Source organism: Brevundimonas sp. LjRoot202 (assembly GCF_964253355.1).
Taxonomy (GTDB): Bacteria; Pseudomonadota; Alphaproteobacteria; order Caulobacterales; family Caulobacteraceae; genus Brevundimonas.
In genome coordinates this window covers 701,425-807,866 of the sequence record NZ_CAXUQW020000001.1, presented here as the reverse complement: position 1 = coordinate 807,866, position 106,442 = coordinate 701,425, and the positions used below count along the sequence as shown (strand labels likewise).

The window sequence follows — 106,442 nt, the reverse complement described above, 5'->3', positions numbered from 1 at the left end:
CCCGGACTTCCCGACCGGCGGCGAGATCATGGGCCGCAGCGCGCCGCGCAACGCCCTGCGCGACGGCCGCGGCTCGGTCATTGTGCGCGGCAAGGCCACGATCGAGACGATCCGCAAGGACCGCGAAGCCATCGTGGTCACCGAACTGCCGTTCCAGATCAACAAGCAGACGCTGATCGAGCGGATCGTCGAAATGGTCCGCGAGAAGCGGATCGAGGGCATCTCCGACGTCCGCGACGAGTCCGACCGCGACGGCATGCGGATGGTCATCGAGCTGAAGCGCGACGCCTCGGGCGACGTGGTGCTGAACCAGCTGTGGCGCTTCACCTCCATGCAGTCGTCTTTCGGCGTCAACATGCTGGCCCTGAACCACGGCCGCCCCGAGCAGATGGGTCTGCGCGATCTGTTGCAGATCTTCCTCGACTTCCGCGAGGAAGTCGTCGTCCGGCGCATCAAGTTCGAACTGGCCAAGGCCCGCGACCGCGGCCACGTGCTGGTCGGTCTGGCCGTGGCCGTGGCCAATATCGATGAGGTGATCCACATCATCCGCTCGTCGGCCGACCCGGCCGAGGCGCGCGAACGGCTGCAGGCCAAGGCCTGGCCGGTCGGCGACATGATGGCCCTGATCGAGCTGATCGCCGACCCGCGCTCGATGCTGGTCGACGGCGACAAGCTGAACCTGACCGACGAACAGGCCCGCGCCATCCTGGCGCTGACCCTGAGCCGCCTGACCGGCCTCGGCCGCGACGACATCTTCGGCGAGGCGCGCGAGCTGGCCGACACCATCCAGGGGCACCTGACCCTGCTCAGCGACCGCGCCAACATCCTGGCGGTGATCCGCGAGGACCTGCTGAAGGTGAAGGAGGAGTTCGCCGTGCCGCGGCGGACCCAGATCGGCGACGGCGACTTCGAGCTGGAGGACGAGGACCTGATCCCGCGCGAGGACATGGTCGTCACCGTCACCGTCGGCGGCTACGTCAAGCGCGTGGCGCTGAACGCCTACCGGACCCAGCATCGCGGCGGCAAGGGCCGCTCGGGCGTGGCGATGAAGGAGGACGACGCCGTCGTCGGCGTGTTCTCGGCCTCGACCCACACGCCGGTGCTGTTCTTCGCCACCAACGGCAAGGCCTACAAGCTGAAGACGTGGCGCCTGCCGCTGGGCGGGCCGACCTCGCGCGGCAAAGCCTTCGTCAACCTGCTGCCGATCGAGCCGGGCGACACGATCATGAACGTGCTGCCGCTGCCGGAAAACGAGGCGGACTGGGCTGAGTACGACATCATGTTCGCCACCAGTTCCGGCGACGTGCGGCGCAACAAGCTGAGCGACTTCGCCACCGTCAACCGGGCCGGCAAGATCGCCATGAAGCTGGAAGACGGCGACCGCATGGTCGGCGTGGCCCTGTGCACCGCCGAGGACGACGTCATGCTGACGACCGCCCTGGGCCGCGCCATCCGCTTCAAGGCCGACGACGTGCGGGTGTTCAAGGGCCGGGATTCGACCGGCGTGCGCGGGGTGCGCCTGCAGAAGGACGACGAGGTCATCTCCATGGCCGTGCTGGGCCGGTTCGACGCCGCGCCGGAAGAGCGGGCCGCCTATGTCAAACACGCCAACGCCATGCGGCGCGCCGCCGGCGACGAGGACGACACGCCGGCCGAGGCGGACGACGAGGCCGTGGGCGAAGCCGCCCTGTCGGTCGAGCGGATCGCCGAGATGGGGGCCGCCGAACAGTTCATCCTGACCATCACCGAGACCGGCTTCGGCAAGCGCTCGTCGGCCTACGAGTACCGGCGCACCGGCCGGGGCGGGCAGGGGCTGACGGCCCATGGCCTGGGCGGCCGCGCGGGCACGCGCCTGGCGGCGTCCTTCCCGGTCGAGGAAGACGACGACCTGCTGCTGGTCACCTCGGGCGGGCAGATGATCCGCACCCCGGTCAGCCAGGTCCGCATCGTCGGCCGCGCCAGCCAGGGCGTGACCATCTTCCGCACCGCGGAGGGCGAGAAGGTCGTCTCGGTCGAGCGGCTGCCGGATAGCGGCGGGCCTGACGGCGAGGATGCAGGCGTCGACGGCGAGCCCGAGGGCGACGGGGGCGAGGGCTGAGTCTGACGATCCAGATCGACGGCTCGCCGGCCAGTGTCGAAACGCTGGCCCCGGCGCTGCTGTCGAACTACGGCGCCTTCACATCGATGCAGGTCGAGGACGGCGCCGTTCGCGGGCTCGATCTCCATCTGGAGCGGCTGAAGCATGAGGCGCTGGATCTTTTCGGCGTCGCGGTTCCGGAGTTGCGGCTGCGCCAGCGCATGAGATCGGCGCTCGGGGGCCGGACGGGGCGCTTCAGCCTTCGGGTGCAACTGTTCCTCGAAGCCGTGACCCTGCGCACGCCCGGCGCCCAGGGCGAGCCGAGCGTCCTCGTCGTGGCCTCGAATCCGGCGGCGCCGCTGCGCGATCCGTTGCGGCTGCACACCATGACCTACGCCCGCGAGGCGCCGCACCTGAAGCACGTCGGGACCTTCGGCCTGATGCGGGCGCGGCGGGCCGCGGCCGAGGCCGGGGCCGACGACGCCCTGTTCGTCGGGCCCGACGGCGTGATCTCGGAGGGCAGCATCTGGAACATCGGCTTCGTCGAGGACGGCCGGGTCATCTGGCCCTTGGCGCCGATGCTGGCCGGAACCGGACAGGCCCTGATCCGGCGAGGGCTCGATGGCGTCGGCCTGGCGGATGAGACCCGCGCCGTAGACAGAAACGCGCTCGCCGGCTTCCGGCAGGCCTTCATCTGCAACAGCGCGACGCCGGCCTGTCCCGTCGGGAATATCGACGGACGGTCGCTGGACATCGATCCCGTGCTCATGGACCGGCTGGAGGCGGCCTGGGCGACGAACGCGCCGCAGCCGATCTAGGCCGCCCGTTTCGCACCTGCTAAACGGGACAAAAGGCGGGGAGGAACGCATGCGCATCGGCCTGTACCCAGGCACATTCGATCCCGTCACCAACGGGCATATGGACATCATCGGCCGCGCCGTGAAGCTGGTCGACCGGCTGGTCATCGGCGTGGCGCGCAACGACGACAAGGGCCCGTTGTTCACGACCGACGAGCGGGTGATCATGCTTCGCGCCGAGGTCGCCCATCTCGGCGACAAGGTCGAGGTCCGGGCGTTCGACAGCCTGCTGATGCATTTCGCGGAGTCGCTCGAGGCGAACATCATCGTGCGCGGCCTGCGCGCCGTCGCGGACTTCGAGTACGAGTTCCAGATGACGGCGATGAACCAGCGCCTCAATGCCGACATCGAGACGGTCTTCCTGATGGCCGACCCGCGCCACCAGGCCATCGCCTCGCGGCTGGTCAAGGAGATCGCCCGGCTGGACGGCGCGATCGACAGTTTTGTCAGCCCCGCCGTCGCTGCCGCGGTGCGGGCCAAGGTCAAGGGATAGTCACGGTTTGAAGATCGTCACCGCCGCCGCGCTTTCGCTTTCGCTGCTCGCCGCCGCTCCGGCCATCGCCCAGACGGCCGCCTCTCCGCACTGGCGCACCGTCGCGCCGGAGAACCTGCTGGTCATCGACACCGCCAAAGGGCGCATCCTGGTCGAGTTGGAACCGCGCATGGCCCCACAGGCGGTGGCGCGCATCCGCGGCCTGGCCGATCAGGGTTTCTACGACGGGCTGAAGTTCCACCGGGTCATTACGGATTTCATGGCCCAGACCGGTGATCCGCTGGGCACGGGGCAGGGCGGCAGCGAACTGCCCGACCTGCCCGGCGAGTTCCAGTTCCGGCGGGGCCGCGACGCCGGCTTCGCCGCGGTGGCGACGACGCCGCAGGGCCAGACGGGCCTGGTCGGCTCCATGCCGGTCATCACCCAGCCCGACGCCCAGATGATGGTCACGGCCGACTTCAAGGCCGGCGCCCAGGGCCTGTTCTGCCCCGGCGTCGCCGGCATGGCCCGGGCCAGCTCGCCGGATAGCGCCAACAGCCAATTCTTCCTGATGACCGGGCCCAAGGACAGTCTGAACGGAAACTACACGCCCTTCGGTCGGGTCGTGGCCGGCATGGACGTGGTCCGCGCGCTCAAGCCCGGCTCGAGCGCCGAGAACGGGGCGGTGATCGATCCCGACGTGATGACCCGGACCCGGACCGCGGCGGCCCTGCCGGAAGGCGAGCGGCCAACGGTGCGGGTGATGACCGGCGCCGGCGTTCAGGCCGAGGTGGCGCGGGTCCGGACCGAGCAGGGCGCGGCCTTTGATATTTGCGACGTCCAGCCGCCGGCCGAGGTCGTCGGCGGCTGATCTACACTGTCATCTGTTCTGGGGAGGACACCATGAAGTCGATATCCGCCGCCGCCGCGCTGGCCGCCGCCTTCTTCGCCATGCCCGCCGCGGCCCAAGACGCCGGCGGTCCGCCGCCGCCGCCGCCCGCGCCGACGCCGGAGACCACCATCGCCGCCACGGAATGGCGCGCCGTTCCGGCCGAGAACCTGCTGGTGATCGACACCACAAAGGGCCGCGTCCTTGTGGAACTGACCCCCGAGGTGGCGCCGCTCCATGTCGAGCGGATCAAGCTGCTGGCCCGGCGCGGCTTCTACGACAACGTGCCTTGGCACCGGGTGATCGACTGGTTCATGGCCCAGACCGGCGATCCGCTAGGCAACGGCGAGGGCCAGAGCCCGTATCCCGACCTCACCGCGGAGTTCACCTTCCGCCGCGACGCGACCATGCCGTTCGCGGCGGCGGCCGAACCCATGGGGGCGCGGGTCGGTTTCTTCCGCTCCCTGCCGGTGCAGACCCAGCCCGACGCCGCCTTCGCCCAGACCGGCGACGGGAAGGTGCACGGCTGGGGCCTCTACTGCCCGGGCGTCGCCGGCATGGCCCGGGACGAGGGCAACGACACAGCCAACAGCCAGTTCTTCATCATGCGCCAGGCCTATCCGGCGCTGGACAAGCGCTACACCATCTGGGGCATGACCGTGTCGGGCCTGGACGTGGTGCGGTCGCTCCAGGTCGGCGATGGCGACAACGGCATGATGAGCCAGACCCAGCCTGACCGCATGACCCGGGTGCGCGTCGCGGCCGACATACCCGAGGCGGAACGGCCCATCGCGCAGGTGCTGGCGACCGACTCGCCGCGTTACCGGGCGCTTGTCGAAGAGGCGCGGGCCGCCCGCGGCGCGGATTTCTCGGTGTGTGACGTGACCCTGCCCGTGCAGGTCACCGGCGGAAGCTGATCAGCGCCGCCGGCGGCGGCGTCTGGGGCGGCGGTCCTCGCGCATCCTCTGCAGCAACAGGCCCTCGCGCAGGCCGCGATCGGCGACCCTGACCCGCTCGGACGGCCAGGCGCGCTGCACCGCCTCCATGATCGCCGCCCCGGCCAGCACCAGGTCGGCGCGGTCGGGGCCGATGCAGGACTCCGCCGCGCGCCCGTCCGGGCCCAGGGCCATCAGGCGTTCGGCGGCGCGCTCGCAGTCGCCCCGGGTCATCCACAGGCCGTCGACCAGGTTGCGCTGGTAGCGCCGCAGCCGGAGGTGGATGCCGGCAAGGCTGGTGATGGCCCCTGACGTGCCGACCAGATGCGCCCGGCCGCCGGTGAACAGCTCGCGCAGGGCGGGATCGACGGGCGCCGACGCCAGGGCCTGGCCCATGTCCGCGACCATGGCTTCGTACCATCCGGCGAGCGCGCCGTTCGCTTCGCCGGCGGGTTCGGGGTGGCGCTCGGCCAGGGTGACCACGCCGATCGGAGCCGACATCCAGCCCTCGAGCACGAAACCGCCGCCGGATCGCTTCAGCCAGCTGAGCTCGGTCGATCCGCCGCCCACATCGACGACCAGCACGGCCTCGGACCGGTCGTCGAACAGGTTCAGGCAGCCCTCGACGGACAACCGCGCCTCCTCGATCGGGTCGATGATGCGCAGTCGCAGCCCGGTGCCTTCGCGGACCCGTTCGATGAAGGCGGCGCCGTTGTCGGCCTGGCGGCAGGCCTGGGTGGCCACGGCCATCAGCCGCGTCGACTCCACGCCCTTCTTGACGACCCGTTCGCCGCACAGGACCAGCGCCTCGTAGGCCCGCTCCATGGCCGCGTCGTCGAGCCGGCCGGTGCGCGACAGGCCTTCGCCGAGACGGACGATGCGGCTGAAGGAATCGACGACGCGAAAGCCGTCCCGCGCCGGTCGGGCGATCAGCAGGCGGCAGTTGTTGGTCCCCAGATCGAGCGCCCCATAGAGGGGCGTTTCCCGACCTGATGCGCCGGATCCGTCAGAGGCGCCGCCGCGGGCGCGCTGTCCGCCGGACCTGGAACGCTGGGACCGCTGGACGCCCGCGGGGGCGTCGTCGGTCTCCGGCATGGCCGAACTTTCACGGTGGGCGGTCCAAAGCGGCGCCCGTCCCGCCCAACCTAAACCGGCTCGATCACCCACGCCAAGCACAGCTGACGCGAAAATGAACGGGGCGGCGGCCCTGCCGCTCAGGTTGGATGGCGCAGTCTGCGGCCATGACCGATAGAACCGTCGCCAAATTCGGGCTGGGCCAGATCGTCCGCCACCGCGAAGCCGCCTTCCGCGGCGTGGTGATCGACGTCGACCCGGTGTTCGCCGGCAAGCCCGGCGACACGGGCGCGATCTCGCCCGACCAGCCCTTCTACCAGGTGCTGGCGCTGGGCGCGGAAGGCGGTTTCATCGCCTATGCGCCCGAGGACGCGCTCGAGCACGATCCGGAGCTGACCGCCGTGACCCGCGAAGCCGAGGCGCGCTGGTTCACCGTCGACGCCAACGGTCGGCACGCCCCCAAGGCCCACGCCATCCACTGACGCTGGCGCGTCCGTCGCCCCGCGCCTAGATTGGCCGCAGGGACCGTCAGAGTCCGCAGCAGGAGCGCGTCCATGTCCGATTTCGAACACGTCTTCGAAGCCCCGCCCGAGGGCGCGGCGGCGGACTGGACGATCCCGCAGGACTGGGCCGCCTACACCGACGTCGAGCACCGCACCTGGGACACCCTCTACGCCCGCCAGATGAAGATCCTGCCGGGCCGGGCCGCCGATGTCTTCCTCAAGGGCCTGACGGCGCTGGACCTGAGCAGCGGCGGCATTCCCGATTTCGAGATCATGAACCCCAAGCTTCAGGCCCTGACCGGCTGGACGGTGGTCTGCGTGCCCGGGCTGGTGCCGGACGAGGTGTTCTTCGACCACCTGGCCAACCGGCGCTTTCCGTCGGGCCAGTTCATCCGCAAGCCGGACCAGCTCGACTATCTGCAGGAACCCGACATCTTCCACGATGTGTTCGGCCATGTGCCGATGCTGACCGACCCCGACTTCGCCGCCTATATGGAGGCCTACGGCAAGGGCGGGCAGCGCGCGGCCTCGCTGGGCATGCTGCAGAACCTGGCCCGGCTGTACTGGTACACCGTCGAGTTCGGCCTGATGCAGGACGCGGAGGGCCTGCGCATCTACGGGGCCGGCATCGTCTCGTCAGCGACCGAAAGCGTATTCGCGCTGGAGGATCCGTCGCCGAACCGGCTCGGCTTCGACCTCGAACGCGTGATGCGGACGCTGTACCGGATCGACGACTTCCAGCAGGTCTATTTCGTCATCGACAGCATCGACCAGCTCAAGCGCGAGACGCTGCAGGATTTCGGCCCGATCTACGACCGGCTGAAGGGCGCCGACGACATCGCCATCGACGCCATCCTGCCGACCGACCGGGTCTTCACCCGCGGCACCCAGGCCTATGCGGCGAGGGGCGGCCGGTTCGCGGCCTGAACGCCGGCGGCCGCCGATCGCGTCTCCGGCTTCACGCCCAGCAACAGGCCCAGCCAGCCGATGCGGCGCGCCACTTCATAGGTGACGAGGCAGCCGAGGGCGGTGGCGGCGATCAACACGCCGGCCTCGACCGCGACCGGCAGGCCCAGCTTCGCCAGATGGTGGCCGACCACCACGGTCACGGTCTGGTGGGCGATGTAGAACGGGAAAACGCCGACCGACAGATACCGCAGCACCGGTCCGCCGTGGTTCAGCCAGCGAGCGCCGAAGCCGAGGATGGCGACGATGAAGGCCCACTGATCCAGCGCATAGACGGCCCGCATGGCCATCCTCAGGGCTTCGGCGGGCAGGGCGTCTTCCGCGCGATAGATCCAAGCGTAGGTCGCCCAGCCCGCCCACGCCAGCATCGCCGCCGTCAGCGCCGGCCAGCGCAGCCGGATGAGCCCTTGCCGCACCGTCTCCGACCGCGCGGTCAGGAAGCCGAACAGGAAGGCCGAGAAGCTGAGGGCGTGATTGTACCAGTCGGCGATCAGGGCGTGGTTGATTTCGAAGATCGGGGCCAGCGTCCAGCGGATGAGCAGCAGCCACGCCAGCGGCCAGACCACCAGGCCCCAGCCGCGGAAGGCGCGGTCAGCGACGGCCTGCAGGCCGCGGCGGACACCGGGAACGGCCAGAAGCGCGGTCAGCACGAGGCTGTAGATCAGCAGATAGACCACGAACCACAGGTGGTTGTAGGTCGGGGTGATCAGGCAGCCCGTGTCGCCGCACCAGTCGCCGGACGCCGTGGCGTAGCGCACCCAGAAGTCGCCCAACACGGGGCTGTGCGCCGGATCGGCGACGCCGAGGCCGCGCAGGGCTTCATAGATTTCGTAGTAGCTCTGCGGCGGGACCAACACGAACATGGCGAACAGGATGGGCGGCAGCAGGCGCAGGGTGCGCGAGCCCGCCAGCGCCCAGCCGCCCCGGCCCCGCGCCGAGAGACTGTCCGCCAGAAAGCGGGTGGCGCAGCCGGAGACGAGGAACAGCAGGGTCAGCCGCCAGGGATTGGTCAGCATCATCACCGGCTCCAGCGCGGCGATCTCGTGCGTGCTCTTCACGTGCCAGTCCCACGGCACGTAGAACATGCCGACGTGATACAGAATCAGCAGCATGAAGGCGCCGACGCGGATCCAGTCGAGATCGTGGCGGCGGCCGGGCAGGGCGGGCGAGGCGATGGCGGACACGTGGGGGCTCCATGACGGATGAGGACGGCTCCACGCTGCCGGCGCGGCCGGCCCGACCGCAATCGGCGGGGGCTCGGCGGGACGCTGGCGGGGACGACCGCGCCACGATCGTGACGAGCGGCGCGGATCGGGGGGCGAGCGGCGGTCCCGGCGTGTGGCGGGCGTTCCGCCTGCGGGCGAACCTGCGCGACCTGAGGACGGCCTGGCTGGTCATCGTGCCCATCACAGCGGTCGTGCTGGTGGTCAATTCCCTGACCAACCTGAGCGACCTGCCGCAGGTGGATCGCTGGGAGCCCTGGACCTGGGAAGCCACCAGCGCGATCTCGATCCTGCTGTCGCTGTGGATTCCGTGGCTGGCGACAGGGGCGGCGCCGCCGGACGAAGCCGTCGGAGAGGGATGGCGGCCCAAGCTCCGGTTCGCGGCCGTCCATCTGGCGGCGCTGGTGGCCTTTTCGGCGCTCCACGTGGCGGGCTTCGTGCTGCTCAGAAGCCTCGTCTACGCGGCGATGGACGCGGGCCCTTACGAGTTCGGCGACCGCTTCATCTATGAACTGCGCAAGGATTTCATCAGCTACGGCGCCTTCGTCGCCACCTTCTGGCTGATCGGCTATCTGCGTCGCCGCCGGGACGAGCCGGTGCGTCCGGTCAGCTTCGACATCCGGGACGGGGCCCGGATCATCCGGACGCCGCTGGCCGAGATCGTGGCGGTGTCCTCGGCGGGCAACTACGTGGAGTTCTGGCTCGCCGACGGCCGCCGACCCCTGATGCGGGCGACGCTGGCCGCCGTCGAGGTGGAACTGGAGCGCTTCGGCTTCGTGCGCGCGCATCGGTCGTGGCTGGTCAACGCCGGGGCGGTCACCGGCCTGCGACCCGACGGCTCCGGCGACTGGACGGTCGAGCTGGGTTCGATCGAGGCCCCCGTATCGCGCCGCTATCCGCGGGCCCTGGACCGGCTGAAGGGCTGATCGCTCAGGCGGCGATCAGCCGCTTGCCCATCCGGACCAGCGGCACCGGCGCGCCGCCGCGATCATCCTCGAACCGCTCGATCTCCCGATAGCCGGCGGCGCGGTACAGGGGCTCGCCGCCGAGGGTGGCGACCAGCTCGGCGCGGTCGTAGCCGGCGGCGCGGGCGGCGTCCTCGCACAGGCCGAGGATCAGCCGGCCGACGCCCTGCCGCAGGAACTCGGGGGCGGTGTACATGGCGCGGATGCGGGCCGCGTCGACGCCGGGCGTCAGCGGCGCGGGGACGCGACCGGGCGTGTGGTCGCCGCCGTAGGTGGTGATGCGCCGGCTCCAGCCGCCGCAGCCGGCGAGGACGCCGTCGCTTTCGACGATGAAATAGGTCCGGTCGGCGATGATCTGGCTGTCGAGACCCATCAGCTTGCGGCTGGCGGCGATCTGGTCCGGGGTCAGGAAGTCGGCCAACGGGCCGCTGATGGCGCGGTCCATCAGGGCGACCAGGGCCGGAATGTCGGCCTCGGTGGCGATGTGGTGGGTCAGCTGCGCCATAGCTGGAGCGTACCGATGACGTGCACGACGGCATAGAGCAGGACGATGGCCGAACTGACCCATGCGAAGGTCCCGACCGGCGCACCGGCGACGAACAGCGCCGGAATGTAACCGACAGCCCGCAACAGATAGATGGCGCTGATCGCGGCGAGACCGAGCTTCAGCAACGGCAGGCGCGGGAACAGCCCCGCTCCGGAAAAGGCGTATGCCGCCCAGGTCGCCAGCACGGCGGCGATGCCGACGGTGATCAGGGCAGCCGTCGGCGAGCCCTGCTCCGCCAGCCGCACCATCCGCGGCCCGGCGCCGAAGACGTCGTACCAGCGCGGACCTCCTACGATGACGGCCAGATGCGCGATCGCCGCCGCGGCGCTGAGCGCGCCGCCCGCGGCGAGCCAGCCGTTGGTCACGCCGGCTCCCGTTGGAACGGGTAGAAGCCGCCGCCGAGTTCGAGGATGTCGGTCAGTTCGTCCAGCGCACCCCGGCTCTCATCCAGCAGGGCGGGATCGGCCAGATCGGCGGGGCTGAGTGTGTCCCGGTACCAGTTGGCGGCCCAGATCGACAGGCGGGCGTGGAGCTCATCGGTCATCCGCATGGCCGGGTTGGTCGCGGCCAGTTCCGCCTCGGTCAGCGCCACGCGCAGGCGCAGGCAGGCCGGGCCGCCGCCGTTGCGCATCGACTGGCGCACGTCGACGTATTCGACCCGCCCGATCGGGCCGTTCGAGGCGGCGAGCCCTTCGGCGACGGCGTGGCTGCGGCGGTTGTCGCGGGTCTCGGTCGGGCAGATCAGGGTCAGGCGGTCCTCGCCCGGAATCCGCACCAGCATCGAGTTGAACAGATAGCTGGAGATGGCGTCGGCGAGGGGGAGGTCGGCGGAGGAGACCTCGATGAAGATCGGCTCGAAGCGGCCGTTGGCGGCGCGGCGGATCGCCTCGAGGGTCCGGGCCGTGTGTTCGAAGGCCAGCTCGTGGAAGAACAGGGTCTCCAGCGCCCCGACGCAGACCACGTCGTTGTGGAAGGTCCCGCCGGCGATGGCGGCGGCGGACTGGCGGGCCAGCACCACGCCCGAGGCGCCGTGACGGCGGGCGAGAGCTTCGGAAGCCTCGCGGGTCTGGCGGGCGGGGTACTGGCCTTGCCAGTGCTCCCAGGCCTCGCGGCCCCAGACCAGCAGGTTGACGCCCGGCTCGCCGTGGTCGGCGCACAGGCGGACGTGGTTGGCGGCGCCCTCGTCGGCGAGATGGGCGACCGACGGCAGGGCGTCATGGACAGCGAACCGGGCCGGGTCGGGGAACAGGGCGTCGAGCGCCCGTTTCGTCTGGGCGTGCTCCAGCGAGCGGTGCAGGTTGGTGACCAGGTTGGCGGGGGTGAAATGCACCCGGCCGTCGGCGGCGTCGGCGCTCGGCGTCACCGTCGCGGCGTTGGCGGCCCACATCGGCGAGGCCGAGCAGGCGGCGGCGGCGAAGGAGGGGGCGTCCTTCCACGCCTGCTCCAGCACGGCGGCGTCGGAGCCGGTGAACCCCAGCGAGCGCAGGAAGGGGATGTTCGGTCGCTCGTGCGGCGGCAGCACGAACTGGGGCAGGCCGAGGTCGGCCAGCCGTTTCATCTTGTCGAGCCCTTGCAGCACCGCCGCGCGCGGGTTCGACGCCTCGCCGGCGTTGAGGCTGGACGCCAGATTGCCCGGCGACAGGCCCGCATAGGAGTGGGTGGGGCCGATCAGGCCGTCGGCGTTGGCTTCGACGGCAGGCGAATTCATGCCCGCAAGCCTTTGATCTCGCTTTCGATGTTCTTCACCGCCTCCGCCTCGAAACTCGCCACCGGATAGGCGCAGTAGTCGGCGGCGTAGTAGGCGCTGGGCCGGTGGTTGCCGGACGCGCCGAGGCCGCCGAAGGGCATGTCGCCGGCGGCGCCGGTGGTGGGGCGGTTGAAGTTCACGACCCCGGCGCGGATGCGGCGGATGAAGCGCTGCCAGTTGGCCGGATCGTCGCTGACCAGACCGGCGGACAGCCCGTAGCGGGTGGCGTTGGCCTCGGCGATGGCGGCGTCGAAGGACGCGACCCGGGTCACCGACAGGAAGGGAGCGAACATCTCCTCGTCGGGCACGGCCACGCCGGTGACGTCGATGATCGCCGGCTTGGCGAAAGCGCCGGGCAGGTTGCCGACCGGTCCCGAGGCGCGGACCACCCGGGCGCCGGCGTCGATCCGCTCCTGCAGCGCCTTCAGCGCGGCCTCGGCCGCCTTCTGCGAGATCAGCGGTCCGGCGTAGGGTTCGGGCGTGCTGTTCCAGGGTGCGAAGATCAGGCGGTCGCTGAGGGCGGCGACAGCTTCGATGATGGCGTCGCCCTGCGGCCCTTCGGGCACGATCAGGCGGCGGGCGCACGAGCAGCGCTGTCCCGTGGTGATGAAGGCGGACTGGACCGCGATCCCCGCCACGGCCTCGGCGTCGGCGGCGTCCCAGACAACCAGCGGATTGTTGCCGCCCAACTCGAGCGCCAGGATGACATGCGGATCGTCGGCGAACTTGCGCCGGAAATGCGCCCCGGCCGCGCCGGAGCCGGTGAACATCAGGGCGTCGATGCCGCTGTCCAGCAGGGCCGCGCCCGTGTCGCGCCCGCCCTGCACCACACTGACCACGCCCGACGGCAGGTCGGCGGCCGCGAAGGCCTCGGCCATGAGCTGGCCGGTCAGGGGCGTCTCTTCCGACGGCTTGAACACGACGGTGTCCCCCGCCAGCAGGGCCGGAACAATGTGGCCGTTGGGCAGGTGGCCCGGGAAGTTGAACGGGCCCAGCACCGCCGCGACGCCATGCGGGCGATGGCGCAGGGTGGCGTGGCCGAAGGCGGTGTCGGCGGTGCGCTCGCCCGTGCGCTCGTCATAGGCGCGGATCGAGATGTCGACCTTGCCCTGCATGGCGGCCACCTCGGTCGAGGTCTCCCACAGCGCCTTGCCGGTCTCGCGGCTGATGGCCTCGGCGATCTGGGGCGCGCGGTCCTTCAGCACGGCCTGGTAGCGCTTCACCGCGTCGATACGGTCCTGACGCGGACGGTCGGCCCAGTCGGGGAAGGCGGCGCGGGCGCGGTCGACGGCGGCCTGGACCTCGGCGGGCGTGGCGACGGCGCCTTGCCAGACGGTTTCGCCGGTGGCGGGATCGATGGATTGGAGGGTGCTCATGGGGTCCAGATAGGCCTTCAAGTCTTTACCCGCACGGTGTCACCTGAGCGCACCTTGAGCGCATCGGCGGTCTCGCGGTTGAGGGTGACCGTCTCGCCTTCGACGACGGCCTTCTGACGGACAGCGCGAAAGGCGGCCACGCTGTCGGTGGAGATCAGCGCCGGCAGCTCGGCCTCCGCCTCTTCGGCGATCCGCGCGCTCAGGCGGCGCGCGTCGCGGACCGTGCGGATGTTGTCGCGGCCGCAGGAGACGGTCGGCCCGGCGTCGAAGATGTCGACCAGGCCGTTGGCCCGGAAGCCCTCGCTCTCCAGCAGGGCCATGGCGGGCACGCCCTGCGGGTGGACCTTGCCGATCACCGCCCGGGCGGCTTCGGGCAGCAGTTCGACATAGATCGGATGGCGCGGCGACAGGTCGAGGATGAACTGCTTGTCGGTCGAGCCGGTCATCCGGTCGGCGTCGTCGAACTCCATCGGGAAGAATTTATGCGCCACGTGATCCCAGAACGGGCAGGCGCCGTCCGGCGTGAACACCCCGCGCAGTTCCGCCAGCACGTTGTCGGCGAACAGGTCGGGCTGGGCCCCGATCAGCATGTAACGCGACTGGCTGAGCAAACGGCCGGCGCCGCCCTTGCGCCGGTCGGCCTTGAGGAACAGCGACCCGACCTCGGTCCAGCCGGTGCACTCGTTGACCAGCACCAGGGTCTGGTGATCCAGCTTGACGCCCAGGAACGGCGACGACTGGGTGTTGTTGACCAGCCGGAATGAGAAGAACGGCCGCTTCAACCCCACCGCGGCCTTGACCGAACCGACGCCGTCGACGTCGCCGGTGTCGGATTCCTCGAGCATCAGCGTGTACCAGCACTCCTCCGGCGCCAGCTTGCCGGAGAAGCTGTCGCGGCCGAGCTCAAGCCGCTCGGCCAACTGGTCGGCGTCCTCGGGCAGGCTGGTGAAGCCAGGGCCGCTGAGGATGGCCAGTTCCAGCAGATGATCGAGGTCGGCGGGGCCGGCGGGTCGGACGACGAGCATGGGGTTACATCGTCTCCAGACGCAGGGACTTCAGTTTCAGGGCGTCGATCTCGCCCGACGCGATCTTGCACAGGATCAGGGCGCTGAGCTGGGCCCGCTCGACGAAGCTCGCGGGCCAGGCGAACTCCTGATCCGAATGGATGTCGCCGCCGAGGACGCCGAGGGTGTCGATGTTGGGCAGGCCGGCGGCGTGCAGGTTGTTGCCCTCGCACACCCCGCCGGAAGGCTTCCAGGCCAGCGTCTGGCCCAGCAGGGCGCCGGCGTCCCGCACCGCCTCGAACAGGGCCGTCTGGCTGGCGTCCATCGGCTTGGGCGCGCGGGTCATGCCGCCATGGAGGTCCAGGGTCAGGCCGGGGAAGGGGATGTCGGCGGCGATCTCGCGCACCGCCGCCTCGATCCAGTCGGACGCGGCCCTGTCGGGGACCCGGACGTTGAAGCGGACCACGGCGTTGTCGGCGACCACGTTCAGCGGACCGCCGCCGGCGATCTTCGCCACATTGACCGTGACGCCCTCGCGCCGGCCATTGAGGGCATGGAGGCGGGCGGCGAGGATGGCGGCCCCCGCCACGGCGTTGGCGCCTTCGTCGAAGGCGCGGCCGGCGTGAGCCGCCTTGCCGGTGACGATCAGGTGGTAGTTGCCGCTGCCCTTTCGCGCCCCGGCCAGCGAGCCGTCGGGCATGGCCGGTTCATAGGTCATGCCGACATGGCCCCGCGCGCCCAGCTCCGCCAGCAACGGAGCCGAGGCGGGCGAGCCGATCTCTTCGTCCGGGGACAGCAGCACGGTCCAGCCGACGCGTGCCTTGTCCGGATGAGTCTCGAACGCTTCGAGGGCGGCCAGCATGACGCTGACGCCGCCCTTCATGTCGGCGATGCCGGGGCCGTTCAGGGCGCCGTCGGCGCGCGTGACGACCGTCTGAAAGGCGCTGCCGGCGGGGAAGACGGTGTCGTAGTGGCCGGTCAGGATCACCTGCACCGGCGCGTCCGGCCGCATGCTGATCCTCAGGGCGTCGGCGTGGGCCTCGCTTCGCACCGCGCCGTCGTCGTCGACGCTGGACGAGGCGCGCGTGGGCAGGCGGGCGATCTCGCCGCCGAAGCGCCGGGCCTCGGCCTCCAGCAGGTCGAGCATGCGCGCCAGCCCGGCGGCGTTGCGACTGCCGGAGTTGACATTGGACCAGCCGATCGCCCGCTCGACGATCGCTGGCTCACGCGCCGCGACGTGGTCGAGCACGGTCTGATCGTGGGGAAGAATCCGCATGCGGCCGGACCCTAGCGGCCTCGACTGCAAAGGTGAAGGCGGCGGCGGAATGTGCGTTGCACCGCCGCTCGCGCCTTATAGGGTGGCCCGGCCAAACAGGGAGGAACCGGCATGACCGACATTATGGGGGCGATGAACCCAACCGCACCGCTGACGACAGAGGACGCCGCCTTGGCCGCCGCCAAGGTCAGCGCCATCGGCATGGTCATCGGCGCGATCAACCAGGCGGTGGGGGGGTGGTATGCCTCGACGCCGGCGGCAAGCGAAGCCGCGGCGCGAGTCATTGGGGACCTGACCGGTCAGACCCCGGATCCCGCCCAACTCGCGCAGCAGGCCCAGATGGGGCTCTATCTCACCGGCGCGTTCGTGGTGCTCCAGCTCATCCTGGCGGCGGTCCAGTGGCGCAAGCCGAACGGCGTGCTTCCGGTCCTGTTCCTGGTGCTGGTCGTCTGGGCGCTCGGCGGGGCTATCCTCGCCCTGGTGGCGCCGGCGTTCGGCGGAGGGCAGCCGATGTGGCTGACAGTCTTCACCCTCGTGACGATGCTTGTCGCCGCGATCCTTCATGTCGCGGGCATCCGCGGCGCCAACGCACTGAAGAAGTTCCGCGAAGCCGAGGCCTACTGAGCCCTGCGGTTCGGGCGCCGGTCCTCGCGACCGGTGCCCGGCTGGCGGGACTGGCGGCGCCAGCGGATCGACAGGCTGGCGTCGCCCTGTCCGCCGAATTTCGAACTGACGGTCAGGTTGCGGCGCACCTGCCATTCGACATTGACCGCGGCGCCGTTCTCGCCGCCGCCGATAATCTCCAGATAGATGTCGTCGGTCAGATAGCGACCGCCGGCCACGGTCAGGCTGGAGGCCTCGCCCCCGAACGAGAGACGGTCCAGCCCGGCCAGTTCGCGCAGATTGCCGATCACGTCGAAGCCGCCGCCTCCGGCCAGGGCGCCGACGCTGGCGGCCAGCTGCGCCGCCTCGAAGGCCGACAGCTGGGACGCCGAGCGCCCGAACAGCACCTGTGACAGGATTTCGTCCTGGGGCAGGGCGGGGGACGAGGTCAGGGTGATCTCGGGCCGCGCCGCCGTTCCGGTGGCCCGGATGGTGGCGGTCAGGGCCGGGTCCTCCCGCGTGGCTGTCAGGTTCAACCGGATCTGGTCCGGCCGGGTCGACAGGGTGACGGTGCCCCGCTCGTCGAACACGAACCGCTTGCCGGCGAACTCGTAATCGCCGCGCACCACGCGGGCAGTGCCGCTCAGGATCGGCTGGTTGATCGTGCCGGTCACGCGGGCGTTGACGCTCATCTCCACGTTCAGGCCGCGCCCGACCACCCGCACGTCGCCGCCGGGTGAGCGGATGGCGATGTCGACGCCGATCTGCAGGCCACGCGGGCGGTTCTGCTCCTCCTCGGGGATGTCGCCGCCGGGTTTGTTGATCTCGACCACGTCCATGTGGACGATGCCGGTCGAGCCGGGCGGATTGGCCTGGATGCGGGCGTCGTCGATGTCGATCCGGCCGGTCAGCTGAATCTTGCCGTCTTCGGCCCGGACGACGCTGAGCGGTCCGGAGGCGCGCGCCTCGGCGATGTCATTGTCGATGATACGGAACCGGGTCAGCGCCAGTTCGACGGTGGATCCCGACCCTTGGCGCAGGCCTATGCGACCGTCGCCGGTCACCGTTCCGCCGGACCCATCCGTGGCCGAGAAGGTCTCGATCAGGGCCGTTGTGTCGTCGAATCGGCTGGCCAGCGTCACGTCGCGCAACTGCAGGCCGGTGGCGTTGTCGCGGAAGCCGCCCTCGCGCAGGTCCATCCGACCGTTGACGCGCGGCGCGGCGATCGAGCCGGCCAGGGTGGCGTGGGCGTTGATCTGGCCCGACAGCGAACGGTCGCCGCCCAGGAACAGGTCCCAGACCGGCTGCACCTGGCCCTGGATGTCGATCTCGCCGGACATCGGCCGGGTGCGGACCACGGCCAGCCGCAGCGGCGCGGCCGAAGCCTCGACCGGCAGGGTGATGTCGGCGTTGGCGCGCACGGCGCCCTCGTCGGCGACCTGGGCCTGGACCCGCAGGGTGTTGTCGAGCAGGACGGCGTTCAGTGTGCCGTCGATGGCCAGGTCGGTCGGCGCGTCGATGCTGCGGACATCCTCGAGCGTCACATTGGCCGAGCCCGAGAGGTCGGCGCCCGAGCCCCGCAGCGACAGCCGGCCCGTCGCCCGTCCGCGCAGGTCCGGTGCGAGCGAGCCCAGCTGCACGCTGGTCAGGTTGGCCTCGATGATGGCGGCGCGGGAATCCTGGCGCAGCTCGCCGGTCAGCACGCCGCCGCCGACGCCGAGGTCGACGCGGACGACGCGGCCGTCGCCGGACAGGGCCACCACGGCCGGATTGCGCGTGGCGAAGGCGATCTCGCGCACCCTGCCGGAGCCTTCCAGGACGATGGTCTGGGCGGTCGGCTGGCGTGAATAGACACCGGTCCCGTAGAAGCTGACCGGGGTCCGGCCGCCGATATCGGTCTTCAGGGTGAAGGGCAGCCGGTCGAGGGTGCCCCGCCCGTTCAGATCGAGCGTCCGGATGATCCAGCTCGAACCGGTCAGGCGGACGTTGCGGCCCGTGACGTCGAGTATGGCCGTCTCCTCGCCGGCTCCTTCGGTCAGCCGGATACGGCCGTCGGCCGTGCCCGAGGCGAGGAAGGCTCCGGGACGCGCAGTAAACGTCAGGTCGGCGCTCGACGGGAAGCGGTTGGACAGGGCGATCGCACCGCGCGCCGTCACCCCGCCGGCGTCGAGGTCGACATCCGTCAGGCGAATGCGCTCGCCGCCGAGATAGAAATTCCCGCTGCCCCGGGCCGGGCCGTAGTTGGAGCCGGCGACGACAGAGATCCGCCCGTCCGAGGCGTCCGCGCCGCGCCGGAAGCTGAGGTCCATGGTCGCGTCGGTGAGGATCAGCGCGCCGGCGCTGACGCGGTCAAAGGCGGCCTTCAGGTCGGCGGTCGGCCGCGCCAGGGTGCCGCCGACGGTTCCGCTTCCGGTCATGGCCCCGTCGATCTCGACCGGGCCCACGCCAAAGGGGCCGCGGGCGTTCCAGTTCATCGCCAGCCGCATACGGCCATCGCCCTCGACGAATCCGCGTGCGGCCGCGTTGCCATGGGCGCCGCTCAGCCGGGCCGATTCGATCTGCACCCGTCCGTCGTTCAGCCCCCCGACCAGCTGCAGGCGCGGCGTGGGGCCCAGCAACCGGTCCAGTTCGCCCACGCCCAAGGCGAAACCGCGCCCGCGTCCGTCGAAGGTGACCCGCCACGGCGCGCCCGCCCGCGCCATCGAGGCGGCGATCGTCCCGCCGAAGGCGCCGTCGGCCCCGCTGCGCAGGCGGGACGCGTCAGTGACCTCGGCCCGGCCCCGGAAGCCGAGGCCGCCCAACAGGTTGCGCCCGCCGGTTCCCGAGACCTTCAGGGCCTGACCGGTGGCTTCCAGCCTTTCCAGCAGGAAGGAGCCGTCGGCGAGCCGCGCCGCCTCAAACTGTACGCGCGGGCCGGGGCCGAGCAGGCCGCCGACGATGCCGGCGGTCGATCCGCCCGTTGCGCGCAGATCCCCCTCGACGTCGTAGCGCCCGGCGCGGGCCCGGATGTTGACCGGACCGCGGATCCGCTGCGCCCGATAGCTGGACAGGTCAGGGCTGAGCACGTCGATCGAGCCGTCCAGGCTCCAGTCGGCGGCGCCGCCGCGAAACATCGCCGACCACGCCGCGGCGTTTCCCAGCGGCCGCCCCACCAGCCGGGTCAGCGAGGGCGTCGAGACATTGATGCGCACGCCCCGGGGGACGCTGCGGTCGCCGACCCGGACCAGACCGCTGGCGCTGGAGTTCAGATTGTCCGAGATCAGTCGCCAGCCGACGCCCTGCAGGCCGTCGTCGTCGCGGTCGGGGACCATGGCGAGGGCGAACCGCGCCGTGCGGCCGACGCGGCGGACGAACGGATCGAGCAGGTCCGACCCCGAGAAATCGACATAGCCGGATATCCGGGCCTGGTCGGGTCCATACCGGCCCTTGACGATCAGGGGCGTGAAGTCGCCGGTCCGCACGACAGCGTCGACCACCTCGCCGTTGACCACCGCCGTGGCCAGGAACGGTTCATCCGGGGAATAGCCGAGCGCTCCGGCGATCGGACCGCCGCGCGCCTCCTGGGCCCGCAGGTTCAGGCGGACGTCGGCGATGTCGTCGCTTATGCCCGCGGTCAGGCGCAGGAAGTCGCCGGGCCGGCTGTTGCTGTCGGCGTTGACCGTCACCTGCTTCAGGCCCTGGCGCGGAACCAGGGCTTCGCCGGCCAGCTTCCAGCGGCCGTATTCCTTGCTGAAGCCCTCCAGCAGTTCGACGTCGGCGGCGAACCGGTCAATATCGATCGACAGCGGCTGCGGTCCGGGCGGTTCGGTCGATGGCTCCACCAGCGGCCGCCGGATCAGGCGGACGATCTCAGCCTCGACGTCGGTGGCGTGGAACCGGCGGGTGATCAGCGGCCACCAGTTCCAGTCGACCCGCACCTTGCGGGCCTCCAGCCAGACTCCGTCGGCGTCGGTCACCGTCACCCGGTCGATGGTGAAGTCGTCGAACAGATCGCCCCGCACGCCCTCGACATTGATGCGGCCGTAGCGCCCCAGCTTCTTGCCGGCCACGAAGCTGGTCACCAGCGCGCGCCCGGAATCGGACAGCAGGTACATCCGCCCGCCGACGGCGGTCACCAGCAGCAGGACCGCCAGAATCCCCACGCCCATGCCGCCGAAGAAGGCGAGGGCCTGCAGCCGCGTGCGCTTCTTCCGCGCCTTCACCGCAGGCGTTTCAGGCTCTTCCGAAGGGGGCGGGGCGTCGGTCAAAACGCCTGTCCGATGCTGACATAGATCTGGAAGTCGGCGTCGCCCTCGCGCTTGTCGAGCGGGAAGGCGATGTCGGCCCGGATCGGCCCGAACGGCAGCTTGTAGCGCACGCCCACCCCCGCCGCGTAGCGCAGGTTGTCGAAGTCCGGCGTCTCCTGGAAGCCGACGGCGCCGGCGTCGATGAAGGCGACCGCGCCGAAGCTCCGCCCGATGTCGCGGCGCAGTTCGATAGAGGTCTCGAACAGCGAGAGCCCGCCGCGCGGCGTACCGTCGGGCAGGCGGGGGCCCACACCCTGATACTCGAACCCGCGCACCGAGCCGCCGCCGCCCGAGTAGAACAGCCGGTCCGATGGGATGGTCAGTTCCTCGCCGCCCACGATGGAGCCCAGCCGAACCCGTCCGGCCAGCACCGTCTTGCCGCCGTCCTGCAGGGGCAGATAGGCGGTCGCCTGGGCGTCGGCCCGCAGGAAGAACAGGGAATCGTCGCCGGTCACGGCGGTCGGCTGGACGTTGGCGAGCAGCCGGTAGCCGCTCCGGGGATCGAGCGGATCGTCCGAGCGATCCATGTACGCCCCGCCCCTCAGCGTCAGCAGGGCCAGGTTGCGAGTGATGTCGAGCGGCAGCTGGGTGACCGGATCGAAGCGGCTCTCGTCATACTGGCCCACGTCGAGGCCGAGGCCGTAGCTGTACCACGACGACTTGCCCAGCCGCTGGCGCGCATCGGCGTACAGGACCGCGGCGAGACGGCGATAGGCGTCGGTGTCCTCGTTGACGAGGGCCGCGCCCATGGTCAGCGTCTGGCCGGGCCGCCGCCAGTGTGGCAGTTTCAGGTCCACGCCCAGGCGGCTGTCCACGTCGGCCAGCCGGGCCTGGAACTCGAGGGTGTCGGCGCGCCCGAAGCGGTTGTGGTAGGTCCACAAGCCCTCGATGGCCGATCCCCCCGTCGCCGATGTCGCCCGCCCGGCGGTCACCGTCGCCCGGGAGGTCGAGACGGTAATGCCCGCTTCCTGAATCCACCGCGGCCGGTCGGTCAGGGTCACGACGACCGGGCGGTTGCCGTCGGCGTTGTTCTGATCCGGCGGCGCCAGGGCCACGCCGACGCCGTCGTAGACCCCGGTCTCCAGCAGCCGGCGCTCCAGTTCGGCGACATCGTCGGGGTCGTAGATCTCGCCCTCCGACCATGGCGCAAGACCCGCGACCCAGCCGGGCCTGGTCGGCCCGCGCGTTTCCAGCCGCACGCCGTCTAGACGCACCAGCGGACCGGCGACGATATTGTAGGTCGGATGGACCGTCAGGGTGGCGTGGTCGACCACGACCCGGCGGGGATCGGCCCGGGCGTCGGCGTGCCCGCGCCGCGCCAGTCCGGAGACCAGCCGCCCTTCTCCGGAGATGACGTCGACAGCGCGGCCCGGATCGCCGGCCTTGAGGCCGATGTCGCTGCGAACCTCGTCCTGCAGGGCCGGGGCGGGGGGCGGCTCGACCCAGTTGACGATCGGCTCGGTCAGGGCGAAGCGCGGCCCCGGCGTCACCTCGATGATGGCGACGGGCGTCTGCTCGCCCTCGACCACGTCCTCCAGCACCGGCTGGTAGTAGCCCTCGGATCTCAACAGGGCCTCGGCCGCCTCGAGCGCGCCGCGCGCCCGTCGCCGGGCCTCAAACCGGTTCGAGGGCGGGCCGTCGACCTCGCCGATGGCCCGCTCCAGTTGGGCCCTCAGGCCGGCATCCATCTCCCCGCGCACCACGGCGCGCGGGTCGGCGACGGCCGTGGAAGCCAGAAGCGCGAACCCCGCCACGCTGGTAAGAAACAGGGCGGGCCTCGGCGTCAAACTCGAACCTTCGTCGGCGGGCGTGCGCCCTACGGTTGGCGGGCGGAGGGCGGGGTCGCATCCGCCGGCGGCGCAAATGGGGCGCCGCCCTGCTGGTCACGTCAGTAGAAAAGGGTCTCGCTGTCCGGCCGGACCGATTCTTCGGAGGTGCGCTTTTCGCTCGGGGCGGCGCTGTTGTCCGGCGGCGTGTCGGTGGCGCTCGGCGCCGCCACGGGAGCCTGGACCTCCTCGACGGCGGGGGCGACGGGTTCCTCCATCGGCATGTCCAGCACCTCGGGCTCGGCCGGACGTGGGTCGTCGCAGGCGGTCAGCGCGACCGCGCTGGCGATGGCGGCAAGGGCGAAAAGGCGTTTCATCTGGCAGCTCCCCGGATCGGCGTTTTCAACGCGCGGCGATATCGACCGTTCCATAGCCAAGATCGTGCGTCCGGTCATCACGCACGGCAACCAATCCTTTTCCAATTCGCGCGAAGGTGGCGAACTGGAGGACCTTCAATGACGGCGACGCCCTACGCCATGGTTTCGCAGGTGCGAAACCGAGAACTGAAGACACGCCTGGCGCTCGCGGCCTTCATCGGAGCTACGGCCTGGGTGGTCACGCCGACGATCTGGCCCCTGGTCTGGTTCGCCGCCGTTCTGGGGACGCAGGCGCTGGACTGGCTGGTCTTCCGTCGCTTCCGCCGCCATCCCGACTGGAGCCCTGACCGCGCCTATATGGCCCTGTCTTGTGCGACCACCATACTCAGCGTCGCCGTCTACGCCGGGATCACCGCCTACCTCTGGTTCCAGGGCGGAGAGGTCGGGCGAATCTTCGCCATGGTCCAGTGCGCCGGCGGCCTCCTGCACGTCAGCCTTCATATGCATCACGCCCGGCCGATCCTGATCTCGGCTGTCGCCTCCCACGCCACCTATTTCCTGGGCCTGCCCATCTTCGGCGCAGTCGCCACCGGCAGCTGGCACGAACTGCTGATCGCCATCGGCTGCGTGCTCTACATGAGCCACCTCGTCGTCGCCGTGCGCCAGAGCTCGATGACGACGACCGCCCTGCAGTCGGCCCGGGACGCCGAACAGCGCGCCCGCCACAAGGCCGAGATCGCCAGCGCCGCCAAGTCCGACTTCCTGGCGGTGGTCAGCCACGAGATTCGCACGCCGATGAACGCGGTCATCTCGGCCGCCAACCTGCTGCGGCGGACCCGTCTCGACCCTCGCCAGCGCGAGCATGTGTCGATGTTGATCGACGCAGGCGACGTGCTGATGGGCTTGCTCAACGACGTGCTGGACTTCTCCAAGATCGAGGCCGGCAAGATGGAGCTGGAAAGCGCCGAGATGATCGTGCGCGAGCGGCTGGCGACGCTGAACCGGCTGTGGGAGCCCCGCGCCCTGGCCGGCGGAGTCCGGCTGACGCTGCGGATCGGTCCGGATGTCCCGGAGGCCGTCCGGACCGATCCCCTGCGTTTCCAGCAGATCCTGTTCAACCTGCTGTCCAACGCCGTGAAATTCACCCGCGACGGCCAGATCGTCGTCGCCGTGGACTGGGACGGCGCGCGACTGGCGGTCGCCGTGTCCGACACCGGCTGCGGCATCCCGGCCAACCGGCTGGCGCAGGTGTTCAACAGCTTCGAACAGGCCGACGTCGGCACCACCCGCCGCCACGGCGGCACCGGCCTGGGCCTGTCGATCAGCCGCAAGCTGGCCGAGATCATGGGCGGGACACTGACCGTCGCCAGCGTCGAGGGCGAGGGCTCGACCTTCACCCTGTCGCTGCCGATGCAAGCGGTCGAGGGCCCGGCCGCGCGACCCGAGCGGCAGGTGGAGATCGCCGGCTCGCTTCAGGGCCGCTCGATCCTCGCCGCCGACGATCACGAGGTGAACCGGCGTATCCTGACGCTGCTGCTCGAACCGCACGGCTGCCGCCTGACCCTGGTCGAGAACGGCGCCGAGGCGCTGGAGGCGGCGTCCAGCCAGCCGTTCGACGCGATCCTGATGGACATGCAGATGCCGGTCATGGACGGGCTGGAGGCGACGCGCCGCATCCGTCAGGGCGCCGTCAACGGCGGCACGCCGGTGATCGCCCTCACCGCCAACGCACTCGATGTCCATCGCGCCGCCTGGGACGCGGCGGGCGTTCACGCCTTCCTGACCAAGCCGATCGATCCGGTGATGCTGGCCCGCACCCTGGCCGAGGCCTGCGCCGCCGAGCGGCGAGCCTCTCCCGACAGCGCGGTCGCCTGAGGCCTCACCGCCAGCGCCCGAGCGCCTCGTCGAGCGAAATCGGCGCGGACTGCGGCGAGGAAGCCGGAGCCTCTCCGTCGAAGCGCGGCGCCGGAGCCGGCTGGACCACGTCCCGGTCGATGAAGGTCCCGCGCGCCGCGTTGTGCGGATGGCGCGGCGCCTCGACCAGGGTCAGCACCGGCGTGACGCAGGCGTCCGAGCCTTCGAAATGCGCCGCCCAGTCGTCGCGGTCCCGCGTGGCGAAGACGGTGGCGAGACGGGCATGCAGGGCCGGCCACGCGCCCACGTCGAACTGCGGCGCCTCGGCCGCCGGAATGTCCAGCCCAACCAGCAGGGCGGCGTAGAACTGCGGCTCCAGCGCCCCGACCGCCACGAACCGGCCGTCGCGGCAGGCGTAGCAGCGGTAGAAGGGCGCGCCGCCGTCCAGCAGGTTGGTCCCCCGCGCCTCATTCCACAGCCCCCGCGCGCCCAGCGCGTGGAACAGGCTGGTCAGCAGGGCGGAGCCGTCGGTCATGGCCGCGTCGACGGTTCGCCCCCGGCCGGTCGTCTTCGCCTCCAGCAGGGCCGCCAGCACGCCGGTCACCAGCAGCATGGCCCCGCCGCCGTAATCGCCGACCACGTTCAGCGGCGGGCGCGGCGGGCGGTCCGGCTCGCCCATCATCGACAGGGCGCCGGACAGGGCGATGTAGTTCAGGTCATGGCCGACCTGCCGCGCCATCGGCCCGGTCTGGCCCCAGCCGGTGATGCGGCCAAACACCAGCCGCGGGTTGCGCGCGGCGCAGGCGTCCGGCCCCAGGCCGAGCCGTTCCATGACCCCGGGTCGGAACCCCTCGATCAGGGCGTCGGCCGTGGCGATCAGGTCGCCCACCCGTGCCAGATCGACGGGATCCTTCAGATCGACTCCCACCGCCGGCCGGCCCCGGTGCAGCACCTCGCCGCCGACGTCGGTGAACACCGGCGCGCCGGCCGCGGCGCTGCGCGTCAGCCTGAGCACGTCCGCCCCCAGGTCGGCCAGCACCATGCCCGCGAAGGTCACCGGCCCCAGGCCGTCGAACTCGATGATGCGCAGCCCGGTCAGCGGTTTCATGCCTTTTCCCTAGCGGCGACCGCCTCGATCGTCGAGGCGACGCTTGACCCCGGCCCCGCTTTGCAACAGAAGGCGCGTCGCGGTCCGCAAGCGCGGGCCCTTTCGGTGTGCGTCCTTAGCTCAGTTGGTTAGAGCATCTGACTTTTAATCAGAGGGTCCTCGGTTCGAGCCCGAGAGGACGTACCACCTCCCTTTCCGGAACAAGCCCGCAAGCGGTCCAGTTGTCATGAGACAGCCAGGGAGACCGCCATGCCGCACCAGAACGTCCATTCTTCGAAAGCCACGGCCCAGAACGCCGTGACCGATCCGGTCGGCCCCGGCGACCAGACCCGGGCGGGGGGCGAGGCCCTGCGTCCGGAGCCCCGCAGCTATGCGGCCCCCGAGGTGAGCGATTCGTCGCTGGCGCCGCCCGCCGCCGGCGAGGTCGCCGACTTCATGGACGAGGGCGACCCGATCGGGGCCGATGACGTGCAGCAGGGCGCCACCAACGCCAACCGGCCGGAGCGCACCGAGAAGCTGCGGGGGCAGGGACCGAAAACCCGCGCGGGCAACCGCAACCGGGTCAAGACGGGGTCCGCGGAACGCCGCTGAGGCTCAGGCCGCCCTTCCAGTCCGGCGCCCGCCATGGTTCAAGGCGTCATGCGTCCGCTTGTCCCGCTTATCGCCGCCTCCGTCCTGCTCTCCGGCTGCGGCGGCGCCGTGGGCGATTTCGGCGCGGGCGTCGGTGCGGCGGCCACCGCGCCGCTTGATGACCTGAACCTGCGCCGGCAGTTCATCCCGACGGTCCTGCTGCAGGCCGAGGCCAATCCCTACGATCTGCGTAACCTCAACCAGTGCTCGACCATCGGGGCCGAAATCGCCCGTCTCAATGAGGCGCTGGGTCCCGACATGGACGAGCCGCCGGCGCCGGACGGCTCGACCCTGGGCGAGCGCGCCGGCGACGCGGCGTCGAAGGCGGCGCTGGACGCCATCCGCGACGCCAGCACCGACTTCATTCCCGGACGCGGCTGGATCCGCCGCCTGTCCGGCGCCGAGCAGCACAGTCGCCATGTGCAGGCGGCGATTCAGGCCGGGCGGATGCGTCGGGCCTTCCTGAAGGGGATCGGCATGAACCGCAACTGCGCCCCGCCCGCCGCGCCGGCGTGGTTCCGGCCGCGCGGCGCTAGCCGCCGTTAGGGACCTGCCGGGCATGAAAGTCGCGCCGGAACTCATCGAACCGGCCTTGGGCGATCGCCGCGCGCATCGCCGCCGTCAGGGCCTGGAAGAAGGCGATGTTGTGCCAGCTGAGCAGCACCTTGCCGAGAATCTCGTCGGCCCTTATCAGGTGGTGCAGATAGGCCTTTGAGTACTCGTTCGAGGCCGGGCAGGGGACGTCGAGGTCCAGCGGATCCTGATCCTCGGCGAAGCGGGCGTTCCTCAGGTTGATCGGCCCGGTCCACGTCCACGCCTGACCGTGCCGCCCGGCCCGGGTGGGCAGGACGCAGTCGAACATGTCGACCCCGCGCCACACCGCCTCCACCAGGTCGACCGGCTTGCCGACCCCCATCAGATAGCGCGGCCGGTCGGCGGGCAGCATCTCGGGCGCATAGTCGAGCACCTCGCACATGGCCTCGTGGCCCTCGCCGACCGCCAGCCCGCCGATGGCGTAGCCGTCGAAGCCGATCTCGCGCAGCCGGTCCGAGGACTCGCGGCGCAGGTTTTCGAAGGTCGAGCCCTGCTGGATGCCGAACAGGGCCTGGGTCTCGCGTGTGCCGAAGGCGTCCTTCGATCGCCGCGCCCAGCGCGCCGACAGCTCCATGCCGGAGCGGGCGCGGGACTCCTCGGCCGGCCAGGCGACGCATTCGTCCAGCTGCATGACGATGTCCGAGCCCAACCGGTCGGCCTGGATCTCGATCGACCGTTCCGGCGTCAGCACGTGCTTGGAGCCGTCGATATGGCTGGAGAAGGTCACCGCCTCCTCGGTCAGCTTGGAGATGCCGGACAGCGACATGACCTGGAAGCCGCCCGAGTCGGTCAGGATCGGCTTCTCCCAGCGCATGAACCGGTGAAGCCCGCCCAGCCGCTCCATCCGCTCCGGCCCGGGCCGCAGCATCAGGTGATAGGTGTTGCCCAACAGGATATCGGCCCCGGTCTGCGCCACCTGGTCCACCGTCAGGGCCTTGACCGTCGCGGCGGTGCCGACCGGCATGAAGGCCGGTGTGCGGATGTCGCCGCGCGGCGTCTTCAGCACACCGGTGCGGGCGCGGCCGTCGGTGGCGGAGATGTCGAAGGGAAAAGTCATGGGGCCGCGCGGAATAGCAGCGACCCGTCCCCGTAGGAATAGAACCGGTATCCGTCCGCCACCGCGTGGGCGTAGGCCGCCTTCATCGTCTCCAGCCCGGCGAAGGCCGAGACCAGCATGAACAGGGTCGACTTCGGCAGGTGGAAATTGGTCATCAGCAGGTCGGCAGCGCGGAAACGGTAGCCGGGGGTGATGAAGATAGCCGTGTCGCCGTGGAACGGCCGCACCACGCCGTCTTCACCCGTGGCGCTCTCGAGCAGGCGCAGGGAGGTGGTGCCGACGCAGACGATGCGGCCGCCGGCGGCGCGGACGGCGTTCAGGGCGGCGGCGGTCTCGGCGGACACCTCGCCCCATTCGGAATGCATCCTGTGGTCGGCGGTGTCGTCCGCCTTGACCGGCAGGAAGGTGCCGGCCCCCACGTGCAGGGTCACTGCGTGGGTCGAGACGCCCTTCGCCTGGATCGCTTCGAACAGGGCAGGGGTGAAATGAAGCCCCGCCGTCGGCGCGGCGACCGAACCGTCCCAGTGGGCGAACATGGTCTGGTAGTCCGACCGGTCGCGGTCGTCCTCGGCCCGCTTGGCCGCGATATAGGGCGGCAGGGGCATGACGCCGACGTCGCGGATCGCCTCGTCCAGGAACGGCCCCGTCACGTCGAACCGCAGCGTCACCAGTCCGTCCTCGCCCTTGTCCACCACGGTGGCGTCCAGCCGGCCCAGCAGGCAGGCCCCGTCGCGCTCGGCCCCGAACCGGATGCGGTCCCCGGCCTTGATCCGCTTGCCCGGCTTCATGAAGGCGGACCAGACGTCGGGCGCGTCGCGGTGGTGCAGGGTGGCCTCGACCTCGACGGTCAGGGTCTCGCCCTCGGGACCGGTCCGCTCACGCACGCCCGAGAGCCGTGCCGGGATCACCCGCGTGTCGTTGAACACCAGGGCGTCGCCCGGCTGCAGGAAGTCGGGCAGGTCGCGCACGACCCGATCCTCCAGCCCGCCGTCCTTCACCACCAGCAGGCGTGCGGAATCCCTCGGCTCGGCGGGGCGCAGCGCGATGTGGTCGTCGGGCAGGTTGAAGTCGAAATCGGCGGTCTTCATGGGCCGGGGCAAAGGCCATGGCCCCGGCGCGGCGTCAAGGGAGGCGCGCCGGGGCCGGCGGATCAGCCCCGGGCGGCCCGGGCGATGACGGAGTCCGGATCGACCCCGCCGTCCGGCCAGTCCGCGGGCAGCAGCGGCGGTTGGGCCATGAAGCGCGGCCTCGTCCCCCGGTGCGGCTGGGCTGTGTGGACCAGGAAGGGATGGCACAGATACACCGTCCCCGCCGGGCCGGTCGCCAACGCCTGCTCGCACCCGCCCGAGCCGCCGAAGTCGTCCGCGACCAGCTCGCCCAGGGTGACGCCATCCTCGCCAGCGGGCGCGAGGCGGCGCGCGACCGCCCTGTGCGAGCCGACGCGGATCCGGGTCGGGGCGTCGTCCTCGCCCACGTCCGAGAACAGGAACAGCATCAGCAGACAGCGCCCCTTCGACCGGACGTTGGCCCGCCAGTTCATGTAGTCCGGATCGTCGCCGAAGCTGACATCGATGTGCCAGCCCCCGTCCCCGGGGTCGTCGGGCGCGGGGAAGCGGACGGGAAACGTCCCCATGGCCTTGCAGGGCCGCCACTGGCCCACGCCGGCCAGCTGGTCGAAGGCCGCATGCAGCACGGGCGTATTGGCCGCCGCGGCGAAGGGCGGTTCGGCGTACATCCCCAGCCGCACGACGGGCTGGCTCCAGGTGTCGGGATCGACCGGGTCGGCCGGGATGTCGCGCCACAGGCGCTCGCGGACCTGATCGGCGAGGGCGGCGGGGAAGGCGTCGTCGATCCGGACGAAGCCGTCTTCGATGAACCGGTCGATCTGGACGCGCGTCAGGGCGCGCGGGGAAGCGTTGGAAGTCATGTTTGTCTTTCGCAGGAAGGATCGCCCCGGCGTCGCGGGGCGGAAACAGGGTTCGGCGGCGGGCCTCAGGCCAGCGGGAAGCCGAACGCGGTCGTGCGAATGAACATCGTCATGGCTGGAAACTGGGGCGCCGGGCGGGCTGACGCAAGCATGCCTCCGCGTTGACCGGGCGGCCGGGACGCGGCAAAGCCCCTCGCATGCTCCACAACCTCGAAACCCTCGCGCGCGACGCCAGATCCTGGCCGTTCGAACAGGCCCGCAACCTTCTCGCCCATGTGCTGAAGAAGCGGCTGTCGGACGCCGATCGGAACGCCGCCAAATTGCTCATCGACGCGGGCAAGGCGGACGAGGCGCTGGCGACGTTCGAGGCCCTGCAACGCCCCGTCGTTTTCGAGACCGGTTACGGCCCGTCCGGCCTGCCGCACATGGGCACCTTCGGCGAGGTGGCGCGCACGACGATGGTGCGCAACGCCTTCCGCGCCCTGACCGGCGACCACTGGCCGACGCGGCTGATCGCCTTCAGCGACGACATGGACGGCCTGCGCAAGGTGCCGGAGGGCATCCCCAACCCCGGGATGCTTGCCGAGGACCTGCACAAGCCGCTGACGGTGGTGCGCGACCCGTTCGGGACGCACGGCAGCTTCGGCGCCCACAACAACGCCCGCCTGCGCGCCTTCCTCGACGGCTTCGGCTTCGACTACGAATTCCTGTCCTCGACCGAGCAGTACAAGTCCGGCCGGTTCGACGCGACCCTGCTGACCCTGCTGGAGCGGTTCGACGCGGTGCAGGCGATCATGCTGCCGACGCTGGGCGAGGAGCGGCGCGCCACCTATTCGCCCTTCCTGCCGGTCAGCCCGGTCACCGGACACGTGCTCCAGGTCCCGACGCTGGAGCGGAACGTCGCCAAGGGCACGATCACCTTCGACGACCCCGCGGGCGGCCGCACCGAGGTTCCGGTCACCGGCGGCCATGTGAAGCTGCAGTGGAAGCCCGACTGGGCGATGCGCTGGACCGCGCTGGACGTCGACTACGAGATGTCAGGCAAGGACCTGATCGAGAGCGTGCGCGAGAGCTCCAAGGTCTGCCGCGCCCTGGGCGGCGTCCCGCCCGAGGGTTTCAACTACGAGCTCTTCCTCGACGTCGAAGGGAAGAAGATCTCCAAGTCCAAGGGCAACGGCCTGACCATGGACGAATGGCTGCGCTACGGCACGCCCGAGAGCCTGAGCTGGTACATGTTCCAGTCGCCGAAGTCGGCCAAGTCGCTGCACTTCAACGTCATTCCACGCGCGATCGACGACTATCTGGCCTTCATCGAGGCCTACAAGACGCAGGAACCGGCCAAGCGGATCGACAACGCCGTCTGGTCGATCCACGCCGGCTCGCCGCCCGATCACACCTCGCCGGTGTCGTTCGCCCTGCTGCTCAATCTCGTCGGCGTGGCCAACGCCTCGTCGAAGTCGCAGCTGTGGGCCTATTTCGCCCGCTACCTCCCGGATGCGACACCGGAAAACGAGCCGCTGCTGGACCGGCTGATGGACCGGGCGCTGAACTACTACGAGGACTTCGTGAAGCCGACGAAGGCCTACCGCCTGCCGGACGACAAGGAGAAGGCGGCGCTGCTCGACCTGGCCGCCCGGCTGAAGGCCCTGCCGGCCGACACGACCGACGGCGAGTTGATCCAGGCCGAGGTCTACGCCGTCGGCAAGGACCACGCCTTCGAGCCGCTGCGGGCCTGGTTCGGGGCCCTGTACGAGGTGCTGCTGGGTGCGTCGCAGGGCCCGCGGTTCGGCTCGTTCGCGGCGATCTACGGCCTGCCGCAGACGATCCAGCTGATCGAGAACGGCGCCAACGGCGAACTGGCGAAGGCCTGATCCGCCGACGACCGGCGTTCGTGCGGTAACGTACATGAACCGAACATAACGCGCCGCCACGGGGAGCCTTCACCTCGGCCGGCGCATTGTTCCCTGCATCGACCAACTCGATGACAGGAGATGAGCCATGTCGAAGAACAAGATCACCGTCGCTCTGGCCTCGGCCGCCATGCTGGCGTCGCTGGCCCCCGCGGCCCTGCCCACCGCCGCCATGGCCCAACAGGCCAACGGCATCACCAACTGCGACGCCCCCGGCGGCCGCCAGCGCACCGGCGCCATCATCGGCGCCCTGATCGGCGGCGTGGCCGGCAGCCAGATTTCCGACAATGAACGCACCCTCGGCGCCGTGGTCGGCGCGGGTGCGGGGGCCGCCGCCGGCTCCTATATCGGCTGTAACCAGCAGCGGGCCCGTCAGGACGCCCGGGGCGGCGACTATCGCGCCACGGCCAACCTGCGCATCCGCTCGGGCCCCGGGACCAGCTATCGTCAGGTCGGCAGCCTTTCGGCCGGCCAGCCCTTCTCGGCCGTCGGCTCGCAGGGCGAATGGGTCCAGATCGCCGGCGGGGGCTGGGTCAACGCCCACTATGTGACCACCAACTAGACGCGTTCGATCGCGTGACGACGAGGCCGCTCCGCAAGGGGCGGCCTTTTTCGTTACTGGCTGACCCAGAGAATGCGGCCCATCCAGACGATGTCCTTTCGGGCCACGATTCGAGGTTCGTAGGCCGGATTGACCGAGGCGAGGGTCACGGCGCGCGCGGTCAGCCCGGCCACTTCCTTGGCCAGCGTCTCGCCCCCGGCGGTGCGCACCACCACCCGGTCGCCCTTGCGCACGTCCGAGGCCTCGCGATCGACGATGACCCGGTCGCCCTCGCGGTACAGCGGGACCATGGAATCGCCGGTGATGCGCAGACTCAGCAGGGTGTCCTTCGGTCGCGGCAGTTCCGTCTGCTCCCAACCGTCGCCGACCGGCAGGCCGGCGTCGTCGAAGAAACCGTCCTGCCCGGCCTGGGCCATGCCCAGCATCGGCACCGTCGCCGCCCGCTCCGGGGCGTCATGCGCCAGGGCCGCGAACTCGCCGAGCGACAGGCCGGTGGCGTGCAGAATCCGGGTCAGGCTCTCCGTCGATGGCCAGCGCGGTCTTGGCGGATCGCCGGGGCCGAACCGCTTCGACGGATTGAAGCTGGTGGCGTCCAGTCCGGCGCGCCGGGCCAGCGCCGAGGCGCTGATCCCCTCCCGCCGGGCCAGCCCGTCGATCGCCTTCCAGAGCTGGCCGTGAGACAGGGGCATGGGCTTGCGGTGCGCGGCGGCCGAAACGGCCGATTCGTCGACAGATTATCGCAAGCGCGTAGGAATATCCACCTAATCCACGCCCGGACCATCCTCAAGGGCGACCGCTCGGGCGTCCCGCCAGGCGCGGTGGACCCCCAGGGCGAGGGCCAGCAGGATGCCGTAGCTGGCCAGGTTGACGAGGGCGTAAAAGGCCGCGCTCGGCGGGCGCGGATCGACCATCGTCAGCACATGGCTCATGACGGCCAGCGACTGCAGCCCGCTGGCCCAGACCGGCCAGGACCGGCGGCTCTTCCACGCCAGGGCGACGTAGACGGCGAGCAGGATCAAATCGACGGCGAACAGGCCCCACTGCGGGCCGTAGAGCTGGCTGTCGTCCTGGACCAGCAGCGAGGACAGCAGCCCCAGCGCATAGACGCCGGCGCCCACCCGCTCGGGCTCGTCGCCCTTGAGGAAGGCGAAGGCGACCACCACCACGGCGACGGCCGTTCCGATCTGGGAATAGAGAGTGTCGAACACCTGGCTTTCTCCGCGGCCGGTCAGAGCCGCATGGGCGGGATGGCGATCTAGCGGCCTTCACGTCCCATAGTGGCGGCTCGCCGCTCCTGCCATGCCCAAAACGTGCCAACGGCCATCGCGATCAGGACGGCGTAGTTCGACATATTGTAGGCAGCGGCGAAGGCGCCGTAGTGCGGCCGCAGGTTAGCGGCGACGAGGATATGAACGGTCACGATCAGGGCCTGGAAAGCTGACGCCCAGACCAGCCAGGCCCGACGGCTGTGGAAGAAGAGACCGAGAAAAACGGCGAGCAGGACACCGTCCATCGCCATGACGCTCCACTGGGCGACGCCCAGGTCGTAGCTCTCCGGAACCATCAACGCCCCAAGGAAGACCAGCGCATAGGCCCCGCAGCCCAAGCGCTCCGGTTCATCGCCCTTCCAGAATCCGAAGAGGACGACGAGAACAGCGGCGGCCGCGACGAGCTGGGAGTAGATGGTCTCGAACACAGAATCGCCCCCACGCATTCAGCATGGGGGCGATAGTGCCTGAAGTCAGCGCCAGCGGGAATGACCGCTGGCGGACATTACCGAGAATTAAACCGCGCGCAGACGGTGCTCGCCGACGATGGTCGTGGTTTCCTTGGGCTTGTTGAGGCCATCTCCAGCGTACGTCCCGAAGCCGAGACGACGGTGATCCTTGGCCAGCTCCTCGTGGCAGGCGACCACGGCCTGGCGCGCGGCGCCCAGGGCGGCGATGGCCTCGAGAGCCTTGGCCTGGGCCTCTGCGCCCGCCACCGGCGAGAGGTTGAGGGCCGAGCGCGAGCCGATCATCGACTGCACCAGCGTCGTGGCGCGGGCGATGGCCGCGTCAACGGACTGCTCCGTCGCGTTCAAATCACCGGCGACGCTGGCGATCACTTGGGCCTTGTCCATTAGAAGCCTCCAAACTAAACAGTAAACGAGGCCTTAACATAACTCACTCGCTGTCGGTAGGGATTTGTTCACCATACCGTGAACTGTGTCACCTTCCGGACACAGCCCGCCGCCCACGGGCGGCGTGTCACCCGGCTTGTCGATCGGGCCCGAGGCGAGCGCGTCCAGCCCCAGCTTGCGGGCGAGGGCGGTCAGGGTGTTGTGGGTCTGGACCAGATGGCCGCGCGCCTCGGCCAGGGCGCCGATCGTGGCCGCCGCGCCGCTGAAGGCCCGCTGGCCGGTGACCGCCGACAGGTAGGCGTCGGCCCGCGCGCCGGGCAGGGCGGCGGTGAGGGCGGCGGTTTCGGCCATCGCCCGGTCGATTGCGGTTTCGGCGGCGTAGAGGCGGGCCGCCAGGGCTTCGCCAATGCTCTGTCTCGTCATGATCTTCCTCCCGTGATTAACCATCACGTAGAGGAGACAATCCAGCGTTACAACGAACTACAACTACAGGTCGTAAGCCGACACGAGGAAGTGGGCGGTGAGGGAGGCGATCGGCTGGCTTTCGTCTTCCTGCCAGGCCTCGGCCAAGACATGCGCCACGCGCCGCCCGGCCTTGCTGATGCGGGCGCGGGCGTGGACATCCACCGGGCGGCCGGTGCGCAGATAGGCGACGGTGACATTGATCGGCCGGGGCAGGCGCAGGCGCGGATACGACAGAGCCACCTGGGCCACGGCGGTCAGCTCCAGCACAGCGGCCGTGGCCCCGCCGTGCAGCGCCGGCAGCATCGGATTGCCGATCAGCCGGTCCGCGAACGGCATGGTCACGGTCAGGAGGTCGCCGTCCTGATCCGATCTCAGGTCGAGGAAGCGGGCATAGGGCAAGCGGTCCAGCAGGGCGCTCATTTCGCAGGCTCCCGCCCGTCGCTGGAGCTGAGCATATAGGCCGCCTGGGCCGCGGCGACGGGATCGTCCGGTCCGTCCTCGAACGCCCAGGCCCGGACGAAGGCGATGGAGTGGGTCAGACGGTAGCAGCGCGCCTCGGCGATCAGATCGCGGCCCGGTTCGGCGGCGCGCATGTAGTCGACGCGCAGGTCGAGGGTGGCGATCGGCTCGAACTGGTCCAGCGCGATCCACACCGCCAGCCCGCCGACGTGGTCCAGAAGGGCGGTGACCAGGCCGCCGGCCAGCACCCCCGTGTCCGGATCGCCGACCAGATCCTCGCGCCAGGGCACGCGGATGCGCACCCGGTCGCCCTCGAGACCGTCGTAGGCGAAGCCGAGGGCGTGGGTGTGGGCGGCGCCGGACGCCAGCTGGGGCAGCAGCGAAACGAGGGTCGAGGAGGTCATGGCCTGCTATCAACCCGGGGCGGGCGTGGACGCAAGCGCCGCTCGCGCGTTCCTGCCCGGTCACGAGGACCCATATCCGACCCATGATCCGCTTCGAGGACCTGCTCAGGCCGACGCCGGCCGGCCTGTACTGCCCGCCGGGCGACTTCTACGTCGATCCGGTGCGGCCGGTGGACCGGGCGGTGATCACCCACGGCCATTCGGACCACGCGCGAGCGGGGCACGGCGCCGTGTTGGCGACGCCGCAGACCCTCGCCATCATGGCCGAGCGCTACGGCACAGGGTTCGCCGGGCGCGAACAGCCGGCCGCCTATGGGGAGCCAGCGTCGCACAACGGGGTGGAGGTGACCCTCGTCCCGGCCGGCCACGTGCTCGGGTCGGCCCAGGCGGTGATCCGCTGGAAAGGCGCGACCATGGTCGTGTCGGGCGACTACAAGCGCCGCCGCGACCCGACGTGCGCTCCGTTCGAGCCCGTGCCCTGCGACGTGTTCATCTCCGAGGCGACCTTTGGTTTGCCGGTCTTCACCCATCCGCCGGACGGCGAGGAGATCGGCCGCCTGGTGCACTCCCTGCGGCAGTTCCCCGAGCGGGCCCATCTGGTCGGGGCCTATGCGCTCGGCAAGGCGCAGCGGGTCATCCGCCTGCTGCGCGAGGCCGGCTGGGAGCGGCCGATCTACGTCCACGGCGCTCTCGACCGGCTGAACCGCCTCTATGAGCGGGAGGGCGTCGATCTGGGCCCGCTGTCGCCGGCCACGGGCCTGAAGCCGAACGCCCTGGGCGGGGAGGTGGTGATCGCCCCGCCGTCAGCCACTCAGGATCGCTGGGCCCGCCGCTTCGCCGATCCGGTGCTGGCCTTCGCCTCGGGCTGGATGGGCGTCCGGGCGCGGGCGCGGCAACGGGGCGTCGAACTGCCGCTGGTGCTGTCGGACCACGCCGACTGGCCCGAGCTGACCGCCACTTTCTCCGAACTCCGGCCGGAAGAGGTCTGGATCACCCACGGCCGCGAGGAGGGGCTGCTGCGCTGGTGTGAGCTGAACGGCCAGGCGGCCCGGGCCCTGCGGCTGGTCGGCTATGACGAGGAGGACGAGGAGGCGCCGGCCGACGAAGCGAGCTAAGCCGCCGAGCGCGACCGGCCCTTGGCGGGGGCTTCGGCCGGGGCTGCAACTTGTCCCAGCGCCGTGTTCATGGCCATCCGCAGCCGTTCGGGCTTGATCGGCTTCTCGACCACGGCCGCCATGCCGCTGGCGATGTATTTCTTCGCGTCGTCGGGATCGGCGTTGGCGGTCAGGGCCACGATCGGAATGGCGCTGACCGGGCCGTCCAGGGCGCGGATCGCCTGCGTCGCCTGCACGCCGTCCATGCGCGGCATCTTGATGTCCATCAGCACCAGATCGAACTGGCGCTCCTGCACGGCCTCCAGCGCCTCCACGCCGTCCTCGGCGGTCTCGGAGGTGCAGCCGAACATTTCGCACAGGGCCTGGGCGACGACCCGGTTGGTGGCGTTGTCGTCGACGATCAGGATGTGCGGCGTGCTGGTCATCTCCAGATCGGACAGTGACTGGATGTTCGACGCCGTCGCGGCCTCCACCCGGGTGCGTTCCACCTCGAGATCGAAGGCGAAGGTCGCGCCGCGCCCGGGATTGTTCTCGGCCCAGATACGACCGCCCATGCGGTGGACGATCTGCCGGCAAATCGACAGGCCGAGGCCCGCGCCGTCCGGCCCGGCCCCGTGCACGAACGGTTCGAAGATCGCGTCCACGCGGTCGGCGTCGACGCCCGGGCCGTCGTCGCGGATGCGCGCCTCGAGCCGGATGTGGTCGCCGGTGGCCACGGCCTTCAGACTGGCTTCCACCACGCCGTTGCGGGCGAATTTCAGGGCGTTGCCGATCAGGTTGTTGAACACCTGCTTCAGGCGCGCGCTGTCGATCACGGCGGCCAGTTCGGTGTCGCCCTCGTAACCGACCATCAGTGAGACGTTGTCCTGCGAGGCCCGCGGCGCCCACATGGCCTGGATGTCGTCCATCAGGGCCCGCAGCGGCGTCGGCTCGATGTGCAGTTCCAGTTCGCCGGCTTCGGCCCGCGACAGGTCCAGCGCGTCCTGCAGGATGCGCAGCAGGGTCTCGGAGGATTCCACGATCGTGGTCACATGGGCGTGCGCCTGCGCGTTCAGCGGCTGGCGACGCAACAGTTCGGCCACCGCGAGCACGCCGTTCATCGGCGTGCGCAGCTCATGGCTCATGATGGCCAGGAACTGGCTCTTGGCGCGCGCCGACATCAGGGCCTGGGTGCGGGTGTCGCTCAGTTCCCGCGCCTGTTCGGTCAGCTGGGTATTCTGGCTGCGCTGCTGTTCGTTGACCGCCTGCAGCAGGGACACGGCCGTTCCAACGCCATGGTAGCGGCCGTTCCGGGTGACGATGAAGCCGCGCATCAGCGCGCCGGGTCCGCTCTTCAGCAGGGCGTCGCAGAAGGTGTCGATGGCCACGCCCGCCTCGACGATCGCCGGCTCCGGATCCATCAGGTGAATGATCGGGCGTTTGGCGTAGAGAGCGTGGCCGAACGCGCCGGCGATCTTCAGCAGGAAGGTGTTGCGCTCGATCAGGCCGACCGGGCGGTGGCCGTCGACGACAGCGATGACGAGGGTGTCGGGTTCGCTCTCGAAGCGGGCGAACACCTCGCTTCCGAGCGTTCGGGGCGACACCGCCTCGGCGCGCTCGGTGAGAACTTCAATGGTCGGCATACTCACCGGCACTCCACTGCGACCGGCGGACATTGGCGCTAACCATTTGCGGAAGCGTTAAGGCGGAGGTGGTCAATTTTGCGTCGCTTTTGCTCCGGCGTCCGGGCTGGTGTAGAAGGCCGGCCCGTACTCTCAGCGGCCCATCACCCCCCTGTCCATGCGCGCGGCCGACCGGCCGACCGCAGGTTTGTCATGAGCGATTCACTGCAAAATCCTGCAAACTCCGCTCTCGTCCTGTTCTCCGGAGGGCAGGACAGCGCCACCTGCCTGGCGTGGGCGCTGGCGCGTTTCGAGCGGGTCGAGACGGTCGGCTTCGACTATGGCCAGCGCCACGCGGTCGAGATGCAGGCGCGGCTGGAGGTTCGCGACGGCATGGCGCGGGTGCTGCCGCAGTTCGCGGGCCGGCTGGGCCCGGATCACGTCGTCGACCTGACCGGCTATGGCAAGATCGCCGAGAGCGCCCTGACCAGCGAGCGGGCCATCGAACTGGACGCCCGGGGCCTGCCCACCACCTTCGTGCCGGGCCGCAACCTGGTGTTCCTGACCGTCGCCGCCGCCCTGGCGGATCGGCGCGGGCTTGACGTGCTCGTCGGCGGCATGTGCGAGACGGACTTTTCGGGCTACCCCGATTGCCGGCGCGACACGATCGACGCCATGGCCCGCGCGCTCAGCCTCGGGCTGGACAAGCCGGTCGTCATCGAGACGCCGCTGATGGCCCTGACCAAGGCCCAGACCTGGGAGATGGCCGAGCAGATCGGCGGCCAGCCCCTGATCGACCTGATCGTCGAGGACAGCCACACCTGCTACCGCGGCGACCGCGGAATCCGGTTCGGCTGGGGCTATGGCTGCGGCGACTGCCCGGCCTGCGAGCTGCGCGCCCGCGGCTATGGCGAATGGGTGGCGCGGCCATGACCTATTCCGCCAAGGAGGTCTTCCTGACGGTGCAGGGCGAAGGCGGGCAGGCCGGGCGTCCGGCCGTCTTCCTGCGCTTCGCCGGCTGCAATCTGTGGAACGGACTGGAGCGGGACCGCGCCGCCGCGATCTGCAATTTCTGCGACACCGATTTCGTCGGGACCGACGGCGACGGCGGCGGCAAGTTCACGACTCCGGCCGCCCTGGCCGACCATGTCGCGGCGATGTGGCGGGGCCGGGCAGGGGACCCGAAACTGGTCGTCTGCACCGGCGGCGAGCCGCTGCTGCAGCTGGATGCGCCGCTAATCGAGGCCCTGCATGCCCGCGGCTTCGAGATCGCCATTGAATCCAACGGCACGCTCGCCGCGCCCGACGGGATCGACTGGATCTGCGTCAGTCCCAAGGCCGAGGCGCCGGTCGTCCAGACGACGGGCCAGGAACTGAAACTGGTCTTCCCGCAGCCCACGGCCATGCCCGACCGGTTCGAGCATCTGCCGTTCGAACGCTTCTGGCTCCAGCCCATGGACGGTCCGGACCAGGCCGCCAACACCGCCGCGGCCATCGACTATTGCCTGACGCACCCCAAATGGCGGCTCAGCGTCCAGACCCACAAATACATCGGCGTAAGATGAGCGTTTTCGAGATCACCAAGGCGGCCACGTTCGACGCGGCCCACCACTTCCCGAACGAGCCCGACGGCAGCCCGTACCGGCGCATGCACGGCCATTCGTTCTCGGTCGAGGCCACGGTGCGCGGCGAGGCTCTGGACGGTCATGGCTGGGTCGCCGATCTGGGCGCGCTGGACCGGGCCCTGAAGGCGGCGGCCGAGGAGCTGGATCACGGCCTGCTCAACGACAAGCCGGGGCTGGAGCTGCCGACGCTGGAGCACCTGTGCCTGTGGTTCGCTGATCGGCTCAAGCCGGAATGGCCCGGACTCAGCCGCATCACGGTCTCCCGCCCGACCATCCACGAGTGCTGTGTGCTGACGCTGTGAGCGACGACCTTTCCGTCCGGCCGTGGGGCCCGGGTGATTCCGAAGCCCTCTCCGCCCTGTATGAGGCGTCGGTGCGGACGCTCGGCGCGCGGGACTATTCGCCGGCCCAGATCGAGGCGTGGGCGTCCCTGACCCCCTCGGCGGAAAGCCTGACGGACCGGATGGCCGATGGCCGGACCCGGCTGGTGGCGGTGGCGGAAATCGTCGCGGGCTTCATCGACGTCGAGGCCGACGGCCACATCGACCTGCTCTATGTCGCGCCGGCCGCGACGGGCCGGGGCGTCGCCCGCACCCTGCTGGAGACGGCCGAGGCCCTGGCGCCCCTGTCGGGCGCGGTCCGGCTGTACGCCGAGGCCAGCGAGACGGCGCGGCCGGTCTTCGAACGGCTCGGATTTTCGGTGACGGGCCGCCGCGACTTCGAGGTCGCGGACGTGCCGATCCACAACTGGGCGGTCGAGAAGGACCTCTAGCAGTCGCGGCCCTGGCGTTGGCGCTGTTCGCAGCGGCGCTGCTCGCGCTCGTAGTCGCGCTGTTCGCGCTCGCGCTTGGCCCGCGTCTCCTCATCGGAGGTCGTCACCGCATCGACGCCCGCCCCGACGACGGCTCCGGTCGCCTTGGCCGTCCCGCCGACCACAGCGCCGGCCGTGCCGACCACGGCCCCGACCAGGCACCCCTGCAGCATCAAGGCTCCGCCGATGATGGCGGCCAGAGCGGCGCTGCGTGCGAACATGGATTTCATCTGAGACTCTCCCGACGCCGCATCTTGACGGATCAATGGTGAACGGCGCCTGACCGCGAGCGGGTGGTGGGCGGCGAGGGGTTCGAACCCCCGACCCCCTCGGTGTAAACGAGGTGCTCTGACCAGCTGAGCTAGCCGCCCGTCCGCCCGTGCGTCCGTCCTAGAACCGGAAACTGGCCCGCAGGAACAGCATGTAGCGCACGTAGTCGTCGATCATCTCCGCGTCGGCGCTGACCGACAGCATGCCCAGTTCGTTGCCGACGTTGAGACGGAAGCCCAGGATCGGTCCGCCGCCTTCGATGGTGTCCGGAGTCAGGGTGAAGTCGCCGCCGCCCGAGCGGAAGCGGGCGATGGTCTCGCCCGGATCGACCGAGATGTTCTGACGCCAGCCGACCCGGAGTTCCGGCCGCAGCCAGTCGTCCTGGCCCATCTTCATGCCGAAGTTGATCGCCGTGGTGGCCGAGAACATGTGGCCGTCGCGATCGTCGATCTCCAGGTCGAACCCGTCGCCCCCGCCTTCCTCGACGTGGCCGTCCTCGCTGAGCGAGAAGTATTCGACGTAGGCCTCGGGACGGATGGTGAAGCGGCCGAACTCGCGCTCGTAGGACAGGCCGCCCGCCGCGGCGAGGGTGAAGCCGTTCCAGTCGGACTCGTTGGACAGGTTCAGGCCGGCTCCGACGAAGCGGCGCTCGGAACTGAAGCTGGCGTAGCCGCCAGCCGCCCGGGCCCAGGTCGTCCAGTGCTGTCCCTGGGCGCGCCAGTAGAGGCCGAGTTCCAGCAGATTGGCCGACAGAACCTCCTCGGCCTCGGACTCGGGGTCCTCCAGGTCGGATGAGGTGAAGGCGGCGGTCAGGCCGACAGCGCCGAGGCCGGTGCCGCGCTCGACCCCGCCGGCGACGCCGAAGCCCTCTGAGCGGAAGCCGTAGGTGTCGGTCTTGTCCTTGTCGGCGTAGAAGTTGATCTCCTGCACCCAAGCGCTCGTTTCGCCCGGCGCCGCCGAGGCGTTACGGCCGGTCAGGGCGCGGGTGACGGCGTCGACGCCCGAGGCCAGCGACAGCAGCGGGCCGCCGGAATGCTCGGGCAACAGCTGCTCATACAGGTTCACGAACTCTTCGCGCCCGGTCTGCGCCAGGAAGGCGTTGCGAAGGGCCGTGGCTCCATCGGCGCTGATAGCGCCGTAGAAGGCGTCGTACATCGAGGCTTCGGCCGCGATCAGTTCGGCTTCTTCGGCGGTGCGGCGGCGCACATCGGCGAACACCTGGCCCGCGGCGAGGTCGGCGCCCGCCTCGACCCTGTACAGGTACGGCGAATTCTCCTCGAGCGAACTGAAGTCGATGTCGCCGAAGTTCAGGGTCGCCGCGTCGATCAGGGTGAATCGTTCCGGCGCCTGCAGCAGGGAGGTGAACTGCACGCCCAGTCCCGCGCCATCCGCGAGCGTGGCTGTGCCGCTGACGTTGAAATAGCCCGAGCTGCTGTTGGCCGGGTCGACGGTCACGACCAGGTCGCCGTCTGCGCCGACGTTCAGGTTGGAGACGTTCACCGCGGTCGTCTGGCCCGCCTGCAGCGAGCCGTTGACGACGTCGATATCCAGCGCGCCGTCCGTATCGGACAAGGCCCCGCGCACGGCGGCTCCGCCCGTGATCGTCAGGCTGTCGGCGCCGTCGCCGAAGGCGATGTCGCCCAGCACCACGCCGTTGCGGATGTCCAGGGTGTCCGCGCCGCTGCCGAGAAGGATAGCGCCGACGATGTTGGGTTCGCTGTTATCCGGCACGCCGTCGCCATCGGAATCCGGATTGCCGGTCGTCGGCGTGCCGGCGATCCCGTCCTGCAGCAGCGTGACCCCGGTCGTGTTGGCCCTGACGTCGATGGCGGTGCCGACGCCGGTGATCGGATCGTTGTCCTCATTGGCGTTGACCGTGGCCTGGATCGACCGGTTGTTCGTGATCGAGGTCAGGGTGCCGCTGAGGTCCTGGATGGCGAAGGTGTTGGCCACGCCGCCGCCGGAACTGGCCAGGATCGGTCCGCTGTTGACCAGGCTGTTGACGGTGGCGCCCGCGTCGATGCGGATCGCCGTGACCGTCGCCGCCACGTCGCTGCTCGCCCCCGCCGTGACGGCGTTGGTGTTGATCAGGGTCGGAGCGGTCACCCCCTCGCCGAAACGGATCGCCGTCGCGTCGGCGTCGAAGGCCAGGGCGACGATCGCGCCGTCGTTCCGCACGCCGCCGGCGATGTCGACGGTCTGCCCGGCGTTGCCGCCGATGACGAGGCCGTTGGCGTCGACGCCGTCATAGACGCCCTGCGCCGTGACGTTCCCGCGGTTGATAAAGCCGTAGGCGTCGCCGCCGGTCCCCACCGCGCCGAGCGCGATGGACTGCGTCGCCGAACCGACCTCGATCGCGGGGGCGGAACCGAAGACGTTCACCACGGCGGTGGTTTCCGTGCTGTCGAGCTGGCCGTCGCCGTCCCGGTCGGTGTCGGTCCGGTTGACGGTGCCGTCGCCGTCGTCGTCCTCGTCGCCGTTCTTGACGCCGTCGCCGTCGTCGTCGCCCTCGGACCCCGCGCTTGAGTAGGCGGGTGCGCGGTCCAGCAGGACCCCGCCCCCGATGTTCCCCTGGATGCTGAGACCGGCCCCGCCCTGCAGGAGGTCGTCTGCATCGAGTTCGTCCAGGAACAGAAGTCCCTCGTCGTTGTCCGAATTCTCCTCGAAGCCTTCGGGGCGGTCATTCGGACGCGTGGTGAAGCGATAGCCGGTCGCCGTGATGGAGGACTGGACCACCAGGCCCCCTCCGATGTCGCCCTCGAGCGACGCCGCGGCCGAATTTTCACCGCGCGCGGTGACGGCGCCGCCCAGCCACACATCTCCGCTGACGTCGCCTGTCACCCGGACGCCGTAGCTGTCGGACCCGACCATATTGACCGTGCCGAAGACGTTGAAATTGCCCGCCAGCGGCGCTTCCAGCGAGATGCCGTAGGAGTTGTCGCCGTCGACGGCGATCGTCGATCCGCTTTCGATGACGATGTTGCCCGTCAACGGCGCGGCGCCGGCCAACCGCACGCCATAACGGCCCGATCCGTGGGCGAACGGGCCGTCGCCGTCGCCGTCATTGTCGGTGTCCACGTCCGTTTCGGCGACGATGTCGTCCAGCACCGTGATGGTGCCGCCGATGGTGACGTTCGCGGTGTTGCCCCCGTTGATCAGCACGCCGGTGGCGCCGTTCGCGGCGTTGACCATGCTGATCCCGCCACCGCTGTCGATGTCGAAATAATTGCTCGAATTCACGGTGACGGCCGCGCCGGTGTTGACCGAAATCAGGCCGCCGGAAGCGATGCGAATGTCGTCCGGGCCGCTGCCGGTCGCATTGGCGGTGGTGATCCGCGCCGTACGGGTCGTCGAGATCACAACTTCGGCCATGGCGCCGGACGCCGCCAACAGGGGAGCGATCGCCACGGCGGTCGCGAGCATGATACGCATTCAGAAGAACCCCTGTGGACGACACGCGCAGAGACGCCGGCGACCCTCTAACAGGGACCACGCCAGCCTGCCTCAAGTTTCTCGAATTTGAGGCGAATGCAAGGCCGAAGGCGACGCTCCGGGCCCGGCGGGAAGCGGGGCTATTGCACGGATCGGTATCAAAGTGATATCACTTTCATATCGAATCAGGAGGGACTGATGACCACGACCCACTCAAAATCCACCGAGCGCCCGGCGTCCACCGCCAACGGCTTGGTGATGCTGCTCGTCGGCCTGCTGCTGCTCGTCGGCGGCCCCGTCCTCGTGGCGCAGGATCCCGACAATGCGTTCCTCGTCGTCGGCGGAATCGTCACCGCCGTGATCGGCCTGCTGCTGCTCTGCGGCCTGTATTCGCTGCAGCCCAACGAGGGCATGGCGATCCTGCTGTTCGGCGACTATCGCGGCACTGACCGCAAGACCGGCCTGCGCTGGGTCCTGCCCTGGTACAGCCGCAAGAAGGTCAGCCTGCGCGTCCGCAACCTGACCAGCGACAAGCTGAAGGTGAACGACAGGCGCGGCAGCCCGATCGAGATCGCCGCCAACGTGGTCTGGCGCGTCGAGGACTCGGCCCAGGCCCTGTTCGACGTCGATGACTATCAGGCCTTCGTGAACATCCAGGTCGACACCGCCCTGCGCGACATCGCCTCCCACTACGCCTACGACCACGGCGAGGAGGACGCGGAGCCCGAGATGACCTTGCGCTCCGACGCCGAGGACGTCGCCGGCCGTCTCCGCGACGAACTGGTCAGCCGGGTCAGCGTCGCCGGGGTGGCGGTGGACGAGGCGCGGCTGGCGCACCTGGCCTATGCGCCCGAGATCGCCGGAGCCATGCTGCGCCGTCAGCAGGCCGAGGCCGTTCTGGCCGCTCGCCGGCTGATCGTCCGCGGCGCCGTCAGCATGGTCGAGAGCGCTCTCGTCGACCTCAGCGAGCGCGCTGTCGTCGAGCTCGATGAGGACCGCAAGGCGGCGATGGTCTCCAACCTGCTCGTCGTGCTGTGCGCCGACCGCGACGCCCAGCCCGTGGTCAACGCCGGCACCCTGTACGGCTGAGATGGCGCGTCAGAGGAAGCCGTTCCTGATGCGCGCGTCCTCCGGCGTGATGGCGGCGGTCGAGCGATTGGCCGCCGCCGAGCTGCGCTCGGTCAACGCCCAGGTCGAGGTGCTGCTCCGCGAAGCCCTGGCGCGGCGGGGCGTTGTTCCCTCGGAAGACCCTCCGCCGACGGATGACGCTTGAGCTTCGCCGTCGCGGGCGCTACGGCGCGCGGATGGTGAAGTCGCATATGTCCAAGGTCCGCAAGGCCCGCCGCATCCAGAAACGGGTCAGGCGCGTTGGCCCCCTCGGTATCAGCGCCGCGGAGAAGGAACTGATGAACCTGGCCGGACTGGAGGTCCAGGAAGGCGAGCTGCGCCTGATCCCCGGCTGGGACGAGGAGGTCGCCGAGACCCTGAAGGCGACCAAGGCCGCCGGCGAGGATGACCGGCCCCGGCTGGTCGACACCACCATGCTCTATGCGCCGCGCTCGGGCGGAGTGAAACGCTACCTGCTGTCCAAGAAGGCGTGGCTGGAGGCCGAGCGTCCCGGCGTCGCCCATTCTCTGGTGGTGCCGGGGGCCCACCACAAGGCCGGCTCCGACGGCGTCGTACAGCTTCACGCCACCAAGCTGCCGTTCGGCGACGGCTATCGCTGGCCGACCTCGGTGCGCCGCTGGGGCGCCTGGGTCGCCTCGCTGAATCCGTCCATCATCGAAGCCGGCGACCCCTATACGCCGGGGCAGGGCGCTCTCGAGGCCGGCCAGCGCGCCGGTTGCCCGGTGGTCGGCTTCTGCCACTCCGACCCCGCCGGCCTCGCCGCGCTCCACTTCGGCGAATGGGCCAAGAAGCCGGTCGAGAAGCGCTGGGCCCGGCTGTTCGGCCAGTTCGACCGCGTCGTCTCGCCCAGCCGCTACATCGCCCGCCGGCTGGAAGAGGCCGGCATCAGGGACATCGTCATCCAGCCGCTGGGCGTCGAGGTCGACACCTTCCGCCCGGACCGCCGCGACCGCGACTGGTTGTTGAAGAAGCTGGGCCTGCCGGCCTCGGCCCGCCTGCTGTGCTTCGCCGGCCGGCCCGCGCGCGAGAAGAACATCGACGTGCTGATCGAGGCGGTGCAGCGGCTGGGCGCGCCCTACCATCTGGTGCTGGTCGGCGCCGGCGCGGGCCTGCCGGCCGAGGACCGGGTCATCTCCCTGCCGTACGAGGCCAATCCCAAGGCCGTGGCCCGGATCATCGCCTCCTGCGACGCCTTCGTGCACGCCAACGACAAGGAGCCGTTCGGCCTGATCGTGCTGGAGGCCATGGCCTGCGGCCGACCCGTCGTCGGCGTCAACGCCGGCGGGGTGAAGGAGACCGTCGACGACAGCGTCGGCCAGCTGGCCAAGAGCGCCGACCCTGTTCACTACGCGGCCGCCATCGAGGCCCTGTTCGCCCGCGACATCGAGGCCCTCGGCGCCGCCGCCCGGATCAAGGCCGTCGAGCGCTTCTCATGGGGGCGGGTGTTCGAGGACCTGTGCATGACCTACGCCGACGCCAGCGGCGAGCGGGCGTTCGTGGAGCCGCGTGGGGAGTGGGCCGAGCACTGACGATCTCGACAGAAGGCGCTCGCCCCGTCAGTCTGCGCCGAAACGGGGACCTTTCATGAAACGCCTTCTGCTCGCCGCCGCGGTCTCGCTGCTGACCGCGACCTCCGTCATGGCCCAGACCGTCATCATCGTCCGCCACGCCGAGAAGGCCGACGCCAGCGCCGATCCGGTGCTGTCCGAGGCCGGGCAGGCGAGGGCGCAGGCGCTGGCCGCCGCCCTGACCGACGCCCATCCCTCGGTGATCCTGACCAGTCCCCTGCAGCGCACGGGGCTGACCGCCGCCCCCACCGCCGACTACCATTCCACGACGCCGGAAGCGGTGTCTCTGGACGGCGGCGCCGAGGCCCACGCCGCGGCCATCGCCGCCCGGGTCCGGGCCCTGCCGGAAGACGCCACCATCCTGATCGTCGGCCACAGCAACACCGTGCCCCTGATCGCGCGCGCCCTCGGCTACGCAGAAGCGGCCGACATGCCGGAGTGCGAATACGACCGGATGACGGTGCTGCATCTCGATGGCGACGAGACGCATGGGGAAGTCACCCGCTACGGCGAGCCGACGACCTGTCCCTGATCACACGTCCAGTTCGTCCACCACGAACCGCGCGTTGTCCTGGATGAACTGGTAGCGGGCCTCGGCCTTCTTGCCCATCAGCCGCTCGACCAGATCCTCGATCTCCTCCTCGGAGGCCGGCACCGTGACCCGCGCGAGGGTGCGCTTCTTCGGGTCCATGGTGGTCTCCTTGAGCTGGGAGGCCATCATCTCGCCGAGACCCTTGAAGCGGCCGATCTCGACTTTCTTGCCCTTGAACACCGTGGCCAGCAGTTCGTCGCGGTGGGCATCGTCGCGGGCGTATTCCGACAGCGGTCCGGCGCTGATCCGGTAGAGCGGGGGCAGGGCCATGAACAGCCGCCCCTGACGGATCGTCTCGGGCATCGAGCGGTAGAAGAAGGTGATCAGCAGCGCCGCGATGTGCGCCCCGTCCACGTCGGCGTCGGTCATGATGACGATCCGCTCGTAGCGCAGGTCCTCGATGTTGAACCGGCTGCCGGGCTGCACGCCCAGAGCCAGCGCCAGGTCGGACAGTTCGATGTTCTGGCGCAGCTTGTCCGCCGTCGCCGACGCCACGTTCAGGATCTTGCCGCGCAGGGGCAGGATGGCCTGGGTGGTGCGGTCGCGCGCCTGCTTGGCCGAGCCGCCGGCCGAGTCGCCCTCGACGATGAACAACTCCGTGCCTTCGGCGGTCTGGCGCGAACAGTCCGACAGCTTGCCGGGCAGGCGCAGCTTGCGCGTCGCGGCGGCGCGCTGGACCTCCTTGTCCTTGCGGCGTTTCAGGCGGTCCTCGGCCCGGTCGATGACGAAGCCCAGCAGGGTGTTGGCCTGTTTGGGGCTCTCGGTCAGCCAGTGGTCCAGCGGATCGCGCATCAGCTGCTCGACCAGCCGCGCGCCCTCGGGCGACGACAGCCTGTCCTTGGTCTGGCCCTGGAACTCGGGATTGCGGATGAACACCGAGATCAGCGCCCCGGCGTTGGCGATGACGTCCTCGGCCGTGATCAGCCCGGCGCGCTTCTCGTTGGTCAGTTCGCCGTAGGCCTTCAGCCCCTTGACCAGCGCCGCCCGGAAGCCCGCCTCGTGCGTGCCTCCGTCGGGGGTCGAGACGGTGTTGCAGTAGGATTGGACGAAACCGTCGGACTCGCCGAAGCCGATCGGGCTCCAGGTCACCGCCCACTCGACCGCGCCCGCCTCGCCCTTGCGCTCGACCCGGCCGGAAAAGGCCGGCGTCACGGTCTCGAGTTCGCCGATCCGCTCGGCCAGGGCGTCGGCCAAGCCGTTGGGGAAGTGGAACACCGCCTCGCCCGGGGTGTGGTCGGTGATTCGCTCCGCCGCGCAGGTCCAGCGGATCTCGACGCCCCGGAACAGATAGGCCTTCGACCGGGCCATGCGGAACAGGCGGGCGGGCTTGAACGCCGCGCCGACGCCGAAGATTTCCTCGTCCGGTTTGAACCGGATCAGGGTGCCCTTCTTCTTCGACGGCTGGACCTGAACGATGGAGCCCAGCGGCAGGCCGCGGCTGAAAGCCTGCTTCCACTCGAATCCGTCGCGCCACACGGTGACCTCGAGCTTCTCGCTCAGGGCGTTGACGACCGAGACGCCGACGCCGTGCAAACCGCCCGAGGTTTCATAGGCCTTGCCGGAAAACTTGCCGCCCGAGTGCAGCACGGTCATCACCACTTCCAGCGCCGACTTGCCGGGGTGTTTGGGGTGCGGGTCGACCGGGATGCCGCGGCCGTCGTCGCGCACCGACAACCAGCCGTCGGCGTCGAGATCGACGGTGATCAGCCTGGCGTGCTTGGCGACCGCCTCGTCCATGGCGTTGTCGAGCACTTCGGCGAACAGATGGTGCAGGGCCCGCTCGTCGGTGCCGCCGATATACATGCCCGGCCGCTTGCGGACCGGCTCCAGCCCCTCCAGCACCTCGATCGACGAGGCCGAATAGCCGGTCGCCGCCGCCAGCGGGGCGGAAGAGGCATGGTCCGCCAGCTTCGCGGCCGGTTCGGGCTTCGGCGCCACGGCCTGAGGCGTCAGGGCGGGCTCTACGGCCGGGACGGGCGCGGGAACGGGCGCGACGGGGGGCTCGCCCGGGCGCGGCTGCGTCGGTTCTTCGTCAAACAGCGAAAGGAGGTCGGCGGACTGGCCCATGCGGATACTGTGCGGCGATTCGGGAGCCGGTCTGGTAGGCCCCGCGGCGCTTCTCCACAAGCGGGACAGGGCTTGGCGCCGGCGAGGGCAGGATGGCCCGGGTCAGCACCGCCATGAACAGCACCCACGGCAGACCCTGGTGGGCCAGCAGTATGGATTCTGACAGGCTCAGCACGAAGAAGGCGGCCAGGAAGCCTAGCGCCCACCAGCCTTCGCGCACGCCCTGGCCCATCGAGCGCAGCACCGTGATCACCGCTGTCGCCGCCATCAGCGTCCCGACCAGGATCGCCCCCGGCCAGCCCAGCTGCACCAGCAGGTCGATCCAGCCGTTGTGGGCGTTCGGCACCGGCCACTGGGTCTCCTTGCGGACCCAGTCGGCGGGCACGGACTCGCCCGCGCGGCCCCAGAAGGCGCCGTAGCCGTAACCGGTCCACGGCTTGTCGGCGACCTTGCGCATCAGGGCGTCCCAGATTTCGGTGCGCCCGGTCAGCGACGGATCCTTGCCGAGCGCCTCAAGCACCGCCACCGAATGGGTCTCCCAGACCCACAGCCCGGTCCCGGCCAGCACCACGGCAAGCCAGATCGCCACGACGCTGAAGACCGGTCCCCCGCGCCGCAGCGACCAGAAGCCACCCACGAAGGCCAGCCCGATCATCAGACACAGCAGCGAGGTCTTGGACTGGGTCGCCAGCACGAGGATCGACGACAGCCCCAGGGCGATGGCGGGCAGCAGCCGGCGCGGGTCGGGCGAGGCCAGGCAGGCGGCCGAGGCCGTGGCCCCGATCACCATCACCGCCCCCATCTGGTTCTTCTCGTACCAGAGCCCGCGCCACAGGCCGGCGTTGTCGTACTGGTGCACGCCGATCGAGGGAAAGGCGAAGACCATGACCAGGCTGCCCACCGCCATCAGCAGCGCCGTGTGCATCAGCAGCCGCGGCAGGTGCGGCCCCCGGAACACCGCGCCGAGATAGAGGGCGAACACGCCGCTGATCGCCAGGGCGATGACCCGCCGGCTGGTCGTCTCGAAATCGATCGACCAGTAGCGCGAGGCGAAGGTCAGCCCGACCAGCAGCGCCACCGCGATCGCTGCGGGCCACGCCCGCCACAGCCGCTCGATGCGAAACAGCACCAGGCCGAAGATCGCCGCATAGGCCGGCAGCCAAACCAGCCGCAGCACCGGCGTCTCTTCCTGCAGCGGCGCGAACACCGGCCCGATCAGGGCCCCGGTCATCATGGCGATGATGACGACGCAGATCGCCCGCTCCCAGAGGCTGGGAGGGGTTTCGATCAGGACCGTGTCTGGACGGGACTCGCGCACCGTTGCAGGGTCGGCGAACCGGCTTAACGAAGGGTTGGAATTCGATGGCGCGTGATCTTCTCCGCCACCGCGACGGTCATCACGCCCGGGTCGGCTTCGTCGAACTGTTCTTCGACCTGGTCTTCGTCTTCGCCATCACCCAGGTCTCGCACACTCTGCTGGAGCACCTGAGCTGGCTTGGCGCCTTGCAGGCGGCCATGCTGCTGGGCGCGCTGTGGTGGGCGTGGATCGACACCAGCTGGATCACCAACTGGCTGGACCCGGACCGGCCGCTGGTGCGGCTCATGCTGTTCGGACTGATGGCGGCGGGATTGGTGCTCTCAACCTCGCTGCCCGAGGCCTTCGGCGAGAGGGGGCTGGTCTTCGCGTCGGCTTTCGTCACCATCCAGGTCGGGCGTGGGCTGTTCACGCTCTGGGCGGTTCGAGACGACGCGGTCCTGCGAACCAATTTCCAGCGGATCGTCGCCTGGGCCGTGGTCGGCGGAGCGTTCTGGATCGGCGGCGGGTTGGCCGATGGCCAGATGCGGCTGCTGATCTGGCTGGTCGCGCTGGCGCTCGAGTTCGCCGGCCCCATGACCGCCTTCTGGTGCCCCGGGTTGGGCCGCGCCCATACCCGCGACTGGAACGTGGAGGGCGCCCACCTGGCCGAGCGCGTCGGCCTGTTCGTCATCATCTGCCTGGGCGAGTCGATCATCATCACCGGGGCGACGTTCGCCGACCTCGCCTGGACCACGCTCACGGTTTCGGCCTTCGTCAGCGCCTTCCTGGGAGCGATTGCCATGTGGTGGCTCTACTTCAGCGCCAAGCACGACCAGGCCTCGAACGTCATTGCCGGCTCGGACGACCCGGGCGCCATCGCCCGGCGCGCCTACACCTACGCCCCCATCCCGCTGGTGGCCGGCGTCGTGGTCACGGCGGTGGGCGACGAAATGGTCCTGGCCCACCCCGCCGGACACATCGATCCAGCCGTCGCCTGGGTCCTGCTGGGGGGTCCGGCTCTGTTCCTGGCCGGCACGGCGGTGGCCATCTTCGCCGTCTGGAAGCACTGGTCGCGGCCGCGCCTGGCGGGCCTCCTCGCGCTCGGCGGCCTCACCTTCGCCGTGCCGATCTCGACCCCGCTGGCGCTGTCGGCGGCCTCGACGGCGGTGCTGCTGGCGGTCGGGGCGTGGGAGACCTGCACGCCCCGGCGGGCCAACCCGACCTGAACGGCTTCAAAATCCCGCCAGCGCCTCGTCGATCCGGCCCAGGTCCTCGGGCCGGTCTTTCCGGCTCAGCTTCAGGGCCTCGCCGTCCCGCCGGATCGTGGTGCAGCGCAGGTCGCCCAGGTTCCGGTCGATCTCGGTCCGCCGCGCGTCGTCATAGGGCTCCTCGCCCATCCAGTGTTCGCACATCGCCGCCCGCTCGACGAACCGCGTCACCGCGTCGTCGCTGTACGAGGCGGAGGCGCACCCCGAGAGGGCGATGGCCGCCCCGAGAACCAGCATCCTCATCACGCCTTCTCCACGAACGTATCGATCACCTTCTTCTCCCCCGCCTTCTCGAACGCCACCAGCAGCTTGTTGCCCTCGATGCCGGTGATACGGCCGTAGCCGAACTTCTGATGGAAGACCCGCTCGCCCTTGCTCCAGTCGCCGCCCGACTTCGGATCCGCCGTCGCGACCAGCCGGCCGTCCCCCTCGATCAGCGCGTGCCGGGCCGGCTTCGCCGCCGGCGTCCGCGCCGCCGTGAAGGACTGCGCCCGCTTCCAGCCCGGCGAGGAATAGCCCGAGCCGAAGGTCGGCATCTCGTCCCAGCGGCTCTTGGCCTCCTTCATGCCCGATGAGACGCCGTAGTAGCCGGTGTCGCTCTCGGCCTCGACGTGGTCGATCGGCAGTTCGTCGACGAACCGGCTCGGCAGCTGCGAGGTCCAGCGGCCATAGACCAGCCGGTTGGCCGCGAACGAGATCCGCGCGTCCTGTTTGGCCCGGGTCACCCCGACGTAGGCCAGCCGGCGTTCCTCCTCGAGGCCCTTCTCGCCCTTCTCGTCGATGCTGCGCTGGCTGGGAAAGACGCCTTCCTCCCAGCCGGGCAGGAAGACCAGCGGGAACTCCAGCCCCTTGGCTCCGTGCAGGGTCATCACCTGCACCGCGTCGTCCGATGCTCCGCGGTCCAGGTCCATGACCAGCGAGACGTGCTCCAGATAGGCGGGCAGGGTCTCGAACGCCTGCATCGACTGGGTCAGTTCCTTGAGGTTGTCGAGCCGGGTCTGGCCGGTCGCCCGGTCGGCCTTCTGCATGTCGGTGTAGCCGCTCTCCTCAAGCACCGTCTCGGTCAGCTCCCAATGGCTCGTGGTCTGGGCCAGCGCCCGCCAGCGGTCGATGTCGCGCACGAAGTTGGACAGCGCCGTCCGCGTCCGCGCCTGCAGTTCGTCCGAGACGATCAGGTCGCGCACCGCCGCCATCGCCGACACCCCCGACAGCCGTGCGATCTGCAGCACCTTCTGCACGCTGGTGTCGCCGACACCCCGCTTGGGCACGTTGACGATCCGCTCGAAGGCCAGGTCATCATCCTCGCTCAGGATCAGCCGCAGATAGGCGTGGGCGTCCCGGATCTCGGCCCGCTCGAAGAAGCGCGGCCCGCCGATGACGGTGTAGGGCACCGCCAGCATCACGAACCGCTCCTCGAACGCCCGCATCTGGAACGAGGCCCGCACCAGCACCGCCATGTCCTTGTAAGCGGTGCCCGCTCGCCGCGCCGTCTCGATCTCGTCGGCGATCAACCGGGCCTCGGCCTCGCCGTCCCAGACCCCGCGCACCCGCACCTTGTCGCCGCTCAGGTCCTCGGTCCACAGCGTCTTGCCCAGCCGCCCCTTGTTGGCCGCGATCAGGCCCGAGGCGGCCCCCAGGATGTGCTGCGTCGAACGGTAGTTGCGCTCCAGCCGGATCACCTTCGCGCCCGGGAAGTCGCGCTCGAAACGCAGGATGTTGTCCACCTCGGCGCCGCGCCAGCCGTAGATCGACTGGTCGTCGTCACCGACGCAACAGACGTTGCCGGTCGAGGAGGTCAGCAGGCGCAGCCACAGGTATTGGGCGACATTGGTGTCCTGGTATTCGTCGACCAGGATATAGCGAAACCGACGTCGGTATTCTTCAGCGATATCCGCGTGCTTTGACAAGATCGTCAGGTTGTGCAGCAACAAGTCGCCGAAGTCGCAGGCGTTCAGGCTGACCAGCCGGGCCTGATAGGCGGCGTACAGCGAGTGTCCCTTGCCGTTGGCGAAATCTTCCGTCGACGGCAGCTTCTCCGGCGTCCAGCCGCGGTTCTTCCAGTGGTCGATCAGCCCGCTCAGCGAGCGCGGGGTCCACCGCTTGGTGTCGAGGTTGGCCGCCTCGAGCAGCTGTTTGCAGACCCGCTCCTGGTCGTCGGTGTCCAGGATGGTGAAGGTCGACTTCAGCCCGACCAGTTCCGCGTGCCGCCGCAGGATCTGCGCCGCCACCGAGTGGAAGGTCCCCAGCCAGCGCAGCCCCTCCGCCGATGGCCCGATCAGGTGGGTGATCCGCTCGCGCATCTCGCGCGCGGCCTTGTTGGTGAAGGTGACGGCCAGCAGCTCCCACGGCCGCGCTCGCCCCGTTGCGAGAATGTGCGCCAGTCGGGTGGTCAGCACCCGCGTCTTGCCGGTGCCCGCGCCCGCCAGCACCAGAACCGGCCCGTCCACTGTCTCCACCGCCTCGCGCTGCTCGGGATTCAGCCCGGCCAGGTAGTCGGGCGCGCCGGACGGCTCGACGCCCCCGGGGCCGCGCGAGCGGGCGAGATCGGAAATACGCGGGGCAGGGGTGTCAGGCAGACTCATCGGGAGAACATAAGGGGCACGGAGCCCGATGTCAGCGCCCGCGTCGTCGCGTCGCCGGGGAACCGCCAAGCCTGACCATCGTTCCGTTGCTGACAGGGATCAAAGGGAAGGGATACCCATGGCTGAGAACACCAACAACACGGGCGGAAGCGGCAACACCGGCCTCGCCTTCATCGTCGGGGCGATCGTGGTCGTGCTGGCCGTGGTGGCCTATTTCGTCTTCGCCCGCGGTGGCGCGCCCGAGACCAACCAGCTCGACGTCAACGTCGACGTGCCCGAGGTCTCGGCCCCGGCGGTTCCCGGCACGGAGGGCTGATCGATGACCGATCCCAACGTCCCCCCGCCCCGCGACGACCGCCCGGACGTCGTGCACCACACCACCATCAACAATCCCCCGTCCGATCGGGGCGGCGCCGGATGGATCGGCTTCCTCGTCGGCGGCCTGGTGGTGGTGCTGATCATCATCGGCATCGTGGTCTATTCGAACGGCAGCCTGAACCGGGCGACCGACACGAAGGTGGATCTCGACGTCGATCTGCCGACGGCGCCGGCGCTCCCGGCGCCCGACCTGCCGGACCTGCCGTCGGTCGAGCCGCCCAGCGTGCCCGACCCGGAACCGGCTCCCGCGAACTGACGTATCGCGACCGTCACCGCAGCTGATAGGTGACGGTCGCGACGACCCGGACGGGCGTCTCGACCGAGATCGCTATCGATCGGCCGGGGGCTGTTCCGCGAACGACCGGTCGCCGCCTGCCCAGGCCAGCGCAAGCAGGCGGCAGGCCGAAGCCAGCGGCTTGCGGCCGCGCCGCTCGTCGATCCGCTTCATCAGCCCGGCGTGGGTCAGCCCCAGCTCGGCCGCCACGGCGTCGAGCACGGCCCAGAACTCGGGTTCCAGCGCCACCGAGGTGGCGTGGCCCGAGAGGGAGACGGAGCGTTTCCTCAGCATTCTCTGCGGTCATCCAGCGCGCGGTCCTCGACCCGGATCCGCCAGCCGACCAGTAGCGCGTTGGCCACGCTCCAGACCAGAGCGATCAGGACCTGTCCGAAGGCCAGCGGCAGCACCGCGATCTCCAGCGACGCCACCAGATAGTTGGGATGGCGCACGAACCGGTACGGACCGCGCCGGACCAGCGGCGCCCCGGGCAGGGTGATGATGCGCGTGGTCCAGAACCGACCCAGGGTCGCGATCACCCATAGCCGGCCCAGCTGAAGCACGCCGTAGGCCGCCAGCAGCCAGGGGGCGGGGATTGTCGTCGCCGGCGTCGCCAGGGCGATCGCGGCCAGCCAGCCAGCATGCAGCAGCACGAACAATGGATAGTGGCCGGCCCCGATCTCCACCGCCCCCTCCGCCAGCAGGCGCCGCGTGTTGCGGTTGGCCAGCCACAGCTCCCCCAGACGTTGGGCGGTCACCGCGGCCAGCACGATCCACAGCCACATCAGGCATGCACCAGCATCAGTCCGGCCGTGAAACCCGGCCCCAGCGTCGTCAGCAGCAGGGGCCCCCTGGCCCCGTCGTCCAGCATGGCCTTCAGCACGAACAGCACCGTCGCGGCGCTCATGTTGCCGTGGTCGCGCAGCACGGCGCGGGTATGGGTCAGCGATCCTTCCGACAGCTCGAAACAGCCCTCCAGCGCCTCGATCACCTTGGCCCCGCCCGGATGGCAGACGAAGCCGCCGACGTCCGCCGTCGTCAGGCCGTTATCGGCGAGGAATTTCGTCGCCACGGGCCGGAAATCCTCCTGCACGAGGGTCGGGATGTCCCGGCTGAACACCACCTTCAGCCCGTCGTCGGCGACATCCCAGCCCATGACGTCGAGGCTGTCGGGCCAGGTGTGCTCGCGGCTGGCCCCCAGCGCGGGCCCGCGGGCATCCGCCCGGCACGAGATCACCGCCGCCGCCGCGCCGTCGCCGAACAGGGCCGTGGCGACCAGATTGCTCTTGGACCGGTCCTGGGCCCGGAAGGTCAGGGCGCACAACTCCACCACCAGCAACAGCACCCGCTCGTCCGGATGCGCCCGGGCGATGTCGGCGGCCCGCGCCAGCCCGACCACGCCGCCGGCGCAGCCCAGGCCGAACATCGGCGTGCGCCGCACGTCCGGCCGGAACGGCATGACCTGCATCAGCCGCGCGTCCAGCGCCGGCGTGGCGATTCCGGTGGTGCAGACCGCGACGATGACGTCGATGTCTCCGGCCGCCAGCCCGGCCTGCTCCAGCGCCTTGCCGGCCGCCTCGGCCAGCAGGGGAACGGCGTTGGCGAGGAACAGGTCGTTGCGTTCGGAAAAGCTGTGCGGTTTCAGGTACCATTCGATCGGCACGCACGAATGCCGCGTCTCGATCAGGGCGTTGCGATAGATCGGCTCCAGCCGTTCGAAGCCGCCGTGGGTGGTGGCGAACATCTCCGCGCCGTTGGCCGCCACATCCTCCTGGCGCAAAATGTGCGGCGGCCAGGCCAGGGCGAGCGACTGCAGTCGCGGAACCGGCGCCGGGGAATGAGCGGAGGGCATCAAGGCGCGGCTTTCAGGGACTATTACCGCGGATAACCCAAGCTGCGCCGGGCCGTTCCACCCGGAGGCTTCATTCGCTACATTGGGACATCCTTCCGGACGCCGCCATGACCCTGATTTCCGCTGCTGTAGACGACTTCCGCAAGGTCCGCCCGGAGCGACTGCGCCCGTTGGCGGCGCTCAAGGCCTTCCGCCGGCTGATCCGCGACAAGGAGGACACCGTCCAGGTCTTCCGCATCATGCAGGCGCTCAGCGGCCGGTCCATTTCCCGCGGCTATCAGCGGATGCTGTCGACCATGGAGGGCGGCCGTCAGGCCTTCCTGCGCGAGGAACTGGCCCACAAGCTGGACGACCCGGTCTGGCTGGCCCGGTTCCAGCCGGGAACGGTCGGCGCAACCTACCGCGCCTTCCGCGAGGCGCGCGGCTTCACCGCCGACGGCCTGGCCGAGGTCGAGCGCGAGGTCGTGCCCTTCATCGACGCGCCGCACCCCGTGGTCTGGTATTCGCGCCGCCTGCGCGACGTCCACGACGTCTGGCACATCCTGACCGGCTACCAGACCGACGCCCTGGGCGAGGCCTGCGTGGTGGCCTTCTCCTACGGCCAGACGCGCAATCTCGGCTTCGCCTTCATAGGCTGGGGCGCGGCCCGCGAGATCCAGCGCGAGAACCGCTCCGTCCCGGCCCGCCGCGCGGTCCTCCAGGCCTGGCGCCACGGCCGCGCCGCCCGCTGGTTGCCGGCGCTCGATTACGAGGCCCTGTTCGCCGAGCCGCTGGAGACCGCGCGCGCCCGGTTGAACCTCCGTCCGCCGACCGTTTACGACCGCGTGCCGGCCGAGGCCCGGGCGGCGCTGAAACTACGCGGCTGACGGCGATTTCCGGACGTCATAAGCCTGCCTTGTCCCGGGCGTTCGATAACTCGGCTTGCCCCGAACCGGCCGAGGCCTCACCTCCAGCGACATGACCGCCCCATCCGAATCCCTTGTCCCGCCCAAATCGACGGGCCTGTCGCGCGCGACGCTGCTGGCGATCGGCGGCGTGGGACTGTGCGCCGCCATCTGGGGCACGACCTGGTATGCGATCACCCTGCAACTCGGCCAGGTCGCGCCGCTGGCCTCGATCGTCTGGCGCTTCGGCCTGGCCGCGATCCTGCTGTTCGCCGGCTGCCTGCTGACCCGTCGCTCGCTGAAGCTGACCCTCAACCAGCACCTCGCCGCCGCGGGGCAGGGGGTGTTCGCCTTCTCCCTGAGCTACAGCTTCACCTACGCCGCCGAGGGCCGCATCGCCTCGGCCATCGTGGCGGTGATCTTCGCCTCACTCGCCCTGCTCAACCTGATCCTGTTCCGCATCGCCGCCCGTCAGCGGGCCGCCGCCCTGTCCTGGGGCGGCGCGGCGCTCGGGGTCGTCGGTGTGGCCGTCCTGTCGGGCTCTGAAATCCTCGGGGCCGGCCTCGACGAAGCAAGCGCTGCCGGCGTCGGCTTCGCCTTCGTGGCCGTCATCGCCTCCGCCTTCGGCAACTATTTCGCCTGGCGCGGCCAGAACGCGGGCTCGGCGGTGATCCCGTCGACGGCCTGGGCCATGGCCTATGGCTCGGGCCTGCTGGCGCTCTACGGGCTGGCCACCGGGGTTGAATGGTCGATCGAGCCGACGTTCAGCTACGTCGCGTCGCTGCTCTACCTGTCGGTGTTCGGCTCGGTGATCGCCTTCGTGGTCTACTTCAGCGTCGCCCGGGCGCGGGGCTACGCCTTGGCCAGCTACATCTCGGCCCTGACCCCTCCGATCGCCATGCTGGTGTCGGTGCTGTTCGAGAACGCCCGCTTCGGCTGGGTGGCGCTGGCGGGTCTGGCGCTGGTGCTGGCGGGACAGGTCCTGCTGATCCGCGCGCCCAAGGTCTCGGCGGCCTAGCCGAGCCAGCCGCGTTTCTTTTTCGGCGTCTCCGGCGCCTCTCCCTTCGACAGGGCCGCTTCGGCGGCGCGCCGCTTGCGTTCGCCGGCGACGCGGATCGCCACGAGCATCGGGATCAGGCCGTGACGGGTTGCCGGCGCCTCGCCCATCTCAATCCTCCAGCTTCGAGCCGTCCAGCAGCCGGTCGGCGCGGGACCGCTCCTTCTCGGCCCTGGTCCGCTCCGCCTTCGAACGCCCGTGCGCGGCGCGATTGGCGGCGGAGGCGGCCTTCTTTTCGGCCTTGGCCCTGTCCTTCCGGACCTGGTTGAGGTTGACGATCTCGCCCATGACGCCTCCGCTATGCAACCCGACCCGCGGCCGGACGGTTTTCCCGACATCCACAACGTCAGGACCGCCACCATGGTAGACCTCTCACTCCTTCGCGAAAGCCTCGAAGTCGTCGGTTCCGACGGCGAGCATGTCGGCCGCGTCGATCACGTCCGTGGCGACCAGATCGAACTGGCCAAGCTGGACCTCGGCTCGGGCTTCAAACACCACATGATCCCGGTCAGCTGGGTCGACCACGTCGACGCCCACGTCCACCTCAACCTCACGAAGGACGAGGCCAAGGCGCGCTGGACGGAGAAGCCGCACTAGCGCCGTCAGCCAATCGGCCGCCAGTTCAGTTCGGGCGGAAGGTCGAAATCGGCGTAATCCACCTGCAGCACACGCCGTCTCATCGCCTGCCGCGATGGGGCGGACGTGTGCAGGATCAATGTTTTGTAGGCCCAAACATCCCCAGTTCGAGCCAGACAGACCGTCTGCGGGCGACTCTCTGCGAGAAGCGCGGCCTCCGCGGCGGGAACGCGACCGAGTCGATGCGAACCGCGCGCTACACGAAGCGGTGCATTGTCCGCGTCCACATCATCCAGATGAATCCTCAGCGTGATCATTCGAGCCAGAACATCGGGTGGCGGCGCGACATGCGGCACGCCGTCCTTCATCGACCACGGCCCGAACCCGTCAACTTCGGCGCGCTCTCGCACCGGGATCGTCCGGTCCTGATGCCAGGCGACGCTCCAGTTGCCGTCGGCGGTCTTGTCGAAAAGAACGGCGCGCACGGGTCGGGCGGTCGCAGAGGTGAGCTCCATCGCCACTGCCCCTATGGGCCCATTCGCGGCTAGCAAAGCAACCAGGACCGGCTCCCCTTCCAGCCTCGCGCCCGGCCGCGATCCGATCCGCTCGTCTGCAAGTGCGCGCAACAGATCGACCTCGGACTCGGCCAGCGGGCCGCCGGCATGCAAGACCCCGTCCCGTTCAAAGGCTTCCCGGTCCATCACCCCGGCGAGATCATCTTCTCCGGCCGCACCCACTCGTCGAACTCCTCGTTCGTCAGATAGCCGCCGCCGACGGTTTCCTCGCGCAGCGTGGTGCCGTTCCTGTGGGCCGTCTTGGCGATCTTGGCGCAGGTGTCATAGCCCAGCTTGCCGTTCAGCGCCGTCACCAGCATCAGCGAGTTCTCCAGCCCCCGCTTGATGTTGTCCTCGCGCGGCTCGATCCCGACCACGCAGTTATCCGTGAACGACACCGCCGCGTCGGCCATCAACCGCACCGATTGCAGGAAGTTGTAGGCCATCACCGGGTTGAAGACGTTCAGCTCGAAATGCCCCTGCGAGCCGGCGAAGGTCACCGCCGCGTGGTTGCCGAACACCTGCACGCAGACCTGGGTCAGCGCCTCGCACTGGGTCGGATTGACCTTGCCCGGCATGATCGACGAGCCTGGCTCGTTCTCCGGCAGGGCCAGTTCGCCCAACCCCGAACGCGGGCCCGACCCGAGGAAGCGGATGTCGTTGGCGATCTTGAACAGCGACGCCGCCACCGTGTTGATGGCCCCGTGGCTGAACACCATGGCGTCATGGGCCGCCAGCGCCTCGAACTTGTTGGGCGCGGTGACGAAGGGCAGGCCGGTGATGGCGGCGATCTTCTCCGCCACCTTTTTCGCGAACCCGACCGGCGCGTTCAGCCCGGTGCCCACGGCCGTGCCGCCCTGGGCCAGCTCCATCAGCTTGGGCAGGGTCTGCTCGATCCGCTCGATGCCGTTGGCGACCTGCTGGGCATAGCCGCCGAACTCCTGGCCAAGCGTCAGCGGCGTGGCGTCCTGGGTGTGCGTCCGGCCGATCTTGATGATGCCCTGCCAGGCGTCCGACTTGGCCTTCAGCGCCGCGTGCAGGTGCTTCAGGGCCGGGATCAGCGTCTTCACCACCTGCTCGGCGCACGCAACATGCATCGCAGTGGGATAGGTGTCGTTCGACGACTGGCTCATGTTGACGTGGTCGTTGGGATGGACCGGCTTCTTCGAGCCCATCTCGCCGCCCAGCATCTCGATGGCGCGGTTCGAGATCACCTCGTTGGCGTTCATGTTCGACTGGGTGCCCGACCCCGTCTGCCAGACCACCAGCGGGAAGTGGTCGTTCAGCTTGCCCTCGATCACCTCGTCGGCCGCCTTGACGATGGTCTCGCCCAGTTTCGGGTCCAGCTTGCCCAGCGCCATGTTTGTCTCGGCCGCGGCCCGCTTGACGATGCCGAGCGCCCGCACGATCGGCAGCGGCTGCGTCTCCTCGCCGATCTTGAAATTGCCCAACGAGCGCTGCGCCTGCGCGCCCCAGTAGCGGTCGGCGGCGACCTCGATCGGGCCGAAGGTGTCGGTTTCGGTGCGGGCGTTGCTCATGGCGCGAAGGCTCTTCAGGCGTGACGGGAGGATGCGCGGCGGTGTAGCACGGGGAGGCGAGGGAACAAGGCGAGGGAGCCGACGATGCGGACGATGATGATGGCGGCGGCGTTTGTGCTCTCCGCCTGCGCGACCACGGCGACCGGCGCCGACAAGCCCCGCGTGGTGCTGGAAACCGACGCCGGCCGGATGGTCGTCGAACTGGAGCTCGAGCGCGCGCCGCTGACGGTCTGCAACTTCCTCAGTTACGTCACCGACGGCGATTACGAGGCCGGGTCCTTCTTCCGCACGGTGGTCGCCGCGACCAACGACAATCCCAATCCCATCGACGTCATCCAGGGCGCCACGCCGCGCGGTTCCGACGACGACCTGCGCCCGCCCATCCCGCTCGAGCGGACCCGCGACACCGGCCTCAGCCACACGGCCGGGACCATCTCCATGGCTCGCGACGGCCCCGACACCGCCACCTCCAGCTTCTTCATCGTGACGCAGGACACGCCCAGCCTCGATTTCGGCGGCGGCCGCAATCCGGACGGGCAGGGCTTCGGGGCCTTCGGGCGGCTGGTCGAGGGGCTCGATGTCGCCCGCCGCATCCAGGCGTCCCCCGCCGACGATCAGGAGCAGCTGACCCCGCCGGTGATGATCCGCACCGCGACCCTGATCGGCGAAGTCCCGCCCGAGTGCCGTCCTTGACCCCAGGCTGGATCGGCACGGGCAAGGTCCGCCTTCGGGAGGTCGGCGCCGCCGTCGAGATCACCGTCGACGGCCTGACCACCCAGGCGAAATACTACAAGCCGCTGGTCTATGAGTTCATGCGCAAGGAGTGGGCCTCGCGCCCTTCCTGGGGCGATTTCGTCGTCGAGATCCGCATGGAGCATGTCGGCGACCCGCCGCATATCGACCTCGACAACCTCGCCAAGGCCCTGCTCGACGCCATCAAGGGCTACCTGTTCCACGACGACGCCCAGGTCGCCCGCCTGCTGGTCGAGCGCCACGAGGGCGAGCGCGAGCGGATCACGATCCGGGTGTTTCCGCGCAACTAACCCCTCTCCCATCGGGAGAGGGAGGGGCCCGCTCGCGCAGCGAGTGGGAGGGTGCGGGGTTACGGCGCCGGGTCAGTCCCGCACCCGCTCATAACGCAACACCCCGACCACCCCGCCGCCGCCGTCGCTGGGATGGTTCACCCCGTCGTTGACCAGAACCTCGGCGAAATCGAACGGGCTCACCCCCTCCAGACACGCCGCGTTGACCCCGTACTCGTTCGGGTTCGAGCGCCGCCGGTGGTGCGTATAGATCCCGCAGTTCGAGCAGAAATAGTGCCGCGCCGTCCCGGTGTTGAACCGGTATTCGGTCAGCGCCTCCGCCCCTTCCAGCACCTCGACGCCGCCCAGCCCCGCCGTCACAGCCACCGCTCCGCGCATCCGGCACAGCGAGCAGTCGCAGCGCCGCGCGCTGGCCAGGCCGTCGCTCAGCCGCGCCCGGAATCGCACCGTCCCGCAATGGCAGGCCGCCGGCGACCAACCGTCGTCATCGACCCTCAGGCTCACCCCGATCTCCTCTCGAACCGCAGCGTCGGCAGCCGCATCTGCATCTCCGCCCCGACGAACAGCTGGGGCTCCGACGCCACCGCGATCCCGGCCGCCGCCTCCTTGCGCGCCACGCAGGCCCGCGTTCCCGCCGCCAGCGCCAGGAAGTCGGTCGCCGCCGGCAGGGTCTCGATCACGCAACCGTCGAACCACGGATACGTCTCTTCCGCCCCGCACCCGAACGAGGTCCGCTCGCGGCTCGCCGCGGTCAGAACCATCCGGTTGGGCGCCTCGAGGGCGTTGACGAAGATTCCCGAGTAGCAGGCCGAGACGATCACCACCGTCGGCCGCGCGCCGCACCACTGGCGCACCAGATTGGCCATGTCGGCCGGGGCGAGAATGGCGTCGGGGCCGAAGACGACGCCTTCGGGCGAGCCGTGCGAGGTGAAATACAGCAGGCAGCCGCGCGGCGCCCTCGCCGTCGTCGCGGCCACGCCCTGCAACGCCTCCGCCGCGGTGACCGGATCGGCGACGTCGGGCCGCAGCGAATAATCGACCAGGTGCTCACGCGGCAAGCCGGCGTCGAGGAAACCCCGGGCCACGTCGCGCCGCGCGTTGTCGAAGGCTTCGATCGGCTGTCCGCCGCCGTCGCGCCAGTCGGCGGCGATCACCGCCGTGGCCCAGCCGTCGAAGCGCCCGCCCGGACCCTGCGCTGCCGGACTCTGGCCGCACGCCGGACCGGCGCCCGTCAGCAGCGCCGTCAGTATCAGCAGCAGCCATGCGCGACCCATGCGCGTTCCTTGCCCAAGTCTTGGGCGAGGTTACCGCAAGCGGAGCCGGGGAAAAGGCCTACTTCTTCCGGAACTGGTCCAGCGAGACGACCTTGGGCCCGTCGTCGCCGGTGGAGGGGGGCGAAACGGGCGGCTCCGCCTCGGGCGCGACCTCCTCGACGTCGGCCGGTGTCTCGAACTGCAGCAGGAACTGCACCGACGGGTCGTAGAACCGCGTCACCGCCGTATAGGGCATCGACAGCACCTTCGGCATGCCGCCGAATTTCAGCATCACCGAGAACCGGTCGGCCTCGACCTTCAGGTCCCAGTACTGGTGCTGCAGCACGACCGTCATCTCTTCGGGGTATTTGGCCAGCACGTCGGGGGGCACGCTGACGCCGGGCGCGCGGGTCCTGAACGTCACATAGAAGTGGTGCGCCCCGGGAATGCCCTCGGGCAGGGCCGCGCGCTCGAGCGCCGCGCGGATGACGCCGCGCAGGGCGTCCTGCGCCAGCTGCTCGTAGTGCATCTCGTCGACTGGCGGGGTCTCGTCGGCCATCGGGTCCCTCGGCTTCACAGCCGGAGGGTTTAGCCGCGCAGCGACGCGGGCGGAAGATGGCGAAAGGGTAAAGTGCCGGGATTCTGTTGGCAGGCTCCCGGCGGCCCCGCCTGAGGAACTGATCCCCCAGGACTTAAGTGTTCGAAATCACCCGAACCGCTTACGCGGCGAGAGCGACTTCTCCAGCGAAGTTATCGTTCGCAGTTAGTTAAAGGCCCGATACGGTGGGCCAGGACGGGCGAAAGCAGTCTTCTTTACACGTCCGTCGATGCTAGTCGGCCCCGCACCGCCCGCCGATACACGGGAGGAAATGGTGGAGCCGCCGGGAATCGCACCCGGGTCCGGTCCGCTTATTACAAGCGCGTTTATCGCCATAGTCCGGGCGAACCCGGACACCCCCAATATAGGGCATGAGGCGTGGGCTTCCAAGGGGTTCGCCGGACCGCCGGACCGAACGACCGACGACAGGAAGCGTTCATGGCGGGCGGTGCAGACTCCCGCGACGCTGGACAACCGGCCACCGACAGAGTCAGGAGAGCCCATGACCCTTCATCGCCTGCTCACCACCGCCGCCGTCGTCCTTGCAGTCTCGGTTCCGGCCGTGGCCGCCTTCGCCCACGCGCGGCTGGTGAGCGCCACCCCGGGGGCCAATGCGACCGTCGTCTCGCCGGGCGTGATCTCCCTGACCTTCAGCGAGCGGATGGTCCCGGCCTTCTCGTCTTTCGACCTGGTCGACGCGGCTGGACGCGAAACCACCGTCCGCACCACCGTGAGCGAAGACGGCAAGACCCTCTCCGCTCGGCTGGCCCGGCCGCTGGCGGCCGGCGCCTGGACCGTCAACTGGCGGATCGCCTCGAGCGACGGCCACCGCATGACCGGGTCCTACGGCTTCACCGTCCACTGATATGACCGAGCCGGCGCTGATCGGGCTTCGCGCCATCCAGTACGGCGCGGCGGCCCTCGTGCTCGGCGTGCCCGCCTTCATGCTGTACAGCCGCGCCGCACTCGCCGATGTCCGGCTCGGCTGGCCTTCGCCCTCGGTTCGCTTCGGCGCCGTCGTCCTGCTGCTGGCGACCCTCGCCGCCCTCGTCGCCCAGACCGCCGTCATGGCCGGGTCGCTCGCGGAGGCGGTCAAGCCCGGGACCCTCGGTGTCATGGTCTCGGGAACCGCTCTCGGAACCGCCTATGTCGTCCGCGCGGCGCTGGCCGCGCTCGCCCTGCTGCTGGCGCTGGGGCTCCGGGGCGACCGCCTGTGGTGGAGCCTGATCGTTCCGGCCGTACTGATCGCCGCCTCCTTCGCCTGGACCGGCCACGGGGGCGCCACCGAGGGCGTCTGGCGCTGGCCCCACCTCGCCGCAGACGTCGTCCACGCCGTCGCCGCCCTGATCTGGATCGGCGCCCTGGCCGCCTTCGTCGCCCTGGCCCGCCGACGGAGCGGAGCGGACGGCCTCGCCGACGCCCTCGTCGGGTTCGCGAGCACCGGAACCATCGCCGTGACGGCCCTGGTCCTGTCTGGCCTGGTCAACGCCTGGGTGCTGGTCGGCCCCCGCGGCCTGCCGGCCCTGCTGTCGACGCCATGGGGCCTGCTGCTGGCGATCAAGCTGGCCGCCTTCGCGGGCATGCTGGCGTTGGCCGCCCTGCATCGCTACCGCCTCGCGCCGGCCCTGTCGGCGGCCGCCGACGCGTCCTCTCTGGCCCGGCTGCGCCGGACCCTGGCCGCCGAGTTCGCCCTCGGCGCGGTTATCCTGTGTCTCGTCGCCGCTATGGGCCTGCTGCCGCCCCCGGCCTCTTTCTAGGCGGCCGGCGCGGCCCGCGACGACCAGTGGATATGCTGGATGCGCCAGCCGTCGCCATGACGGCGCAGCAGCATGGTCTCGACGGTGAGCCGGTCCACCGCCCGGCCGTTGAACTCGCCCGTCGTCCGCCCCTCGCTGGTGATCCACGCCACGTCGCCCGAGGCGTCACCCGAGCGGCGGGTCATGGCGTCCTCTGTCACGGCGGCGAAGGCGGAGTCAGCCGCCAGATGGTGCGACGCATATTCGGCGCGCGACCGCTCCGCCCCGCCGGCCTCGAAGATCAGCGCATCCTCGGCCAGCAGGGCGAGGGCCGCATCCGTGTCCGCCGCCCGCAACGCCGCGTGGAAGGCGTCGACCGTCGCCGCCGCCTCGCTGGCCGCGGGTGCGAGCCGGGCGGCCGGCGCATCCGCGTGATGGGCGTGCTGGGCCTGACCCGGCGCGGCCGAGAGAGCGAGCAGGGCGGCGGCGAGGGCGAAAGGCGTTCGGGACATGAATCTCTCCACGGATATCGGCCGCACCTTGGCCGGGATCGCCCGGCCTGTCAGCCCGTCGTCGTAACGATCGGCGACACCCGCGCCCACGCCGGCGTCTGGTTCCTGAACCAGGTGAGCTGCCGCTTGGCGTAGTTGCGCGTCGCCTGCCGGGTCGCCTCGACCGCCGCCTCCAGCGTCGCCTCGCCGGCCAGATGGGCCGCGAATTCGCGCACCCCGACCGCCTTCATCGCCGGCAGGGCGGGGTCCAGCCCGCGCGCCGTCAGCGCCCGCACCTCGTCCAGCGCCCCGGCCTCGACCATCCGGGCCACCCGCGCGTCGCAGTTGGCGTAGAGGGCCGCGCGGTCCGGCTCGACCACCGTCCCTGTCCACGATCCGGGCGCCAGCAGCGGCGTGGTGTCGGCGGTCCAGTCGCTCAAGGCGCGGCCGGTGTGGTCCGCCACCGCCCAGGCCCGGGTCAGCCGCTGCCGGTCGCCGGCCTCGATGCGCGCCTCGGCGGCCGGGTCCAGCGCCGCCAGGCGCTGCCGGAACGCCGCCTCGCCCCCAGTATCGAACGCGCGCGCCGCGGCATCTCTTGCTTCGACCGGAATGTCAGGAATATCGGCCAACCCCTTGGTCAGGGCCGTGAAATACAGGCCCGTCCCACCGACCAGAAGGACCGGCCGCCCCTCCAGCTGCGCCAGCAGCTCCATCACCGCCCGGCTCCAGCGCCCCACCGACCAGGCGTCGGCGGCGTCAGCCACGCCGTACAGCCGATGCTCGGCCCGCGCCTCCTCCTCGACGGATGGCCGCGCGCTCAGCACCCGCAGGTCGGCGTACAGTTGCTGGCTGTCGGCGTTGACGATCACCGCCCGGGTCCGCTCCGCCGTCTCCAGCGCCAGCCGCGACTTGCCCGAGGCGGTCGGGCCGGCGATCAGCTGGATCAGGGGTGCGGTCAAGATGCGGGCTCGCGGGGCAGGGGCGTTCGGCGATAGAACGCGGGCCCGGCGGCCGCAACCCGCGCAGATCAGCCGTACGGCCGCTCCCGTCCGAGAGCCTGCCGGGCCAGCAGGGCGTCAAGGGTCCGCCCCGGCGTCCCGGTCGGCCGCTCCCATGGGGCGAACGGCAGCATCAACTGCGCCAGCGCGGCGCAGGACTCCAACGCCTCCTCCGCCGTCATCGGCCAGGTGTCAGGGTCGGCGGCATGCCGTTTGAGCAGCGCGCCCAGGGATTCCTTTCTCACGCAGGTTTCCCCGGTGAAGGCCCTCAGGCAGACGGCGTAGCCGCCCGCCAGCCAGCTTCGCCATTCCGCCCCGGCGGCGATCGCCGCCGCCCGGGGGTCGACCCGCCCCTGCGCGTCGAAACAGTCGGCGAACGCGATCCGGGCCGGCGCGAAATCAGCCAGCGCCGCTGTGAAGGCCTGTCCGAACGCTTCGGCGGCCCGCCGGGCGCTCCCGGCGTCAGGACGCCCCTCGCGCTCCGCCAGTCGCGCTCGCCGCAAATCCCAGGCCGTCCACGGCGAGAACCAGGCCTCGGTCTCGGGGCCCGGCGGATGTCCGTCGCCGTCGACCCAACCGCCGAGCGCGCTCCACCAGCCCCGCCGGGGATCGCGGGCGTAGACGGCGCCCGGCGCAATTCCGGCGGCTGTCAGCTCGAGGATACGCTCCGGCGGGGCGTCGACGGCCTCGGCGAGCGCCGGCAAGGTCCAGAAATGCGTCTCCACATAGGCGCGCGCCGCCCGGTCGAATGGTTCGGTCTGCATCGAATCCTTCCTCGGTTAAGTAGGATCAGACTAGGCGCCGGACGCGCGCCGTTGCTTCGCTGGAGATCGAAACGTGGACAGGGGACTGGCGCTGGCCAATGTCGGGTGGGCCGTGGGCGATCCGTCGCGCGCGGCCATGCTGACCGCCCTGATGTCGGGTCAGGCCCTGACCGCCGGTGAGCTGGCGGCCGAGGCGGGAGTCGCCGCGTCCACGGCCAGCAGCCATCTCGCCATCCTGGCCGAGCGGGGCTTCGTCGAGGCGGTGCGGCAGGGACGGCATCGCTATTTCCGCCTCGCCGGCGCCGACGTCGCCGCGATGCTGGAGCAGATCTCCACCTTCGCGGGGCAGGACGCCGTCCGGTCGCCGCGCGGCGCCGCGCCCGCCGCCCTGCGTCGGGCCCGGACCTGCTACGACCATCTCGCGGGCGAGCTCGGGGTGCGGGTCTTCGACGCCATGGTCGCCGACCGTCGTCTTGTGTCCTCGCCGGGCGGAGTCGGCCTGTCCGTCGAGGGCCGCGCCTTTCTGGCGGAGCTCGGCGTCGCTGTCGGGAGCGACGGCGGCCCCGCGACGGCCTGCCGCCCGTGTCTCGACTTCACGGAACGGCGACCGCATCTGGGGGGAAGGGCCGCGGCGGCCCTGTTGACGGCCATGACCGACCGCCGCTGGTTCGCGCCCGGGCCCGTCCGTCGCAGCCTCATCCTGACGCCGGCGGGCCGGGCGGCCTTCGACCGCCACTTCCGCCTTCCGGTCTGATCCGGCGCATTTGCCGCTCGCCCATCGCCGCCGTTCGGCGATAGAAGGCGCCATCCGCTCCCGCAGAACCCGGACAGCCCCTTGCCCGACCGCGCCCCCACCCGAGAGCAAGTCATCGCCGCCCTCGACGCCGTCCGCGACCCGAAGACGGGGCAGGGGCTGGTCGCCGCCGGTCTGGTCCAGGGCCTGACCGTCGCCGACGACCGCGCCGGCTTCGTCATGGAGGTCCCGGCCGGCGAGACGGCCCTCTACGCCCCGGTCCGCGACGCCGCTGAGGCCGCGCTCAAGGCCATCCCCGGCATGGCGCGCGTCTCCGTGGTCCTGACCGCCGAGACCGCCCCCGCCTCGAAGCCGGCCCGCACCGCCTCCCTGTCGCCGCAGGCCGTCAACCAGAACCGCCCGAAGGCGCCCGTGCCCACCGACCGTCCGGCCCACGTCCGCCGCGTCCTCGCCATCGCCAGCGGCAAGGGCGGGGTCGGCAAGTCCACCGTCGCCGTCAACCTCGCCGCCGCCCTCGCGGCCCGCGGCCTGTCGGTCGGGGTGCTCGACGCCGACGTCTACGGCCCCTCCCTGCCGACCATGACCGGCGTCTCGGGCAAGCCGGAATACCGCGACGGCATGATGCAGCCGCATCTCGCCCACGGTCTGAAACTCATGTCCGTCGGCCTGCTGACCGCGGCGACCGACGCCATGATCTGGCGCGGCCCCATGGCCTCCCAGGCCGTGACCCAGATGCTGACCCAGACCCGCTGGGGCACCGAAGCCGAACCGCTCGACGTCCTGGTCGTCGACCTGCCGCCCGGCACCGGGGACGTCCAGTTGACCCTGATCCAGAAGACCCCGCTCGACGGGGCCGTGATCGTCTCGACCCCGCAGGAGGTGGCGCTCGCCGACGCCCGCCGCGCCCACGTCCTGTTCCAGAAGGTCGGCGTGCCGACCCTCGGCCTGATCGAGAACATGTCCGGCGACGTCTTCGGACAGGGCGGCGCCGAGGCCGAGGCCGGACGCCTTGGCGTGCCCTTCCTCGGCGACCTGCCGCTCGACGCCGCCCTGCGCGAAGCGGGCGACGCGGGTCGTCCGCTGGTCAGCGCCGACCCCGACGGCGCGATGGCCAGGCGCTTCGCCGTGGTGGCGGCGCGGGTCGCGGACGTGCTGGGCGTCTAGCTCACAGCTTCCCGAACGCCACGCCCTTCCAGCCCCAGCCGCCCTCCGCCGCCGCCTTGTGCAGCGGGCCTTTGATCTCGCCGGTGTTGAACTTGTAGTCGTAGATCTCGCCCCACGACCCGTCCTCGCGGAAGGCGTAGACGGTTTCGAAGCTCATCTCCCACGTCTGGCCACGGAACCCGGAGGCGGCGAGGCTCAGCTCCGGCACGCCGGCGCGCCATTCGACCATCCATTCCTGGTCGGCCGAGCGCACCAGGCCGCGCGCCTCGTCGAACTTCATCAGCACCTTGAACACCCGCTGGATGCCGGCCTTGGCGAAGATCTCGTACCATTCGGCGTCGACGATCTTCCATTCGGCTACCAGGTCGACGCCTTCCGGCTTGCCGTCGCGAACCACGAACGGCGCGGTGTCCCGGTTGAGCCCCAGCAGACGTTTGCGGAGCGCCGCCACGGGCTCGCGCGGCACGCCCGCGGGTGCGGATCGACTACCGGTCAGCCAGCTGAAAATGCCCATCTCAGGTCCCCCGACCCCACCCGGTCAGCCGGGCGCGCCAGAACCTTCGCACAATGTCGGCGGGGTCACCACCAGTCGTCCTCGCTGAAGTCCCTGTCGACCGCCGCCAGGCACATGTCCGACGCCGCCGACAACTGGGCCGGCGTCAGCGAGTCATAGAAGGCGTAGGAGCTGCCGATGGCCTGCCGGCTGCCCTCGTCGCCCATGACCTTGGCCGCCATCCGCCCGTAGGCGGCGTAGCCCGCCCGCACAGCCGCGTGGTCGCCCGTGGCCCGGCCCTCGCGAATGGCGTTGCTCATCGTCCCGAGGATGGTCGTGCAGACCACCAGCGTCGGACGATCCGGCGGCGCGTCCCCGTCCGGAGCGACGGCCGCCAGCCCGGCCGGCGGGGCGCAGGCCGCGACCGCCAGCGCCAGCAGCAGCCCTGCCGCCGCCCGCCCGCGCCTCACGCCGGCTCCACCACCGCCGCCGTGCCATAGGCCAGCACCTCGGTGATGCCGGGCATGATCTCGTTGGCGTCGTAGCGCATGGCCAGGATGGCGTTGGCGCCCATGGCCCGGGCGTGGTCGACCAGGTCCTCATAGGCCTCCTGCCGCGCCGCCTCGGCCAGCTTCACATAGGCCCCGACGCGGCCGCCGATCATCGACTGCACCCCGCCGACGACGTCCGAGACGACGTTTCTCGACCGCACCGTGATGCCGCGCACCACCCCGAGGGTGCTGACGACCCGATGGCCGGGAATATCGTTGGTGGTCACGATCAGCATGGACGTTCCTCCCGTTCAGCGCCGCTCCAGCACCCGGAAGACGAAGGCGTGATCGTCCTTCTCGCCGGCCGGATGCGCCTCGGACGATACCTCTATCCACGCCTCCTCGTCGAACGCCGGAAACAGCGCTTCCCCCTCCGGCTCGGCCTCGACCTCGGTCAGGTAAAGCCGCTTCGCCCGCGGCAGGGCCATGGCGAACAGCGCCGTCCCGCCGATGACGCAGATCTCGTCGACCCCGTCCTCCTCGGCCGTCTCGCGCGCGATCTCCACCGCCTCGTCCAGCGTCGTGCAGACCAGAGCCCCTTTGGCCTCGAACGACTCGTCCTTCGACAGCACCAGGTTCAGCCGCCCGGGCAGGGGCTTCAGCGGCAGGCTCTCCCACGTCTTGCGGCCCATGATGCACGGCTTGCCGATGGTCACCGCCTTGAACCGCTGCAGGTCGCTGCGCAGCCGCCACGGCAACTCGCCGTCGCGTCCGATCACCCCGTTGCGGGCCCGGGCGACGACGAGGGCGAGATGGGGCAGGGGCATCAGCGCGGCTCCAGCCAGTGCAGCCATTTCCGCTGCATGGCCCGTTCAAGATCGATCCCCGCCCGATCGCAATAGATCAGCAGCATGCCCAGCACGTCCGCCGCCTCGTCGCCCAGCTTGCCGGCGTCAGCCACGCCCCGCGCCCGGCCGCTCATGCGCAGGTGCTCGGCGGTCAGTTCGCCCAGCTCCTCCTGCACTTTGAGCAGGGCCCAGTCGCCGGACCGCTCGATGCCGTGCTCGGCCGCATAGATGTCGGAGATGCGCAGGACGGAGGCGCTGAGGTCGGCGAGATTCATGTGACGGTTCCCCATCGGGCCGCCAGCGATCCGAGCGGCGGGGTCGGGGTCCAGGCTTCCTCGGGGTCGCCTCCGACCGGAACGAAATAGCCGTAGGCGCGCGCCCAGACCTCGCCGACGGCCTGCTGGAACGCCGTCCGGGCGACGTCCTCGTCCACCTGGCCGGCGAGGACGCCGTCCGCCATGCTGTTGAGGAAGCTGAAGACCAGGGACAGGGCGTCGGTCGCCGATCCGTCGGCGTCCTCGGCGATATGAAAGGGGATGCCCGCCTTGAGCAGGTCGCGCGCCCTCGCCAGGGACGCGGACTCCCAGGCGTCGACCATCAGCAGGGCGCGCTGACGGGCGGATTCCGGCACCCGCGGAGCCTCGCTGGCGGCCGCCGGCAGCGCCGACGGTTCGATGCGGAGCGCCTCGCGAAGCCGGTTGCAGGCCGGCCCCAGGGCGGCGCGCAGATTGCCGTCCTGCCGGTTCGCGACATAGCGCAGGGGCTCGAGGCCGACGAGATCCGTGGGCAGGCGAAGTTCGGCGTCATGCGGCATGACGAAGAAGCATCGTCTGGGCCCGAGGGCGCCGATGAACAGACCCAGTTCGAATATGACGTTGTCCCGCACGGTCGGGAGGGTCTGCCCCCGAAGCTGGACCACGTCGTCCGGTGTGAAGACGAAGGCCGCGAACTCCGCCTGCCGGCTTCGGGCGTACAGGTCCGCGAGCGCCGCGCTGGTCGGCTGGAACACGCCCTGCGGCCATACGGTCGGCTCGCAGTCGAACTCGAGGTTTTCCTGGATGGCGTAGGCGACGGGCAGGCCCTCGACCGACGAGCCGATGAACAGGGCCGGTCGCCGGATCACTTGGAGACGAGCGCCTTGATATGCGGCCAGGGCTCGTAACCCTCCAGCACGAAGTCCTCCAGCCGGTAGGCGAACAGGTCGTCCTTCGGCGTGATGGTCATGGTCGGCAGCGGCAGCGGCTCGCGCGCCAGCTGCGTCTCGGCCTGCTCGACGTGGTTCAGGTACAGGTGCGCGTCGCCGAAGGTGTGCACGAACTCGCCCGGCTTCAGGCCCGTCACCTGCGCCACCATCATGGTCAGCAGCGCATAACTGGCGATGTTGAACGGCACCCCCAGGAAGACGTCGGCCGAGCGCTGGTACAGCTGGCAGCTCAGCTTGCCGTCGGCGACGAAGAACTGGAACAGGCAGTGGCACGGCGGCAGGGCCATGTCGTCGACGTCGGCCGGGTTCCATGCGCTGACGATGTGCCGGCGACCGTTGGGATTGGTCTTCAGCCCCTCGATCAGCTTCTCGATCTGGTCGATGACCCGCCCGTCGGGCGCCGCCCACGACCGCCACTGCTTGCCGTAGACCGGGCCCAGCTCGCCCTCGGCGTCGGCCCACTCGTCCCAGATGCGGACGCCGTTGTCCTTCAGCCAGCCGATATTGGTCTCGCCGCGCAGGAACCACAGCAGCTCGACGACGATCGAGCGCAGGTGCAGCTTCTTGGTGGTCAGGACCGGAAAGCCCTTGGACAGGTCGAAGCGCATCTGCCGCCCGAACACCCCCAGCGTCCCGGTTCCCGTCCGGTCGTCCCGCCGCGCCCCGTTGTCGAGGATGTCGCGCAGCAGGTTCAGATACTGCCACTCAGGATGATCGGCCGCGACGGCTCCGGTGCGGGCTTCCAGGTTAGCTAGGGCAGCTAGCGCGTTCATAGTTGGAAACCTGGCTCACTTAGTGATTCGCAGCCTCCAATTTTGTCGGAAAATGCGATCAAAGTTGTGAGTTGTCTCGCGCCGGTAGCCGCGTGAAGGCTCCTCCAGCTCGCGCCTTCCTTCTCCCCCAGGGGGAGAAGGTGGCTCGCGGAGCGAGACGGATGAGGGGTTAGCCAGCTCCGGACCGGCTGGCGACCCGTGGCCGAACCATCCCCCTCATCCGACCCTCCGGGCCACCTTCTCCCCCGGTGGGGAGAAGGATTTCATTCAAGCCAGCTTCTTCCCCACCAGCAGCGCACCGAATTCTTCAGACGCTCCGTCATAGAACCCCGCCTCCTTCGGCGCGGTCTTGGGGTTGTTCCAGGTGCCGAAGACCATGTCGATCAGGGGCAGGTCGCAGTAGTTGGACCGGTGCTCGCCCCGCTCATGGTGGGCCGCGTGCATCTCGGGCCGGGCGATGAACCAGCCCAGCCAGCGGGGCGTGCGCACATTGGCATGGGTGAATATGGCCATGAAGCTGTTGACCAGCACGATCGGGATCACCGCCTCGACCGACAGGCCGACGATCCAGACCAGCGCCAGGCTGCCCTGCAGGGTGAAGCCGATCATGTCGAGCGGGTGGAACCAGAAGGCTCCATAGACGTCGACCCGTTCGGCCGAGTGGTGGGTCTGGTGCAGGTGCCGCCACAGGAAGTCCACGCCGTGCATGGTCCGGTGCCACAGATACATGGTCAGCTGGAACATCACGAAGCCGACGCCCAGTTGCAGCCACAGCGGCTGGGCCGTCAGGTCGATCAGGCGATGCTCGGCCAGGAAGGCGTCCCACATCAGCGGCGCGAACAGGGCCACGGCCATATAGACGAGAAAAGCGAGCACTCCGCGGACGCGCCAACCGGGACTTCGCGGGTATCCACGGGGCCTCCACACAGTGTCCAGCAGAATGAAGCCGACGAACATCGCGGCGATGGAAACGGTTACAACATTGATCATCTTTAATCTCGCAGGGGCTCTTCGCCTGTCGATTTCAGGAGGTCTCAATGCTAGAAGCCGCCGCCATGCGAGGTCAGTCGTCGCATGGTCCAGTACTGTAACGGGGCGTATTTCCCATTTGATTTCACAGGGCTACCGCCCCGGAGCGCGCGGGATCGCCGCCGTGGGATGTGGCCGAAATGAGGAAAACCGCACTCATGGTGCAGTCCCTGGTCCGAGAAAGGCCCCCGATCCGCGTCTCCCGCGGCGAGCAGACCCGCGACCGCATCATGGATGTGGCCGAGGCGTCCGTGCTGGCCAAGGGCTTCGCCGCCACCTCGATCGACGAAATCCTGTTCGAGGCCGGCATCACCAAGAGCGGCTTCTTCTATCATTTCCGGGACAAGAACGACCTGGCCCTCGCCCTGCTCGGGCGCTTTCGCGACCGCGACCTCAGCGTCTTCGAAGAGATGTTCCGCCGCGCCGAGGAACTCAGCGACGACCCGCTTCACGCCTATCTCGTCGGCCTCAAGCTGCTGGCCGAGACCATGGCCGACATCCAGACCAGACGGCCGGGCTGCCTGGTGGCGACCTTCGTCTATCAGGACCAGCAGTTCGACGCCCGTGTCCGCGCCATTCTGATTGAGATCACCGAAACCTGGCGCGCCCAGTTCATCGGGCGGATCGAAGCCATCGCCGCCGTCCATCCGCCGCGGGTCGAGGTCGATCTCGAGGCCCTCGCCGACATGCTGCTGACCGTCATCGACGGCGCCATCGTCGTCGCCAAGGCTCTTGGCCGCCCCGGCATGCTGGAGGACCAGATCCTCGCCTACCGCGCCTACGTCCGCACGGTGTTCCTCGGGGCGTAAGGCGGGGGGCGGTGCGTCTCCCTCTCCCCTTGCCGGAATCTATCCCCTGAAACCGTCCGCCTCCAGAAACGCCCGCTCCTCCGCCGTCGTCTCCCGGCCCAGCGCCCGGTTGCGATGCGGAAAGCGGCCGAAGCGCTCGATGACGGCGTGATGATGCTCGGCCCAGCGGTCGTCGGCGGGCCGCTCCATGGCCTGGAACAGCGCCACCTGCCGGTCCTGCAGCGCCCGGTCCTCGGCGTGCTGCAGCGGCAGGTAGAAGAAGCGCCTGAGGTCGTTCTCCACCGCCCGGTCGAAGCCTGCGTCCAGCGCCCGCACGGCGAACATCCGCGCCAGCGGATCGGTGGCGAAGGCGTGCCCGGTGCCCCGGAAGCAGTTCCGCGGGAACTGGTCCAGCAGGATCAGCAGCGCCAGCACCCCTTCGGGCGTCTCGCTCCAATGATCCAGCTCGCGCCGCGCTGCCGCGAAATGCGCGTCCCTGAAGCGGTCGTGGAACAGGGCGTCGAAGGCGTCCTTCTTGGCGAACCACTTCGAGGGCCCGGCCTCTTTCCAGAAGGCGACGACGTCGGAAGGCGTTATGTCTGTGCTCATGACCGAGAACCTAGGCGCTCCGCTCCCCGTCTTCCATGATCGCGACTGCGATCTGTCGATCATCCGCGGCAAGCGCGTCGCCGTCATCGGCTACGGCAGCCAGGGGCGCACCCATGCGCTCAACCTGCGCGACTCCGGGGTCGCCGACATCGTCGTCGGCCTCAAGGCGTCCTCCGCCACCCGGGCGAAGGCCGAGGCCGACGGCTTTCCGGTCCTGACCGCCGGCGAGGCCGCCGCCGCCGCCGAGGTGGTCGCCGTCATGGTCTCGGACGAGGCCCACCGCGACCTGTGGCGCGACGAACTGGCCCCCGCCATGCAGCCCGGCGCCGCCCTGGTCTTCGCCCACGGCCTGTCGGTTCGCTTCGGCCTCGTCGAGCCGCGCCCCGACCTCGACGTCATCCTCGCCTCGCCCAAGGGCATCGGCCCGCGCATCCGCGACCTCTATGTCGAGGGGGAGGGGGTCTTCGCCCTGTTCGGCGTGCACCGGGACGCCAGCGGCGGCGCCCACGCCCTGGGCCTGTCCTACGCCGCCGCGCTCGGCTGCGGCCGCAAGGGCATCCTCGAGACGACCTTCGCCGCCGAATGCGAGAGCGACCTGTTCGGCGAGCAGGTGGTGCTGTGCGGCGGCGTCGGCCAGTTGATCGATGCGGCGTTCACGAAACTGGTCGAGGCTGGCTATCCGCCCGAGGTGGCATGGTTCGAATGCTTCTACGAGGTCAAGCTGGTCACCGACCTGATGTTCTCGATGGGCATCGCGGGCGCCTTCGGCCGCATCTCCAACACCGCCGAATACGGCGCCTACCTGACCGGCCCTCGCGTCATCGGCGAGGCCTCCAGGTCCGCCATGGACGCGGTCCTGGCCGAGGTCCGCTCCGGCGCCTTCGTGAAGACGCTGATGGCCGACTACGACGCCGGCTCCCCTGACCTGCTGGCCCGCCGCAAGGCGCTGGGCCAACGCCCCATCGAGGCCGTCGGCGCGCATCTGGCCGCCGTGGCGGCGAAAGCCATGGATTGAGGGGGAGGAAGAGGCGGGCGCCGGCGCGCCCGACCCGCGCCCGAGCAATGAGCCCTTTAGGGGCGAATGCCGGCGCGAGATAAATGGTCGGAGTGATAGGATTCGAACCTACGACCCCTGCGTCCCGAACGCAGTGCTCTACCAGACTGAGCCACACTCCGACTTGAGGAGCGGGCTTATAACGATGGGGTTTGCCCCTCGCAAGCGGGGAAACGCCCCGCCGCGAAATAGTCTGGAATCCGCGTCTTGCATCGCCCGCGGCCTTGTCGTATCTCGCACGCCTCCCGGCGCTACGGCTCCGGAAACGCCGGACCTGCTGGGGAATGGTGTAATGGTAACACTCCGGTTTTTGGTACCGTCATTCTAGGTTCGAGTCCTAGTTCCCCAGCCATCCGCCCTTTCTGAAATTCCACCCCCAAGCGGCCGACGGCTGCGCCTGGCGTCCCGTTCAGTGGGCCGACGGCGACTCCAGCGGCAGGCGGATGCGCACGCCTACCCCGGCCTCCGGGGCGGTTTCGATGCTCATCGATCCGCCGAGGTGCTCCACGAGCCCCTTCACCAGGGCCAGCCCCTCGCCCGGCTCCAGCGTCTCCGCGCCGACGCCCGAATCGCGCACCACCAGGCTGACGCCGCCCACGGCCCGCGAGAAGGCCACGGCGATCGAGCCGCGGCGCTCATCCGGGAAGGCGTGCCGGCAGGCGTTGGAGATCAGTTCGTGGGTGATGATGGCCAGCGGCAGCAGATGGCTGTCGGGCAGCAGGGCCGACTGGCCGCGCACGTCCAGCCGCACCGGCCGGCCCTCGCAGGCGCGGGTCCAGAAAGCGGCCACGTCTTCCAGATAGCCGCCGAAGTCCAGCGGTCCCGCCGCGGTCATCCGCCGGCTGATCAGTCCCATGGCGGCGGCGACGTCGCTCAGCCACGTCAGATGACGCACGCTTTCCGGATCTGTGACGCTGCGCAGGCGGATGGCGACGAGGGTCTGCAACAGCTGGTAGCCCCCCAGCAGCCGGTGCTGATCTTCGACAATACCGTCTGCGGCGGCGGTAGCCATCGTTCCCCCAACGATTGAAAAGCCCAAGAATTGTTACTCCACACCGAACCAAATAGCCAACGACGCGTTTGTCCGTCCGCTATCGGACACAGTGATGGTAAACGGGTCCGGTTGGCGTGTCGGGGGATATGTGGTGTCGAAGCCGCCGGACCTGCGGGTCCTGATCGTTGAAGACCAGGCTCTGCTGGCCATGGAGCTGGAATTGGTGCTGGGCGAATCCGGCTGCGACGTCGTTGGTTGCGCCATGGATCAGGCCAGCGCCTTGGCCATCGCCGACCGCGAACGTCCCGACCTGGCCCTGATCGACGTCAATCTCCTGGACGGCCTGACCGGCCCGCACATCGCCCAGCGGCTGGTCGGCGGTTATGGAACCGCGGTGGTCTTCCTGACCGCCAACCCGGAACAGATTCCCGACGGATTCGCCGGCGCCCTCGGGGCCGTGTCCAAGCCGTTCGACGAACACACCATCCGCGCCGTCGTCGATTTCGCGCGCCAGTTCATTCATCACCGCACGGTGGGGGAGCCGCCGCGGCGCTTCCGGCTGGCTCCTTGGCTGACCACGCCGCCGGCGGATATCGCGCCGCACTGACCCGAAGGCCGGGCGGCGCGATCTTCGCCCTCAGTCGATCTTCAGCCGCACGAACACCATGCCGCCGTCCGGGTCGCCGCCATAGACCGGCTCCAGCGCGTCGGGGACGCGGTTCACGCTGTACAGCGCCCCGACACCGAAGCGGACGTGTTCCGCCAGCCGCCAGTCATGCACCGCGCCGAAGGAGGCCTTGGAGACGGTATGGAGATCGCCGTGACCGCCGCCCGCGCCCGGCAGCAGTTCGTCGGTCTCGATCCGCTCGGCCCGCGCGAACACCGTCCAGCGGTCGTTCGGGCTGACCGCTGTCTCCAGCAGCCACGCGTCCTTCGACTCATCGTGATCGTTGGTCTTGCGGCCCCACGCCAGGGTCGACGACCACCAGCCCTCCGCGCCCAGCCGGCGCGCATGGATCGCGCTGGCCGACCACTTGGTCTCGTCCTCGTCCGGCTCCAGCTGCTCCGGCGCGGTGACGTCGGCGTATGAGGCCTGCAGCGACCACTCCGGCGAGGGATTCCACGATCCGCGCACGGCCCAGCTGTCCAGCTCCGGCCGCTCGATATCGTAGCGGTCCTGATCCGGCTCACGGCCGCGGAATGATGACGCCTCCAGCTTGAAGCCGTCATGCACCCAGCCCAGCGTCGCGACGCCAAAGACGATATGGGTCGAGTCCAGCCAATGGTGGGTGATCGGCGCCTCCGGGCTGTCCATGGCGCTCATGCGGTGCATGAAGGCGGGCGGTCCGAAGGCCGGCTCTCCGGGCAGGCCGATGTAGGCGAAGACGCTGTCCTTGTCGGTCAGTCGCCGCGCGTAGCTGGCCGACAGCTCCATCACCAGCTCGTGTGGATGTTGGCGATCGATCAGCGGGTTGACCCCATCCGCCGTCTCGCCCGCAGCCAGCAGCAGGGGGAAGCCGTCCTTGCCCATGAACGGCTCGGGGCTGAGCATGGCGCGGAGGTTGAGGGTCGAACCGTCGGCGAAATCGCGCCGCGCCGAACCCATGAGCATGCCCCCGACGAAGGTCTTCTCGTCGCCGCGCGGGCCGTTCTGCCAGTCATAGGTCAGATTGAGCAGGGCGTGGCCCATGAAGGACCAGTCGCCGCGCATGACATGGATGCCGCCATGCTCCGACAGATCCGGCTGCCAGCTGGTGCCGGATGCGTCCCGGCTCATCGGCCAGTTGCCCAGCGGACTGGTCATGGCGTGCGCCTCTCCACCAGCCATGGTCGACATGTCGTGACCCCGGTGCGGGTCTTCGGGCGTCTGTGGCGCGGGAGAGGCGGCCTCGGACATGTCGTGGCCGGCGTGGCGATCGGCCTGCGGCGTCGCGGGCGTTGGAGCCGGGGCAGGGGCCGGGGCCGGCACCGGGCTTGGCGCCGGCGGCGCAGGGTGATGGGAATGGTCTTGCGCCGCCGCGGGCAGGGCGAGGGCGAGCAGGGATGCGCCGGCGAGGGGCGCGAGGGAGCGGGCAGCCATAATGGCCTCCTGAATGAGCTTGGATTTGGCGCGGACGTGTCGCCGCGCGCGGGCTGTCTTCAGAGGAAAGCCGGCCGTGGCGGATGCGGTTCAGGGGCGGGCCGTTCGCCGGCGGGCAGGGCCACGGGAACGCCAACGGTCGCCGGTCGCGGCGTGACCAACCTGGCGCGTTCGGGCGACCGCAAGGCCGGTTGCGTCATGACGGCGACGCAGCAGTCCATCGCTTTCATGGCCTTGCCCGGGCCAGGGGAAGGCGTCTCGACGTCCGGATGATGCGCCGGGGCCTCGTGACAGGGCGGCGCGGAAGCGAGGTCGCCATGGGCGTCCGCCGGCGGCGCGCCGATCATCAGCACCGCGAGGGCGCCGAGCAGCATCATCAGGGCCTGGACCACGCGCATCGCGGCTAACTAGGGTGTGCGGGGCCCGGCTTCAAGCCAGACCTCCGGTGAGGTCGAGCCCCGGCGCCTCGGGCGGCGCGCCCCCGGGCGAGAGATCGAGCTGCATCAACGTCACATCCAGCCAGCGGTCGAACTTCCAGCCCACCTGCCGGTAGACGCCCGCGTCGCGGAAACCGAGGGCGCGGTGCAGGGCGATGGAAGCGGCGCTGGTCTCGCTGTCGCTGATCGCCCCGATCACGTGCCGCAGACCCCTGGCGCGCGCCCGTTCGATCAGGGTCTCCAGCAGGGCCCGGCCGACGCCGTGGCCGCGCGCCGTCTCCTCGACATAGATCGAGCCCTCGACGCCGTAGCGATAGGCCGGGCGCGGCCGGAAGGGCGAGGCGTAGGCGTAGCCGGCGAAGGCGCCGTCGATCTCGGCGACCAGCCACGGCAGGTCGTGCCGCTTCACCGCGGCGAACCGGCGCGCCATCTCGTCCTGTCCCGGCGGCTCGAGTTCGAAGGTCGCCGTGCCGTTCAGCACCTCGCGCCCGTAGAGGGCGGCGATCCCGGAAAGGTCGTCCGCCGTGGCGTCGCGGATCGTGCGGATCATGGGGTCGGCCTTGTCTTCTGAACGTCAGCAACCGTCACTGGATTCGGCGCCAGCCTCTGATAATCTGCCGCCGTTATCCGGGGGAGACCAGACCAGTGAAAACCACCATCGTGACAGCGGCCGCGGCCGCCAGCCTGATCGCGCTGGCGCCACCGCCCGCGACGGCCCAGACCAAGCCCGGCATGGCGCCGGCGACGGTCGACATCCAGGTCTGCAATCGCAGCGGGCGGAACGCCACTGTGGCCATCTCATATGTCGAGGTCGGCACGGGCCAGTTCGTGAACCGGGGCTGGTACGACGTTTACGCCGACGCCTGCGTCGACCTGTTCAGCACCGACAACGCCAACTTCTACATGTACGGCGACGCCACGGATGGATCGGGTCGCTCATGGTCGGGAAACCATGCGCTCTGCGTCCAGTATCCGGGGCCTTACACGTTCTGGTCCGACGGCAGCGACACCTGCCCGAACGGCTACGAGACCCGCAATTTCGTGCCGATGCATGCCGATGAGACCGGCCCCTACGTCTGGACCCTCAACCCGTAAGGTCCCGCGGCGGGCGAGGGAGCGGTCAAGCCCGCTCCCAGCCCTTGTCGATCGCCCACACCGCGAAGGCGTAGTCGTGGGCGACCTCCTTCAGGTAGTCGAACCGGCCCGAGGCCCCGCCGTGGCCGGCCTCCATGTTGATCTTCAGCAGCACGGGCTTGCCCGAGGTGGTGGCCGGCCGCAGCTTGGCCACCCACTTCTCCGGCTCCCAGTAGGTCACGCGCGGGTCCGACAGGCCGCCGGTGGCCAGCACGGCCGGATAGGCCTTGGCCTCGACCTGGTCGTAGGGGCTGTAGCTCATCATGTAGTCGTAGGCCTCGGCGTCCTCGATAGGGTTGCCCCATTCGGGCCACTCCGGCGGGGTCAACGGCAGCGAGGTGTCGCTCATGGTGTTGATCACGTCGACGAATGGCACCTGGCCGATCACCCCGGCCCACAGGTCCGGCCGCATGTTGTTGACCGCCCCCATCAGCAGCCCGCCGGCCGACCCGCCCTGGGCGACGATGTTCCCGGCCCTCGCATAGTCGCGCGCGATCAGGTGCTCCGCCGCCGCGATGAAGTCGGTGAAGGTGTTCTTCTTGGTCATTTTCCGGGCGTTGAGGAACCAGTTCCAGCCCTTGTCCGAGCCGCCGCGGATATGGGCGATGGCGTAGATCCAGCCCCGATCGACCAACGACAGCCGGTTGGTCGAGAAGCTCGCCGCCATGGGGATGCCATAGGAGCCGTAGCCGTACAGCAGTAGCGGGGCGGACCCGTCGACCGGAGTCGACTTGCGGCGCAGCACGGTCACCGGCACCAGTTCGCCGTCCGCCGCCGGGGCGTTCAGCCGCTCGACCACATAGTCGGCCGGGTCGTGGCCCGACGGCACCTCCTGCACCTTGCGCAGGGTCCGCTCGCGGCTCTTCAGGTCATAGTCATAGGTCGAGGTCGGCGTCGACGGCGAGTTGTAGCCGTAGCGCATCACCGTGGTGTCGAACTCCGACGCCCCGCCCAGCGATAGCGAATAGGCGGGCTCGTCGACGGCGATCTCGTGCTCGGCCCCGGCGCGGTCGCGGATGATGATGCGGGTGTTGGCGTCGGCCCGCTCCTGACGGCCGATATAGTCCTTCACCAGCGCCACGCCCTCGATGTAGCGGCCCGGCGTGTGCGGGACGAGGTCCTTCCAGTTCGCCTTGCCCGGAGCGGTGGTCGGGGCCTCGACGATCTTGAAGTCGATCGAATCGTCGGCGTTGGTGCGGATCACCCAGCGGTCGCCCCAGTGGTCGGCGTCATAGAGCCGGGCCACGTGCCGGGGTTCCAGCACCATCGGCGCTGCGGTCGGGTCGGAGGCCGGGATGATCCGGGCCTCAGAGGTCTCCTGGTTGGCGATCGAGATGACCACGAAGGCGTCGTCGGCGGTCCGACCGACGCTGATGAACATGCCCTCGTCGGCCTCCTCGTAGACGAGAGCGGTCTCGCCGCCGCGCGCGGGGCGGCGGAAGATCTTGTCCGGCCGCCCGTTGTCGTCGCGATTGGTCCAGAAAATCCACTGGCTGTCCGGCGAGAAGGTGAAGTTGCCGGTCGCCGACTGGATCGGGTCGGGCAGCACCGCCCCGGTGGCCAGGTCCTTGACGTAAATCTGGTGCACCTCCGACCCCTGCGCGTCCTCGGCATAGCCGAACAGGGCGTGGTCGGGGCTGTGGTCCGCCGCCGACACCTCGGAATATGCCTTGCCCGCCGCGAGGGCGTTGGCGTCGAGGAGCATGTGCGGATCGCCCGCGCCGGCGCGGGGCTTGCGCATGTAGCGGGGATGCTGGTCGCCGGTCTTGTATTCGGTGAAATATTCCCACGGCCCGTCGGCCCGCGGAACGGAGCTGTCGTCCTCCTTGATCCGCCCCTTCATCTCCTCGAACATCTGCGCCTGCAGCGGCAGGGTCGAGGCCAGCATCGCCTCCCGGTAGGCGTTCTCGGCGGTCAGGTGTTCCTTGACGTCGGCCTTGATCAGGGTCGGGTCGCGCAGCACCGCCTGCCAGTTGTCGTCCTTCATCCACTGATAGTCGTCGACCCGGACCCGGCCCAGCTGTTCGATCCGCACCGGCATCTTCCGGGCGACGGGCGGGACGGGCGTGGTCTGAGGCATCGAGGCTCCGGGAGTGCGGGCTTGGGCGGGGAGGGCGGCCGCGGCCAGGGCGGCGGCGGAGGTGGCGAGCAGGTCGCGGCGGTTCATCGTGTTTGGCCCTCAGGCGGATTTGACCGCGGGACCTTGTGCGAGCGGCGGCGTCGCCGTCAAATGAACAAACGGACAAGGCCCGCTCAATCCTCATGTTCGACCTCCAGACCCCGCCCGATCCCGTCAAGGAACCGCCCGTCGCCGCCCTGCAGGCCCCGTCATGGGACCTGACGGTCGGCCTGATCGCTGCCACGGTGCAGCTGGACCAGCGCAACGGAGACCAGGCCACCCGACGCGTCGGCACGGGCTTCCTGATCGATGCGCCGCGGCCCGATGGCCAGCCGCGCACCGTCCTGGTCACCGCCCACCATGTGCTGGACGGCATGCCGGCGGCCGACGCCCGGATCGGCTGGCGGGTGGAGATGCCCGGCGGCGGCTGGCGATACGCGCCCGAGCCCCTGCGCATCCGCGAGGAGAACGGCGATCCGGTCTGGACCCGGCACCCGGAGCGCGACATCGCCGTTATGGAGGTCTCGGCCCCGCCGGCCTTTGCGCGCGCCGCCATCCCGCTGGGGTGGCTGGCCGAGGCCGATGCACTGGACGCCTGGCAGGTCGGACCGGGCGACGAACTGCTCACCCTCGGCTATCCGCGCGGCTACTCGTCCAATACCGCCGGCTTCCCCATCCTGCGCGTCGGCCGCATCGCCTCGTGGCCGCTGACGCCGATCGAGACCTTCCCGGTCTTCCTGCTCGATTTCCCGGTCTTCCCGGGCAACTCGGGCGGCCCGGTGTTCTGGACCCCGTCGGCGCGCAAGCTGCCCGGCACGGTCCAGCCCGAACACCCCTTCATCGCCGGCGTGCTGGTGTCCGAAGTGCGTCCCGGCGACGAGCCGCTCGGCATCGGGATCGTCGCTCACGCCGCCTATGTCCGGGAAGCGATCGCCCTGCTGGACGCCCCCGCCGGGCCCTGATCAACCCGCCAGCACGTCCGCGCTCATCCGCTCCAGCAGGTCGCCGCCCTGGCCGACGGAGGCGAGCCGGCTCGAGGCGTGGCCCAGCACATTCGCGGCGTAGACCTCGTACAGGGCGATCCGCCCCTCCAGCCACACCGGGTCGCCCTCGCCGGCGTCGAGAATCGTCCGCGCCGCCAAGGCCCCCTTGGCCAGCATCCAGCCGCCGACCACGTCGCCCATCAGTTTCAGATAGGCGTCGGCCCCAGCCAGCACGTCGGCGGCCCCGTCGGCCGAGGCCTTGCGGTCCAGCAGCCACAGGGTCGCGTCTTCTACGGCTTCGATGGCGTTGGCGAACCGCTCGATCGGCTTGCCTGCATAGAGCCGCGGCAGCACGGCCAGCGTCGCCTTCATGTCGGCGATCACCTCACGCGCCGACTGGCCGCCGTCCTGCCCCAGCTTGCGCCCGACCAGATCCATGGCCTGGATGCCGTTGGTGCCCTCGTAGATCGGGGCGATGCGGGCGTCGCGGTAGTATTGCGCCGCGCCGGTCTCCTCGATGAAACCCATGCCGCCGTGCACCTGCACCCCCAATGACGCCACCTCTACGCCGACATCGGTCGACCAGGCCTTGGCGATCGGGGTGAACAGGTCTTCCCGGGCCTTCCAGCGGCGGCGGTCTTCCTCGCTGGCGGCGTGCCGGGCCAGATCGGCGGCCACGCCCGTCGACAGGCAGATGGCGCGGGCGGCGGTGATCTTCGCCTTCATTACGGACAGGGTGCGGCGCACGTCCGGATGATCGATGATCGGGGCGTTGGCCTCGCCGGTCCACGCCGATCGGCCCTGCCGCCGTTCCCGCGCGTAGCCCAGCGCCTGTTGATAGGCCCGCTCGGCGATGCCGACGCCCTCGACCCCGACCGCCAGCCGGGCCGCGTTCATCATCACGAACATATGGGCCAGGCCCTGGTTGGGCTGGCCGACCAGTTCCGCCGTCGCCCCCTCATAGGCCATGACGCAGGTGGGCGAGGCGTGGATGCCCAGCTTGTGCTCGACCCCGACCGGCCGGAAGGTGTTGCGGTCGCCCAGAGTCCCGTCTGGCCTGACCAGGTATTTCGACGCCAGGAACAGGCTGATGCCCTTCGGTCCCGGCGGCGCGTCGGGCAGGCGGGCCAGCACCATGTGGACGATGTTGTCGGTGGCGTCGTGGTCGCCCCAGGTGATGAAGATCTTCTGCCCGGTCAGGGCGTAGGTCCCGTCGCCGTTCGGGATCGCCGTGGCCGTCAGCGCGCCGAGGTCCGAACCCGCGTGCGGCTCGGTCAACACCATGGCGCCGGTCCATTCGCCGGACACCAGCCTCGTCAGATACGTCGCCTTCTGGGCCTCGGTTCCGACCGCCTCCAGCGCCTCGATCGCCGCCAGCGACAGCATCGGGCACAGGCCGAAGGCCATATTGGCCGCGTGCACCGTCTCGTAGGCGGCCAGCTCCAGCGCCTTCGGCAACTGCTGGCCGCCGGCGTGGGCGGGGGCGGACAGGCCGGTCCAGCCGCCCTCGGCGAACTGGCGATAGGCGTCGGCGAAGCCCGGCGCGGCCGTCACCGCGCCATTGGCGTAGGTCGAGCCCTTCTGGTCGCCGACCCGGTTCAGCGGCGCCAGCACCCCTTCTGAAAACTGTCCCGCCGCCTCCAGCACGGCCGACATCACCTCGGGATCGTAGTCGGGAAACGCCCCGGTCGCCGTCACGGCGTCGACGCCCGCCACCTCGGTCAGGGTGAAGATCAGGTCGCGGACGGGCGCGCGGTAGGTCATGGATCGGCTCTGCTCTCGAAACGTTGCCGACGTTCATGCCGCCTTGCCGCCGGGTCAGGCAAGGTGCGGCTTGGCGAACCATGTCGTCTGGGCCACCTTGCAGCTTCGACGCATCGGAGAGGGAGAAGGCCGTGGCGGAACCACGCAACCGTTATTCGACCGTATCGCTGGTCCTGCACTGGCTGATCGCCGCACTGGTGGTCACCCAGATCGGCCTGATCACCGCCCATGAGGCGTCGGAGGGGTCGGCGTCGCGCGAATTCCTCAACCTCCACAAATCCGTCGGCCTCAGCATCCTGACGTTGACCCTGGTCCGACTCGGCTGGCGGATCGCCAATCCGGCCATCCCGCTGCCGCTGGGGATGCCACGCTGGCAGAAGCTTCTGGCCCGGACCAACCACGTCCTGTTCTACGTCCTGCTCATCGCCATGCCGCTGGTCGGCTGGGCAGCGTCCTCGGCGGCGGGACGAGACATCGTCTGGTTTGGCCTGTTCGAATGGCCCCTGCTGCCCATCGGCGGCGGACGCGAGACCGCGGGCGATCTGATGGATGTCCACGAAGCCGCGGCCAAACTGCTGATCTTCCTCGTGGTCCTTCACATCGTCGGGGCGTTGAAGCACCAGTTCATCGACCGGGATAACGTCCTGCACCGGATGATTCCGCTGATCCCGCGCCGGCCGTGAAACGGCGCGCGGTTCTCGCCGGGCTGCTGGCGCTCGCCCTCGGCGGCGCGACCCTGCCCCCGTCTTGGGTGGTCGTGCGTCAGGCCTCGACCATCGACCTGACGGTGCGGGCCTTCGGCGGCTCCCAGCAGGGCCGGTTCGAGGACTGGCGAGGCGAGATCATCTTCGACCCCGAGGCGCCCGAGCGTACCCGCGCGACGGTCTTGGTCCAGGCGGGCTCGCTGAGAATGCGGTCGTCGGCCCTGACCAGTCGCGCCCGGGGCTCCAACCTGCTTGACACCGCCCGTCATCCGGTCGTCCGATTCGAGCTCCAATCTCTCCGCTCGCTCGGCGGCAATCGCTATACGGCCCGCGCGGAGGTGACGATAAAGGGCCGGACCCGCCCGGTCAGCTTCCCCGTGGACTTGCGCGTCACCGGCGACCGGGCGCATCTGGCGGGCGCGTTCACCTTGGACCGCACCCAGTTCGGAATAGGGACCGCAGGCGCGTGGAACAGGATACTCGGTCGCGAGGTCACGGTGCGGGTATCGCTCCAGGCGCGTCGGGCCTAGGCGCGACCGACCTGCAGGCGGCCGAGGCGCTGGCCGCCGGCGGTCTCGTCATCCTGCCCACGGAGACCGTCTACGGCCTCGCCGCCGACGCCGGGAACGCCGTCGCGGTCGCGGCCCTCTTCGAGGCCAAGGGCCGGCCTCGCTTCAACCCGCTGATCGCCCACGTCGCCGACGCCGTCGAGGCCGAGGCCATCGCCGTCTTCGACGATCGCGCCCGCGCCTTGGCCGAGGCCTTCTGGCCCGGTCCGCTGACCATCGTCGCCCCGGTCCGCGACCGGACCCGCGTCTGCGACCTCGCCCGGGCCGGCCTCGACAGCGTCGCCGTCCGCGTACCGGGCCACCTCCGCGCCCGCGCCGTTATCGCCGCCTTCGGAAAGCCCGTCGTGGCCCCCTCCGCCAATCGCTCGGGCCGGCCGAGCCCGACCACCTTCGCCGACGCCCTGGAGGAGACCGGCTTCGCCGCCGCCGACGCCGTGGACGGCGGCCCCTGCGCCGTCGGGGTCGAGAGCACGGTGGTGTCCGTGCTGGACGGCCGCGTCGCCCTGCTGCGCCCCGGCTCGGTCACCCGGGAAGAGATCGAGGCGGTCGTCGGCTCTCTGGAGCGGGACGGGGAGGGGCATCGCTCGCCCGGCCGGACGGCCCTGCACTACGCCCCCGACGCCCCGGTGCGGATCAACGCCGAGGCGGCCCATCCGGGCGAGATATTGCTCGGCTTCGGCTCCGGCGCCGGCGACCCGCGCTGGAGTCTCAGCCCCTCCGGCGACCTGCGCCAGGCCGCCGCCAATCTGTTCCGGATGCTGCGCGAGGCGGACCGTGAAAGGCCGGCCGGCATCGCGGTCTCGCCGATCCCCGCGCGCGGCCTCGGCGAGGCGATCAACGATCGGCTGAGGCGCGCCGCCGGGTTCATCGGTTAGCATCGACCCGGGCGCCGCCGAACAGGGCGACGTCGCGCGAGAGGGCGCCGATCGTCACCTCGCCGAAGCGTGTCAGCAGACGCTGCTCGGCTTCGCTCATCGCATCCTTCAGCGCACCGTTGACCGCACGTTCCACGAGACAGCGGGGATCGTCGTCTGCAAGACCGATCGCGAACACCCTGGGACTGCCAAGGGCGAGGTGAATGTCGCGCAGCGTCACCTCATCGAGCGGTCTGGCAAGCGTCCAGCCGCCGCCGTGGCCTTTCTCTGAGGACAGATACCCCGCCGCCTTGAGGCCGGCCATGGTTCGTCGGATCACGACAGGATTTGTGTCGAGCATTCGACTGATGGTTTCGGAGGTCACGGGAGCGCCGATGTGATCCATGTGGATCAGCACATGCAGCATCCGGGACAGTCGGTTGTCGGTAGGCATTCCGTCATTCTAGCTCATATCGGAACACGTAACAAAGGGAGTTGCGTGATACGGCCCTGGCGAATATGTCTTGTAACTTGTTACGTTACGAGAGAGTCGGATGGATCGCTATCATGTCATTATTGTCGGAGGCAGTTTCGCCGGGCTGTCCGCGGCCACGCAACTCGCGCGGGCAAGGCGGAGCGTTCTGCTGGTGGACGCCGGCAGACCCCGCAACCGTTTCGCTGCGGCCTCTCATGGCTTTCTCGGCCAGGATGGCGTCGCGCCCGCGGAAATCATGCGTCTGGGGCTGACCCAATTGGCGCGCTACCCGACGCTCGATTTCGTCCATGCGGAGGCCCTGTCCGCATCATATGCCGACGATGGCGTTGTCCTGGGCTTGTCCGACGGATCGGACGCCCACGGTCGCAAGCTCGTCCTCGCCACCGGCGTGGTGGACGAGTTGCCGCTTGAATCAATGGCGCCGCGATGGGGCGTGAGCGTGCTCCATTGCCCCTACTGCCACGGCTATGAGGTGAGCGGCCGTCGTCTCGCCGCGATCGCCAATACGCCCGCGGCGGTCCACCAGGCGATGATCCTGCCCGACTGGGGCCCCACGACCTACTTCACCCAAGGGGTGTTCGAACCCTCCGCCGAGGAGGCGGGGTTGCTGGTCCGGCGCGGCGTGGAGATCGAACGCACGCCGGTCGTCGAGTTGCTGGGCGAAGGCGCCGCGATCCAGGCCCTGCGTCTTGCCGACGGCCGCGAGCTTCCATTCGAGGCGGTGTTCACCGCGCCGAAAACACGGGTCGCCAGCCCGCTGGCGGAGCAGCTCGGCTGCGCCTTTGCGGAGGGCATGACCGGTCCCTACATCGAGGTCGATCAGATGCAGCAAACGAGCGTTGCAGGCGTATTCGCCGCCGGCGACGCGGCCACGCCCATGTACAACGCCACACTCGCGTCCGCCGCCGGCGTGATGGCGGGGGTCGCGGCCCATCGCGCGCTCGTTCTCGAGGAGGCGGGCGGGACGCCCGACCGGCCTTGACCGGCTTCAACGATCCCGCCGCCGTCGCCCGCTATGCCGAAAACCCGCCCCGGCTCGTGCCGGGCTTCAGCGACCTGCAGCGCATGACCCGCCTGCTTCTGGCGGAGACGGCGCCGGCCGATGGTCGCATCCTGGTGGTCGGCGCCGGCGGAGGGCTGGAGCTCCGGGCGTTCGCCGAGGCCCAGCCTGGCTGGCGCTTCGTCGGGATCGACCCTTCCGCCGAGATGCTCAGGCTCGCGGGGCTCACCCTCGGACCGCTCGCCGGGCGGGCCGAACTGCATGAGGGCTATATCGACTCCGCGCCGGAGGGTCCGTTCGACGGCGCTTCCTGCCTGCTGACGCTGCATTTCGTCCCGCTGGCGGAGCGGCTGGCCACGCTCACCGAGGTCAGGCGTCGGCTGAAGCCGGGCGCGGCCTTCGTCGTCGCCCACCACAGCCTGCCGGACGGCCCCGCGCGCGGCGTCTGGCTGGACCGCTTCGCCGCCTTCGCCGCTGACCATGGTGTGGACGTCGACAAGGCGAGCGGCGGCGCACGCGCGCTCGGCGATCGACTTTCCATCCTCACGCCCGAAGCGGAAGTCGATCTTCTTCACGCCGCCGGCTTCGTCGATCCGCAGCTGTTCTACGCGGGCTTCACCTTCCGGGGCTGGATCGCCCGGGCCTGACCGTTCCCGCGCTACTGCGCCGTCCAGCCGCCATCGATGGAGAAGCTCGCCCCGTTGGCGGAGGCCCCCAGGTCGCTGACCAGATACAGCATCATCCCGGTGAGCTCGTCCGTCGTCACGAACCGCTTGGTCGGCTGCGATCCGAGGATCACCTCCTTCAGCACCGCCTCCTTCGACATGCCCCGCGTCCGGGCCTGGTCGGCGATCTGCTTCTCGACGATCGGCGTCTCGACATAGCCGGGGCACAGGGCGTTGCAGGTGATGCCGTCCTCGGCAACCTCCAGCGCCACGGTCTTGGTGAAGCCGATGACGCCGTGCTTGGCGGCGACATAGGCCGACTTGTACGGGCTGGCGACCAGGCCGTGGGCCGAGGCCACGTTGACGATCCGGCCGCGCCCCTGCGCCTTCATGATCGGGATCGCCGCCCGGGTGGCGTAGAAGGTCGAGGACAGGTTGATGGCGATGATCTGCTCCCACTTGTCGGACGGGAATTTCTCCACCGCCTCGACATGCTGGACGCCGGCGTTGTTGATCAGGATGTCGACCCGGCCCAGCTGGTGCTTGCCGTAGGCGACCATGTCCGCGACCTCGTCGCCGCGCAGCATGTTGGCGGCGTGGTAGCGCACCCGCACGCCGCAGCTGGCCTCCATCTCGGCCCGGGTTCGCTCGATCTCCGACGGATCGCCCAGGCCGTTCAGGACCACCTCCCCGCCGCGCGAGGCGATGGCGCGGGCGAAGGCGAGGCCGATCCCCGACGTCGAGCCCGAGATCACCGCCACCTGACCCTTCAGGTCGCCGACGTCACGGAAAGGCGCGTTTCCGGCTTCCGAACCGTCACCGCGTTTGGGCCATTGGAACATTGGGTCTCGTCCGTCTGTGTCTCGCGGTCAGCCTAGCCCTTCGCGGCTGCGAAGGCGACAGCCCGTCACGAATTTCCTGTTCTGGTGAATATCCAGTCCGTCTCGGTCGATCCAGCCTTGTCGAAGCGGTAGCCGTCGCGGTCGAAGGCCTTCAGGTCCTCGGCCCGCCGGATCCGTTCGTCGATGGCGAACCGGGCCATCCCGCCCCGCGCCTTCTTGGCGAAGAACGAGATGATGCGGCTCTCGCCGTCCTTTGATTCGCGGAAATGCGGCGTCACCACCGGCAGCTTCAGCGCCCGGGCGTCGACCGCGCCGAAATATTCCTGGCTGGCCAGGTTCACCAGCGTCGGATCGTCCTGCCCTTCGGCGTCGGCGTTCAGGCATTTCGAGATGCGGTCGCCCCAGAAATCGTACAGGCTTGAGCCGCGCCGCGTCTTCAGCCGCGTGCCCATCTCCAGCCGGTACGGCTGAATCCGGTCCAGCGGCCGCAGCAGGCCGTACAGGCCCGAGAGGATGCGAACGTGCGCCTGCGCAAAGGCCAGGCCCGCGGAATCCAGCTCCCGGGCCTTCAGACCCTCGTAGACGTCGCCCGCGAAGGCGAAGGCGGCCTGCACCCCGTCCGTCGATTCGGCGTCGAAGGCCTGAAAGCGCTCGCGGTTCAGCCGCGCCAGGTCGTCGGAAATGCCCATCAACCGACGCAGCTCCGCCACGGTGCGGGCCCGGGCGGTCCGGGCCAGTGACGCCGTGTCCTCGCGGAAGCGCCGCTCCGAGGCCGGCAGGGCGGGATCGGCTTCGGTGAAATCCAGCCGCTTGGCCGGGGACAGGACGATCAGCAATTCAGCACTCCGGCGGCGATGCCGTCCGAATAGGCCGCTTCGGCGACGAATTGAACCGGGCGGCGTTCAGCCGGCCCGCTCGTACAGCGCCGCCAGCACGGTCGGCAGCCGCTCGGGCAGGTCCTCGGCGATCAGCCCCGGCCCGAAGCCCCGCGCCGCCTCGGCGTGCATCCAGACGGCCGCCCGGGCGGCGTCGAAGCTGTCCATCCTCTGGGCGACGAGTCCGCCGATCATCCCCGCCAGCACGTCGCCCGTGCCCGCCGTCGCCAGCCATGGCGTGCCGTTGCCGTTGACCGCCACCCGTCCATCGGGCGCGGCGATCACCGTCGCGGACCCCTTCAGCACCACCACAGCCCGCGCGCGCTTCGCCGCCTCGACCGCCGCCGCCTCGCGGCCCGCGTCGAGCAGGCCGGGGAACAGCCTCTTGAACTCGCCCTCGTGCGGCGTCAGCACGTCATCCCGGTCCAGCGCCTCGAACAGCTCGCCCGGAAAATGCTCGAAGGAAGTCAGCCCGTCCGCGTCGATGATCAGGGCCGCGCCGGTCTCGGCCAGGGCGCGCAGGTTCATCGCGGTTACGTCGCCGACGCCGGCGGCCGGGCCGATCACCACTGAATCCATCGTCCGCGCCTCGTAGGCCAGCGCCTCGGGCGAGCCGAACGGCGTCAGCATGATCGCCTCGATCGCCGGCGCGATGACCGCCACGGCGTCCGGCGGACACAGGATTCGGACCAGCCCGGCGCCGATCCGCAGTCCGCCCCGCGCCGCCAACTTCGCCGCGCCGGTCTGGGTCGCCTTGCCCGACACCACCCCCAGCCGGCCGCGCGCGTGCTTGTGCGTCTCCGGCCCGGGCCAGGGCAGGCTGTCGCGCCAGTCGGGCAGGGCGGACGCGGTCACCGCCCGGGTCTTCCGTTCACGGATGGCGACGGGGCCCGAAAAAGGCTTGCCTTATTGTGCAATGCAATGTCCCTTTACCGCCCGAGCGCGCGGCGTATTAAGCCCGCCTGGGATCGCCGATGAAAAAGATCGAAGCCGTCATCAAGCCGTTCAAGCTCGATGAAGTGAAGGAAGCGCTCCAGGACGCTGGGGTGCAAGGCATGACCGTGCTGGAGGCCAAGGGATATGGTCGCCAGAAGGGCCATTCCGAACTCTATCGCGGAGCCGAGTACGTCATCGACTTCCTGCCCAAGATCAAGATCGAGGTGGTGGTTCCCGACGACATGGTCTCCTCGGTGATCGACGCCATCCAGACCGCCGCCCGAACCGGCAAGATCGGCGACGGCAAGATCTTCGTTTCCGACGTGCTCGACGTCATCCGCATCCGCACCGGCGAGACGGGGGCCCAGGCCGTCTGACCGCCACGACCACCGGCCGCTCCCCGAGCGGCCGTTTTCTTTAATCCTCCCCAAGAAACGGACCCTCGAGAATGAGCGCCAAGAAAATCCTTTCGGAGATCAAGGAGAAGGACGTGAAATACGTCGATCTCCGTTTCACCGACACCAAGGGGCGTATGCAGCACGTCACCTTCGACATCGACCTTGTCGACGAGGAGTTCCTGGAAGAGGGGACGATGTTCGACGGCTCCTCGATCGCCGGCTGGAAGGCGATCAACGAGTCCGACATGCTGCTGAAGCCGGACCTGGCCAATTTCTGGATCGATCCCTTCTACCAGCAGACCACCCTGTTCCTGTTCTGCGACGTGCTGAACCCCGATACGGGCGAGCCCTACAACCGCGACAGCCGTTCGATGGCCAAGAAGGCGCTGGCCTATGTGCAGTCCTCGGGCGTGGGCGACACGGTCTACTTCGGCCCGGAAGCCGAGTTCTTCATCTTCGACGACGTGCGCTGGTCCACGGCCTCCCACGACACCGGCTACAGCTACGATTCGATCGAGCTGCCGGCCAACACCGGCGCTGAATATTCCGAAGGCAACATGGGTCACCGCCCGACGCACAAGGGCGGCTATTTCCCGGTCAACCCGACCGACAGCGCCCAGGACCTGCGCGGCGAGATGCTGGGCGTCATGCGCGACCTGGGCATGCAGCCCGAGAAGCACCACCACGAGGTCGCGCCGGCCCAGCACGAACTGGGCCTGAAGTTCAGCGACCTGCTGACCATGGCCGACCGGACCCAGCTCTATAAGTACGTGATCCACAACGTCGCCGCCGCCTACGGCAAATCGGCCACCTTCATGGCCAAGCCGACCTTCGGCGACAACGGCTCGGGCATGCACGTGCACCAGTCGATCTGGCGCGACGGCAAGCCCCTGTTCGCGGGCGACAAATACGCCGGCCTGTCGGACATGTGCCTGTGGTACATCGGCGGCATCATCAAGCACGCCAAGGCCATCAACGCCTTCGCCAACTCGACCACCAACTCCTACAAGCGCCTCGTTCCGGGCTACGAAGCCCCGGTGAAGCTGGCCTATTCGTCGCGCAACCGCTCGGCGTCGATCCGCATCCCGTTCGTGTCGTCGCCCAAGGCCAAGCGCATCGAGGCGCGCTTCCCCGATCCGATGGGCAACCCCTATCTGACCTTCGTGGCCCTGCTGATGGCCGGTCTGGACGGCATCGAGAACCGTATCGATCCCGGCGCCGCGGCGGACAAGAACCTCTACGACCTGCCGCCGGAAGAGCGCGGCAACATCCCCGAGGTGTGCGGTTCGCTCAAGGAGGCGCTCGAGAACCTCGACAAGGACCGCGCCTTCCTCAAGAAGGGCGGCGTCATGGATGACGACTTCATCGACAGCTACATCGAGCTGAAGATGGAAGAGGTGCTGCGGCTGCAACTGCACCCGCACCCCGTCGAATTCGACATGTACTACAGCTGCTGATCGACAGCGGGGGCTGACGATCGAGGGCGCCGGACGGGAAACCGTCCGGCGCCCTTTTCACGTCCGGAACGGATCAGCGGTTGGTCGTCTCGACCTCGAGCCCGTCCTCGTTGGCCCGGATGGTGGTGGAGTCGCCGTCCTTGCGATCGACGACCACGGGCGGCGTCGGGACCGGCACTTCGCGCTCGACGACCACCGTATCGCCCGGCACTTCCCGCTCGATGATGGTCGTATCCGCGCCGTCCGCGGCAGCGGTTTCATTGGCGGCGGTGTCGGCGTCGTTGTCCGCCGGCGTGCAGGCCGCGGCGGCGAGCGCGAGAGCGCCGATGGAGGCGGCGAGGGTCAGGCGGTTGTGGATTCTCATGGCGGGCTCCTGAAATGGGACCCGGGCCAAACGGTCACGCTCCGAAGCGGTTCCGGGCAGTCTGGTTCAGACCGCCGCCGCTTCCGCTTCATCCGCCTTCCCGCGCCGCAGCTCGATCAGCCGCACGCACCAGATCGAGACCTCGTAGAGCAGCACCAGCGGGATCGCGAGCATCAGCTGGCTGATCGGATCGGGCGGGGTCACCACCGCCGCAAGCACGACGACGGCCACGATGGCGTAGCGGCGGCCCTCGGCCATGACCTTCGAGCTGATGATGCCCGCCAGGCCCAGCAGCGTCATCACCACCGGCAGCTGGAAGCACAGGCCGAAGGCGAGCAGCAGCGCCGTGACCAGGTCGAGGTAGTCCGACACCTTGGGCAGCAGTTCCGCTGATACGCCGCCGGCGGTGATCTGCTGGCTCAGCGAGAACCACATGACGAACGGCAGCATGACGAAATAGACCAGCGCCGCGCCGAGCAGGAACAGCAGGGGGGCTGCGATCAGGAAAGGCAGGAAGGCGCCCTTCTCGTTGCGGTACAGGCCCGGCGCCACGAACCGGTACAGCTGCCAGGCCAGAATGGGGAAGGTCACGACCACGGCCCCGAAACCGGCCAGCTTCATCTTGGTGAAGAGGATTTCCAGCGGCGCCGTGTAGATCAGATTGACCATCTGGCCATCGACCACCGGCAGCGCCTTCAGGCCCGCCGTGCCGAGTATCAGGTCCAGCGGCGAGACATGGCCGTCGGGGCCGACGGCGCTGTGGAAGGCCGCGGCCGCCGCGAACGGCTTGACCAGGAAGATGTACAGCGGCTCCGAGAAGGCGAAGCACAGGATGAAGCCCAGCACGAAGGCGACGACGCAGATCACCAGCCGCCCGCGCAGCTCGATCAGGTGATCCATCAGGGGCGCGCGCGACGCCTCGATCTCGTCTTCGTCCCGCTCGAGCCGGCTCACAGGTCCACCTTCCTGGCGCGGATCGCCCGGGACTTGCCGCCCGCCGTTTTGACCGAGGCCGTCTTGGCGGCGGCCGTCTTCGCGGCGGCGGTCGACCTGGCGCGCGGCTTCGCCTTCGCCTTCGGTTTCGGCTCAGCCAGGGGCTCCAGCGGCTCCATGACCGGTGCGCTGTCCGGCCATTCGTCGGGTCCGGTCAGCGCGGGCTTCTCCGCCTCGTAGAGCGGCTTGTTCAGGTCGTTGCGGATGTCACGAAAGGCGGCGTCCGCCTCGGCTCCGAGCGGGACCATGCCCTGGCCGGTGCGCAGCGCCTCGACCTCCTTGCGAAGCTCATCAAGCTCCGACTGCCGCGCCATCTCGTCGAAGCTGGAGCGGAACTCGTTGGCCATGGCGCGCGCCTTGCCCATGGCCTTGCCGACCTTGCGCATGAGCAGGGGCAGGTCCTTGGGCCCCACCACCAGCAGGGCCACAAGGCCGATGACAAGGATTTCAAGCCCGCCGATGCCGGGACCAAGACCACCCATCCGTCAGTCTCTCCGACGCGATGCGACTATTGCTTCAGGTCTTCTTTTTCCGACTCGGTGCGCGGCAGGGCGCCGGCGCGTTCGTCACGCGGCTTGTCCTCGTCGGTGTCCTTGAGGCCGTCGCGGAATGCCCGGACGCCCTTGGCGGCGTCGCCCATCAGGCCCGACAGCTTGCCCCGGCCGCCGAACAGCAGCAGCACGATGATGGCGACGATGGCCCAGTGCCAGATGCTGAAAGAACCCACGAGATGTCTCCTGTTCCGGGTCTCGCCCGACCCGTTCAAACTCTTCCGCCGCATATAGGCCGTTCAGTGGCGCGACGCCAAGCGAACCTGTTAGGGACGCGCGCATGAATCACGTGATCATCCACACCGACGGCGCCTGCAAGGGCAACCCCGGCCCCGGAGGCTGGGGCGCGATCCTGCAGACCGGCGGCGGCCACGAGAAGGAGCTGTGGGGCGGCGAGCCGCTGACCACCAACAACCGCATGGAGCTGATGGGCGCCATCATGGCGCTCGAGGCCCTGACCCGGCCGTGCCGCGTCGACCTTCACACCGACAGCAAATACGTCATGACCGGCATCACCGAATGGATCCGGGGCTGGAAGGCGCGCGGGTGGAAAACGGCCGACAAGAAGCCGGTCAAGAACGAGGACCTGTGGAAGCGGCTCGACGCCGCCCGCGCCCGTCACGACGTCAAATGGCACTGGGTCAAGGGCCACGCCGGCCACGTCCTCAACGAACGCGCCGACGGCCTGGCCAATCGCGGGATCGAGGATATGCGGGCCGGCTAGGCCGCCCGCACCTTCAGCTTCGGCCCGTCGATGGCTTCGACGATCACGCTCTCGCCGGCCAGCGGCGCGGCGCCTTCGATCTCGGCGACCCATTCCGATCCCGAGACGAACACCCGCCCGCGGCCGTCGACAAAGGCCTGCACCACCTGGGCCCGCTGGCCGACCAGGCGGCTGTCGCGGGCGTTGATATCGGGGCTGTCCGACGGATTGACCCGCTGCACCAGCCGGCGCGACAGCAGGGTGGCCAGCACCGTCAGGGCCGCGAAGAGCACGACTTCACCCAGCACGCCCAGCGGCAGGCCGAGCGCGGTGACCACCGCCACCACCCCCGCCGCCACCGCCGGCCACAGCAGCCACTCGGTCGAGAAGGCGGCTTCCACCGCCAGCAGGATCACGCCGATGGCCAGCCAGATCCAGTAAGGCTGCGCGGCGTGCAGGTTGATCAGGGCGTCCATGGCTAGGTCCCCGGAACCGAACCGCCGCCGCGGGGCGGACGCGGCGACGCCGGGCGCGGCGCCGGCGGCGCAGCGCGGACGTCAGTGCGGCTCTGCTGCTGCTCCTTGGCCAGTCCCACCAGTTCGCCCAGGCCGGCGATGGTGCCGACCAGTCCGGACATCTCGGCCGGCACGATGACCGTCTTCTGCGTCGGGTTGCGGGCCAGTTCGGCGAAGGCCTCGACGTATTTCTGGGCCACGAAGTAGTTGATGGCGTTGACGTCGCCGCGGGCGATGGCCTCGGACACCATGGCGGTCGCCTTGGCCTCGGCCTCGGCCTCCCGCTCGCGGGCCTCGGCGTCGCGGAAGGCGGCTTCCTTGCGGCCCTCGGCCTGCAGGATGGCCGACTGCTTGGCCCCCTCGGCGCGGGCGATGGCGGCCTGTTTCTCGCCCTCGGCCTCGGTGATCACGGCCCGCTTCTCGCGTTCGGCCTTCATCTGCCGCGCCATGGCGTTGGTGATGTCGGCGGGCGGGGTCAGATCCTTGATCTCGATGCGGTTGACCTTGACCCCCCACGGCTCGGTCGCCGCGTCGATCACGGTCAGCAGGCGCGAGTTGATCGAGTCGCGCTGGAACAGCACTTCGTCCAGCTCCATCGAGCCGACCACGGTGCGCAGGTTGGTCATGCACAGCTGGGTGATGGCGTAGGGCAGGTTTTCGACCCGGTAAGCGGCGGCCGAGGCCTCCATCACCTGGATGAAGACGATGGCGTCGACCTTCACCATGGCGTTGTCCTTGGTGATGACCTCCTGCTGGGGCACGTCCAGGACCTGCTCCATCATGTTCATGCGCCGCCCGACCCGCTCGACGAAGGGCGTCAGCAGGCTGATGCCCGGGGCCAGGGTGCGGGTGTATTTGCCGAAGCGTTCGACCGTGAATTCACGGCCTTGCGGCACGATCTTCACGACGCTGAACAACAGCACGAAGGCCAGCGCGACCAAGGCGACGGTGAAAAGAAGCGAGGTGTCCATGATATCTCCCTGTCCGGCTCAGGTTAGCACCCGACGGCCCGCCCGCCAGCGAAACCGAACACTGAAAGATGACATCCCTGTAATGAAAGGGACGGCTCCGACGCCGGAGCCGCCCCTCGTGACGGCGACGCCTATTCGCTGACCGTCAGCTCCTCACCGTCCAGTTCGCAAAAGTCCACCTGCGCCACCTGGACCGACTCGCCGTCGTCGAAATCGGCCCGGATGTCGTAAACGCACTCGGGCAGGCCGTCGTCGATCGAGATGTCGATGCTTTCGCCGGCTCCCAGTACGTCCTCGCCGAGGATGTCTTCTTCCCACTCGTTCGTCGACGGCAGTGAAATATACAGCCGGGTCAGCACGTTGTCGGTGTCGTTGGTGAGGGTGAAGTCGATCGAGGCGCTCTGCGCCATGGCGGCGGGCGCGAGGAAGGCCGAGGCGACGAGCGCGACGGCGACACTACGGATACGCATGATGTGAAGTCCCCCATCCGGCCGAGCGCCGGAAAGCGTCACCGTGGCATACCGGTCGTCTCAGGTCACTCGCCTTGCCGCCGCCGCAAGATCGATCACTCGCCGCGTCTCCTCCCAGTCGACCAGCGCCTCGACCTGGTCCAGCGGCGCGAATCGCGCCTCCAGCGCGTCGTCGCCGGCCACCGGCTCGCCCGAGACCCAGCGGGCGGCGTAGTCGATCAGCACATAGTGCCGGCCCGCCTCCGGGAAGAGCCCGTCCACCACGTCGACCAGCCCGGTGATCTCCGCCTCGACGCCGGTCTCCTCGCGCAGCTCGCGCAACGCCGCGTCGATCGCCCGCTCGCCAGGCTCGATCCGCCCGCCGGGCAGGCTCCAGTCGCCCTGCCGCGGCGGTCGTCCCCGCCGGATCAGCAGCACCTCGTCGCCGCGCAGGCAGACGACGCCGACGCACGGGACAGGGGCGGGCAGGACGGTGGACATCGCAGGACCCTGGCTTGGCCCTTTCGCCGCGTCCACGACTTTGACACAACCGACGTCATGACCGCCCCGTCCCTCGAAGCTCTCGCCGCCCTCAAGTCCGTCCTCGGCGACGGCGGCTGGACCGACGATCCCGCCGAGATCGCCCCGTGGCTGACCGAGTGGCGCAATCGCTGGACCGGCCACACCCCGCTGATGCTGACGCCCCGCTCGACGGAGCAGGTCGCCGCCGCGGTCCGCGTCTGCGCCGAACACCGCGTCGCCATCGTCCCCCAAGGCGGGGACACCGGCCTCGTCGGCGGCCAGATTCCCTATGGCGAGGTGTTGCTCTCGACCCGCAGGCTGCGCGCGGTCCGCGACGTCACACCGCTCGACGACGCGATGACCGTCGAAGCGGGCGTCACCCTTCTGGAAGCCCAACAGGCCGCGGCGGCCGCCGACCGCATGTTCCCGCTCAGCCTCGCCGCCGAGGGCAGCGCCACCGTCGGCGGGGTCGTCTCGACCAACGCCGGCGGCACCGCCGTGATCCGGTACGGCGTCATACGCGACCTGGTTCTGGGGGTCGAGGCTGTCCTTCCCGACGGCGAGATCTTTCACGGCCTCAAGCGGCTCAGGAAGGACAACACCGGCTACGACCTGAAGCAGCTGCTGATCGGCGCCGAGGGCACGCTCGGCGTGGTCACCGCCGCGACGCTGAAGCTGTTCCCGGTCATGCGTAGTCGGGCCACGGCCATGGTTGGCCTCGACAGTCCGTCCGCCGCCATCGAGCTCCTCGCCCGCGCCAAGGCCGAGACCGGCGGCGGCGTCGAGGCCTTCGAACTGATGAAGCGCCTCGGCATGACCTTCGTGCTGGCCAACATCCCCGACACGCGCGAGCCGCTCGATTCGACGCCCGCCTGGTACGTCCTGATCGAACTGGTCTCCGGCGAGCCGGGCGCCGCCGACGCGGCCATGGAGCGGTTGTTGACCCATGCCTTCGAGACCGGCCTGATCACCGACGCCGCCATCGCCCAGAACGACAGCCAGCGCGCCGCCTTCTGGAAGGTCCGCGAGGAGCAGTCCGCCGCCCAGAAGCCCGAGGGCGGCGGCTGGAAGCACGACGTCTCCGTGCCGATCTCGCGCATCGCCGACTTTCTCGAGGAGGCCACCGCCGCCGTCGAGCGCTTCCACCCCGGCGCCCGGGTCAGCGCCTTCGGCCACGTCGGCGACGGCAACCTCCACTACGACGTGCTGTGCCCGCCCGGCGGCGACCTGAAGGCCTTCCTCGGCCGCTGGGCCGAAGGCTCCCAGGTGGTTCACGACATCGTCGCCCGCTACGACGGCTCCATCTCGGCCGAACACGGCCTTGGCCGCCTCAAAACCGAGGAGGCCCGGCGCTACAAGTCGCCGCTGGAAATCCGCACCATGCAGGCCGTCCGCGCCGCCCTCGACCCGAACCGGATCATGAACCCGGGCGTGTTGTTCTGAGTTCGGTGGGGGCGTGCTTGCCCCCTCCGCCTGATCGTCCTACCCCTCCGCCCTCGATTCACGGCCTTTCGGAGTCCTCTCATGACCCTCGCCCTGCTGTTCCCCGGTCAAGGCAGTCAGTCGGTCGGCATGGGCGCGGCGCTGGCCGACGCCTTCTCTTCCGCCCGCGAGGTCTTCGCCGAGGTGGACGAGGCGCTGGGGCAGCATCTCAGCCAGATGATGCGCGACGGTCCCGAGGACCAGCTGACCCTGACCGAGAACGCCCAGCCGGCCCTGATGGCCGTGTCGCTGGCCGCGATCCGCGCCCTCAAGGTCGAGTTCGGCGTCGACGTCACCCGCGCCGGTTTCGTGGCCGGTCACTCGCTGGGCGAATACTCGGCCCTGTGCGCCGTCCGCGCCCTCAGCCTGTCCGACACCGCCCGCCTGCTGAAGCTGCGCGGTCAGGCCATGCAGCGCGCCGTTCCGGTCGGCCGGGGGGCGATGGCCTCGCTGATCGGCCCGAAGACCGATCTCGCCCTGGCTGAAGAGGCCGCCAGGGTCGGCTCCGAGGTCGGCGTCTGTGTTGTGGCCAATGACAACAACGCCGGCAACATCGTCATTTCCGGTGAAAAGGCGGCCGTCGACCGCGCCATCGAGAAGGCCAAGGAACTGGGCGCACGAGCGATTCCGCTGAACGTGTCGGCCCCCTTCCACTGCCCGCTGATGCAGCCCGCCGCCGACGAGATGGCCACGGCGCTGGCCGGGGCGACCATCGCCGCGCCCGCCGTGGCCGTGGTCGCCAACGTCACCGCCCGTCCGGAGACCGACCCCGAGGTCATCCGCCGCCTGCTGGTTGAACAGGTCACCGGCCGCGTCCGCTGGCGCGAGAGCATGGAGTGGATGGCCGGGGAGGGGGGCGTGACCCGCTTCGCCGAGATCGGCTCCGGCAAGGTCCTGGCCGGTATGGCCAAACGCATCGCGCCCGACGCCGAGAGCGCGGCGCTGAACACGCCCGAGGAGCTGGAAGCGTTCGCGAAGTCGCTCTGAGCCGCGTCAGGCCCGCTGGACGCCCAGGTCCGCCTCCACCGCCGCCCGCGCTTCACTTGAGATCGGCAGGGCGCCCCAGGGGAAAAACTGCACCATGATCACGGCGGCGTAGTCGCGGACAGGGTCAAGCCACGCCTTGGTCCCCGCCGCGCCGTCCCAGCCGTACTCGCCGGCGTTCCACGCGCCCGGCCGCGCCACAGAGCCGCCGAACCCGAAGCCGCCGCCGTCGGCGTCCAGCCCTTCGGGCATGATGTCGGTGCGCACCAGCCGGGCGGTCTCGGGCTTCATCACCCGCACCCGGCCCGCGCGGCCGTCGTCCAGCACGGTGGTCAGGAAGGCCAGGTAGTCCTCAGCGGTCGAGACCAGTCCCGCGCCCCCGGCGTACAGCGTCACCGGCTTCGAATAGGCCTCGATCGATCCGCCCTCGTCGAGCCGCCGTCCGGGTGGGGAATAGTCGTACAGCGCCGCCATACGCCCCGCCTGTCCGGGGTCGATGCCGAAACGGGTGTCGTCCATGCCGATCGGGTCGAACAGCCGCCGCCGTAGGAACTCGGGAAAGCTCATTCCCGAGGCCCGCTGGATGACCAGTCCCAGCACGTCCAGCGAGACGCTGTAGCTGTAGGCCGTTCCCGGCTCGAACAGCAGCGGGATGTCGCCCAGCTGCTGGACCATTTCGTCCAGGTCGCGGACCTTGGGCGCGTCGCCGGGCTCGGCTCCCAGATCGCCCGTGTAGGGCAGGATGCCCGCCCGCCGGTAGGCCTGCTGCACCGGCCCGTCGCCCATGATGTTGTAGGTCAGGCCGCTGGTGTGGGTCAGCAGATGGCGGATGGTCATCACATTGCGCGCCGGCTGCGCCTCCAGCCCCTTGTCGGGGTGGATCGCCACGGTCAGGTTCGAGAACTCTGGCACGAGGTCCGCCACCGGCTGGTCCAGCGCCAGCCGTCCGTCCTCGATCAGCAGGGCCGCGGCCACGCCTGTGACCGGCTTGGACATCGAATAGATGCGGAACAGGCTGTCGGGCGTGACCTGGTCGAAGACGTTGAAATCCAGCGTTCCGGCCCGGACGAAAGCCTTGCGGCCGTCGGGCGTCCGCACGCCCACCACGGCGCCGGGCAGGCGGCCGCCGGCGACATAGCGGTTCAGGACGTCCTGGGTGCGGGGCAGGATATCCAGCCCGCGCACCTCCGGCGCGGGCCCGCGCCGGAATGTGGCGCAGCCCGAAAGCCCGAGCGCCCCCGCGCCCAGCAACAAACGGCGGCGGTCGACGGCGAACCGGGACGGGATCGTGGAACGTTCCTGCATCGGCGGACCTCTGGCGATGTGGCGCGGGCTCGGCTAGGACCGCGCCAAAGGTAATGGCGGAGCTACTCCTATGTTCAACCTATCTGGCAAGACCGCGCTCGTCACCGGCGCCACCGGGGGCATCGGCGGGGCGGTCGCCCGCGCCCTGCACGCGCAAGGCGCCGCCGTCGTCCTGTCCGGCACCCGCGAGGCGGTGCTGCAGGATCTGGCGAAGGAACTCGGCGAGCGCGCCTTCGCCGCCGCCGCCAACCTGTCGGACCCGGAATCGGTCGACGGCCTGATCGCCCGCGCCGAAGAGGCCGCCGGGGCCCCGCTCGACATCCTCGTCGCCAATGCGGGCATCACCAGGGACGGCCTGCTGATGCGGATGAAGGACGAGGACTTCCAGGAGGTCATCAAGATCAATCTGGAATCCTATTTCCGCCTGTCGCGGGCCGCCATGAAGGGGATGATGAAGCGCCGTTCGGGCCGCATCATCGGCGTCACCTCGGTGGTCGGCGTCACCGGCAACCCCGGCCAGACCAACTATTCCGCCTCGAAGGCCGGCATGATCGGCTTCTCCAAGTCGCTGGCCCAGGAGGTCGGCTCGCGGGGCATCACCGTCAACTGCATCGCTCCGGGCTTCATCGCCTCGCCGATGACCGACGTGCTCAACGACCAGCAGCGCGAGACCATCCTCAAGACCATCCCGCTCGGACGCCT

General features: G+C 69.8%; 121 protein-coding genes, 4 tRNA genes and 1 other RNA gene (2 of these 126 only partly in view). 53 read left to right on the top strand and 73 right to left on the bottom strand.

Annotated features, from left to right (window positions below):
• The 5 genes in view from gyrA to ACSQ1L_RS04460 are tightly spaced (at most 49 nt apart) and all read left to right on the top strand, a layout consistent with a single transcriptional unit that may run on beyond the window.
• A protein-coding gene (gyrA, locus tag ACSQ1L_RS04480; RefSeq protein WP_435992340.1) for a DNA gyrase subunit A crosses the window boundary here: on the top strand, positions 1-2,098 show its 3' portion. Its footprint begins 677 nt before the window's first position; the window shows 2,098 of its 2,775 coding nt (coding positions 678-2,775); the start codon falls outside the window, past its left edge; it ends in the stop codon at positions 2,096-2,098.
• Complete coding sequence (locus tag ACSQ1L_RS04475; RefSeq protein WP_435992515.1) at positions 2,095-2,895, top strand: aminotransferase class IV; 801 nt, start codon at positions 2,095-2,097, stop codon at positions 2,893-2,895. Before gyrA ends, ACSQ1L_RS04475 begins: the two co-directional genes overlap by 4 nt.
• Positions 2,896-2,944: 49 nt before the next feature.
• Positions 2,945-3,427 carry a pantetheine-phosphate adenylyltransferase gene (gene coaD / locus ACSQ1L_RS04470; protein WP_435992338.1) on the top strand — a complete coding sequence of 161 codons (483 nt, stop codon included), beginning with the start codon at positions 2,945-2,947 and terminating at the stop codon, positions 3,425-3,427.
• Positions 3,428-3,434: 7 nt separating this feature from the next.
• Positions 3,435-4,277 carry a peptidylprolyl isomerase gene (locus tag ACSQ1L_RS04465; protein WP_435992336.1) on the top strand — a complete coding sequence of 281 codons (843 nt, stop codon included), beginning with the start codon at positions 3,435-3,437 and terminating at the stop codon, positions 4,275-4,277.
• 32 nt (positions 4,278-4,309) lie between these two features.
• Positions 4,310-5,212 carry a peptidylprolyl isomerase gene (locus tag ACSQ1L_RS04460; protein ID WP_435992334.1) on the top strand — a complete coding sequence of 301 codons (903 nt, stop codon included), beginning with the start codon at positions 4,310-4,312 and terminating at the stop codon, positions 5,210-5,212.
• On the opposite strand, the gene ACSQ1L_RS04455 is transcribed toward ACSQ1L_RS04460, so the two are convergent.
• Positions 5,213-6,325 carry a Ppx/GppA phosphatase family protein gene (locus tag ACSQ1L_RS04455; RefSeq protein WP_435992332.1) on the bottom strand — a complete coding sequence of 371 codons (1,113 nt, stop codon included), beginning with the start codon at positions 6,323-6,325 and terminating at the stop codon, positions 5,213-5,215. It abuts the gene before it with no gap.
• A 146-nt stretch (positions 6,326-6,471) separates the two neighbouring features.
• On the opposite strand from ACSQ1L_RS04455, the gene hspQ reads away from it, so the two are divergent.
• Both hspQ and phhA read left to right on the top strand, forming a co-directional pair.
• Positions 6,472-6,786, top strand: a complete 315-nt coding sequence (gene hspQ, locus ACSQ1L_RS04450) for a heat shock protein HspQ (protein ID WP_435992330.1) — start codon at positions 6,472-6,474, stop codon at positions 6,784-6,786.
• Between the two features lie 72 nt (positions 6,787-6,858).
• Entirely contained in the window at positions 6,859-7,734 is an 876-nt protein-coding gene (phhA, locus tag ACSQ1L_RS04445; RefSeq protein ID WP_435992328.1) for a phenylalanine 4-monooxygenase, read from the top strand.
• On the opposite strand, the gene ACSQ1L_RS04440 is transcribed toward phhA, so the two are convergent.
• A complete protein-coding gene (locus ACSQ1L_RS04440; protein WP_435992326.1) occupies positions 7,701-8,957 on the bottom strand; it encodes an acyltransferase family protein in 1,257 nt (418 codons plus the stop codon). The genes phhA and ACSQ1L_RS04440 overlap by 34 nt on opposite strands.
• 152 nt (positions 8,958-9,109) lie before the next feature.
• Here ACSQ1L_RS04440 and ACSQ1L_RS04435 point away from each other — a divergent pair, with 152 nt between their 5' ends.
• Entirely contained in the window at positions 9,110-9,922 is an 813-nt protein-coding gene (locus ACSQ1L_RS04435; RefSeq protein WP_435992324.1) for a LytTR family DNA-binding domain-containing protein, read from the top strand.
• Between the two features lie 4 nt (positions 9,923-9,926).
• Here ACSQ1L_RS04435 and ACSQ1L_RS04430 read toward each other — a convergent pair whose 3' ends face one another.
• From ACSQ1L_RS04430 to ACSQ1L_RS04405, 6 genes are read right to left on the bottom strand one after another with little or no spacing between them, the layout of a single operon-like run.
• Positions 9,927-10,466: a GNAT family N-acetyltransferase gene (locus ACSQ1L_RS04430; protein WP_435992322.1), complete on the bottom strand. Its 540-nt coding sequence runs from the start codon at positions 10,464-10,466 to the stop codon at positions 9,927-9,929.
• Positions 10,454-10,873: a hypothetical protein gene (locus ACSQ1L_RS04425; RefSeq protein WP_435992321.1), complete on the bottom strand. Its 420-nt coding sequence runs from the start codon at positions 10,871-10,873 to the stop codon at positions 10,454-10,456. The genes ACSQ1L_RS04430 and ACSQ1L_RS04425 overlap by 13 nt, the downstream gene beginning before the upstream one ends.
• Entirely contained in the window at positions 10,870-12,216 is a 1,347-nt protein-coding gene (gene astB / locus ACSQ1L_RS04420) for an N-succinylarginine dihydrolase (protein ID WP_435992319.1), read from the bottom strand. Before astB ends, ACSQ1L_RS04425 begins: the two co-directional genes overlap by 4 nt.
• Positions 12,213-13,631: a succinylglutamate-semialdehyde dehydrogenase gene (astD, locus tag ACSQ1L_RS04415; RefSeq protein ID WP_435992317.1), complete on the bottom strand. Its 1,419-nt coding sequence runs from the start codon at positions 13,629-13,631 to the stop codon at positions 12,213-12,215. Before astD ends, astB begins: the two co-directional genes overlap by 4 nt.
• A gap of 17 nt (positions 13,632-13,648) precedes the next feature.
• Positions 13,649-14,656 (bottom strand): arginine N-succinyltransferase, encoded by a 1,008-nt coding sequence (locus ACSQ1L_RS04410; protein ID WP_435992315.1) that lies wholly within the window; start codon positions 14,654-14,656, stop codon positions 13,649-13,651.
• A gap of 4 nt (positions 14,657-14,660) precedes the next feature.
• Positions 14,661-15,911: a hydrolase gene (locus ACSQ1L_RS04405; RefSeq protein WP_435992313.1), complete on the bottom strand. Its 1,251-nt coding sequence runs from the start codon at positions 15,909-15,911 to the stop codon at positions 14,661-14,663.
• A gap of 111 nt (positions 15,912-16,022) precedes the next feature.
• On the opposite strand from ACSQ1L_RS04405, the gene ACSQ1L_RS04400 reads away from it, so the two are divergent.
• Positions 16,023-16,535 carry a hypothetical protein gene (locus ACSQ1L_RS04400; RefSeq protein ID WP_435992311.1) on the top strand — a complete coding sequence of 171 codons (513 nt, stop codon included), beginning with the start codon at positions 16,023-16,025 and terminating at the stop codon, positions 16,533-16,535.
• On the opposite strand, the gene ACSQ1L_RS04395 is transcribed toward ACSQ1L_RS04400, so the two are convergent.
• The 3 genes from ACSQ1L_RS04395 to ACSQ1L_RS04385 form a co-directional block, all read right to left on the bottom strand.
• A complete protein-coding gene (locus ACSQ1L_RS04395; RefSeq protein WP_435992309.1) occupies positions 16,529-20,761 on the bottom strand; it encodes a translocation/assembly module TamB domain-containing protein in 4,233 nt (1,410 codons plus the stop codon). The genes ACSQ1L_RS04400 and ACSQ1L_RS04395 overlap by 7 nt on opposite strands.
• A complete protein-coding gene (locus ACSQ1L_RS04390; RefSeq protein WP_435992307.1) occupies positions 20,758-22,587 on the bottom strand; it encodes an autotransporter assembly complex protein TamA in 1,830 nt (609 codons plus the stop codon). The genes ACSQ1L_RS04395 and ACSQ1L_RS04390 overlap by 4 nt, the downstream gene beginning before the upstream one ends.
• A 101-nt stretch (positions 22,588-22,688) precedes the next feature.
• Complete coding sequence (locus ACSQ1L_RS04385; protein ID WP_435992305.1) at positions 22,689-22,943, bottom strand: hypothetical protein; 255 nt, start codon at positions 22,941-22,943, stop codon at positions 22,689-22,691.
• Positions 22,944-23,081: 138 nt separating this feature from the next.
• On the opposite strand from ACSQ1L_RS04385, the gene ACSQ1L_RS04380 reads away from it, so the two are divergent.
• On the top strand, positions 23,082-24,818 hold the full coding sequence (locus ACSQ1L_RS04380) for an ATP-binding protein (protein WP_435992303.1): 1,737 nt from the start codon (positions 23,082-23,084) through the stop codon (positions 24,816-24,818).
• A gap of 4 nt (positions 24,819-24,822) precedes the next feature.
• On the opposite strand, the gene ACSQ1L_RS04375 is transcribed toward ACSQ1L_RS04380, so the two are convergent.
• Complete coding sequence (locus ACSQ1L_RS04375) at positions 24,823-25,905, bottom strand: CaiB/BaiF CoA transferase family protein (protein WP_435992301.1); 1,083 nt, start codon at positions 25,903-25,905, stop codon at positions 24,823-24,825.
• A gap of 109 nt (positions 25,906-26,014) precedes the next feature.
• Between ACSQ1L_RS04375 and ACSQ1L_RS04370 the strand changes: the two genes are divergently transcribed.
• The 3 genes from ACSQ1L_RS04370 to ACSQ1L_RS04360 all read left to right on the top strand — a co-directional run bounded on the left by ACSQ1L_RS04370 (position 26,015) and on the right by ACSQ1L_RS04360 (position 27,081).
• Positions 26,015-26,091 (top strand) — tRNA-Lys (locus ACSQ1L_RS04370).
• Between the two features lie 63 nt (positions 26,092-26,154).
• Positions 26,155-26,496, top strand: coding sequence for a hypothetical protein (locus tag ACSQ1L_RS04365; protein ID WP_435992299.1), 342 nt, complete (start codon positions 26,155-26,157; stop codon positions 26,494-26,496).
• Positions 26,497-26,544: 48 nt separating this feature from the next.
• The gene (locus ACSQ1L_RS04360) at positions 26,545-27,081 is read left to right on the top strand and encodes a hypothetical protein (RefSeq protein WP_435992297.1); all 537 of its coding nucleotides are present in this window, start codon (positions 26,545-26,547) and stop codon (positions 27,079-27,081) included.
• Here the strand turns inward: ACSQ1L_RS04360 and tgt are convergent.
• The 3 genes from tgt to ACSQ1L_RS04345 all read right to left on the bottom strand — a co-directional run bounded on the left by tgt (position 27,068) and on the right by ACSQ1L_RS04345 (position 30,113).
• The gene (gene tgt, locus ACSQ1L_RS04355; protein WP_435992295.1) at positions 27,068-28,186 is read right to left on the bottom strand and encodes a tRNA guanosine(34) transglycosylase Tgt; all 1,119 of its coding nucleotides are present in this window, start codon (positions 28,184-28,186) and stop codon (positions 27,068-27,070) included. The genes ACSQ1L_RS04360 and tgt overlap by 14 nt on opposite strands.
• Positions 28,183-29,274, bottom strand: coding sequence for a tRNA preQ1(34) S-adenosylmethionine ribosyltransferase-isomerase QueA (gene queA, locus ACSQ1L_RS04350; RefSeq protein WP_435992293.1), 1,092 nt, complete (start codon positions 29,272-29,274; stop codon positions 28,183-28,185). Before queA ends, tgt begins: the two co-directional genes overlap by 4 nt.
• 62 nt (positions 29,275-29,336) lie before the next feature.
• The gene (locus ACSQ1L_RS04345; protein ID WP_435992291.1) at positions 29,337-30,113 is read right to left on the bottom strand and encodes a phytanoyl-CoA dioxygenase family protein; all 777 of its coding nucleotides are present in this window, start codon (positions 30,111-30,113) and stop codon (positions 29,337-29,339) included.
• 197 nt (positions 30,114-30,310) lie between these two features.
• Between ACSQ1L_RS04345 and ACSQ1L_RS04340 the strand changes: the two genes are divergently transcribed.
• Positions 30,311-31,984, top strand: coding sequence for a lysine--tRNA ligase (locus ACSQ1L_RS04340; RefSeq protein ID WP_435992289.1), 1,674 nt, complete (start codon positions 30,311-30,313; stop codon positions 31,982-31,984).
• Between the two features lie 127 nt (positions 31,985-32,111).
• Complete coding sequence (locus ACSQ1L_RS04335; RefSeq protein ID WP_435992287.1) at positions 32,112-32,585, top strand: SH3 domain-containing protein; 474 nt, start codon at positions 32,112-32,114, stop codon at positions 32,583-32,585.
• Between the two features lie 53 nt (positions 32,586-32,638).
• Here the strand turns inward: ACSQ1L_RS04335 and ACSQ1L_RS04330 are convergent, their stop codons facing one another.
• From ACSQ1L_RS04330 to ACSQ1L_RS04300, 7 genes are all read right to left on the bottom strand, one after another.
• Positions 32,639-33,274, bottom strand: a complete 636-nt coding sequence (locus tag ACSQ1L_RS04330) for a S24 family peptidase (protein ID WP_435992285.1) — start codon at positions 33,272-33,274, stop codon at positions 32,639-32,641.
• Between the two features lie 72 nt (positions 33,275-33,346).
• On the bottom strand, positions 33,347-33,793 hold the full coding sequence (locus ACSQ1L_RS04325; protein WP_435992283.1) for a hypothetical protein: 447 nt from the start codon (positions 33,791-33,793) through the stop codon (positions 33,347-33,349).
• A gap of 47 nt (positions 33,794-33,840) precedes the next feature.
• A complete protein-coding gene (locus ACSQ1L_RS04320; RefSeq protein WP_435992281.1) occupies positions 33,841-34,281 on the bottom strand; it encodes a hypothetical protein in 441 nt (146 codons plus the stop codon).
• 87 nt (positions 34,282-34,368) lie between these two features.
• The gene (locus ACSQ1L_RS04315; RefSeq protein WP_435992279.1) at positions 34,369-34,707 is read right to left on the bottom strand and encodes a hypothetical protein; all 339 of its coding nucleotides are present in this window, start codon (positions 34,705-34,707) and stop codon (positions 34,369-34,371) included.
• A gap of 33 nt (positions 34,708-34,740) precedes the next feature.
• A complete protein-coding gene (locus ACSQ1L_RS04310) occupies positions 34,741-35,130 on the bottom strand; it encodes a hypothetical protein (protein ID WP_435992277.1) in 390 nt (129 codons plus the stop codon).
• A 63-nt stretch (positions 35,131-35,193) separates the two neighbouring features.
• On the bottom strand, positions 35,194-35,592 hold the full coding sequence (locus tag ACSQ1L_RS04305) for a PaaI family thioesterase (RefSeq protein WP_435992276.1): 399 nt from the start codon (positions 35,590-35,592) through the stop codon (positions 35,194-35,196).
• Positions 35,589-36,035 (bottom strand): PaaI family thioesterase, encoded by a 447-nt coding sequence (locus ACSQ1L_RS04300; protein WP_435992274.1) that lies wholly within the window; start codon positions 36,033-36,035, stop codon positions 35,589-35,591. Before ACSQ1L_RS04300 ends, ACSQ1L_RS04305 begins: the two co-directional genes overlap by 4 nt.
• Positions 36,036-36,118: 83 nt before the next feature.
• Here ACSQ1L_RS04300 and ACSQ1L_RS04295 point away from each other — a divergent pair, with 83 nt between their 5' ends.
• Positions 36,119-37,150, top strand: coding sequence for a ligase-associated DNA damage response exonuclease (locus tag ACSQ1L_RS04295; RefSeq protein ID WP_435992272.1), 1,032 nt, complete (start codon positions 36,119-36,121; stop codon positions 37,148-37,150).
• Here the strand turns inward: ACSQ1L_RS04295 and ACSQ1L_RS04290 are convergent.
• Positions 37,147-38,772: a response regulator gene (locus ACSQ1L_RS04290; protein WP_435992270.1), complete on the bottom strand. Its 1,626-nt coding sequence runs from the start codon at positions 38,770-38,772 to the stop codon at positions 37,147-37,149. The two genes, ACSQ1L_RS04295 and ACSQ1L_RS04290, sit on opposite strands and share 4 nt — an antisense overlap.
• Before the next feature lie 192 nt (positions 38,773-38,964).
• On the opposite strand from ACSQ1L_RS04290, the gene queC reads away from it, so the two are divergent.
• Genes queC through ACSQ1L_RS04270 form a run of 4 tightly spaced genes read left to right on the top strand, consistent with a single transcriptional unit; the run spans position 38,965 to position 41,148 of the window.
• Positions 38,965-39,684 carry a 7-cyano-7-deazaguanine synthase QueC gene (gene queC / locus ACSQ1L_RS04285; RefSeq protein WP_435992268.1) on the top strand — a complete coding sequence of 240 codons (720 nt, stop codon included), beginning with the start codon at positions 38,965-38,967 and terminating at the stop codon, positions 39,682-39,684.
• A complete protein-coding gene (gene queE, locus ACSQ1L_RS04280) occupies positions 39,681-40,316 on the top strand; it encodes a 7-carboxy-7-deazaguanine synthase (RefSeq protein WP_435992266.1) in 636 nt (211 codons plus the stop codon). The genes queC and queE overlap by 4 nt, the downstream gene beginning before the upstream one ends.
• Positions 40,313-40,678, top strand: coding sequence for a 6-pyruvoyl trahydropterin synthase family protein (locus ACSQ1L_RS04275; protein ID WP_435992264.1), 366 nt, complete (start codon positions 40,313-40,315; stop codon positions 40,676-40,678). Before queE ends, ACSQ1L_RS04275 begins: the two co-directional genes overlap by 4 nt.
• Entirely contained in the window at positions 40,675-41,148 is a 474-nt protein-coding gene (locus ACSQ1L_RS04270; protein ID WP_435992262.1) for a GNAT family N-acetyltransferase, read from the top strand. The genes ACSQ1L_RS04275 and ACSQ1L_RS04270 overlap by 4 nt, the downstream gene beginning before the upstream one ends.
• Here the strand turns inward: ACSQ1L_RS04270 and ACSQ1L_RS04265 are convergent.
• The 3 genes from ACSQ1L_RS04265 to ACSQ1L_RS04255 form a co-directional block, all read right to left on the bottom strand.
• Positions 41,145-41,417 carry a hypothetical protein gene (locus ACSQ1L_RS04265; RefSeq protein WP_435992260.1) on the bottom strand — a complete coding sequence of 91 codons (273 nt, stop codon included), beginning with the start codon at positions 41,415-41,417 and terminating at the stop codon, positions 41,145-41,147. The two genes, ACSQ1L_RS04270 and ACSQ1L_RS04265, sit on opposite strands and share 4 nt — an antisense overlap.
• Positions 41,418-41,481: 64 nt before the next feature.
• A tRNA-Val gene (locus ACSQ1L_RS04260) sits at positions 41,482-41,558 on the bottom strand.
• Positions 41,559-41,577: 19 nt separating this feature from the next.
• Positions 41,578-44,889 carry an autotransporter outer membrane beta-barrel domain-containing protein gene (locus ACSQ1L_RS04255; protein WP_435992258.1) on the bottom strand — a complete coding sequence of 1,104 codons (3,312 nt, stop codon included), beginning with the start codon at positions 44,887-44,889 and terminating at the stop codon, positions 41,578-41,580.
• Between the two features lie 198 nt (positions 44,890-45,087).
• On the opposite strand from ACSQ1L_RS04255, the gene ACSQ1L_RS04250 reads away from it, so the two are divergent.
• The 4 genes from ACSQ1L_RS04250 to ACSQ1L_RS04235 all read left to right on the top strand — a co-directional run bounded on the left by ACSQ1L_RS04250 (position 45,088) and on the right by ACSQ1L_RS04235 (position 48,117).
• A complete protein-coding gene (locus ACSQ1L_RS04250; protein ID WP_435992256.1) occupies positions 45,088-45,978 on the top strand; it encodes an SPFH domain-containing protein in 891 nt (296 codons plus the stop codon).
• Positions 45,979-46,006: 28 nt separating this feature from the next.
• Entirely contained in the window at positions 46,007-46,162 is a 156-nt protein-coding gene (locus ACSQ1L_RS04245) for a hypothetical protein (RefSeq protein ID WP_435992254.1), read from the top strand.
• 133 nt (positions 46,163-46,295) lie between these two features.
• Positions 46,296-47,546, top strand: a complete 1,251-nt coding sequence (locus tag ACSQ1L_RS04240; RefSeq protein WP_435992513.1) for a glycosyltransferase — start codon at positions 46,296-46,298, stop codon at positions 47,544-47,546.
• A gap of 55 nt (positions 47,547-47,601) precedes the next feature.
• On the top strand, positions 47,602-48,117 hold the full coding sequence (locus ACSQ1L_RS04235) for a histidine phosphatase family protein (protein WP_435992252.1): 516 nt from the start codon (positions 47,602-47,604) through the stop codon (positions 48,115-48,117).
• Here ACSQ1L_RS04235 and parE read toward each other — a convergent pair whose 3' ends face one another.
• Positions 48,118-50,244 (bottom strand): DNA topoisomerase IV subunit B, encoded by a 2,127-nt coding sequence (gene parE, locus ACSQ1L_RS04230; protein ID WP_435992250.1) that lies wholly within the window; start codon positions 50,242-50,244, stop codon positions 48,118-48,120.
• Positions 50,210-51,562: an O-antigen ligase family protein gene (locus tag ACSQ1L_RS04225; protein WP_435992248.1), complete on the bottom strand. Its 1,353-nt coding sequence runs from the start codon at positions 51,560-51,562 to the stop codon at positions 50,210-50,212. Before ACSQ1L_RS04225 ends, parE begins: the two co-directional genes overlap by 35 nt.
• Before the next feature lie 44 nt (positions 51,563-51,606).
• On the opposite strand from ACSQ1L_RS04225, the gene ACSQ1L_RS04220 reads away from it, so the two are divergent.
• Positions 51,607-52,767: a low temperature requirement protein A gene (locus ACSQ1L_RS04220; protein WP_435992246.1), complete on the top strand. Its 1,161-nt coding sequence runs from the start codon at positions 51,607-51,609 to the stop codon at positions 52,765-52,767.
• A 6-nt stretch (positions 52,768-52,773) separates the two neighbouring features.
• Here the strand turns inward: ACSQ1L_RS04220 and ACSQ1L_RS04215 are convergent, their stop codons facing one another.
• On the bottom strand, positions 52,774-53,052 hold the full coding sequence (locus tag ACSQ1L_RS04215) for a hypothetical protein (protein ID WP_435992244.1): 279 nt from the start codon (positions 53,050-53,052) through the stop codon (positions 52,774-52,776).
• On the bottom strand, positions 53,052-55,391 hold the full coding sequence (locus tag ACSQ1L_RS04210; protein ID WP_435992242.1) for an ATP-dependent helicase: 2,340 nt from the start codon (positions 55,389-55,391) through the stop codon (positions 53,052-53,054). The genes ACSQ1L_RS04215 and ACSQ1L_RS04210 overlap by 1 nt, the downstream gene beginning before the upstream one ends.
• Positions 55,392-55,509: 118 nt before the next feature.
• Here ACSQ1L_RS04210 and ACSQ1L_RS04205 point away from each other — a divergent pair, with 118 nt between their 5' ends.
• On the top strand, positions 55,510-55,707 hold the full coding sequence (locus ACSQ1L_RS04205; protein WP_435992240.1) for a hypothetical protein: 198 nt from the start codon (positions 55,510-55,512) through the stop codon (positions 55,705-55,707).
• 3 nt (positions 55,708-55,710) lie between these two features.
• On the top strand, positions 55,711-56,025 hold the full coding sequence (locus ACSQ1L_RS04200) for a hypothetical protein (protein WP_435992238.1): 315 nt from the start codon (positions 55,711-55,713) through the stop codon (positions 56,023-56,025).
• A 72-nt stretch (positions 56,026-56,097) separates the two neighbouring features.
• On the opposite strand, the gene ACSQ1L_RS04195 is transcribed toward ACSQ1L_RS04200, so the two are convergent.
• From ACSQ1L_RS04195 to ACSQ1L_RS04185, 3 genes are read right to left on the bottom strand one after another with little or no spacing between them, the layout of a single operon-like run.
• Positions 56,098-56,337: a ribbon-helix-helix domain-containing protein gene (locus ACSQ1L_RS04195; RefSeq protein ID WP_435992236.1), complete on the bottom strand. Its 240-nt coding sequence runs from the start codon at positions 56,335-56,337 to the stop codon at positions 56,098-56,100.
• Positions 56,331-56,828 (bottom strand): isoprenylcysteine carboxyl methyltransferase family protein, encoded by a 498-nt coding sequence (locus tag ACSQ1L_RS04190; RefSeq protein ID WP_435992234.1) that lies wholly within the window; start codon positions 56,826-56,828, stop codon positions 56,331-56,333. Before ACSQ1L_RS04190 ends, ACSQ1L_RS04195 begins: the two co-directional genes overlap by 7 nt.
• On the bottom strand, positions 56,828-57,895 hold the full coding sequence (locus ACSQ1L_RS04185) for a type III polyketide synthase (RefSeq protein WP_435992232.1): 1,068 nt from the start codon (positions 57,893-57,895) through the stop codon (positions 56,828-56,830). The genes ACSQ1L_RS04190 and ACSQ1L_RS04185 overlap by 1 nt, the downstream gene beginning before the upstream one ends.
• A gap of 107 nt (positions 57,896-58,002) precedes the next feature.
• On the opposite strand from ACSQ1L_RS04185, the gene ACSQ1L_RS04180 reads away from it, so the two are divergent.
• On the top strand, positions 58,003-58,761 hold the full coding sequence (locus ACSQ1L_RS04180; protein ID WP_435992230.1) for a Coq4 family protein: 759 nt from the start codon (positions 58,003-58,005) through the stop codon (positions 58,759-58,761).
• A 91-nt stretch (positions 58,762-58,852) separates the two neighbouring features.
• Positions 58,853-59,797, top strand: a complete 945-nt coding sequence (locus ACSQ1L_RS04175; protein ID WP_435992228.1) for a DMT family transporter — start codon at positions 58,853-58,855, stop codon at positions 59,795-59,797.
• On the opposite strand, the gene ACSQ1L_RS04170 is transcribed toward ACSQ1L_RS04175, so the two are convergent.
• Together ACSQ1L_RS04170 and ACSQ1L_RS04165 are read right to left on the bottom strand one after the other, a co-directional pair.
• Positions 59,794-59,946, bottom strand: coding sequence for a hypothetical protein (locus ACSQ1L_RS04170; protein WP_435992226.1), 153 nt, complete (start codon positions 59,944-59,946; stop codon positions 59,794-59,796). The two genes, ACSQ1L_RS04175 and ACSQ1L_RS04170, sit on opposite strands and share 4 nt — an antisense overlap.
• A gap of 1 nt (position 59,947) precedes the next feature.
• Complete coding sequence (locus ACSQ1L_RS04165; protein ID WP_435992224.1) at positions 59,948-60,124, bottom strand: DUF4169 family protein; 177 nt, start codon at positions 60,122-60,124, stop codon at positions 59,948-59,950.
• Positions 60,125-60,196: 72 nt separating this feature from the next.
• On the opposite strand from ACSQ1L_RS04165, the gene ACSQ1L_RS04160 reads away from it, so the two are divergent.
• A complete protein-coding gene (locus ACSQ1L_RS04160) occupies positions 60,197-60,433 on the top strand; it encodes a DUF2171 domain-containing protein (protein ID WP_435992222.1) in 237 nt (78 codons plus the stop codon).
• Between the two features lie 5 nt (positions 60,434-60,438).
• Here ACSQ1L_RS04160 and ACSQ1L_RS04155 read toward each other — a convergent pair whose 3' ends face one another.
• Positions 60,439-61,149, bottom strand: a complete 711-nt coding sequence (locus tag ACSQ1L_RS04155; RefSeq protein WP_435992220.1) for a phytanoyl-CoA dioxygenase family protein — start codon at positions 61,147-61,149, stop codon at positions 60,439-60,441.
• Positions 61,113-62,504 (bottom strand): class II fumarate hydratase, encoded by a 1,392-nt coding sequence (gene fumC / locus ACSQ1L_RS04150; RefSeq protein ID WP_435992218.1) that lies wholly within the window; start codon positions 62,502-62,504, stop codon positions 61,113-61,115. Before fumC ends, ACSQ1L_RS04155 begins: the two co-directional genes overlap by 37 nt.
• An 84-nt stretch (positions 62,505-62,588) precedes the next feature.
• Here fumC and ACSQ1L_RS04145 point away from each other — a divergent pair, with 84 nt between their 5' ends.
• Positions 62,589-63,197, top strand: coding sequence for a peptidylprolyl isomerase (locus ACSQ1L_RS04145; protein ID WP_435992216.1), 609 nt, complete (start codon positions 62,589-62,591; stop codon positions 63,195-63,197).
• The gene (locus ACSQ1L_RS04140) at positions 63,194-63,547 is read left to right on the top strand and encodes a RusA family crossover junction endodeoxyribonuclease (RefSeq protein ID WP_435992214.1); all 354 of its coding nucleotides are present in this window, start codon (positions 63,194-63,196) and stop codon (positions 63,545-63,547) included. Before ACSQ1L_RS04145 ends, ACSQ1L_RS04140 begins: the two co-directional genes overlap by 4 nt.
• Positions 63,548-63,619: 72 nt before the next feature.
• Here the strand turns inward: ACSQ1L_RS04140 and ACSQ1L_RS04135 are convergent, their stop codons facing one another.
• From ACSQ1L_RS04135 to ssrA, 4 genes are all read right to left on the bottom strand, one after another.
• Entirely contained in the window at positions 63,620-64,051 is a 432-nt protein-coding gene (locus ACSQ1L_RS04135) for a GFA family protein (protein WP_435992212.1), read from the bottom strand.
• Positions 64,048-64,821, bottom strand: a complete 774-nt coding sequence (locus tag ACSQ1L_RS04130) for a C13 family peptidase (protein WP_435992210.1) — start codon at positions 64,819-64,821, stop codon at positions 64,048-64,050. The genes ACSQ1L_RS04135 and ACSQ1L_RS04130 overlap by 4 nt, the downstream gene beginning before the upstream one ends.
• A 58-nt stretch (positions 64,822-64,879) precedes the next feature.
• On the bottom strand, positions 64,880-65,359 hold the full coding sequence (locus ACSQ1L_RS04125; RefSeq protein WP_435992208.1) for an SspB family protein: 480 nt from the start codon (positions 65,357-65,359) through the stop codon (positions 64,880-64,882).
• A gap of 71 nt (positions 65,360-65,430) precedes the next feature.
• Positions 65,431-65,792: a transfer-messenger RNA gene (ssrA, locus tag ACSQ1L_RS04120) on the bottom strand.
• Positions 65,793-65,900: 108 nt separating this feature from the next.
• Here ssrA and copC point away from each other — a divergent pair.
• Together copC and copD are read left to right on the top strand one after the other, a co-directional pair.
• The gene (gene copC / locus ACSQ1L_RS04115) at positions 65,901-66,263 is read left to right on the top strand and encodes a copper homeostasis periplasmic binding protein CopC (protein ID WP_435992206.1); all 363 of its coding nucleotides are present in this window, start codon (positions 65,901-65,903) and stop codon (positions 66,261-66,263) included.
• Position 66,264: 1 nt separating this feature from the next.
• The gene (gene copD, locus ACSQ1L_RS04110) at positions 66,265-67,155 is read left to right on the top strand and encodes a copper homeostasis membrane protein CopD (protein ID WP_435992204.1); all 891 of its coding nucleotides are present in this window, start codon (positions 66,265-66,267) and stop codon (positions 67,153-67,155) included.
• On the opposite strand, the gene ACSQ1L_RS04105 is transcribed toward copD, so the two are convergent.
• From ACSQ1L_RS04105 to ACSQ1L_RS04095, 3 genes are all read right to left on the bottom strand, one after another.
• Positions 67,152-67,646, bottom strand: coding sequence for a nuclear transport factor 2 family protein (locus ACSQ1L_RS04105; RefSeq protein ID WP_435992202.1), 495 nt, complete (start codon positions 67,644-67,646; stop codon positions 67,152-67,154). The genes copD and ACSQ1L_RS04105 overlap by 4 nt on opposite strands.
• A gap of 50 nt (positions 67,647-67,696) precedes the next feature.
• Positions 67,697-68,584 (bottom strand): tRNA (adenosine(37)-N6)-dimethylallyltransferase MiaA, encoded by an 888-nt coding sequence (gene miaA, locus ACSQ1L_RS04100; protein ID WP_435992200.1) that lies wholly within the window; start codon positions 68,582-68,584, stop codon positions 67,697-67,699.
• A 68-nt stretch (positions 68,585-68,652) separates the two neighbouring features.
• Positions 68,653-69,387 carry a DUF6058 family natural product biosynthesis protein gene (locus tag ACSQ1L_RS04095; RefSeq protein WP_435992198.1) on the bottom strand — a complete coding sequence of 245 codons (735 nt, stop codon included), beginning with the start codon at positions 69,385-69,387 and terminating at the stop codon, positions 68,653-68,655.
• A 73-nt stretch (positions 69,388-69,460) separates the two neighbouring features.
• On the opposite strand from ACSQ1L_RS04095, the gene ACSQ1L_RS04090 reads away from it, so the two are divergent.
• Both ACSQ1L_RS04090 and ACSQ1L_RS04085 read left to right on the top strand, forming a co-directional pair.
• Complete coding sequence (locus ACSQ1L_RS04090; RefSeq protein WP_435992196.1) at positions 69,461-70,141, top strand: ArsR/SmtB family transcription factor; 681 nt, start codon at positions 69,461-69,463, stop codon at positions 70,139-70,141.
• A gap of 81 nt (positions 70,142-70,222) precedes the next feature.
• Positions 70,223-71,305: an Mrp/NBP35 family ATP-binding protein gene (locus ACSQ1L_RS04085; protein ID WP_435992194.1), complete on the top strand. Its 1,083-nt coding sequence runs from the start codon at positions 70,223-70,225 to the stop codon at positions 71,303-71,305.
• 1 nt (position 71,306) lies between these two features.
• Here ACSQ1L_RS04085 and ACSQ1L_RS04080 read toward each other — a convergent pair whose 3' ends face one another.
• The 8 genes from ACSQ1L_RS04080 to ACSQ1L_RS04045 form a co-directional block, all read right to left on the bottom strand.
• A complete protein-coding gene (locus ACSQ1L_RS04080) occupies positions 71,307-71,819 on the bottom strand; it encodes a hypothetical protein (protein WP_435992192.1) in 513 nt (170 codons plus the stop codon).
• A 65-nt stretch (positions 71,820-71,884) separates the two neighbouring features.
• Positions 71,885-72,268, bottom strand: a complete 384-nt coding sequence (locus ACSQ1L_RS04075; protein ID WP_435992191.1) for a hypothetical protein — start codon at positions 72,266-72,268, stop codon at positions 71,885-71,887.
• Positions 72,265-72,585 (bottom strand): YbjQ family protein, encoded by a 321-nt coding sequence (locus tag ACSQ1L_RS04070; protein ID WP_435992189.1) that lies wholly within the window; start codon positions 72,583-72,585, stop codon positions 72,265-72,267. Before ACSQ1L_RS04070 ends, ACSQ1L_RS04075 begins: the two co-directional genes overlap by 4 nt.
• Before the next feature lie 15 nt (positions 72,586-72,600).
• Complete coding sequence (locus ACSQ1L_RS04065; RefSeq protein ID WP_435992187.1) at positions 72,601-73,116, bottom strand: dihydrofolate reductase; 516 nt, start codon at positions 73,114-73,116, stop codon at positions 72,601-72,603.
• A complete protein-coding gene (locus tag ACSQ1L_RS04060) occupies positions 73,116-73,412 on the bottom strand; it encodes a phosphoribosyl-ATP pyrophosphohydrolase (protein ID WP_435992185.1) in 297 nt (98 codons plus the stop codon). Before ACSQ1L_RS04060 ends, ACSQ1L_RS04065 begins: the two co-directional genes overlap by 1 nt.
• Positions 73,409-74,260, bottom strand: a complete 852-nt coding sequence (locus ACSQ1L_RS04055) for a TIR domain-containing protein (protein WP_435992183.1) — start codon at positions 74,258-74,260, stop codon at positions 73,409-73,411. The genes ACSQ1L_RS04060 and ACSQ1L_RS04055 overlap by 4 nt, the downstream gene beginning before the upstream one ends.
• Positions 74,257-75,114, bottom strand: coding sequence for a thymidylate synthase (locus ACSQ1L_RS04050; protein ID WP_435992181.1), 858 nt, complete (start codon positions 75,112-75,114; stop codon positions 74,257-74,259). Before ACSQ1L_RS04050 ends, ACSQ1L_RS04055 begins: the two co-directional genes overlap by 4 nt.
• A gap of 267 nt (positions 75,115-75,381) precedes the next feature.
• The gene (locus ACSQ1L_RS04045) at positions 75,382-75,990 is read right to left on the bottom strand and encodes a sterol desaturase family protein (RefSeq protein WP_435992179.1); all 609 of its coding nucleotides are present in this window, start codon (positions 75,988-75,990) and stop codon (positions 75,382-75,384) included.
• A gap of 311 nt (positions 75,991-76,301) precedes the next feature.
• On the opposite strand from ACSQ1L_RS04045, the gene ACSQ1L_RS04040 reads away from it, so the two are divergent.
• Positions 76,302-76,952 carry a TetR/AcrR family transcriptional regulator gene (locus ACSQ1L_RS04040; protein WP_435992177.1) on the top strand — a complete coding sequence of 217 codons (651 nt, stop codon included), beginning with the start codon at positions 76,302-76,304 and terminating at the stop codon, positions 76,950-76,952.
• A 39-nt stretch (positions 76,953-76,991) separates the two neighbouring features.
• On the opposite strand, the gene ACSQ1L_RS04035 is transcribed toward ACSQ1L_RS04040, so the two are convergent.
• Positions 76,992-77,540 (bottom strand): DUF924 family protein, encoded by a 549-nt coding sequence (locus ACSQ1L_RS04035; RefSeq protein WP_435992175.1) that lies wholly within the window; start codon positions 77,538-77,540, stop codon positions 76,992-76,994.
• Between ACSQ1L_RS04035 and ilvC the strand changes: the two genes are divergently transcribed.
• Positions 77,539-78,555, top strand: a complete 1,017-nt coding sequence (ilvC, locus tag ACSQ1L_RS04030) for a ketol-acid reductoisomerase (protein WP_435992173.1) — start codon at positions 77,539-77,541, stop codon at positions 78,553-78,555. The two genes, ACSQ1L_RS04035 and ilvC, sit on opposite strands and share 2 nt — an antisense overlap.
• Before the next feature lie 84 nt (positions 78,556-78,639).
• Here the strand turns inward: ilvC and ACSQ1L_RS04025 are convergent.
• Positions 78,640-78,716, bottom strand: a tRNA-Pro gene (locus tag ACSQ1L_RS04025).
• Between the two features lie 156 nt (positions 78,717-78,872).
• Here ACSQ1L_RS04025 and ACSQ1L_RS04020 point away from each other — a divergent pair.
• Positions 78,873-78,946: transfer RNA gene (locus tag ACSQ1L_RS04020), tRNA-Gln, on the top strand.
• A gap of 57 nt (positions 78,947-79,003) precedes the next feature.
• Here ACSQ1L_RS04020 and ACSQ1L_RS04015 read toward each other — a convergent pair.
• Positions 79,004-79,606, bottom strand: a complete 603-nt coding sequence (locus tag ACSQ1L_RS04015; protein ID WP_435992171.1) for a sensor histidine kinase — start codon at positions 79,604-79,606, stop codon at positions 79,004-79,006.
• A gap of 133 nt (positions 79,607-79,739) precedes the next feature.
• Here ACSQ1L_RS04015 and ACSQ1L_RS04010 point away from each other — a divergent pair, with 133 nt between their 5' ends.
• Complete coding sequence (locus ACSQ1L_RS04010; protein ID WP_435992169.1) at positions 79,740-80,195, top strand: response regulator; 456 nt, start codon at positions 79,740-79,742, stop codon at positions 80,193-80,195.
• A 30-nt stretch (positions 80,196-80,225) separates the two neighbouring features.
• Here ACSQ1L_RS04010 and ACSQ1L_RS04005 read toward each other — a convergent pair whose 3' ends face one another.
• Genes ACSQ1L_RS04005 through ACSQ1L_RS03995 form a run of 3 tightly spaced genes read right to left on the bottom strand, consistent with a single transcriptional unit; the run spans position 80,226 to position 82,655 of the window.
• Positions 80,226-81,668: a hypothetical protein gene (locus tag ACSQ1L_RS04005; RefSeq protein WP_435992167.1), complete on the bottom strand. Its 1,443-nt coding sequence runs from the start codon at positions 81,666-81,668 to the stop codon at positions 80,226-80,228.
• 59 nt (positions 81,669-81,727) lie between these two features.
• The gene (locus tag ACSQ1L_RS04000) at positions 81,728-82,066 is read right to left on the bottom strand and encodes a hypothetical protein (protein ID WP_435992165.1); all 339 of its coding nucleotides are present in this window, start codon (positions 82,064-82,066) and stop codon (positions 81,728-81,730) included.
• A 31-nt stretch (positions 82,067-82,097) separates the two neighbouring features.
• Positions 82,098-82,655 (bottom strand): N-acetyltransferase family protein, encoded by a 558-nt coding sequence (locus ACSQ1L_RS03995; protein ID WP_435992164.1) that lies wholly within the window; start codon positions 82,653-82,655, stop codon positions 82,098-82,100.
• A 95-nt stretch (positions 82,656-82,750) separates the two neighbouring features.
• Between ACSQ1L_RS03995 and ACSQ1L_RS03990 the strand changes: the two genes are divergently transcribed.
• Entirely contained in the window at positions 82,751-83,200 is a 450-nt protein-coding gene (locus tag ACSQ1L_RS03990; protein ID WP_435992162.1) for a DUF1036 domain-containing protein, read from the top strand.
• A 25-nt stretch (positions 83,201-83,225) separates the two neighbouring features.
• On the opposite strand, the gene ACSQ1L_RS03985 is transcribed toward ACSQ1L_RS03990, so the two are convergent.
• On the bottom strand, positions 83,226-85,406 hold the full coding sequence (locus ACSQ1L_RS03985) for a S9 family peptidase (RefSeq protein WP_435992160.1): 2,181 nt from the start codon (positions 85,404-85,406) through the stop codon (positions 83,226-83,228).
• Between the two features lie 95 nt (positions 85,407-85,501).
• Here ACSQ1L_RS03985 and ACSQ1L_RS03980 point away from each other — a divergent pair, with 95 nt between their 5' ends.
• On the top strand, positions 85,502-86,320 hold the full coding sequence (locus tag ACSQ1L_RS03980) for a trypsin-like serine peptidase (protein ID WP_435992158.1): 819 nt from the start codon (positions 85,502-85,504) through the stop codon (positions 86,318-86,320).
• Here ACSQ1L_RS03980 and ACSQ1L_RS03975 read toward each other — a convergent pair whose 3' ends face one another.
• Positions 86,321-88,105: an acyl-CoA dehydrogenase gene (locus tag ACSQ1L_RS03975; protein WP_435992156.1), complete on the bottom strand. Its 1,785-nt coding sequence runs from the start codon at positions 88,103-88,105 to the stop codon at positions 86,321-86,323.
• A gap of 131 nt (positions 88,106-88,236) precedes the next feature.
• Here ACSQ1L_RS03975 and ACSQ1L_RS03970 point away from each other — a divergent pair, with 131 nt between their 5' ends.
• The 3 genes from ACSQ1L_RS03970 to ACSQ1L_RS03960 are packed head-to-tail and all read left to right on the top strand — an operon-like array spanning position 88,237 to position 90,253.
• Entirely contained in the window at positions 88,237-88,788 is a 552-nt protein-coding gene (locus ACSQ1L_RS03970) for a cytochrome b (RefSeq protein WP_435992154.1), read from the top strand.
• Positions 88,785-89,339 (top strand): YceI family protein, encoded by a 555-nt coding sequence (locus ACSQ1L_RS03965; RefSeq protein ID WP_435992152.1) that lies wholly within the window; start codon positions 88,785-88,787, stop codon positions 89,337-89,339. Before ACSQ1L_RS03970 ends, ACSQ1L_RS03965 begins: the two co-directional genes overlap by 4 nt.
• Positions 89,340-89,350: 11 nt before the next feature.
• Positions 89,351-90,253 (top strand): L-threonylcarbamoyladenylate synthase, encoded by a 903-nt coding sequence (locus ACSQ1L_RS03960; RefSeq protein WP_435992511.1) that lies wholly within the window; start codon positions 89,351-89,353, stop codon positions 90,251-90,253.
• Here the strand turns inward: ACSQ1L_RS03960 and ACSQ1L_RS03955 are convergent.
• Positions 90,243-90,686 carry an Rrf2 family transcriptional regulator gene (locus tag ACSQ1L_RS03955; protein ID WP_435992150.1) on the bottom strand — a complete coding sequence of 148 codons (444 nt, stop codon included), beginning with the start codon at positions 90,684-90,686 and terminating at the stop codon, positions 90,243-90,245. The two genes, ACSQ1L_RS03960 and ACSQ1L_RS03955, sit on opposite strands and share 11 nt — an antisense overlap.
• 100 nt (positions 90,687-90,786) lie before the next feature.
• On the opposite strand from ACSQ1L_RS03955, the gene ACSQ1L_RS03950 reads away from it, so the two are divergent.
• Together ACSQ1L_RS03950 and ACSQ1L_RS03945 are read left to right on the top strand one after the other, a co-directional pair.
• Positions 90,787-91,710 (top strand): NAD(P)/FAD-dependent oxidoreductase, encoded by a 924-nt coding sequence (locus tag ACSQ1L_RS03950; protein ID WP_435992148.1) that lies wholly within the window; start codon positions 90,787-90,789, stop codon positions 91,708-91,710.
• Complete coding sequence (locus ACSQ1L_RS03945; protein ID WP_435992146.1) at positions 91,707-92,375, top strand: class I SAM-dependent methyltransferase; 669 nt, start codon at positions 91,707-91,709, stop codon at positions 92,373-92,375. The genes ACSQ1L_RS03950 and ACSQ1L_RS03945 overlap by 4 nt, the downstream gene beginning before the upstream one ends.
• Positions 92,376-92,386: 11 nt before the next feature.
• On the opposite strand, the gene ACSQ1L_RS03940 is transcribed toward ACSQ1L_RS03945, so the two are convergent.
• From ACSQ1L_RS03940 to ACSQ1L_RS03930, 3 genes are all read right to left on the bottom strand, one after another.
• Positions 92,387-93,235 (bottom strand): 3-hydroxybutyrate dehydrogenase, encoded by an 849-nt coding sequence (locus tag ACSQ1L_RS03940; RefSeq protein ID WP_435992144.1) that lies wholly within the window; start codon positions 93,233-93,235, stop codon positions 92,387-92,389.
• Positions 93,236-93,300: 65 nt separating this feature from the next.
• Positions 93,301-94,071: a peroxide stress protein YaaA gene (gene yaaA, locus ACSQ1L_RS03935; RefSeq protein ID WP_435992142.1), complete on the bottom strand. Its 771-nt coding sequence runs from the start codon at positions 94,069-94,071 to the stop codon at positions 93,301-93,303.
• Between the two features lie 66 nt (positions 94,072-94,137).
• Positions 94,138-94,965: an NAD(P)H-hydrate dehydratase gene (locus tag ACSQ1L_RS03930; protein ID WP_435992140.1), complete on the bottom strand. Its 828-nt coding sequence runs from the start codon at positions 94,963-94,965 to the stop codon at positions 94,138-94,140.
• Between the two features lie 119 nt (positions 94,966-95,084).
• Between ACSQ1L_RS03930 and ACSQ1L_RS03925 the strand changes: the two genes are divergently transcribed.
• The gene (locus ACSQ1L_RS03925) at positions 95,085-95,423 is read left to right on the top strand and encodes a P-II family nitrogen regulator (RefSeq protein ID WP_324777049.1); all 339 of its coding nucleotides are present in this window, start codon (positions 95,085-95,087) and stop codon (positions 95,421-95,423) included.
• A 71-nt stretch (positions 95,424-95,494) separates the two neighbouring features.
• Positions 95,495-96,901 carry a type I glutamate--ammonia ligase gene (gene glnA, locus ACSQ1L_RS03920; RefSeq protein ID WP_435992139.1) on the top strand — a complete coding sequence of 469 codons (1,407 nt, stop codon included), beginning with the start codon at positions 95,495-95,497 and terminating at the stop codon, positions 96,899-96,901.
• Positions 96,902-96,974: 73 nt separating this feature from the next.
• On the opposite strand, the gene ACSQ1L_RS03915 is transcribed toward glnA, so the two are convergent.
• The 4 genes from ACSQ1L_RS03915 to ACSQ1L_RS03900 form a co-directional block, all read right to left on the bottom strand.
• Positions 96,975-97,265: a hypothetical protein gene (locus ACSQ1L_RS03915; protein WP_435992137.1), complete on the bottom strand. Its 291-nt coding sequence runs from the start codon at positions 97,263-97,265 to the stop codon at positions 96,975-96,977.
• Positions 97,266-97,331: 66 nt separating this feature from the next.
• Positions 97,332-98,219, bottom strand: a complete 888-nt coding sequence (gene tatC, locus ACSQ1L_RS03910) for a twin-arginine translocase subunit TatC (RefSeq protein ID WP_435992135.1) — start codon at positions 98,217-98,219, stop codon at positions 97,332-97,334.
• A complete protein-coding gene (gene tatB / locus ACSQ1L_RS03905; protein ID WP_435992133.1) occupies positions 98,216-98,740 on the bottom strand; it encodes a Sec-independent protein translocase protein TatB in 525 nt (174 codons plus the stop codon). The genes tatC and tatB overlap by 4 nt, the downstream gene beginning before the upstream one ends.
• A gap of 26 nt (positions 98,741-98,766) precedes the next feature.
• Complete coding sequence (locus ACSQ1L_RS03900; protein ID WP_435992131.1) at positions 98,767-98,985, bottom strand: twin-arginine translocase TatA/TatE family subunit; 219 nt, start codon at positions 98,983-98,985, stop codon at positions 98,767-98,769.
• 104 nt (positions 98,986-99,089) lie between these two features.
• Here ACSQ1L_RS03900 and rnhA point away from each other — a divergent pair, with 104 nt between their 5' ends.
• On the top strand, positions 99,090-99,533 hold the full coding sequence (gene rnhA, locus ACSQ1L_RS03895) for a ribonuclease HI (protein ID WP_435992129.1): 444 nt from the start codon (positions 99,090-99,092) through the stop codon (positions 99,531-99,533).
• Here rnhA and ACSQ1L_RS03890 read toward each other — a convergent pair.
• The 4 genes from ACSQ1L_RS03890 to ACSQ1L_RS03875 form a co-directional block, all read right to left on the bottom strand.
• The gene (locus ACSQ1L_RS03890) at positions 99,530-99,988 is read right to left on the bottom strand and encodes an NfeD family protein (protein ID WP_435992127.1); all 459 of its coding nucleotides are present in this window, start codon (positions 99,986-99,988) and stop codon (positions 99,530-99,532) included. The two genes, rnhA and ACSQ1L_RS03890, sit on opposite strands and share 4 nt — an antisense overlap.
• Before the next feature lie 2 nt (positions 99,989-99,990).
• On the bottom strand, positions 99,991-100,998 hold the full coding sequence (locus ACSQ1L_RS03885; RefSeq protein ID WP_435992125.1) for an SPFH domain-containing protein: 1,008 nt from the start codon (positions 100,996-100,998) through the stop codon (positions 99,991-99,993).
• Between the two features lie 131 nt (positions 100,999-101,129).
• Positions 101,130-101,468, bottom strand: coding sequence for a hypothetical protein (locus ACSQ1L_RS03880; RefSeq protein WP_435992123.1), 339 nt, complete (start codon positions 101,466-101,468; stop codon positions 101,130-101,132).
• 60 nt (positions 101,469-101,528) lie between these two features.
• Positions 101,529-101,948, bottom strand: a complete 420-nt coding sequence (locus tag ACSQ1L_RS03875) for an NUDIX hydrolase (RefSeq protein ID WP_435992121.1) — start codon at positions 101,946-101,948, stop codon at positions 101,529-101,531.
• Between the two features lie 57 nt (positions 101,949-102,005).
• Here ACSQ1L_RS03875 and ACSQ1L_RS03870 point away from each other — a divergent pair, with 57 nt between their 5' ends.
• Positions 102,006-103,412 (top strand): FAD-binding oxidoreductase, encoded by a 1,407-nt coding sequence (locus ACSQ1L_RS03870; protein ID WP_435992119.1) that lies wholly within the window; start codon positions 102,006-102,008, stop codon positions 103,410-103,412.
• 81 nt (positions 103,413-103,493) lie between these two features.
• Positions 103,494-104,438: an ACP S-malonyltransferase gene (gene fabD, locus ACSQ1L_RS03865; protein WP_435992117.1), complete on the top strand. Its 945-nt coding sequence runs from the start codon at positions 103,494-103,496 to the stop codon at positions 104,436-104,438.
• Between the two features lie 6 nt (positions 104,439-104,444).
• Here fabD and ACSQ1L_RS03860 read toward each other — a convergent pair whose 3' ends face one another.
• Positions 104,445-105,740, bottom strand: coding sequence for a serine hydrolase domain-containing protein (locus tag ACSQ1L_RS03860; protein WP_435992115.1), 1,296 nt, complete (start codon positions 105,738-105,740; stop codon positions 104,445-104,447).
• A 70-nt stretch (positions 105,741-105,810) separates the two neighbouring features.
• Here ACSQ1L_RS03860 and fabG point away from each other — a divergent pair, with 70 nt between their 5' ends.
• Positions 105,811-106,442 carry the 5' portion of a 3-oxoacyl-[acyl-carrier-protein] reductase gene (gene fabG / locus ACSQ1L_RS03855; RefSeq protein WP_435992113.1) on the top strand. The gene runs 109 nt beyond the window's last position, so 632 of the gene's 741 nt are visible here — the first part of the coding sequence; its start codon is at positions 105,811-105,813; its stop codon lies off the right edge, out of view.

Coding starts and splice junctions, on each gene's coding strand:
- ACSQ1L_RS04460 (WP_435992334.1), top strand. CDS start 4,310: ATGAAGTCGATATCCGCCGCCGCCGCGCTGGCCGCCGCCTTCTTCGCC.
- phhA (WP_435992328.1), top strand. CDS start 6,859: ATGTCCGATTTCGAACACGTCTTCGAAGCCCCGCCCGAGGGCGCGGCG.
- ACSQ1L_RS03995 (WP_435992164.1), bottom strand. CDS start 82,655: ATGATCCGCACGATCCGCGACGCCACGGCGGACGACCTTTCCGGGATC.
- ACSQ1L_RS04180 (WP_435992230.1), top strand. CDS start 58,003: ATGACCCTGATTTCCGCTGCTGTAGACGACTTCCGCAAGGTCCGCCCG.
- ACSQ1L_RS03860 (WP_435992115.1), bottom strand. CDS start 105,740: ATGCAGGAACGTTCCACGATCCCGTCCCGGTTCGCCGTCGACCGCCGC.
- hspQ (WP_435992330.1), top strand. CDS start 6,472: ATGACCGATAGAACCGTCGCCAAATTCGGGCTGGGCCAGATCGTCCGC.
- ACSQ1L_RS04170 (WP_435992226.1), bottom strand. CDS start 59,946: ATGGGCGAGGCGCCGGCAACCCGTCACGGCCTGATCCCGATGCTCGTG.
- ACSQ1L_RS04240 (WP_435992513.1), top strand. CDS start 46,296: ATGAACCTGGCCGGACTGGAGGTCCAGGAAGGCGAGCTGCGCCTGATC.
- ACSQ1L_RS03875 (WP_435992121.1), bottom strand. CDS start 101,948: ATGTCCACCGTCCTGCCCGCCCCTGTCCCGTGCGTCGGCGTCGTCTGC.
- ACSQ1L_RS04125 (WP_435992208.1), bottom strand. CDS start 65,359: ATGGCCGACGAGACCCCGCCAGTCGACGAGATGCACTACGAGCAGCTG.
- ACSQ1L_RS04265 (WP_435992260.1), bottom strand. CDS start 41,417: ATGAAATCCATGTTCGCACGCAGCGCCGCTCTGGCCGCCATCATCGGC.
- ACSQ1L_RS04065 (WP_435992187.1), bottom strand. CDS start 73,116: ATGCCCCTGCCCCATCTCGCCCTCGTCGTCGCCCGGGCCCGCAACGGG.
- ACSQ1L_RS03975 (WP_435992156.1), bottom strand. CDS start 88,105: ATGACCTACCGCGCGCCCGTCCGCGACCTGATCTTCACCCTGACCGAG.
- coaD (WP_435992338.1), top strand. CDS start 2,945: ATGCGCATCGGCCTGTACCCAGGCACATTCGATCCCGTCACCAACGGG.
- ACSQ1L_RS04160 (WP_435992222.1), top strand. CDS start 60,197: ATGGTAGACCTCTCACTCCTTCGCGAAAGCCTCGAAGTCGTCGGTTCC.
- ACSQ1L_RS04340 (WP_435992289.1), top strand. CDS start 30,311: ATGCTCCACAACCTCGAAACCCTCGCGCGCGACGCCAGATCCTGGCCG.
- ACSQ1L_RS04295 (WP_435992272.1), top strand. CDS start 36,119: ATGATCCGCTTCGAGGACCTGCTCAGGCCGACGCCGGCCGGCCTGTAC.
- ACSQ1L_RS04360 (WP_435992297.1), top strand. CDS start 26,545: ATGCGTCCGCTTGTCCCGCTTATCGCCGCCTCCGTCCTGCTCTCCGGC.
- ACSQ1L_RS04430 (WP_435992322.1), bottom strand. CDS start 10,466: ATGGCGCAGCTGACCCACCACATCGCCACCGAGGCCGACATTCCGGCC.
- ACSQ1L_RS03880 (WP_435992123.1), bottom strand. CDS start 101,468: ATGCGTATCCGTAGTGTCGCCGTCGCGCTCGTCGCCTCGGCCTTCCTC.
- ACSQ1L_RS04130 (WP_435992210.1), bottom strand. CDS start 64,821: ATGGGTCGCGCATGGCTGCTGCTGATACTGACGGCGCTGCTGACGGGC.
- ACSQ1L_RS04330 (WP_435992285.1), bottom strand. CDS start 33,274: ATGCCCCTGTCTCACGGCCAGCTCTGGAAGGCGATCGACGGGCTGGCC.
- ACSQ1L_RS03940 (WP_435992144.1), bottom strand. CDS start 93,235: ATGTTCCAATGGCCCAAACGCGGTGACGGTTCGGAAGCCGGAAACGCG.
- ACSQ1L_RS04210 (WP_435992242.1), bottom strand. CDS start 55,391: ATGAGTCTGCCTGACACCCCTGCCCCGCGTATTTCCGATCTCGCCCGC.
- ACSQ1L_RS04165 (WP_435992224.1), bottom strand. CDS start 60,124: ATGGGCGAGATCGTCAACCTCAACCAGGTCCGGAAGGACAGGGCCAAG.
- ACSQ1L_RS03950 (WP_435992148.1), top strand. CDS start 90,787: ATGGATCGCTATCATGTCATTATTGTCGGAGGCAGTTTCGCCGGGCTG.
- queE (WP_435992266.1), top strand. CDS start 39,681: ATGACCTATTCCGCCAAGGAGGTCTTCCTGACGGTGCAGGGCGAAGGC.
- ACSQ1L_RS04035 (WP_435992175.1), bottom strand. CDS start 77,540: ATGAGCACAGACATAACGCCTTCCGACGTCGTCGCCTTCTGGAAAGAG.
- ACSQ1L_RS03870 (WP_435992119.1), top strand. CDS start 102,006: ATGACCGCCCCGTCCCTCGAAGCTCTCGCCGCCCTCAAGTCCGTCCTC.
- ACSQ1L_RS04365 (WP_435992299.1), top strand. CDS start 26,155: ATGCCGCACCAGAACGTCCATTCTTCGAAAGCCACGGCCCAGAACGCC.
- ACSQ1L_RS04190 (WP_435992234.1), bottom strand. CDS start 56,828: ATGTGGCTGTGGATCGTGCTGGCCGCGGTGACCGCCCAACGTCTGGGG.
- ACSQ1L_RS04345 (WP_435992291.1), bottom strand. CDS start 30,113: ATGACTTCCAACGCTTCCCCGCGCGCCCTGACGCGCGTCCAGATCGAC.
- ACSQ1L_RS04455 (WP_435992332.1), bottom strand. CDS start 6,325: ATGCCGGAGACCGACGACGCCCCCGCGGGCGTCCAGCGGTCCCAGCGT.
- tgt (WP_435992295.1), bottom strand. CDS start 28,186: ATGACTTTTCCCTTCGACATCTCCGCCACCGACGGCCGCGCCCGCACC.
- queA (WP_435992293.1), bottom strand. CDS start 29,274: ATGAAGACCGCCGATTTCGACTTCAACCTGCCCGACGACCACATCGCG.
- ACSQ1L_RS04050 (WP_435992181.1), bottom strand. CDS start 75,114: ATGAACGCGCTAGCTGCCCTAGCTAACCTGGAAGCCCGCACCGGAGCC.
- ACSQ1L_RS04145 (WP_435992216.1), top strand. CDS start 62,589: ATGCGGACGATGATGATGGCGGCGGCGTTTGTGCTCTCCGCCTGCGCG.
- ACSQ1L_RS04215 (WP_435992244.1), bottom strand. CDS start 53,052: ATGAGGATGCTGGTTCTCGGGGCGGCCATCGCCCTCTCGGGGTGCGCC.
- ACSQ1L_RS04250 (WP_435992256.1), top strand. CDS start 45,088: ATGACCACGACCCACTCAAAATCCACCGAGCGCCCGGCGTCCACCGCC.
- ACSQ1L_RS04060 (WP_435992185.1), bottom strand. CDS start 73,412: ATGAATCTCGCCGACCTCAGCGCCTCCGTCCTGCGCATCTCCGACATC.
- ACSQ1L_RS04195 (WP_435992236.1), bottom strand. CDS start 56,337: ATGCTGAGGAAACGCTCCGTCTCCCTCTCGGGCCACGCCACCTCGGTG.
- ACSQ1L_RS04375 (WP_435992301.1), bottom strand. CDS start 25,905: ATGAAACCGCTGACCGGGCTGCGCATCATCGAGTTCGACGGCCTGGGG.
- ACSQ1L_RS04310 (WP_435992277.1), bottom strand. CDS start 35,130: ATGACGAGACAGAGCATTGGCGAAGCCCTGGCGGCCCGCCTCTACGCC.
- parE (WP_435992250.1), bottom strand. CDS start 50,244: ATGGGCCAGTCCGCCGACCTCCTTTCGCTGTTTGACGAAGAACCGACG.
- ACSQ1L_RS04245 (WP_435992254.1), top strand. CDS start 46,007: ATGCGCGCGTCCTCCGGCGTGATGGCGGCGGTCGAGCGATTGGCCGCC.
- ACSQ1L_RS03925 (WP_324777049.1), top strand. CDS start 95,085: ATGAAAAAGATCGAAGCCGTCATCAAGCCGTTCAAGCTCGATGAAGTG.
- ACSQ1L_RS04305 (WP_435992276.1), bottom strand. CDS start 35,592: ATGAGCGCCCTGCTGGACCGCTTGCCCTATGCCCGCTTCCTCGACCTG.
- ACSQ1L_RS04105 (WP_435992202.1), bottom strand. CDS start 67,646: ATGTCCCGAACGCCTTTCGCCCTCGCCGCCGCCCTGCTCGCTCTCTCG.
- ACSQ1L_RS03915 (WP_435992137.1), bottom strand. CDS start 97,265: ATGAGAATCCACAACCGCCTGACCCTCGCCGCCTCCATCGGCGCTCTC.
- ACSQ1L_RS04000 (WP_435992165.1), bottom strand. CDS start 82,066: ATGCGCGTGGTCCAGGCCCTGATGATGCTGCTCGGCGCCCTCGCGGTG.
- ACSQ1L_RS03955 (WP_435992150.1), bottom strand. CDS start 90,686: ATGCCTACCGACAACCGACTGTCCCGGATGCTGCATGTGCTGATCCAC.
- ACSQ1L_RS03980 (WP_435992158.1), top strand. CDS start 85,502: ATGTTCGACCTCCAGACCCCGCCCGATCCCGTCAAGGAACCGCCCGTC.
- ACSQ1L_RS04400 (WP_435992311.1), top strand. CDS start 16,023: ATGACCGACATTATGGGGGCGATGAACCCAACCGCACCGCTGACGACA.
- ACSQ1L_RS04015 (WP_435992171.1), bottom strand. CDS start 79,606: ATGGCTACCGCCGCCGCAGACGGTATTGTCGAAGATCAGCACCGGCTG.
- fabD (WP_435992117.1), top strand. CDS start 103,494: ATGACCCTCGCCCTGCTGTTCCCCGGTCAAGGCAGTCAGTCGGTCGGC.
- ACSQ1L_RS04235 (WP_435992252.1), top strand. CDS start 47,602: ATGAAACGCCTTCTGCTCGCCGCCGCGGTCTCGCTGCTGACCGCGACC.
- tatB (WP_435992133.1), bottom strand. CDS start 98,740: ATGGGTGGTCTTGGTCCCGGCATCGGCGGGCTTGAAATCCTTGTCATC.
- ACSQ1L_RS04410 (WP_435992315.1), bottom strand. CDS start 14,656: ATGCTCGTCGTCCGACCCGCCGGCCCCGCCGACCTCGATCATCTGCTG.
- ACSQ1L_RS04205 (WP_435992240.1), top strand. CDS start 55,510: ATGGCTGAGAACACCAACAACACGGGCGGAAGCGGCAACACCGGCCTC.
- ACSQ1L_RS03885 (WP_435992125.1), bottom strand. CDS start 100,998: ATGGACACCTCGCTTCTTTTCACCGTCGCCTTGGTCGCGCTGGCCTTC.
- astB (WP_435992319.1), bottom strand. CDS start 12,216: ATGAATTCGCCTGCCGTCGAAGCCAACGCCGACGGCCTGATCGGCCCC.
- ACSQ1L_RS04315 (WP_435992279.1), bottom strand. CDS start 34,707: ATGGACAAGGCCCAAGTGATCGCCAGCGTCGCCGGTGATTTGAACGCG.
- ACSQ1L_RS03890 (WP_435992127.1), bottom strand. CDS start 99,988: ATGGACGCCCTGATCAACCTGCACGCCGCGCAGCCTTACTGGATCTGG.
- ACSQ1L_RS04255 (WP_435992258.1), bottom strand. CDS start 44,889: ATGCGTATCATGCTCGCGACCGCCGTGGCGATCGCTCCCCTGTTGGCG.
- ACSQ1L_RS04005 (WP_435992167.1), bottom strand. CDS start 81,668: ATGGCTGCCCGCTCCCTCGCGCCCCTCGCCGGCGCATCCCTGCTCGCC.
- ACSQ1L_RS04335 (WP_435992287.1), top strand. CDS start 32,112: ATGTCGAAGAACAAGATCACCGTCGCTCTGGCCTCGGCCGCCATGCTG.
- ACSQ1L_RS04175 (WP_435992228.1), top strand. CDS start 58,853: ATGACCGCCCCATCCGAATCCCTTGTCCCGCCCAAATCGACGGGCCTG.
- ACSQ1L_RS04040 (WP_435992177.1), top strand. CDS start 76,302: ATGGTGCAGTCCCTGGTCCGAGAAAGGCCCCCGATCCGCGTCTCCCGC.
- ACSQ1L_RS04300 (WP_435992274.1), bottom strand. CDS start 36,035: ATGACCTCCTCGACCCTCGTTTCGCTGCTGCCCCAGCTGGCGTCCGGC.
- ACSQ1L_RS04380 (WP_435992303.1), top strand. CDS start 23,082: ATGACGGCGACGCCCTACGCCATGGTTTCGCAGGTGCGAAACCGAGAA.
- ACSQ1L_RS04095 (WP_435992198.1), bottom strand. CDS start 69,387: ATGCAGACCGAACCATTCGACCGGGCGGCGCGCGCCTATGTGGAGACG.
- ACSQ1L_RS03985 (WP_435992160.1), bottom strand. CDS start 85,406: ATGAACCGCCGCGACCTGCTCGCCACCTCCGCCGCCGCCCTGGCCGCG.
- ACSQ1L_RS04070 (WP_435992189.1), bottom strand. CDS start 72,585: ATGCTGATCGTGACCACCAACGATATTCCCGGCCATCGGGTCGTCAGC.
- astD (WP_435992317.1), bottom strand. CDS start 13,631: ATGAGCACCCTCCAATCCATCGATCCCGCCACCGGCGAAACCGTCTGG.
- copD (WP_435992204.1), top strand. CDS start 66,265: ATGACCGAGCCGGCGCTGATCGGGCTTCGCGCCATCCAGTACGGCGCG.
- ACSQ1L_RS04290 (WP_435992270.1), bottom strand. CDS start 38,772: ATGCCGACCATTGAAGTTCTCACCGAGCGCGCCGAGGCGGTGTCGCCC.
- ilvC (WP_435992173.1), top strand. CDS start 77,539: ATGACCGAGAACCTAGGCGCTCCGCTCCCCGTCTTCCATGATCGCGAC.
- ACSQ1L_RS04405 (WP_435992313.1), bottom strand. CDS start 15,911: ATGCGGATTCTTCCCCACGATCAGACCGTGCTCGACCACGTCGCGGCG.
- fumC (WP_435992218.1), bottom strand. CDS start 62,504: ATGAGCAACGCCCGCACCGAAACCGACACCTTCGGCCCGATCGAGGTC.
- rnhA (WP_435992129.1), top strand. CDS start 99,090: ATGAATCACGTGATCATCCACACCGACGGCGCCTGCAAGGGCAACCCC.
- ACSQ1L_RS04200 (WP_435992238.1), top strand. CDS start 55,711: ATGACCGATCCCAACGTCCCCCCGCCCCGCGACGACCGCCCGGACGTC.
- ACSQ1L_RS04185 (WP_435992232.1), bottom strand. CDS start 57,895: ATGCCCTCCGCTCATTCCCCGGCGCCGGTTCCGCGACTGCAGTCGCTC.
- ACSQ1L_RS04080 (WP_435992192.1), bottom strand. CDS start 71,819: ATGGGCATTTTCAGCTGGCTGACCGGTAGTCGATCCGCACCCGCGGGC.
- queC (WP_435992268.1), top strand. CDS start 38,965: ATGAGCGATTCACTGCAAAATCCTGCAAACTCCGCTCTCGTCCTGTTC.
- glnA (WP_435992139.1), top strand. CDS start 95,495: ATGAGCGCCAAGAAAATCCTTTCGGAGATCAAGGAGAAGGACGTGAAA.
- ACSQ1L_RS04275 (WP_435992264.1), top strand. CDS start 40,313: ATGAGCGTTTTCGAGATCACCAAGGCGGCCACGTTCGACGCGGCCCAC.
- ACSQ1L_RS04220 (WP_435992246.1), top strand. CDS start 51,607: ATGGCGCGTGATCTTCTCCGCCACCGCGACGGTCATCACGCCCGGGTC.
- ACSQ1L_RS04385 (WP_435992305.1), bottom strand. CDS start 22,943: ATGAAACGCCTTTTCGCCCTTGCCGCCATCGCCAGCGCGGTCGCGCTG.
- copC (WP_435992206.1), top strand. CDS start 65,901: ATGACCCTTCATCGCCTGCTCACCACCGCCGCCGTCGTCCTTGCAGTC.